The organism is Pseudomonas sp. R28(2017) (genome assembly GCF_002112505.1).
In the GTDB taxonomy this organism is placed as follows: Bacteria; Pseudomonadota; Gammaproteobacteria; order Pseudomonadales; family Pseudomonadaceae; genus Aquipseudomonas.
Map to the genome: position 1 here is coordinate 455702 of NZ_NEHW01000002.1, position 109887 is coordinate 565588.

Genomic DNA, 109887 nt, shown 5'->3' on the forward strand with positions numbered 1-109887 from the left:
GCCGCCTGCACGGCGTAGGGCTGGATCAGGCCGCTGGCGTCCGGCGCCAGACGGGTGACGGCCCAGCCCTGGCGCTCCAGTTCGTTGACCGAGTCGAGCACGGCCTTGTGCTCGAGCTGGCTGGTGATCAGGTGGCCCGGCTGGGCCATGCCCTGGGCGATGCCCTTCAGCGCGAGGTTGTTGGACTCGGTGGCGCCGGATGTCCAGACGATGTCGTCGGCTCGCGCGCCGACCCGCTCGGCCACTTGCCGGCGAGCCTGCTCGACCACTTCGCGTGCGGCCTGCCCATAAGCGTGTCCACTGGACGCGGGGTTGCCGAAGGTCACCTGGCGACCGAGGCAGGTGAGCATGGTTTCGATGACCCGGTCATCGACCGGAGTGGTTGCGGCGTAGTCGAAATAAAGCGGGGCGCTAGGCATGGTGCGGGTCCGTGCAATGTTGCCGTGGAGTCGGCAATCGTTGCATCAAGCGTACGCGCTGAAGTGGATATGAATTTGCTCTTTATGCTGCAAAGTGGCCGGAACGAGAGAATATTTTTCTCTAACGATAGGTCGTAGCGGAATAGATTTTTTACCCTGTGGGTTCACATCGAACCCACAGGGTTTCACGAGGGCTCAGGCAGGCTCCATCGCACGCTCTGCTTCAGCCACCACACGCTCGCACAATTCGATGATCTGCTCGCGCATCCAGCGGTTGGCCGGGTCCTGGTCGGTGCTTTCGTGCCAGTACAGGTGTGTTTCCAGCGGCGGCACCTCCACCGGCAGCGGCTGGAAACGCAGCTGGTGACGGCGGGCGAAGCGCTCGGGCACGGTCATGGCCATGTCGGTCTGCTGCAATACCTGTGAAGCCATCAGGTAATGCTGAGAGCGCAGTGCGACCTTGCGCTGCACGCCCATCTTGCCCAGTGCCAGGTCGACGTAACCCAGGCCGTTGCGGCGGCTGGAGATATGGATGTGGGTCATGCCCAGGTAGTTGTCGAGGGTCAGCTTGGCATCCGCCAGTGGGTGGCCCTGGCGCAGGGCGCAAACATAACGGTCCTGCATCAGTTTGACGTGACGCACCTGCGGGTCGGTGTTCAGCGGCGCGTCGACGGCGAAGTCCAGGCGCCCGGCGGCCAGTTCCTTGGTGGTTTCGCGGCGCTTGCACAGGAAGCTTTCGATCAGCACCGCCGGGGCCAGGCGCCGCAGGCGCTGGAACAGCGGCGGCAGGATCACCGCCTCGGTGAGGTCGGTCATGCTGATGCGGAAGGTCTTGTTGGCCTGCTGCGGGTTGAAGATGCGGCTTTCCTGCACCGAGGTGCGCAGCAGCGCCAGTGCGTTGCGCACCGGGCCGATGATGTTCTGGGCCATGGGCGTGGGCACCATGCCCTGGGCGGTACGTACAAACAGCGGGTCGTTGAAGGTTTCGCGCAGCCGTGACAGGGCATTGGACACCGCCGGCTGGGTGATACCGACGATCTGCCCGGCGCGAGTCAGGTTGGCTTCGGTGTAGATCGCGTCGAAGACGATGAACAGGTTGAGGTCGACCTTGCTGAGGTTCATGGCGCCGCTCTTTGTTGGAATTATCGGCCGATCATATATCGGTTATGAATGTTTATACACGCGGAAAATAGACTAGGTAGATCGAGGCCGGCTGCTCTAGGCTCTGCCCATGTACTTCGAACCGTGAAGGTAACCCCGATGGATTTCGCCTATTCGCCCAAGGTCCAGGCACTGCGTGAACGCGTCAGCGCGTTTATGGACGCCTACGTCTATCCCGCCGAACCGGTGTTCGAGCGCCAGGTTGCCGAGGGCGACCGCTGGCAGCCCACCGCGATCATGGAAGAGCTCAAGGCCAAGGCCCGCGCCGAAGGGTTGTGGAACCTGTTTCTGCCTGAGTCGGAGTATGGCGCCGGCCTGAGCAACCTTGAATACGCACCGCTGGCCGAGATCATGGGCCGTTCGCTGCTTGGCCCGGAGCCGTTCAACTGCTCGGCGCCGGACACCGGCAACATGGAAGTGCTGGTGCGCTATGGCAGCGAGGCACAAAAGCGCCAGTGGCTGGAACCACTGCTGCGCGGCGAGATCCGCTCGGCATTTGCCATGACCGAACCGGACGTGGCGTCCTCGGACGCAACCAACATGGCCGCCACCGCGGTACGTGATGGTGACGAGTGGGTGATCAATGGCCGCAAGTGGTGGACCTCCGGTGCCTGCGACCCGCGCTGCAAGGTGATGATCTTCATGGGCCTGTCCAACCCCGACGGGGCGCGCCATCAGCAGCACTCGATGGTGCTGGTGCCGACCGATGCCCCGGGGGTGAAGATCGTTCGCCCGTTGCCGGTGTTCGGCTATGACGACGCGCCCCATGGCCATGCCGAAGTGCTGTTCGAGAACGTGCGGGTGCCCTATGAAAACGTGGTCCTCGGGGAAGGGCGTGGTTTCGAGATTGCCCAGGGCCGCCTCGGCCCAGGCCGTATCCACCATTGCATGCGCTCGATCGGCATGGCCGAGCGCGCGCTGGAGCTGATGTGCAAGCGCTCGGTCGAGCGCACCGCCTTCGGTCGGCCATTGGCGCGCCTGGGTGGCAACGTCGACAAGATCGCCGACTCGCGCATGGAAATCGACATGGCGCGGCTGCTGACGCTGAAGGCGGCCTACATGATGGACACCGTCGGTAACAAGGTCGCGCGCAGCGAAATTGCGCAGATCAAGGTGGTGGCGCCTAATGTGGCGTTGAAGGTGATCGACCGGGCGATCCAGATGCACGGTGGGGCAGGGGTGAGTGGTGATTTCCCGTTGGCCTACATGTATGCCATGCAACGCACCCTGCGCCTGGCAGACGGGCCGGATGAGGTGCACCGGGCGGCGATCGGCAAGTACGAGATCGGCAAGTATGTGCCGGTGGAGATGTTGCGTAGCAGCCGGTGATGTAAACCTGTACCGGCCTCTTCGCGGCGGTTCGGCGCCCCGACTTGCCCGCGAAGAGGCCCGAACAGGCCAACCTCATACCTTCAACTGTGATTGCTTTTCCTTCTGGCCGCGCGTCTTGATCAACGAAACCACCACCCCACCCAGCAACAACCCGAACGTCACGCCCAACGACAGCAACGCCGGCACCTTGCCCACCATGCCGTGGTAGAAGATCTTGCAGCCGATGAAGATCAGCACCAGCGCCAGCGCGTACTTGAGGTAGACGAACCGGTGCATCAGTGCCGACAGGGCAAAATACAGCGAGCGCAAGCCGAGGATGGCGAAGATGTTCGAGGTGTAGACGATGAACGGGTCCTGGGTGATGGCGAAGATCGCCGGCACGCTGTCGACGGCGAACACCAGGTCGGCCAGCTCGATCAGCACCAGCGCCAGGAACAGCGGCGTGGCGTAACGCAGGGCCTTGCTGGCGCCAGGTGGCGTCAGGCGCACGAAGAAGTGCGAGCCGTGGATCTGGTCGGTCACGCGCATGTGCCGGCGGACGAATTTCAGTACCGGGTTGTTGGCCAGGTCGGGGTGGCTGTCTTCCTTCGACAGGGCCATCTTCACCCCGGTGAACAGCAGGAAGGCGCCGAACAGGTAGAGCACCCAGGCAAAGTTCTGCACCAGCGCCGCACCTACGCCGATCATGATCGCGCGCAGGAACACCACCCCGAGAATGCCCCAGAACAGCACGCGGTGCTGGTAGCGGCGGGGGATGGCGAAAAAGCCGAAGATCATCGCCATGACGAACACGTTGTCCATCGACAGCGACTGTTCCACCAGGAAACCGGTGTAGAACTCCAGTGCCGACTGCGCGCCCAGTTCATGCCAGACCCACAGGCCAAACAGCACGCCGACGCTGAAATAGCCCGAATACAGCAGCAGGCTCTCGCGCATTTCGATCTCGCGGTCCTGGCGGTGCAGCACGCCCAGGTCGAGCACCAGCAAACCGATGACGATGGCCATGAATACCAGCCACAACCAGGTGCTGGTGCCAAGAAACGGGGTGGTGAGGAATGTCTGCAGAGCTGCCATGAGCCCCTCCTTGATTGTCGACGTTGCCTTGTGAAGATCGCAACAGTGATCCGACATCACGGCTTGGCAGCCGTCAGAGGGGCCCGGTATCACATGAGCTTGAGCCTAGACCCGTTTGCCGGTGATGCCGAATGGTGAGCTGTTACATTTCTTTGCTTGTCAGTAGACCCAGACTTCCACTCGCCGGTTACGCAAGCGGCCCTGCTCCAGGTCATTGCCGGCGATGGGCAACTCATCGCCCATGCCGGTCACCTCCAGCACCTCGACGCCACCGCGTGCCAGTTCGCGGCGTACTGCCTGGGCGCGCAGGCGCGACAGCAGGGCTGCACGGCCCGGTGTTTCCTTGGGGTCGCCAAAACCCACCAGCACCGCTTTGCTTTGCAGCTTGCCGGCCTGGCGCAGGTAGTCGGTGACCCGCTGCACGTCGCGCAGGGCCTTGTTGTCGAGGCTGGCGCTGCCTTCCTGAAAGCGGAAGTTGACGCTCAAGCGTTGCGCCTGCTGGGCCAGGCTGCGGTAGCGCGGTGGCATGTCGGCCTGCGTCGGTACCGGTTGTGCGCTGACCTGCTGCGAGACGAAACCCTGCGCGGCGACGATGGCCTGGCCGGCCGGGCTCTGGGCGAAGTCCGCCAGCGCCCGGGCCTGCGGTTTGGCATTGGCCGGCAGATAGAAGTACAACCGCCGCGACAACGGGTAGTCTTCGCTGGCCACAAGCGGACGATCCGGCAGCATGGCTGGCGCATCGCCTTCGGCCACCGCCAGCACCTTCGCCCCATGCACGGCTGCCAGGCTGCTGAAGCCGATGGCCTGGCGGTCAGCGCCGACCCGCTCGGCCAGTGCTTCGCTGGACTCGAAACGCTGCGCCTGGCTCGCCAGCTCGCCATGCTGCGGCTCCAGCACCAGCGCCTTGAAGGTTTCATAGGTCCCGGAGCGATCATCCCGCGCATACAGGTGAATGGCGCCACCAGCCACGCCCAGTTGCTCCCAGCGTTGGATCTGCCCGGAGAAGATCTGCGCCAGCTGCTGGGTGGTCAGCTGTGGCAACGGGTTGTCGGGGTGGACGATGACGGCCACGCCATCCAGGCCGATGACCTGCTCGGCGCTGGCCGAGCGCAGGTCTCCCAGCGCCTTGAGCTGGCGCACCTCGGCGTCGCTGATGGGGCGCGAGGCCGCGGCCAGGTCGGCATTACCCTGGCCCAGCGCGGCAAAGCCGGTGCTGGAACCGTGCGCGGCGATGTCGATGCGCAGCGCCTGGCCGTAGGCATCGCGTGCGGTGATCACGGTCTCGTTCGGCACCGCCCCCGGTGACTGCCGGATGTCCGTCGCCTGTTGCGCCCACAGCTGGCCCTGCACCAGCGCAGGCAACAGCGCCGCGCCAATGGTATTGGAACCTTGCACACGCAGGTGGCCCGCTTCGGCCAGGGCCGTCAGCGGGAGCAGGGGAAGCAGCAGGAGCAGCAAGCGGCGCATGCCGGGCGACCTTGTGGCATAGAGTTGCCCGGCAGATTACGACGGTGGCGTGACCGAATTGTGACAGTCAGGCAGCGTTCAACGCGTCGACAATGGCCTGGCCGACCGCCTGGGTCGAGCGGCTGCCGCCCATGTCGGGTGTGGTCGCACCACTGGCGATGACGGCTTCGATGGCCTGCAGGATGTCATCGTGTGCAGCCTGATAATGGGCTTCGCCTGTTTCCTTGCCAAGGAACTCGAGCATCATCGCGCCCGACCAGATCATGCCGATCGGGTTGGCGATATGCTTGCCGAAGATGTCCGGTGCCGAGCCGTGCACCGGTTCGAACAACGACGGGAACTTGCGCTCGGGGTTGAGGTTGGCCGACGGCGCGATGCCAATGGTGCCGGTGCAGGCCGGCCCGAGGTCGGAGAGGATGTCGCCGAACAGGTTGGACGCCACCACCACGTCGAAGCGCTCCGGTTGCAGCACGAAGCGTGCGCAGAGGATGTCGATGTGCTGCTTGTCCCAGCTGATCTCTGGGTAGTGGGCGGCCACGGCGGCGGTGCGCTCGTCCCAGTAGGGCATGCTCACGGCCATGCCGTTGGACTTGGTGGCCGAGGTCACATGCCGGCGCGGGCGATTGTGGGCCAGCTCGAACGCATATTCGAGGATGCGGTCGACACCGCGGCGGGTGAACACCGATTCCTGCAGGACCAATTCGTTGGCGGTGCCTTCGAACATGCGCCCGCCCAGCGACGAGTACTCGCCTTCGGTGTTTTCCCGTACCACCACGAAGTCGATGTCGCCAGGCTGCTTGCCGGCCAGCGGGCAGGGCACACCGGGGAACAGGCGCACCGGGCGGATGTTCACGTACTGGTCGAAGTCGCGGCGGAACTTGAGCAGCGAGCCCCACAGGGAAACATGGTCAGGCACCTTGTCGGGCCAGCCGACGGCGCCGAAGTACAAGGCGTCGAAGCCCTTGAGCTGGTCGAACCAGTCGTCCGGCATCATCTTGCCGTGGGCCAGGTAGTAGTCGCAGCTGGCCCATTCGAAAAACTCGAACTGCAGGTTCAGGCCATGCTTGCGGGCGGCGGCTTCGAGCACGCGGATACCTTCCGGGAGCACCTCTTTGCCGATGCCGTCACCGGGGATGGCGGCGATCTTGAACGTCTTGGTCATGGCCACACCTTTGTGTCTGGGGATCTGATGTGGGCCATGCTATAAGGGTTCGCTTCATTGATAATCGGCCAGTTCATTCATTCTTGGTGCACGTATCGTGAATAATCTGCCAAGCCTCGACGACCTCGATATCTTCCTGCAGGTGGCCCGCCGTGCGAGCTTCGCGGCCGTGGCCGAAGCCCGTGGCATGTCGGCGGCGTTCGTCAGCAAGCGCATCCGCCAGCTTGAACAGGACCTGGGCGTGCGCCTGCTGCACCGCACCACCCGGCGGGTGACGGTGAGCGAGGAGGGCGAGCGGGTTTACCAATGGGCGCAGCAGATCTTCGAGGCCCTGCAGCGCATGGGCGATGACCTGGACGCCGGCCAGCGTGAGCCGGCCGGGCAGTTGCGCATCGCCAGCAGCCTGGGCCTGGGCCGGCGGATGGTGGCGCCGGCATTGTCGGAGCTGGCGGCGCGCTACCCACGGCTGGACATTCGCCTGGACGTGCATGACCGCCTGGTGGACCTGGTGGCCGAAGGCGTCGATCTGGATATCCGCGTGGGCGACCAGATTGCCCCGAACCTGATCGCCAAGCGCCTGGCGCGCAACTGGCGGGTGCTGTGCGCGGCCCCGGACTATCTAGCCCGGCGTGGCACGCCGAAGAGCCTGGCGGACCTGGCCAGCCACGACTGCCTGGTGATCAAGGAGCGCGACCATCCTTTCGGGCTCTGGCACCTCGAGGGGCCCGCTGGTGAGGAAAGCGTGCGAGTCACCGGCGCGCTGTCGAGCAACCACGGCGAAGTGGTGCACCAGTGGTGCCTGGACGGGCGCGGGATCGTGCTGCGCTCATGGTGGGATGTGCACGACAGCCTGGCCGATGGCCGGCTGGTGCAGGTGCTGGACGGGTATCGGCAGAGTGCCGATATCTGGGCGGTGTATACCGCGCCACTGGCCGGGTCGGCCAAGGTGCGGGTGGCGGTGGAGTTCTTCCGGGAATATTTTGCCGACAGGTTTCAGATCCCGGACTGACAGTGCCGGCCTCTTCGCGGGTAAACCCGCTCCCACAGCGATTGCACAAAGCTTGAATGCAGTGGAGTACCTGTGGGAGCGGGCTTGCCCGCGAAGAGGGCGGTACAGCCACTAACGCACTTGGATCAATGAGCCCCAGCCGACTTGCTCAGGTCGCTCTCGGCCCACTCAGTATAGATGCAGGCATCCGCCACCGCCCAGCGCACTTTCACCGAATCCCCCGGCTGCATCGGCATGCCGGCGGCCGACAGTGCCTTTACCGTCAACTCGGTACCGCCGGCCGTCACCACATGGCAAGTCTGGCTCTCGCCCAGGAACAGTACTTCCCCCACCTTCGCGCTGACTTCGTTCCAGCCCGCCGGCAATGGCTCGCGCGCGGCCTGTTCGGCCGTCAGGGCCAGTGCTTTCTCCGGCCGCACCATGATCAGTGCATCCTGTTGTGCAGCGAGACCTGGGGTCAGGCGGATCGCCACCGGCTGGCCTTCGAAACTGCCCGCACCATTGCTGTTGGCCTTGATCCGCAGGAAGTTCGAGTTGCCCAGGAACGATGCGACAAAGGCATTCGGCGGGTTCTGGTACAGGTCGTAACCGGTACCCAGGCCAACGATCTTGCCATGGCTGAAGATGGCGATGCGCTGGGACAGGCGCATGGCTTCTTCCTGGTCATGGGTCACGTAGACGATGGTGATGCCCAGCCGGCGGTGCAACTGGCGCAGTTCGTCCTGCAGGTCTTCACGCAGCTTCTTGTCCAGCGCACCGAGCGGTTCGTCCATCAGCAGGATGCGTGGTTCGTACACCAGCGCCCGGGCGATCGCCACGCGCTGCTGCTGGCCACCGGACATCTGCGATGGCTTGCGGTGGGCGAACTTCTCCAGCTGCACCAGCTTGAGCATGGCGTCGACGCGCTTGGTGGTTTCGGTCGCGCTGAGCTTGCGGATGGCCAGCGGGAAGCCGATGTTGTCACGCACGTTCAGGTGCGGGAACAGCGAGTAGCGCTGGAACACCATGCCGATGTCGCGCTTGTGCGGCGGCACGTTCACCAGCGACTGGCCTTCGACCAGGATCTCGCCGCTGCTCGGCGTCTCGAAGCCGGCCAGCATCGACAGTGTGGTGGACTTGCCCGAGCCGCTGGAGCCGAGGAAGGTCAGGAACTCGCCGTCCTGGATCTCCAGGTCGAGGTTGTCCACGGCGGTGAAGTCGCCGTAGTGCTTGTTCAGGCCACGCAGGCTGACCAGGGTCTTGCCGTGCGCGTTGTCTTTGATGACTGCACTCATTGTTGTTTTCTCCGCACGCTCAGGCGTTGACTTCGGTGCGCCGGCGCAAGGCGGCGGCAATGAACATGACAAGCAGCGACAGGCCGATCAGCAGGGTCGAGGCCACGGCGATCACCGGGCTCAGGTCCTGGCGCAAGGTGGTCCACATCTTCACCGGCAGGGTCTGCAGGTCGGGGCTGGCCATCATCACGCTCAGCACCACTTCATCCCACGACACCAGGAAGGCGAACAGGCCGCCGGCGATCATGCCTGGGCGAATGGCCGGGAAGGTCACCTTGAAGATCGCCTGCAGGCGCGAGGCGCCGCAGATCACCGCGGCATCCTCGATCGACTGGTCGAACAGCTTCAGCGAGTTGATGATCGAGATGATGGTGAAGGGCAGGGCGACGATCACATGGCTGACCACGAAGGCGAACAGCGTGCCGGTGTAGCCCAGCTTGAGGAACAGCGCGTACACCGCCACGGCGATGATTACCAGCGGCACGATCATCGGCATGGTGAACAGCCCGTAGAGCATTTCGCGGCCAGGGAAGCGGCCCCGCACCAGGGCGAAGGCAGTGGGCAGGCCGAGCAGCACGGCAGCGACGGTGGTCAGCACGGCGACCTTGAGGCTGGCCAGGGCGGCGTCCATCCACTCCGGGTTGGAGAAGAACTGGCCATACCACTTGAACGTCCAGCCCGGCGGCGGGAACACCAGCCATTGGGACGAACCGAACGACAGCAACACGATGAACACCACCGGCAGCAGCAGGAACGCCGCGATGACCCCGGTGGTCAGGTACAGGCCCGTACGCAGCGGGCGGCCCATGGCATTGGGAGACAGGAGCATGGCGGTTTACCTCGCGTTGCCAACCGGGGATTCCGGTTGCAGCTTCAGGTACAGGTAGAAGAGCACCAGGGTGATCACCACCAGCAGTGCGGCGGCGGCGCTGGCCAGGCCCCAGTTGAGGAACGACTGCACCTGCTGGATGATGAACTCAGGCAGCATCATGTTCTGCGCACCGCCCAGCAGGGCCGGGGTGACGTAGTAACCGAGCGACATCACGAACACCATCAGCGCCCCGGAGAACAGCCCCGAGCGGCACAGCGGCAGGAACACCTTCCAGAAGTTGGTCCAGGGGCTTGCGCCGCAGATCGAGCCGGCCTGCAGCACCATCGGGTCGATGGCGTGCATGGTCGCCTGCAGCGGCAGCACGATGAACGGGATCATGATGTAGCTCATGCCGATCACCACGCCGGTGAGGTTGTGCACCATTTCCAGCGGGGTATCGATGATACCCATGGCCATCAACGCCTTGTTGATCACCCCCGAGCTCTGCAGCAACACCAGCCACGAGTAGGTGCGCGCCAGCAGGCTGGTCCACATCGACAGCAGCACGATGTTCAGCAGCCAGCGGCCCCAGCCCTTGGGCACCAGGGTGATCGCCCAGGCCAGCGGGAAGCCCAGCAGCACGCTGATCAGGGTGACCACGCCGGCCACCGAGAAGGTGTTGAACAGCACCCGTGCATAGGCCGAGTTGGCGAACAGTTGCTCGTAGTTGCCCAGCCCTGGCGTTGGCTCCAGCACCCCGCGCAGCAACAGGCCGACCAGGGGGGCGAAGAAGAACAGGCCGAGAAACAGCAGGGCCGGCAGCAGGTTGCGGCTGCCTTTCCAGCGCTGGCTCAGGCTGATGCGGCGCGGGGCCGTTCCCGGGGCGCCGGTGCCCGTGGGGGCACCTTGCGCGTTATGCAGGGCGTTGATGGCGACTTTCATTTGACCAACCACTCATTCCAGCGGGCTGCGATGGCCTGGCCGTTTTTCGCCCAGTAGGCGAAGTCCAGGGTGACCTGGTCCTGGGCGTAGGCGGTCGGCAGGTTCGGGGCCAGGTCTTTGTCGAGCTTGGCGACGCTGTCGAGGTTCACCGGGGCGTAGGCGGTCTTGTTGGCGAAAGCGGCCTGGCCTTCGGCGCTGCTGGCGTTGGCCAGGAACTTCATGGCCGCGTCCTTGTTCTTCGCGCCTTTCGGGATGACCAGGAAGTCGGCCATGACCAGGTTCTGTTTCCAGCTCACGCCCACTGGCGCACCGTCTTGCTGCAGGGCGTAGACGCGGCCGTTCCAGAACTGGCCGAGCGATGCTTCACCGGAGGCCAGCAGCTGCTGCGACTGGGCGCCACCGCCCCACCAGACGATGTCTTTCTTGATGGTGTCGAGTTTCTTGAAGGCGCGGTCCAGGTCCAGCGGGTAGAGGTCCTTGGGCGCTACGCCGTCGGCCAGCAGGGCCAGTTCCAGCACGCCGGGGCTCGGCCATTTGTACAGGGCGCGTTTGCCCGGGTAGGTTTTGGTGTCGAACAGCGCGGTCCAGTCGGCGGGCTTGTTGGCACCGAGCTTGCCTTCGTTGTAGCCGAGCACGAAGGAGAAGAAGAACGAGCCGACGCCATGATCGGAAACGAAACGCGGGTCGATCTTGTCGCGCTTGATCTGGTTGAAGTCGAGGGGTTCGAGCAGGCCTTCGCTGGCGGCACGCAGGGCGAAGTCGGCTTCGACGTCGACCACGTCCCATTGCACGTTGCCGCTCTCGACCATGGCCTTGAGCTTGCCGTAGTCGGTCGGGCCGTCCTGGACGACTTTGATGTCGGTGCTTTTGGTGAAGGGTACGGCCCATGCTTCTTTCTGGGCGTCCTGGGTGGTACCGCCCCAGCTGACGAAATTGAGGCTGTCAGCGGCCTGGGCGGCCTGACATGCCAGGGTCAGCAGGCTGGCGGACAGCACTGCGGTTACACGTTTGCTCAACAGCATGGTTACGCCCTCGTTGCTTTTGTTATTCGAGGCGGGGCTTCTGATGCGCCCGCCAACAGTATTCGGGGAGCAGCTAAAACAAAGTGTCTTGTGGCCGTTTGTAATTGTAGGTGCCGGCCTGCAGATTCAAGGTCTACGGGATATCATATTATGGTATTCCAAACTTTTGGCAAGAGGTATGAGGCGACCGGCCATCACTCCGCGTCAGGTTTGGTCAGATTGTTTGTCCAGGATCAGAAAGCGTGCGCGGTCCCTGTGGGAGCGGGCTTGCCCGCGAACACGGGCGAAGCCCGTGCCATGCCCCGCGGTAGCTGCTTCGCGGGCAAGCCCGCTCCCACAGGGGGCCGTGTTTCAACCCAGCAGGCCAGGCTCGAACGGAATGCTTTGCACCACTTCCAGCTCATACCCAGCCAACCCGGCATACTTCAGCGGTGGGCCGAGGTGACGCAGCTTGCCGACGCCTAGGTCTTGCAGAATCTGCGCCCCGGTACCGACCTCCGAATACACTTTCGACTGCCCGCGCTGATAAGGCCGAACCGGTTGGGTCAGTTGCGGCACGCGCTCGAGCAACGCCTGGGAGGACTCGTGGTTGGCCAGGATCACCACCACCCCGCAACCTTCCTCTGCCACCTTCTGCAGTGCCGCCCACAACGTCCAGTTAGCGGGGCCTGCGTATTCGGCGCCGACCAGGTCGCGCAGCGGGTCGATCACGTGCACCCGCACCAGGGTCGGCTGTTCACGGCGGATATCGCCCATGACCATGGCCATGTGCACGCCGCCTTCGATGCGGTCCTCGTAGGTCACCAGGCGGAACGTGCCGTGCACGGTTGGCAGTTCGCGCTCGCCAATGCGCTTGATGGTCTGCTCGGTGCTCAGGCGGTAGTGGATCAGGTCGGCGATGGTGCCGATCTTGATGCCGTGCTGCGCGGCGAACACTTCCAGGTCGGGGCGCCGGGCCATGGTGCCGTCATCGTTGAGCACCTCGACGATCACCGAGGCCGGGGTGAAACCGGCCAGGCGGGCCAGGTCGCAACCGGCTTCGGTGTGCCCGGCGCGGGTCAGCACGCCGCCTTCGCGGGCGCGCAGGGGGAAGATGTGGCCCGGCTGCACCAGGTCTTCGGGGCGAGCATTGGGTGCCATGGCGGCGGCCACGGTGCGTGCCCGGTCAGCGGCGGAGATGCCGGTGGTAACGCCGCTGGCGGCTTCGATCGACACGGTGAAGGCCGTGCTGAACACGCTGCCGTTGGCCGGTACCATCTGCTCCAGGCCCAGGCGCTGGCAGTGTTCGTCGGTCAGGGTCAGGCAGATCAGGCCGCGCGCTTGGCGGGCCATGAAGTTGATGGCCTGGGCGTCACAGCGCTCGGCGGCGATCAGCAGGTCGCCTTCGTTTTCCCGGTCCTCGTCGTCCACCAGCAGGACCATCTTGCCTTGCCGGTAGTCCTCGAGGAGTTCCTCGATGGTGTTGAAAGCCATGTTGCACGCTCACTGTGGTGGGGTGATTTTTATGGTATACCATCATACACAAATACTGCTAAAACAGGAGAGCAGCGGATGAAGGCCTATTGGATCGCCCACGTCGACGTGACCGACCCCGAGCAATATCAGCAGTACACCCAGCGTGCTCCCGCTGCCTTCAAGGCATACGGCGGCCGCTTCCTGGCCCGCGGCGGGCGCAGCGAAGCGATGGAGGGGCGGCCCACTCCACAGCGTAGCGTGGTGATCGAGTTCGATTCGTATGAACAGGCGGTGGCGTGCTACCGGTCGGCGCTGTACCAGGAGGCGTGCAGCCATCGCCAGGGCGTGGCAAAGGCTGAGGTGATCATCGTTGAAGGGTTCGAGCCCTGAGTCTTTTCTGATGGCCCTTTCGCGGGCTTGCCCGCTCCCACAGTTACTGCACAGTCTTCAGCATCTGTGCGGTACCTGTGGGAGCGGGCAAGCCCGCGAAGAGGCCGATACTGCTTACGGCATGCCAGGTAGCTCATGGGGCCGCAGGTCGAACACCAGCACCTCGGCATCCACGCCATTACCCAGCTCCAGCAGCTGTTCCTGGCGTATCCGCACGCCGTCGCCTTCATTCAGCACCTGGCCATTGAGCTCGATGCTGCCGCGTGCCACATGCACATAGGCATGGCGGTTCTCCGGCAAGGTCAGCGTCGCGCGTTCCGCCCCATCGAACAGGCCTGCATACACCCGCGCGTTCTGCCGCACCTGCAATGACCCGTCGGCACCGTCTGGCGAGATGATCAGGCGCAACTTGCCGCGCTTGTCCTCGGCGCTGAAGTGTTGCTGCTGATAACGCGGCGTCGCCCCTTTCACATTGGGCACGATCCAGATCTGCAGGAAGTGCACCGGTTGCGCCTGGCTGTGGTTGAACTCGCTGTGCGCCACACCGTGCCCGGCGCTCATCAGCTGCACATCACCCGGGCGGATCACCGAGCCGGTGCCCAAGGTGTCCTTGTGCTCCAGTGCGCCTTCGAGCACGTAGGAGAAAATTTCCATGTCGCGGTGCGGGTGCTCGCCAAAGCCTTTGCCAGGGATCACACGGTCATCGTTGATCACCAACAGGTCGGAGAAACCCTGCTCGTCGGGGTTGCGGTAATGGCCGAACGAGAAGGTGTGGAAGGACTTCAGCCAGCCATGGTAGGCCAGGCCACGGTCTTGGGCGTTACGGACGCTGAGCATGACGGATCTCCAGTAAGGGCAGGGCACCTTGGGCCCTGCCATGTGGTTGGCTGGCGTTATTGCAGATGTACCTTCAGTTCGTTCGCGGCCTGGCGCATCGCCGCTTTCACAGCCGGCACCTGGCTCAGCGGGTTGAGCAGGCCATAGTCATGGATCATCCCGTTGTAGCGCACCGAGGTCACCGTCACGCCCGCCGCATTCAGCTTGCGTGCATACGCCTCACCCTCATCGCGCAGCACATCGAACTCGGCCGTCTGCACCAGTGCCGGCGGCAGGCCCTTGAGCTGCTCGCTGCTGGCGCGCAGCGGCGAGGCGTAGATCTCCGCCCGTGCCTTGGCATCAGTGGTGTAGTTGTCCCAGAACCACTTCATCATCCCGGTGGTGAGGAAGTGCCCTTCTGCAAACTGCTTGTACGACGCAGTCTCGAAGCTGGCATCGGTCACCGGCCACAGCAGCAGCTGGAAGCGCAGCGCCGGGGTGCCGGCCTCTTTGGCCTTGAGCGCGACCACCGCCGCCATGTTGCCGCCGACGCTGTTGCCGGCCACGGCCAGGCGCTTGCCGTCGACACCGATTTCCTTGCCGTGCGTGGCCACCCACTGGGTCGCGGCGTAGGCTTGGTTGATCGCCGTCGGGTAATGCGATTCTGGCGAAGGGGTGTAGTCCACATAGACCGCCACCGCGTTGGAGCCGACCACCAGGTCGCGGATCAGCCGCTGGTGGGTCGGGAAGTCGCCGAGCACCCAGCCGCCGCCGTGGAAGAACATGAACACAGGCAGCTCACCTTTGACATTGGCCGGGCGCACCACCTGCAGCTTGATCGACTGGCCGTTGGCCTGGATGGTGCGTTCCTTGACCTCGATACCGGACAGGTCGACCTTCACCGAAGCCTGGGCACCGGTCAGCACGGCGCGTGCGTCTTTCGGGCTGAGCTGCTCGAGCGGCTTGCCGCCCCCTTGCTCCAACGCTTCGAGGAAGGCCTGGGTGTGCTGTTCGACGCCTGGGCTGCCGGCAGCGAAAACGCTGGACACGGACAGGGCGAGGAGGGAAGCGGTGAGCGTCTTGTGGACAATGTTCATGAGCGAATCCTTTTCTGTTCAAGTGTTGGTAGTGGGCGTCTTGTCTGGCCTTCAGGGCCATCGCTGCGACCTGTGTGTAGATTAAGGAGATGCACTCACGGGAAAAAGCCGCTATAAAGCGTTTGACTGTCACCAAGATCGAGACAATGAACCCCTACGAAGACATGCGCATCTTTGCCCAGGTCATGGAAGCCGGCAGTTTCACCGCCGCCGCCGACCGCCTGGGCATGTCCAAGCAATCGGTCAGCCGCCGCCTGATGCAGCTCGAAGAGCGCCTCGGCGTGCGCCTGCTCAACCGTTCCACCCGGCGCCTGGACGCCACCCCGCTGGGCCAGCACTATTACCAGTCGGCGCTGCGCCTGCTGGGCGAGGTGCAACAGGTGGAGCACGACATCAGCGGCCAGACCCAAGCCCTGCGCGGTACCTTGCGCCTGAGTGCGCCGCTGTCGTTCGCCATGGCTCACCTGGGCTGCCTGCTGACCGAGTTTCTGCAACTGCATCCGCAGGTGGATGTGGAAGTGGACCTCAGTGATCGCCCGGTGGACCTGATTGGCGAGGGGTATGACCTGGCGCTGCGCATTGGCGCGCTGGAGGACTCCAGCTTGATCGCCCGGCGCATTGCCGATGTCGAGCGGGTGTATTGCGCGAGCCCGGCGTACCTCGAAGCACGGGGCGTACCTGCCAAGCCAGATGAACTGGCCGAGCATGATTGCCTGCCCTATGGGCACTCGCGGCAGGTGCAGTGGCAGTTCCGCCTGGGCGGCAAGGCGCAGACCATTCAGGTGACCGGGCGGATGCGGGCGAACAACGGCGAGTTGCTGCGGGATGCGGCGATTGCCGGGATGGGGGTGACCTATTTGCCGACCTTCATCGTCGGGCAGGCACTGGCGGACGGGCGGCTGGTGACGGTGCTGGATGAATGGGTGCCGCCGGCGTTGCAGTTGTCGGCGGTGTACCCGCAGCACCGGCAGGTGGCGCGGCCGGTGCAGGGGTTTGTCAGTTTCCTGCGCGAGCGGCTGACACAGCTCTGAAACCGCGTTGGCTTCTTCGCGGGCTTGTCCGCTCCCACAGGTACACCACAGTTCTCAAGCTCTGTGGTGTACCTGTGGGAGCGGACAAGCCCGCGAAGAGGCCGGTACAGGTCAAATCATCAGCTGATCCACCCCGACCCACCCGCCATCGAACTCATCCATGGCATCCAGCACCGCCTCCTGGAAATACGCCAGCGATGCACGGTCGAACAGCAATTGCAGTGCTGGCAGTTCATCGCTTCCGACATTCACCACGATCACATTGATCCGCGCCGCCGACGTCTGCGCCACGGCACCGACCGCAAAGGCCTGCAGACGCAAATCGACCCCGCACAACTTGGCCATCACCGCACTGCAATGCTCCCCCGACAGTTGCAACCAGGCATGGCTGTCCTGACGCGGCAACAGGTAGTTGCGCCGGGCATCCTGCACCCACGTCTCTTCTTCGGCGGCCACCCGTGCGCCTTGGTCGGCAAAGCTGCCCAGCAAAAGATACTCACTGGCCGACAGGCGCGCCACCCAGCCGCCATCGTCTTGACGCAAGGCCTGGTTGGGTAGCAAGGGCAACTGGTATCCGCGTGCTTCCAGATAGGCAGCGGCGTCCCCCCCACGAAACCCGACCCGCGCAAGTCCCGTCAGGTCGGTCAACGCACAGCTGTGCAGCAGCTCGGCCCGTGGGCTGCGTGGAATGAAGGCTTCAGCTTTCAGGCTGGTCATGGTTCAGAGCTCCTGGCGCAGGTTGTCGGGATCATGGAAGGGCAGTTGCACCACCTTGGCATTGACCATCACGCCGCCTTCCACGCGGATTGGGATATGCATGCCAGGTATCGCCTGATGGGCGCCGGCGTAGGCCAGGCCGATGATCTGCCCCAAGGTCTGCGAGTACTCGCAGGAGGTGACGTTGCCGCTGATGTCCGGGCCGTCCAGCACCAGGTGGCCTTCCAGCGGTTGCGGGCTGCCCTTGGGCAGGGTGAAACCGACCAGCTTGCGTTTGAGCGGCTGGGCTTCAAGGATCTCGATCGAGCGCTTGCCGACGAAGAACGGCTTCTTGCGGCCGATCGCCCATTGCATGTCGATCTCCGCCGGGTGGGTCATGCCGTCGGTGTCCTGGCTGATGATCACGTGGCCTTTTTCCAGGCGCAGCAGGCGCTGGGTCTCGACGCCGAACGGGCGGATGCCCAGCCCGGCACCGGCCTGCATCAGGGCGTCCCACAGGCGTTCGGCGTGGCGCGCCGGCACGTGCACCTCATACCCCAGCTCGCCGACGAAACCGACCCGCAGGATCCGCGCCGCAATGCCGGCCACCGTGCCCAGTCGCACACCCAGGTAAGGGAAGGCTGCGGCCGACAGGTCAAGGTCTTCACAGACCTTGGCCAGCACCTGGCGCGACAGCGGCCCGGCCAGGTTGACGGCGGCCAGGGCAGCGGTCACGTTGGTGATGTCCACGTCCAGGCGCCACTGCGCGTTCCACTTGAGCATCTGCTGGTAGATACGGTCCACGCCGCTGGTGGTGGCGGTGACGTAGAAGTGCTGCTCGGCCAGGCGCGCGCAGACGCCGTCGTCGATCACCACGCCGTGCTCGTTGGTCATCAACGCATAGCGGGTGCGGCCGATGGCCAGCTTGGCAAAACCGAAGGTGTACAGGCGCTCCAGCAGTTCGGCGGCGTCCGGGCCGCGCACGTCCAGCCCGCCCAGGGTGGAGACGTCGATCAGGCCGACCTTTTCGCGCACATGGCGGGCTTCCTCCTGCATGCAGCGCTCGCGTTCTTGCGCCTTGCCGTAATAGGCCGGGCGCTGCCAGATGCCGGCGGGCATCATTTTTGCGCCGGCTTGCAGGTGGCGGCGGTGCATCGGCGTCTGCCGGTACGGGTCGAACGCACGGCCAGCGACATGCGCCAGCTTCTCTGCCTGGAACGGCGGGCGGGCAGTGGTCACGCCGGTTTCGCTGATGCTGCGGCCGGTGGCCTGGGCCACCAGGCGCGCGGTGGGCAGCGCCGAGTGGCGGCCCTGGGACGGGCCCATGCCGACCGTGGAGAAGCGCTTGACCAACTGCACGTCGCGGTAGCCACTGCGGGTGGCATTGACGATATCGCGCACCTGCAGGTCCTCGTCGAAGTCGACGAAGTCCTTGCCCTTGGGGTGCGGGAAGATCGGCCAGGGGAAGTTGACCTTGGCCTCGGCAACGTAGGCCGATGGCGTTGCTGCTTGCAGGCCCAAGGCCGCGAGTGCAGCAGCGGCGCCGCGGCTGGCATCGGTGAGCACGTTGTCCAGATGGTGGCGGCCGTTGACTGAGCCTGCGATATCCAGCCCGTTCGGTAACTGGCTGATGGCGAACTCGTCGCGGTTGACGTCATAGGCCAGCTTGCCACCGGCCTGGCACAGCAGTTGGTACACCGGCATGTAGCCGGCCGACATGCACAGCAGGTCGCAAGCCACACGCAGGCCGTGGTCGCCAACGTTGCCCTGGCCAGTGATCGGGCGGATTTCCGCGCCCGTGACATGGCGCATGCCTGCCTCGTGCAGGGCCTCAAAGACGGTACTACCCAGGTGCAGGGGAATGTCGCGACGCTTGAGCTCGCTGGCCAGCGCGCCATCGGCTGGCGCGGCGCGCATGTCGACCAGGGCGGCGACGGCCACGCCTTGCTCCTGCAGGTCGAGCGCGGCCAGGTAGCCGTCATCGTGGCCGGTGAGGATCACTGCACGCTGCCCCGGCTTTACGGCGTAGAGCTTCATCAGTCGTTGCGCGGCACTGGTCAGCATCACCCCGGGCAGGTCGTTGTTGCGGAACACCACGGGCTGGTCGAACGAGCCGGCTGCCACCAGGCAACGCGTAGCGCGCACCTTGTACAGGCGCTTGTGCTGGATCACCGGCAGGTAGTTGTCGGTGAACCAGCCGTTGCAGGTGGCTTCGCACAGCACCTGGATGTTCGGGTGCCCCTCGACGGCGGCCAACAGTTCCTGGCGCAGGCTGGCGGCACGGGTGCCGGCGATGTCGAAGCGGGCGTAGGTCAGCGAGCCGCCGAGCACTGGCTGCTGCTCGATCAGCAGCACCTTGGCCCCGCCATTGGCCGCGTCCAGCGCGGCGCGCAGGCCGGCCGGGCCGGCACCGATGACCGCCACATCGACAAACAGATAGGCTTTGTCGTAGTACTGCGGCTTGAAGCCGAGGTCGAGCACGCCGAGGCCGGCCTTCTTGCGGATCAGCGGCTCCCAGACCTTCCACATGCCCTTGGGCTTGTAGAACGAGCGGTAGTAGAAGCCCACCGGCATGAAGCGCGAGAACTTGCCCAGATAAGCGTCGCGGTCGTGCTCCAGGCTGCCGTTGAAGTTCTGCCCGGTGACCACCTGGCCGTCACGGGCGGCCTCCATGTCGGCCAGCACGTTGGGCTCTTCGGGGAGCTGCACCAGGGTGTTGGCGTCTTGCCCGGCCATACTCAGCGGGCCGCGCGGGCGGTGGTACTTGAACGAGCGCGACAGCAGCCAGCGGCCGTTGCCGAGCAGGGCGCTGGCGAGGGTGTCACCGGCAAAGCCCGGGCAGGCCTGGCCGTCGAACTCGAAACACAGGGGCCGCTCGCGGTCGATCAGCAGGCCCATGGGCGCGGGGAGGCGAGTAAGGCTGTTCATCCGGCGATCTCCGGGGTGGCGGCGGGGGTGAAGTCGACGCGGCGGTCGAACAGTGCTTTGGGGTCGAAGGTGCGCAGCACCTGGTCGCTGACGGTGTGGCGCTCGGCCAGGAACCAATAGCTCGAGGCGTTGTGCAGCCACCACTCGATGACCACGCCGGCCAGGTTGTCGCTGTTGAACACGTAGTCGGCCCACTCGGCGTCACTGCAGCGGGCCGGGTCGGGCATGTGCTTGAACTCGCCACCGTAGGTGAACTCGCTGATGTTGCGCGGGCCGTTCAAGGGGCAGGTCAGGATCTTCATCGTCGTGTGCTCCTAGTGGCTGGCCGCGGTGGCGCCCATTTCGTTGACTTGCTGGAAGCGGCTGAAGCGCTCCAGGGCGAATGGCGCGATCATTTCCGGCACCTTGCCGCCGCTGGCGACCAGCTCGGCCATGGTCTTGCCGCAGATCGGCGTCGACTTGAAGCCCCAGGTCCCCCAGCCGGCATCCAGGTAATAGTTCTCGACCGGTGACAGGCCCATGATCGGGCTGTAGTCCGGGGTCATGTCGGTCATCCCGGCCCATTGGCGCATCAGCTTGGCGTTGGCCATGAACGGGAACATTTCGATGGCATGGGCCAGCAGGCTTTCCTTGAGGTCGAGGGTGGAGCGGGTGTTGTACAGCGGGTACGGGTCCGAGCCACCGCCGAAGACAATCTCGCCACGGCTGGTCTGCTGCACGTAGCAGTGCAGTGCCGAGGAGCTCACCAGCGGGTCGAGGAACGGCTTGAACGGCTGGGTGACCATGGCTTGCAGCGGGTAGGTGTGGATCGGCGCACGGATGCCGGCCTTGGCCATCAGCAGCGAACTGGCCCCGGCCACCGCCTGCACCACGCAACCGCACTGCACGGTGCCACGGTTGGTCTTGACCGCTTCGATGCGGCCATTGCGGATCAGCAGGTCCTGCACTTCGGTCAGCTGGTGGATCTGTACGCCGCGCTTGGCAGCCTGCTTGGCGTAGCCCCAGGCCACCGCGTCGTGGCGCGCGGTGGCGCCGTCGATGTGCCAGAGGCCGGCAAGCACCGGCAGGTGACCGGGGTCCAGGTTCAGGCTCGGCACCAGTTCGCGGATCTGCTGGCGGTCGATCATCTCGGTACGCCCGCCGAAGTGCTTGTTGACCTCGGCGCGCTGGCGGAAGGCGCGCACGGTGGCGTCGGTGTGCGCAAGCGTCAGCTGGCCACGCTCGGAATACATGATGTTGAAGTCGAACTCGTTGGACAGGTTCTGGAACATCCGCACCGATTCCGCATAGAAGCGCACGCCCTCGGACGTCAGGTAGTTGGAGCGGATCACCGCGGTGTTGCGCGCGGTGTTGCCGCCACCCAGGTAGGCCTTTTCCAGCACCGCAACGTTGGTCACGCCGTGGTATTTGGCCAGGTAATAGGCGATGGCCAGGCCGTGGCCGCCGCCGCCGATGATCACCACGTCATAGCGCGGCTTGAGTTCGCACGGTGGCGGCAGGTCGACCTCCACCGGGTAGTCGGCGCTCAGGCCGTATTTCAGCAGGGCGAAAGGCATGCGGTGCGCTCCTGGTGGGCGGCCTGTTGCTGCAGGTCGAGGGCGAGCAGGGTGTTTTTCATCAGGTAGGCGATGGTCATCGGGCCGACGCCGCCGGGCACCGGGGTGATGGCGGCGACCTGGGGCAGCGCGGCGGCGAAATCGACGTCACCGACCAGGCGGCTGTGGCCACCTTCGTCGATGCGGTTGATGCCGACGTCGATCACCACCGCGCCGGGCTTGAGCCAGTCGGGCCCGATCAAGCGTGGCTTGCCGACCGCCGCGATAACGATGTCGGCCTGGCGGCACAACGCCGGCAGGTCGCGGCTGCGCGAGTGCACCAGGGTCACCGTGCAGTCGGCCTGCAACAGCAGCGCGGCCATGGGTTTGCCGACGATGTTCGAGCGGCCGACCACCACCGCATGCTTGCCGCGCAGCTCGCCGTAGGCATCACGCAGCAAGCGCATGCAGCCACTGGGGGTGCAGGGCGTGAGCACGTCGCGGCCCTGGGCCAGGCCGCCGACGTTGGCGCTGTGGAAGCCGTCGACGTCCTTCAGCGGGTCGATGGCCTGGAGAATGCGGTGCTCGTCGATATGCCCGGGCAACGGCAGTTGCACAAGGATGCCGTTGACCTCGCTGTCACGGTTGAGCCGGTCGATCAGGGTCAGCAGATGCGCCTGGGTGGTGTCGGCGGGCAGGCGATGTTCCAGCGAACGGATGCCCACTTCCTCGGCCCGCAGCACCTTGTTGCGCACGTACACCTGGCTGGCCGCGTCGGCGCCGACCAATACCACCGCCAGGCCCGGCTGCACGCCGCCCTGGCGCAAGGTCTGCACCTGCTCGCGGACCTCGGCCAGCACCCGCGCCGCGGTGGCCTTGCCGTCGATCAGCTTGCTGCTGGGGATGGCGTTCATTTGAAGATCACCGTGCGGTCGTGGTTGAGGAACACCCGGTGCTCGAGGTGGTACTTGACCGCGCGGGACAGGGCGATGGTCTCGGTGTCGCGGCCGATCGCCACCAGGTCGTCGGGGGCATAGGCGTGGTCCACGCGCTGCACTTCCTGCTCGATGATCGGGCCTTCGTCGAGGTCGCTGGTGACGTAGTGGGCGGTGGCGCCGATCAGCTTGACCCCGCGCTGGTAGGCCTGGTGATACGGCTTGGCACCCTTGAAGCCGGGCAGGAACGAGTGGTGGATGTTGATCGCCCGGCCCGATAGCTGGCGGCACAGGTCGTCGGAGAGGATCTGCATGTAGCGCGCCAGCACCACCAGTTCGGTGCCGGTGTCTTCGACGATGCGCATCAGCGCGGCTTCCTGCTCGGCCTTGGTCTCCTTGGTCACCGGCAGGTAGACGAAGCGGATGCCCTGGCGCTCGGCCATCGGCCGCAGGTCGAGGTGGTTGGAGACCACGGCGGTGATCTGCATGTCCAGTTCGCCCTTGGCGTGGCGATAGAGCAGGTCGGCCAGGCAATGGTCGAACTTGCTGACCATCAGCAATACGCGCAGCGGCCGGGCGCTGCTGTGCAGGCTCCAGTCCATGTCGAAACGCTGGGCCACATCGGCGAAGCCCGCCTCCAGTTGCGGGGTGTCGCCGCTGACACCGGTGTTGTAGCGGAACACCGCGCGCATGAAGAAGCGGCCATTGTCCTCGTCGTCGAACTGCGCCATCTCGCTGATGTAGCAACCGTGCTCGGCCAGGTAGGTGGTCACCGCCGCGACGATGCCGGACACGGCCGGGCAGCTGACGCGCAGGATGAAGTGATCGGGAGCGGGGTGCATGTCGGATAGGCCTCGTGATGGAGTGGGGCAGGTCGGGCACAAGGGCAAAAGAGGCTTCGCGGTGGGCGAAGTAGTGTTTCTTGGTGGGAATATAAATTTCCCTTGGGCGATTTATAGGCGATGCAAGGGGCTGTGGTCCAGTGCTTTGTGAAATTTTTTATCCTGACAGGAAAGTTCTGCTCGGGCGTTCACGGTGAACGGGCCAGTGAGGCTATGCTTGCTCCATGAGCACCCCACCCCCTCTTCGCCAACCGTGCCCCCCTGGCGCCTGTGACTGCGGCCGCGAACACCTGGCCGAGCACCCGCCAGCGGCCCAACGCATCCTCCTGCTCACCCGCCAGGAAGAGAAGCGCCTGCTCGAACGCCTGGAACACCTCAAGGACCTGGAAGACCTGCAGCGCCTGCAGCTGCGGTTGTACGAGAACCTCGGCATCCGTCTGCACATCAGCCCAGGCTTCAACGAGGTGCGCACCATGCGCGGCATCGTCATCGAACTCGACGACCAGCCCGGCCTGTGCCGCAAGACCCGCCAGTCGATCCCGGCCGCGATCCGCCGTGGCCTGGAGCGCAACCCAGAGGTGGCGTTCCGCTTGCTGGATGCTCACGACCTGTTGCGTAACACCTGAGGGCAAGGCTGCTCCTATAGGGATTCTCGCCAGGGCCGCTAATTTTTCAGAAGTTTCCTACGTCTACCTGAGAACTTCCCTGCGCCAAGGGCGCAGCGGCATCCATCACTCAAGGAGACAGGCAATGACTTCCGTATTCGACCGCGACGATATCCAGTTCCAGGTAGTGGTCAACCACGAAGAGCAATACTCCATCTGGCCGGACTACAAGGCCATCCCCGAAGGCTGGCGCGCGGTGGGCAAGAGCGGCCTGAAGAAAGACTGCCTGGCCTACATCGACGAAGTCTGGACCGACATGCGCCCCTTGAGCCTGCGCCAGCAGATGGCCGCAGCTGCCGCCCAGTGACCACGCTGAACCTGCTGTGCCTGCCGTACTCCGGGGCCAGCGCCATGGTCTACAGCCGCTGGCGGCGCAAGCTGCCGGCCTGGCTGCAGGTGCGCCCGGTCGAACTGCCCGGGCGAGGTGCGCGCATGGGCGAGCCGCTGCAGACCGACATGCAGGCATTGGCCCGGCAACTGGCCAGCGAACAGCGGTCAGTTGCCCACAACACCCCGTATGCGCTGCTCGGCCACAGCCTGGGCGCACTGCTGGCCTTCGAGCTGGCCCATGAGCTACTGGCACTGGGGTGCCCGCCACCTGCAGCGTTGTTCGCTTGCGGCACTGCGGCGCCAACCCGGCGCGAGGACTACGACGGCAACAACTGGCGCGCCCCCAAGAATGATGATGAGCTCAAGCGTGAGTTGCGCGAGCTCAATGGTACTCCGCCAGAGGTGCTGGACAACGCCGAGCTGATGAGCCTGACCTTGCCGATCCTGCGCGCCGACTTCCTGCTCTGCGGCCGTTACCTCTACCGCCAGCGGCCGGCTCTGCACTGCCCGCTGCATGTGCTGGGGGGCGAGGATGACCGGGCCAGTGGAGAGCAACTGCAGGCCTGGCGCGAGGAAACTACGGGTGACTTCACACTTGATCTGTTCCCAGGCGCGCACTTTTTCATCCATGAACAAGAAGATCGGGTGCTGGGCCGGCTCGGCGAGTTATTGCACGCTGCCTGTGATCCTTGTCGGCAATCCTCTGCGGTGTGAGCAATCAAAGCCTGTGTGACTGTCGACGATGCTGCGCTCTACTGGAGCCTTGTTGATCATCGATAAGGCTCCACCATGCCATTGCACTTCAGCACACAGGTTTCAGGTCTGTTCAGCAAGGTAGAACAGGCCAGATTTTCACCTTCGGCCGGTTGCCACGCCGTAGGCCACAATCACAAGTTCTACTGCGTTTTTCGCCAAGAGGCAGCTGCCACTACGGCTGTGTATGCGCAGATGTCACTCCCAGGTGCCTGGAGTGTGGCTCGTTCCCTGTACCTGGAAAGTCCCTACGCCGACCCCACCCTTTTCACCTTCAAGGGTGAGCTCTATGCACTGGTCGCTGGCAACACGGAGCAGGCCCAGTCGGTGCCTGCGCGTCTGACGAACATCAATGTGAATACCCTCGTCACCACAAGCGAGGTATTCACTATCCAGTTTCAAGGCACCCCTGCACTGGTGGAACACCGACAGAAGCTTTACCTGTTCTACCGCCAGCCCGGCACGGGCGAGCTGCGCTGGAGCTGGACCAGCGACCTGGACACCTGGGCGGCGTCCGAGGCCGTGATGTCGGGGGGAGAGGTTCTGACACCGGTCGGCGACCCTGCCTGCTGCGTGTACCAAGGGGTTATTCACCTGTTTCACGGTACCACCTCTGACGTATCCCACATGCGCTTCGATGGCGACTCAGGCTGGAGCCGTTCGCAGACCTTCATAGCGCGCAAATTCGAGCATCCGCCAGTTGTGGTGGTCCATGACGGGCTGCTCAACCTGTTTTGCGTCAAGCCAGAAGGGCGCCCGGTAGATACGGCCATTTACCGCTACCGCTATGACGGAAATGCTGTCGGCCTGGTCGACCTGTGCGAGAACATGTTGGCAACCGACCTTCCCGGCGCAGCGGTTGTCGATGGTCACCTGATCCTTGCCTACCGCTCGATCTGAGCCTCTGTACAAAGGAGGGCCAGATGCCTGTAAGCCGTAGAATCCGCCTGGATGCGGATTATTTTCTTACCCAAAGCGCGAGCCGGACTGCCTTGTATTTCCACCTGAGTGCGTTCGTCGACGACATTTTCGACCTGCTGTCGACGGACCCGGTCACCGCAGAACATTCAGCGGCATTCTTGAGTTATCACCTTTCAACGACTTTCGTACACAGCGGTAATTTTGAGCGCCAGATGGCGTTGGCCGAAGACCTGACGACCCTGCTAGATGCCCACTACAACGATCCCGGAACGTTGGCCGCGCTTGCGGCTGCCCCGCGCCCCCAGGCATACGCGGTGCTATTGCGCTTCTACAACATCCATCATGCCTTGTTGAGCAATGGCTTGCGTGCCACCGAAGGCCCCTTGCGTCTGGATGCCTTCGATACCTTGCGCCGGCTGCGCAGTGCCGTGGGTGGAGCGTGGCGGCCATGGCAAGCGCTTGTGCGTCTTTCGGGTGCGATCAGCGACTATTATCACATTCGGGTGGCCAACCCGCCGGGTGGTTCGGTCATCGAAGTGGGCAGGCAGACGTATCAGGGGTTTGGGGTCGATATACGGGTGGCCTCTTTCAACCTGCAGGGTTTGAATGCGCAGGGTAACAACAAGTACCAGTCGCACATCCTGCCGATGCTGGCGCAACACCATATCGTGGCCGTGCAGGAAGCGGGCGATGCGCCACCCAGTTCCCAGCTTGTGGCACCGTTGACGGTAACCGACCAATTCGGCGCGCAGCATCTGGTCAATCAGTACATCTGGCAGGCCGGGACCCAGGCGCGGCCGTTGCGCTACCAACTCTATGTGCTCGATGTGCAGCGATTGAGGGTTCGACTGGCCATGGTTGTAACGGAACAAGTCCAGGTCGACGAGGTGGTGGTCATTGCCGATGGTGTGCCCAGGATGGCGGGCCTGCAGTCGGCCAGGCCAGTGCTGGGATTACGCGTTCGGCTTGGCGGCATGGCTGAGACCGTGGCGATACTGAACTTCCATGCCATTTCCAATGGTGGTGCGAACTGCTCGCGGGTGCTTCGTGAGGTGACTTGGCACGTCGGTGCGCGCTACGCACTGGTCGGCGATTTCAACCGTGACCCACGCCCGCCAAGCCAGGCCTTCCCTCGGCGTGGCAACTGGGTCAACCCACCCGGCATTGGCGAACTGGTCATGGCGCAAAGCCCAACGCACCCCAGCTATGGGCCCACCCAGATGCTCGATTACGCCGTCACCAATGGCACCCGTGAACCGAGCGGCCTGGGTAGGGTCGGCCCGGTGATGGATTCGGATCATCGCTCGGTGTCCTATACCTTCAGCTTTTCCGGATGAATTGACGGGGCACGGCGACTGGGACAGGCTATACGCGGCGCGGCACAGCCGTCGGGCCTTTTCCTTCTCGCTGGGCTAGGGAGCTGCAATGCTGATTGATCCTCACAAGGCCACCTTGCTGGTCGTCGATATCCAGGAAAAGCTTATCGGTGCCATGAGCGACCCCGAGGGTACCCGCGCCCGGGCGCGCTGGTTGCTGGCCGCCTGCAGCGAGCTGGAGCTGCCCGTGGTGATCTCCGAGCAATACCCCAAGGGCCTGGGCCATACCTTGGCGGAACTGATCGCGGTGGCTCCGGCCGCCGAGGTGGTGGAAAAGACCCATTTCTCCTGCGTGGCCGCCGAGTGCCTGCCCGCCAGCCTGATGGCCCGCGAGCAAGTGATCGTCTGCGGCATGGAAACCCACGTCTGCGTGTTGCAGACCGTGCTCGGCCTGCTGGGCCTGGGCAAGCAGGTGTTCGTGGTCGAGGATGCCTGCGACAGCCGCACCCCAGCCAACAAGGCTGCGGGCCTTGCGCGCATGCGCCAGACCGGCGCGCAGGTGGTGACCCGGGAAATGGTCCTGTTCGAGTTGATGGGCAGCGCCAGCCACCCGCAGTTTCGCCATATCAGCAAGGCCTACATGGTCGGTGAACAGCCCTGAACGGGCGGCTGCTGGCGGCAGGGCTGATGGCCCTGGCGCTGCTGCAGGGCTGCGCCGGGCGTCGCGAGGAAGAGCCCGAAGCCGACCCGGCCAAGGTGCGTGCCCAACTGCTGCGCCTGTTGCCGGCCCAGGCCAAGGACCGCGAAGGCTGGGCCAAGGATATCCAGGTGGCGTTCGAAGCCCAGCGCATCACGCCGAGCAAAAGCAACCTGTGCGCGGTGCTGGCGGTGACCGAGCAGGAATCGACCTTCAACGCCGACCCGCAGGTGCCGAATCTGGGGCGTATCGCCCGTGAGGAGATCGACCGCCGTGCGGCGCGCCTGCACATTCCCGGGCTGCTGGTCGACGGAGCACTGAAGACCCCGTCGGGCAACGGCCAGAGCTACCAGCAGCGCCTGCTGGCGGTGCGCAGCGAGAAGCAGCTGAGCGCGCTGTACGACGAATTCATCGCGCGCCTGCCGTTGGGCAAGACCTTGCTCGGTGGCTTGAACCCGGTGCACACCGGTGGGCCGATGCAGGTCAGCATCGACTTCGCGGAACAGCATGCCAAGGATTATCCCTACACCTACGACGGCACCATTCGCCAGGAAGTCTTCAGCCGCCGTGGGGGCATGTACTTCGGTATCGCCCACCTGCTCGGTTACCCCGTGCATTACGAGCGGCAGCTGTACCGCTTCGCCGATTTCAACGCGGGGTGGTACGCCAGCCGCAATGCCGCGTTCCAGGCCGCCTTGAGCAAGGTTACGGGAGCGGACCTGGCGCTGGACGGCGACTTGATCGCCCCTGGCGCGATCATGCCCGGCAGCACCGAGCTGGCGGCGCGCAAGCTGGGGGTGAAGCTGGGGCTGCGTAACCCACAGATCCGCAGCCAGCTGGAATTGGGTGACAGCCTGGCGTTCGAGGACAGCAAGCTCTACAGCGGCGTGTTTGCCCTGGCCGATGCGGCGGCGGGCAAGCCGGTTGCGCGGGCGGTGCTGCCGGGGATCGAGCTGAAGAGCCCGAAGATCACCCGCAAGCTGACCACCGCGTGGTTTGCCGGGCGGGTGGATGAGCGCTATGAGCGGTGCATGAACCGATAGACCGCACCGACCTCTTCGCGGGCAAGCCCGCTCCCACAGGGATCGCGCCAGATTCTGGAAAATGCGCAAGACAGTTGTTCCCACAAGGAAAACACTGTTCTCGTGGGCAGTGACTTCCCTGTGGGAGATCACCCAGCCCTTTGGGCTGCGCTGTCGCGCAGAGAACAAAGCCTCAGCAAGCGCCGCTTCACCCTGTGGGAGCGGGCGTGCCCGCGAAGCATGCGACGCGGTGCATGGCACCGGCTTCGCCGGTGTTCGCGGGCACGCCCGCTCCCACAAGATCTTCGCTAAATCAAAGAGTTATGTGTTGTTCTATGAGAGCGGGCTTGCCCCCGAAGAGGCCGACCAAGTCGAAATCACCCTTCGCTCAAGGCCCCGACCACCTGTTCGATACTGGCCTTGAGCCCTGCCACCGCATCCTCGGGGTCGCTCTCCACCACCAGCAACTTCGCCCCGGCCGCCTCGATCACCTTGGCCAGCGCCGGGTCCGGCTGCCGATGGTCCAGCACCAGTGCTACATCCTGCTCCTTGAGGTTCTCACCCAGCGCCTTCAACGCCGCCTCATCCCACTTGCCATCCGTCGGCAACGGCTGCTCCACCACATCCAGGTTCAACCCGCTGGCCAGGTACCCCAATCGCTCGGACAGGCTGACCACACTCAGGTTGTCGACCTTGGCCAACTGCGTCTGGCTGCTGGCCGTCAGCTCCAGCAGCTGGCGCTTGAGCCCCGCCAGGTTGCCCTGGATCTTTGCCTTGTCGGCGGGCGCCAGGCGCTCCAGGTCATTGGCCAGCACATCGGCCATGCGCCCGAGGTTGGTCGGGCTCAGCCAGGGGTAGGCGGCATGGGCGTCATCGCCGCTCACGGCGATGCCCGGCAGCGCGCCATCGACCGGTCGCGCGGCGTCGATCTCGACGATACGAATATTGCTGCGCCGCGCCATCGGGTACAGCGGGTCGTCACGCCAGATCGAGCGTACGCCGATCACCGCGTCGGCCTGTTGCGCGGCGTTGGCCAGGGCCGCGCCACCCCGGCTGCTGAAGTACGCCGGTTGGCGGCTGGCCGGCAGGTTGGCCGGCGCGGCGCGCTTGAGTTGTACCGCAGTGCCATCGAGCAGGGCGCTGGCCAGGCTGTGGGTCACAGGCAGGCTGGTCAGCACTTGGGTGGCCGAGGCGAGCGCGGGCAGGCCGGCGAGGGCGACGGCCAGGGTCAGGTGTTTCAGGTTCATGCCGGGTTTCCTTGCAGGCGTGGGACGAGGGCGCGGGCCAGCGCGGCGAGGGCAAAGCAGATGCCGGCGACCAGGATGATCGCCGCGCCAGAAGGCACGGGCAGGTCAAGCATGATGGGCAGGAGGATGCCGAGCAGCGTGCTCAGGGTGGCAATCAGCACCGAAACGAAGAAAAACCCCTTCAGCGACTGGCTGACCAGGCGCGCCGCCGCTGCCGGAATCACCAGCAGGGCACCGACCAGAATGGCCCCGATCACCTTTACCGAGGCCACCGTGACCAGGGTCACCAGCACCACGAACAGGTAGTCCAGGGTCTTCACCGCCACCCCGCGCACCGCCGCCAGCTGCGGGTTGAAGCTGGCCAGCATGATGCGGTTGTACAGCGGCAGGGCCAGTGCCAGCACCAGCACCGCGACGATGCCCAGCACGACCAGGTCCTGGGCGCTGACGGTCAGCACCGAGCCGAACAGCACGTTCTCGAGGATATGCACGTTGATCTTGCCGGCCAGCATCAGCAGCAGGCTGGCGCCGAGGGCCAGCGACACCGAAAGGAACACACCGATCAGGGTGTCCGGTGACAGCCCGGTGCGGTTGCGCAGGAAGTTGAGCAGGATGCCGAACAGCAGGCAGTAGCCGAACAGGCTGCCATAGGGGCCGGTGTACGGCTCGCCGAGCAGGATGCCGATGGCGACTCCGGTGAGTGCGGCATGGCCCACTGCTTCGGAGAAGAAGGCAAAGCGCTTGACCACCACCAGGGTGCCGAGGCCACCCAGTACCGGGCCGATCATCAAACCGGCCAGCAAGGCATTGATCACGAAGCCGTAGGCCAGCGCCTCCGGCAGGTACCCAGCACCGGCCCAGTCCTGGACCAGTTGGCGGAATGTGTCGAAGCTCATCAGGCAAGGCGCTCGCTGCGAGGGTGGACGGAGAACAGGCCGAGCAGGCGCTCCGGGGTCAGGGCCTGGGCGGGTGGGGCGTCGAACAGCACCTGGCGGCTCAGGCCGGTGACCCGGTCGGCCAGGCGCAGCACGGCTGCCAGGTCATGTTCGATCCACAGCACGGTGGTACCGGCCTGGCGCCAGCCTTGCAGCAGTTGCTCGAACACCTGGATGCCGGCTTCGTCGAGCGCCGACATCGGCTCGTCGAGCACCAGCAGTTGCGGTTCGGGAATCAGACCCTGGGCCAGCAGCACGCGCTGGCGTTCACCGCCGGACAACGCACCCATGCGCCGCTTGCGCTTGTCGAGCATGCCGACCCGTGCCAGCGCCGCATCGATCGCCGGCTGCACCCGGCGTGACAGGCCGAGGAACCCCGGGCGCCGCTGGCACATGGCGGCCATGAAGTCGTCCACGGTCATCGGCAGCCCACGGTCGAACTCCAGGGCCTGCGGCACATAGCCGATCACCTGCTGCGCGCCTGGCCAGTGCAGGGTCAGCCGGCCCTGGTGCGGCATCTGCCCCAGCAGGGTCTTGATCAGCGAGCTCTTGCCGCCGCCATTGGGGCCGACGATGGCATGCACGCTGCCTGCCGCAACGCCGAACTGCACCTGTTCGAGGATGCGCGTGCGGCCCAGGGTCAGGTCGATGCCGGCGAATTCGATGCGCGGCCCGCCGGGTGCCGTGAGCTGGGCAGCGGCGGTCATGCGCGGTTCTCCTGGATGGCGCGGACCACGGTGTCGAGGTTGCGCTTCATCTCCACTTCGTATTTGTCCTTGGTGTATTCGCCGTAGGAAATGTGCGTCAGCGGGTACAGGCGCACGCCGGATTCACGTTGGATGGTTTCGACATAGGCCGAGGGGAAGTCCATTTCCGAGAAGATCACTTTCACGTCCAGCGCCTTGAGCTGGTCGATGGTCTTCTTCAGCTGTGCCGGGCTCGGCTCGATGCCGTGGGCGGGCTCGACCACGGCGGTCACTTCCAGGCCGAAGTCGCGCACCAGGTAGTCGTAGGCGGCATGGATGGTGGCGACGCGCAAGGTGGCGCTGGGCGCTTCGCTGACTTTGGCCAGGGCCTCGGCACGCAGGGCGCGCAGGCGCTTGGCGTAGGCGCGGGCGTTCTGCGTGTAGAGTTTGGCGTTGTCCGGGTCGAGCTTGCCCAGCTCGCGGGCGATGTTGTTGACCTGGGCGATGGTGGTGCTGATCGACAGGAAGGTATGCGGGTTGACCACCTTGCCAGCGCCGCGCGCGGCGATGCCGGTGGCCGCCAGCAAAGGTACGTTCTGGTTGGCTTCGATGGTCTTGATGCCGGGCTTTTCGCTGGCGGCGATCATGCGGTCGGCAAAGTCGTCATGGCCGACGCCATTGAGCACCACCACGTCCAGCGTGCCGATGCGCTTGATGTCTTCGGCGCGGGGTTCGTAGGCATGCGGGTTGAAGCCTGCCGGAATCAGCGGCACCACTTCGGCCTTGTCGCCGACGATGTTGCTCACGTAACTGTAGTAGGGGTGCAGGGTGATGCCGATGCGCAGGGGCTTGCCGGTGTCGGCCAGGGCCAGCGCCGGCAGGGCGCAGGCCAGGAGCAGGGCGAGGGCTTTGCGGAACATGGGGAATCCTTGGGTTCAATGACGGTGTTCGCGGGTGACCCCGGCGTCGTAGTGGCTGACCACTTGCTGCCAGCCGGCGGCGATCAGTGCGGCCTGGCCCAGGTCGTCAGGGCGCAAGGCGGTGCTGTCGCGGCGCAGCCAGACGTCGACCTCGGCACTGCCCGCGTCGGGCAGGATCAGCAGGAAGCTGCCCGCCACGTGCGGCGCCTGGCTGCGGCCCAGGTAGGCGCCGCTCGGCAGCCATTGCCACTGGTGGTTGCCACGGCTCTGGCTGCCGGCATCGGCCACGAACGGCGGCAAGCCTTCCTCGGCCAGGGCTTCGACGCTGGGTGTGGCAGCGCTTTCTTCACGCAGCAGCTGGATCTCGTCGAACGCCACGCGCAGGTCGGTGTAGATGCCTTGTTCGGCAGCGGTGAGGTCGCGACGGGCGTCGATCTGGTGGGCGGCGATGGCCTGTTCGTCCTCGCGTTCGCCGCGCAGCAGCACCACGCTGGCGGCGAGGGCGACGATCATCAGGCTGACCAGCAGCACGTAGAGGGTTTCGTGCCCGGCGCCGGCCGGGCGCACCACCTGGGTGTGGCTCATGGCTGGGCTGCTCATGGTTGCGCGATGTCGGCGTGGTCGACTTCCACGACATGGCCAGGGCCTGCGTCGAACAGTACGTAGAACTCACCGTCGGGGCGCTTGAAGGTCAGGCTCGAGTCGTCACCGAGCTTGCCGCCGACCAACACCTGTTCGTCGTAGCCGATCACGTCGAGGGTCACCCCGGGCGCGCCGCTGCCATCGGAAAAACCGCCGGTGCATTTCACCTGACCGCCCGTGACCTCTTCACACTCGCACATCGGGTTGTGGGCCAGGGCCGGGCCTGCGGCCAGTACCAGCAAGGGCAGGGCGAGCTTGCGTATCAGCTGTTTCATGGTTTGCCTCCTTGTGTTTCGAGCCAGGCCACAGTGGCCGGCGAAGCCTTGGCCAAGGGCACGGATGCCTGGTGCAGGCTGCCGTCCCAGCCTTCGAGGGTGATCCAGATCTGCGCATCGGTGCGGGTGCGCGGTGGTATTGGCAGGTTGGTGACCATGCGGTACGGCGCGCCGAAGAAAATGCTGCCGGCGGCGCGCAGGCTGCGCGGCTTGCCGATGCGCAGGTAGACCGCCTTGACCTCGTTGACGCAGGCCTTGCACAGCGCCGCGTTGAACAGCTTGAAGTGGCCGGCGGGGCCATCGGCGCGCGGGGCTTCATTGCGCAGTTCGGCGAGGTCGAGGCTGTAGGGGCCGACCTGAATGCCGCTGATCGGATGCGCGCCGAGCCCGGCGTCACCACGGAACAGCCTGACGTCGGCGAAGTACTTGGGCATGAAGCCCAGGGGGATGAGGATCAGCAGGATGTTCAGGTGGAAGCGCCACTTCAGCCACCATTGCTTGAGTGGGCGGGCGGGCACGGCGTGGGCCTGGCTCATGGGCGGGCCTCCAGGGTGGTTTCACGGTTTGCGCTGCGGGGCGCGCGTTCGCTGCGCTTGAGCGCGGCGGCGGTGGCCTGGGCGGTGCGTTTGGTCCAGATCAGCAGGCCACTGAACACCATCAGGGTCAGGATCAGGCCGAAGAAGAACCACACCAGCTTGATCGGCAGGCCGCCGAAATCGCCGGTGTGCAGCGGGCGCATGGACTCGGTGACGAACTCCAGGGCCGAGCGGTCGCTGAGCAGGAACTGGCTGTCGACCTGGCGGGTATAGGGGTTGACCGAAGCGCTCTGGAACATCAGCGGGTACCAGCCACGCCCGCCCATCTCGATGTGGCTGTAGGCGGTGGCCGGCAACGAAATGGAGGTGATGTCCAGGTTCGGGATGGCCAGGCCGGCGATGCGCGCGGCCTCATCCAGGTCGATGCGTGGCACCGGGCTGCCATCGACCGACTGTGGCACCTGCTCACGGGCGATCACCGGCACGATCGGCTCGCTGGAAATGGTGATGTGGTTGTCGGCCAGGATCGCCCTGATCAGGAACCAGATGCTGGTGATGGAAATGACCGCGATGAACCAGATCGACCAGACCCCGGCCAGGCGGTGCAGGTCGCCCCAGAAAATGCGCGCGCCATGGCCGGTGCGTACCGGTTTGAAGAACCCTTTCCAGAACTTCTTGTACACCACCAGGCCGGTCACCAGCGACGCCAGCATCGGCAGCCCGAGCAGCGACACCATGTACCAGCCCCAGCTGAAACCATGGGTGAAAGGCACCAGCCACCAGCCATGCAGGGCCCGGGTGAAGGCTTCGAAGTTGAAGTCCGGCATCTTGCCCTGGATCGCCCCGGTGTACGGGTTCACGTACAGCATCGGGCTGGAGCCATCGGCGTAGGTGACCCGGGCGGTCAGGGCAAAGTGCGAACCATCCGGCTGGCTCAGCGAGTTCACTGCCATGTCCGGCTCGGCCTTGTTCAATGCATCGAGCACTTGCTGGAAGCTCAGGCGTTCGGCGTTGTCGTCGGGCTTGCTGGCACGCACGTCGGGGTTGGCCAGCCAGACGATCTCCTGGCTGACCACGGCCAGCATGCCGGTGAAGCAGACGATCAGCACGAAGAACCAGATCGGCAGGGCGAGCCAGCTGTGGACCAGGAACCACAGCTTGGACTTGGATTTTTTCGGTGATTTGGCCATCGGTCAGTCTTCTGAAAAAGGGGCGAGCACAGGCCCAACCAAAGAGGGCTGTTATTCAAAAGACGAATGAGAATGAAAATCCTGCCAGATTAAGTGCAAGCAAATGTTTCAGGGCGCAAATGACGACAGGGCGCCCATGGCGCCCTGTCGGTCGGGTTGCAGCATCAATCAGGCACTGGTCAGGGCCACGGGGGGTTGTGCCTTGCCCTGCTGGCGAGCCAGGTCGTGGTACAGCGCCTGGCCGATTTCTGCGGCACGGGAGGGCAGAACCGACAGCAAGGTGTCACTGAGGCCATGGCTGTTTTCACAGAAGCCTTGCAGGTACACCGACGCCTGCAGGTCCGCGCTGGCCAGGACCCGGTAGTTGCGGTCTACGCTGAAGTCTTCCACGTAGTTCGCCAGCGGTGCGAGCAGGTCGCGGTGCGAGCGGCGTTCGTAGCCGGTGGCGAGAATCACCGCGTCGTAGCGGTGAGTCTGCTGTTGGCCGGTGGCCAGGTCGCGCAGGGTCAGTTCGATGCCGTCGCGGGTGGCCACCACGGCTTCCACCTGCCGCCGGCACAGCACGTTGTGGCGGAACTGGTGGGCGACCTTCTGCCGGTAGAGGATGCCGTAGATGCGCTCGATCAGGTCGAGGTCGACCACCGAATAGTTGGTGTTGTGGTACTCGCCGAGCAACTTGGCACGTTGGTCGGCCGGCTCGTTGTAGACCAGGTCGGTGTAGTCCGGGGAGAAGATCTCGTTGACGAACGGGCTGTCATCGGCCGGTTTGAGGGCGGAGCCGCGCAGCACCATGTCGACCTTGACCGACGGGTAGCTGTCGTTGAGGTCGATGAATGCCTCGGCGGCGCTCTGGCCCGAGCCGATCACCGCGATACGCATCGGCTTGCCGGCCGTGCACGGCAGTTTGTTCAGGCTGCTCAGGTACTGGGAGTGGTGGAACACCCGTGGATCGTCCTTGAACGCGCCGAACTTTTCGGGAATCTTCGGGGTGCCGCCGCTGCCGACCACCACCGAGCGGGTGCGCCGGCTGAATTCCCGGCCCTGCGCATCGCGCGAGACCAGGCGCAGGTGCTCGACCCGCCCGGCCTTCACTTCAGGCTCGATGCGCAGCACTTCCTCGCCATACACGGCCTGGGTGGCGAAATGTTCGGCGGCCCAGCGCAGGTAGTCGTTGTACTCCAGGCGGCAGGGGTAGAACGTGCCAAGGTTGATGAAGTCGGCCAGGCGCTGCTTCTGGTGCAGGTAGTTGACGAAGCTGTACGGGCTGGTCGGGTTGCGCAGCGAGACCAGGTCCTTGAGGAACGAGATCTGCAGTTCGCTCTGGGTGGCCAGGGTTTCGCCGTGCCAGCGGTATTCCTTCTGCTTGTCGATGAACAGCGCATCGAGGGCGTGGCCCTGGCTTTGCGCGAGTTCTTCCAGGGCGATGGCCAGGGCCAGGTTGGACGGGCCGAAGCCCACGCCGATCAGGTCCTTGATAGTTTCCGGGTGTGCAGACTGGCTCATGGCTGCGATTCCATAATGGGTCGAATGTGGGCGCATGCCGGGGCTCCGGCGCCTGCGCTTGTACATTGGGTGGAACGAGCCAGTGGAAGGGGAATTTACTGCCTGGGAGCGTGCCTGCGGCCAACCGGGCCTAAAGGTCTGCACCGGTCGGCCGATACGCAGGTCAACTCAAGGACCCATTGCAACGCAGGGAGAACGAACATGGTAGGTATTGCAGCAGTCAGCATCAGCAACGCTTCGGCCCAGGCGGCCAGCGTTTCGCAGGCCAGCGACACTGAAAAGACTGAATCGGGCAGCGCGACGTTGCAGGTGGACACCTCGAAGCTGCGTGGCGACGGCCAGGCCAAAGGCGCCGAGGGGGCGCAAGGCAGCGGTGGAAGTGAGGAGCCGTCACACATCAAGCAATTGCGCGAGATGATCAAGAAACTTCAGAAACAGTTGGCCGACGAGCAGAAACAACTGGCCATCCTGATGGCGCAGAAAACCGACGAAACCACCAAGCTCGCAGCAGTTACCGCCAAGCAGGCAAGCATCGCTACCATCAGTGGCGAGATCATGACGGCTACTGCGCAATTGCTGGAAGCGCTGCAGAAGTCAGGTGGCAGCAGTGCTGGCGGGATGGTCGATACCCAGGCCTGAGGCCTGCCGCACGCGTCTGTGGGGGCGGGCAAGCCCGTCCCCGATAGTTTGAAGGCCTCAGGTTATTCCGAGGCCAGGCGCCCCTTGTTGTGTTTGTCCGACTTGTACTGCATGGCCACAGCCGGTGCCGGCTTGGCTGCGCCGGTCTCCAGCCACTGGCGCATGCGGGTGGCGTCGGCGAAGTGGGTGTACTTGCCAAAGGCGTCGAGGATCACCATGGCCACCGGGCGGTTGTCCATCTTGGTCAGCAGCACCAGGCAGTGGCCGGCCTCGTTGGTGAACCCCGTCTTGGTCAGGGTGATGTCCCAGTTGCTCTTGTTCACCAGGTGGTCGGTATTGCGGAAGCCCAGGGTGTAGTTGGGCTTGCGGAAGGCCACGGTCTTCTCACGGGTGGTCGACAGCTCGCTCAGCATCGGGTACTTGCGCGATGCCATCAGCAACTTGGCGAGGTCGTGGGCGGTGGAGACGTTCTGCGTCGACAGGCCGGTCGGCTCGACATAGCGGGTGTGCGCCATGCCCAGGCTGCGGGCCTTGGCGTTCATCGCCTTGATGAAGGCCGGGTAGCCGCCCGGGTAATGGTTGGCCAGGGTGGTGGCGGCGCGGTTTTCCGACGACATCAGGGTGATCAGCAGGGTTTCCCGGCGGTTCAGCTCGCTGCCCAGACGCACGCGCGAGTACACACCTTTCATGTCCGGGTTGTTGGCGATGGTCATGGTGAGCATCTCATCCATGGGCAGCTTGGCATCCAGCACCACCATCGCCGTCATCAGTTTGGTTACCGAGGCAATGGGCACCACGCGGTCGGCATGGCTCGAATACAGTTCTTGATTGGTGTTCAGGTCGATCAGCAGGGCGCTGCCAGACGCCAGGTGCAGCTTGGACGGGTCACGTTGGACCTGGGCCGGGGGTTGTGCAGCAGCGGTCGACGGAAGGGTCGCAGTACCTGTGAGCAACAGCAGCAGGCTGAGGATGGACAGGGATGTTTTCACGTTGAGGCTCACTAAAAGTTGGTATGTCGTTGGCTGTGCAAGGGTTTTCCCCCAAAAAACCGGTGCATTCTGGAGTATGGCTGAACGCCTGTCGATTGCTCGTTGAGTCGACTGACAGAAATGAAAAAAGCTTCATGCTGTATCGGTTTTCCTGCCTCCGTTCGTCGGTTCGTCCAGGCAAAAAAAGACCCGCCAGACGGCGGGTCAGAAGAGGCGTAGGGAGCAACGCACAACAAATTCGTTCAAGCGACCAGGCAATCGGCCTGAAGCTGTTCAGCCAGGGCCTGGGCCGAGGCACGGGTCGCCAGCGGGCCGCTGACGGCTTCGCCATTGCTGACCAGGTACCAGCAGGCCAGCAGGCCTTGCTCGCGCAGGGTGACGGGGACGGCAGTGCCGACGACGGACATGATCTGGATAGTGGCCATGGGGACCTCCTGTAAAACATGGCCCTACCTTACGCAGCAGCCAACAGGGTTTGAAATCAACTCGCTCAATAGTGCTCATCAGTTTTATCAACGGTCACCAGCGTGGCGGGCCGTAATACACCGGTGGCGGGCCATAGTAAGGGCGGTACGCTGGCGGCGGCGGTGCCGGCACATAGTACGGCTGGTAGTACACCGGCTGCGGCGGGGCCTGCACATACACGGGCGGTGGCCCATAGTAGGCAGGCTGGCGCTCCACGTAGACTGTGCGGTCGTGGCCGCCATACACCGTCGCCCCGACCACGGCCCCGACCACGGCGGCGCCGAGCAGTGGGCCTGGGCCATACCAGCCATGGCCGCCGCCACCGTGGGCAGAGACCTGCCCGCTGATGGCCAGGGCACCGACCAGCAGGGCGATTCCGGGGAGATGACGGTTCATGAGACTTCCTCGCAAGGTAACCCCGCGCTTGGGGCCTTATTACTATGACTCCGGTCTCTGTAAGCCGAGCACAGGGAAACGGTAAAGGTTGTGTAAGGGACGACCGGTGGTTGCCTCTGGTACGCTGCACAAACGATTCAGTTATGAAAAAGGAGCAGGTTATGGCGACAACTCCCAGCAGAGACACCGTGCTGTGCATTTCCCTGGCCGGGCGGCCTGGCACCTTCGGCGTGCGTTTTCATAATCACCTCTACCAGCAGCTCGGCCTGGACTACTACTACAAGGCCATGAGCACCGATGACCTGCCGGCAGCGGTCGCAGGCATCCGCGCACTGGGCATTCGTGGCTGTGGCGTGTCGATGCCGTACAAGGAGGCCTGCATGGCGCTGGTCGATGAAATCGACCCGTCGGCGGCGGCGATCGAGTCGGTCAATACCTTGGTCAACAACGCTGGCCACCTGAAGGCCTACAACACCGATTACCTGGCCGTGCGACAACTGCTCGAGGCGCACCAGGTCGACCCTGCCACCGCATTCGCCCTGCGCGGCAGTGGCGGCATGGCCAAGGCGGTAGCCAGTGCGTTGCGCGATGCAGGGTTCGGGGAAGGCATCATCGTTGCCCGCAACGAGCAGGCCGGGCGGCAGCTGGCGGATGTCTGCGGCTATCGCTGGGTGGCCGAGCTGGGTGACCTGTGCCCGCCGATGCTGGTGAACGTGACACCGATCGGCATGGCGGGTGGGCCGGATGCCGAGGAGCTGGCCTTCAGCGAAAACGCCATCGCGGCGGCCGAGCGGGTGTTCGACGTGGTGGCGATGCCGGCGCGCACGCCGTTGATCCAGCGGGCCGAGGCGCTGGGCAAGCCGGTGATTACCGGGCTGGAGGTGATTGCCCTGCAGGCGTTGGAGCAGTTCGTGCTGTACACCGGGGTACGGCCCAGCCGTGAACAGGTTGAAGCGGCGGTAGCCTTTGCACGCGATGTCTGACTAACGCCGATCGCCTGTAGGAGCGGCCCGGCAAGGCCGCTCCTACAAGCTCCCGCGCAGGTCTTCAGAAGGCTTTGTGCCCTTTGTCCAGTTGCTCATCCACCAATGCCCGGCCATGGGCCAGCGATACATGCTGGGCATTCTCAAGGTCCGAGAAGAACTTCATCGGCATGGACATCCGCTTGCTGGTGTGCCCCTGTGGATCGGTGATCAGGCAACCGGCGGCGTAGGGCAGGGGGGAGTCGGGGTGGGGCATCACGCTGGCGGTGATGGTGTGGTCGCGGTATTCACAGTGAAGAGATTGCATCGTCCTTTACCTCGCTGTGGCATGTGAAGCAGTTACCTTCATATACCACAGCAAGGGGCCAGGAGTTCCCGGCCCGACGAGCGCGAACGGGCGGCGGTCAGCCCTTCAGTTCGGTTGGCTGGATCACTTCGACCCAGTAACCGTCCGGGTCCTTGACGAAGGCCAGGTGATTCATGCGGCCGTCTTGCAGGCGCTTCTGGAACGGCACGTCGAGTGCCTCGAAACGGGCGCAGGCCTCGCGCACGTCCGGCACCGAAATGCAGATGTGGCCAAAGCCGCGTGGGTCGGTATTGCCGTTGTGGTAGGCGAAGTCGGCGTCGTTCTCGGTACCGTGGTTGTGGGTCAGTTCCAGCACGCCCGGGATCGACTTCATCCACTGGTGGCGCGCGGCGTCGTCGGCAGGGATCTGCGCCGGGTCGACCAAGGCCAGGAAGTACAGGCTGAAGGCCGCTTCAGGGAAGTCCCGCTTGTCGACCAGGCGGAAGCCCAGCACGCGGGTGTAGAAGTCCAGCGACTTCTCGATGTCCTTGACCCGCAGCATGGTGTGGTTGAAGACGAACTGGGCGGTGGCAGCGTCTGGCTGTGCGGTGACGCCAGGCAGGGTTTGCAGATCGTGCAGGCTCATGGGTACTCCAGAGACGGGGCCGGCAACCAGGTGCCGGCGAAACAGACAGGGGGCCATGATACGGCAGTGAAGCGTTTGCGCAAATGAAAGCGCCCTGCTCGGAGGAGCAGGGCGCCAGAATTAGAGGCCCGCATGTGCGGGCGCGTGATGGGGTCGCTAGTCCTTTAGCTGTCTCGATACTGCTGCAGCCGTTGTGAAAAAAGTGTGAACTGGGTGTTGACGTTTCATCAGCGAACCCAGCTTTCCACGGTCGCGGCCCCGTATTGCTCTTTCCACGCTTTCAGGCCGCGGTGGTTGCCGCCTTTGGTCTCGATCAACTCGCCGCTGTGCGGGTTTTCGTAGACTTTTACCACGCGCGGGCGGCGCTGCTGTTTCGGTGCACTGGCAGCGCCACGGGTAACCGCCTTCGGGTCGAGGATGGCGATGATATCGCGCAGACTTTTGTCATAGCTTTTCATCAGGCCGACTAGTTTCTGCTCGAATTCGATTTCGCGTTTGAGGCCGGCATCCTTTTTCAGCGCCTCCAGTTGCGCCATCTGTTCCTGGAGCGCTTTTTCGGCAGCACGAAACTCTGCAAGTCTGGACACTGTAATCACTCCTGTACGTCTTTGGTGGCAGGGCGTGACGAACATTGACAAGGACTAAACGCCAGCCACACGGGTGGGTAAAACTGTTCGCTGACATCGAGTGTAGACACTTGCAGGACTTCGGTAAACCGCAAACTTTTTATAAGTAAGGCGGGAACTTTCCTAGTTTTCCGAGCGGTAATTCAGGGGCTTTTTCGGGCCGTCTGTCCAACCCTCTAGACCATGGTCCAATGGCCCGCAACAGAGCGCTTGAGCGATCATTTCAGATGATGGTCGGCTGATATTCGGCCGCGACGCATTCGCGTGACGCCGGTGTGTCACGATTTGTTTTTTTCGCCTTTCTTGTGGATGTTCCCTCGCATGTTTTCCCCCCTTCCTCTCGCCCCCGGGCGCCGCGTTGCCGGCCTGTTCCTGTTGTGTGCTGGCGCGCATGCCCAGGCCGCCGGTTTTCTTGAAGATACTCGTGCCAAGGTTGAAGCACGCACGGTCTATTTCAACCGGGACTTTCGTGACGGCCACAGCAGTTCCAGCCAGGGCGCGTCAAAACGTGAAGAGTGGGCGCAAGGCTTCATTCTCAATGTGCAATCGGGTTATACCCAAGGCCCGGTCGGCGTGGGCGTGGATGCACTGGGCATGTTCGGTATCAAGCTCGATTCCAGCCCGGCCGACAGTAACAGTGGTTTGCTGCCTTCTTCCGGGCACGACCCACGGCATTCCGCCGACCAATACGCGAAGATGGGCCTGGCGGCCAAGGTGAAGGTTTCCAATACGGTGTTGAAGTACGGCTCGATGATGCCGGACGTACCGCTGTTGAAGTACAACGATGGCCGCCTGCTGCCGACTATGTTCCATGGCGCGATGCTGACTTCCGAAGAAGTGCGTGACCTGAAGTTCACCCTGGCCCGCCTGAACCAGTACACCGCACGTGATTCCACCGATCGCCAGGATATTCGCGTGCATTGCAAGAACAAGCGCTATGCCTGCGATATCGAAGCCGACCACTTCGACCTCGCGGGCCTGGACTACCGATTCAATGATGGGCTCAGTGCCCAGTATCAGGTCGCCAAACTGGAAAACATCTACCGCCAGCATTTCCTTGGCCTGGTCGCCAGCCAGCCACTTGCGGTCGGCAGCCTGTCGGCAGACCTGCGGCTGATCAAGAGCGATGACATCGGCAACGCCCGCGCCGGCGAGATCGACCACCGGGCCTTCAGCGGCATGCTCGGCTACAGCCTGGGCGGGCACAAGATCAGCGCCGGCTGGCAGCGCATGTACGGCGAAAGTGCCATGCCGTACCTCGATGGCAGCAACCCGTACCTGGTCAACTACGCCCAGGTCAACGATTTCGCCGCCGCCCAGGAGCGTTCCTGGCAGCTGCGTTACGATTACGACTTCAAAGCCCTCGGCGTGCCCGGCCTGAGCTTCTTCACCCGCTACATCAACGGTGACCACATCAGGGTCCCGGGCAGCAATGCCGAAGGCAAGGAATGGGAACGCGACACTGAGCTCAAGTACCAGGTGCAGAGCGGCACGTTCAGGGATGTCAGCGTGCGCCTGCGTAACTCCACCTACCGCAGCAATTACGAGAAGTGGGCGCGGGACATGGACGAGACCCGGGTCATCGTCAGCTATAACTTCTCTATTCTCTAGGTCACAAGCCGGGCGCTGCCATGAAAGACTTGCTGTTGATCGGCATCGGCCCGGGCGACCCGCGGCAGATTACTGTCGAGGCGGTCGAGGCACTGCGTCGCGCCAGCGTGTTCTTCGTGCCCGACAAAGGCGCCGGCAAGGATGAGCTGGTGCGCCTGCGCAAGGTGATCCTTGAGCGCTACCGGCCCGAGGGTGGCTACCGTCTGGTGCAGGTGGCGGACCCGCAGCGCGACACCGAGGCGGATGACTACACAGGCGCGGTGCACGACTGGCACCGCCGGCGTGCCGCGCTGTATGCCCGGTTGATCAGCGAAGACATGGGCGCCGAGGATATCGGCGCCTTTTTGCTATGGGGCGAGCCGGGCCTCTACGACAGCACCTTGCGCATTCTTGACCTGGTCCGCGAACGCGGTGTGGCGCTGCGCCTGCAGGTGATTCCCGGCATCAGCAGTGTGCAGGCCCTGGCGGCGCGGCATCAGATCCCCCTCAATCGCATTGGCGAGCCGCTGACCGTGCTGCCGGGGCGGCGCCTGGCCGAGCAAGGGCAGGTGGACAATGTGGTGGTGATGCTCGACGGGCACTGCGCGTTTGCCACGCTGGAGGATCCGGCCTTGGTGATCTACTGGGGCGCTTATCTGGGCACCGCGGATGAAGTGCTGATCGCCGGGCCGTTGCAGGCCGTGAAGGCACGGATTCTTGAGGTGCGCGAGCGGGAGCGGGTGCGCATGGGGTGGATCATGGATACCTACCTCCTGCGGCGGGAGCTGTAAGCTGGGTTGCTTTTTTCGGCCTCATCGCGGCTAAAGCCCCACAGGGATATCACTGTGGAAGCGGCTTTAGCCGCGAAGCAGGCGCCACCGATCTCACGGTGTACCCAGAATTTCCACTACCTTGTCGCGCAACTGGTCGATGCTGAACGGCTTGCCAATCAGGTGCATGCCTTCGGGCACATCGAAACTCTCGGCGTAGCCGCTGGCAAACAGCACCGGCAGCAACGGCCGTACTTCACGGGCCTTGGCCGCCAGCGCTTCACCGCGCATGTCCGGCAGGCCCACGTCGGTCATCAGCAGGGCCAGTTGCTGGCTGGCATCCTCGATCACTTTTAGCGCCGATGTGGCATTTTCCGCTTCAAGGGTGCTGTAGCCCAACTCGTCGAGCACTTCGACCATCAGCATACGTACGATGTCGTCGTCTTCGACTACCAGAAGGTGCATGGTGGGGTTCCTGTTGAAATAGGCATGTCTCTACTCTGTGCGCTAGGCAGGGCCAGAAGTTCCCGAGGATACCGGCTGTGGCACGTTGATGGAACGATTCTCACACACGGGCTTCAAATACTGGCTAAATGCCCCGCCGATGCCGCTCAAGCGCGTTAGACTCGCTTGTGAACCGGTGAGCGCAGCGGCACATGAGAACAGGCTTGAGCCGCCACACTTTTTCAATGGACTTTTTTCGCGCGGGCGTTTTCAGATGATTCAAGCAGCCTCGATGGACCAGCAGAGCTTCCGCAAACTGTTGAGTCGCAATATCGGTTTGCCCTTGGGGGTGGGCCTGCTCGGCGCCGTGGCCTTCGTCGCGGTGATCAACTACCTGCTTTCGGCCATGCAGTGGGTCGAGCACACCGACCGGGTGATCGGCAATGCCAATGAAACGGTCAAGCTGTCGATCGACATGGAAACCGGCATGCGCGGTTTTCTGATCACTGGTGACGAGCGCTTCCTCGACCCCTACGAGGTGGCCAAGCCGCGTATTTTCAGCAGCTTGAATGCCCTGCGGGCGATGGTCGAAGACAACCCGCAGCAAGTCGACCGCATTGATCGGCTGATTGCGCTGCAACAGGCCTGGAATGATTTTGGCAGCGAAATGATCGGCGAGCGCCGGAAGGGCACTGGCTATCAGGAGGCGATCGGCAATGGCCGTGGCAAGCGCATCACCGACGAGATCCGCAAGGAGTTCGATGGTCTGATCCAGACCGAGCAGCAGTTGCGCATGGCACGCAATGAAAAGGTCAGCAGCGTCACCCTCACTGCCATCACGGCGTTCGTATTGTTCATCGTCGGCCTCAGCGCGCTGCTGGCCTACCTGGGGCGTCGTGACTTGCTGGCGCTGTCGGCCAGCTACACCGACAACCTGCAGGCCCAGCAGCGCGCTGCCGAGCGCCTGGAGCACCAGGCCTGGCTGCGCAATGGCCAGACCCAGCTGGCCGAGCAGGTGCTGGGCCAGCTGACCTTGCCGATGCTCGGCGACAACATCCTGCGTTTCTTCGCCAGCTACCTGGGCAGCGTGGTCGGTGCGCTCTATGTGCGCGACGAACACGGGCGCCTGGTGCGGGTGGCCAGTTATGGCCTGAGCAGCGAACAACAGGGCCGCGAGCAGGTGCTGGGCGACCACGATGGCCTGTTGGCGCAAGCCGTGCGTGAAGGGCGCCTGTTGCGCCTGGACGACCTGCCGCAGGACTACTACCGGCTCAGCTCGGGCCTTGGCGACGGGCTGCCGCGTGGCGCCTTGCTGATGCCTGCGCGTAACGATGGGCAGATCAACGGCGTGCTCGAACTTGGTTTTCTGCGTCCGCTGCAGGAACGTGACGACGAGTTGATGGAACGGGTCGGTGAAAACCTCGGCATCTCCATCGAAAGCGCCCGCTACCGCCAACGCCTGCAGGAAGTGTTGGCCGAAACCCAGCAGCTCAACGAAGAGCTGCAGGTTCAGCAGGAGGAGCTCAAGACCGCCAACGAAGAGCTCGAAGAGCAATCGCGCGTGCTCAAGGAATCCCAGGCGCATCTGGAAACCCAGCAGGCGGAGCTTGAGCAGACCAACGAACAGCTGTCCGAACGCACCGACGCCCTGGACCGCAAGAACGACGAGCTCAGCCAGGCCCAGGAAGAGCTGCAGGCCCGCGCCGACGACCTGCAGCGCTCGAGCAAGTACAAGTCCGAATTCCTCGCCAACATGTCCCACGAGCTGCGCACGCCACTCAACAGCTCGCTGATCCTGGCCAAGCTGCTGGCCGAGAACGGCGAGGGCAACCTCAGCGCCGAGCAGGTCAAGTTCGCCGAGTCCATCTACTCCGCCGGCAACGACCTGCTGAACCTGATCAACGACATCCTCGACATCGCCAAGGTCGAAGCCGGCAAGCTCGAAGTGCGCCCCGAAAGCACGCAGCTCGAACGCCTGGTCGAAGGCCTGCGCGGCATGTTCCTGCCACTGGCCGAGCACAAGGGCCTGGGCTTCGAGGTCACGGTCGAAGCGCAGGTGCCGGCCACCCTGTTCACTGACCGCCAGCGCCTGGAGCAGATTCTCAAGAACCTGCTGTCCAACGCCATCAAGTTCACCGAGCGTGGCCAGGTCAGCCTGAACATCGGCTACCAGGCCGGCAATGGCATCATCTTCTCGGTGCGCGACAGCGGCATCGGCATCGCCGCCGACCAGCAACAGGCGATCTTCGGCGCTTTCCACCAGGTCGACGGCACCAGCAATCGCCGCTATGGCGGTACCGGACTTGGCCTGTCGATCTCGCGCGACCTGGCGCATTTGCTTGGAGGGCAGATCAGTGTCGACAGCAGCCCTGGGCAGGGCAGTGTGTTCAACCTGCTCATGCCCGAGCGCTACGAATCGCAGGATGAGGAGATCGAGGCACTGAGCCTGCGGCCGGCCGTCGATAGCTTGCCGCCGGCGCCGTCGATTGCCGCGCCAGCAGTGTCCAAGCGCCCGGCGCCGGCCTTCAGCGATGATCGCGAGCGGGCACCGTTTGGCAACCGCTGCATCCTGGTGGTCGAAGACGAGCCCAATTTCGCACGCATTCTCTTCGACCTGGCGCACGAACTGGGCTACAGCTGCCTGGTGGCGCAAAGCGCCGATGAGGGCTTCGAGCTGGCCGAGCAGTACATTCCCGACGCCATCCTGCTGGACATGCGCCTGCCCGACCATTCCGGGCTGACCGTGCTGCAGCGCCTGAAGGAGCAGGCCACCACCCGGCACATCCCGGTGCACATCATCTCGGTGGAAGACCGTGTCGAGGCGGCCATGCACATGGGCGCAGTGGGCTATGCGGTCAAGCCCACCAGCCGTGAGGAGCTCAAGGAAGTCTTCGCTCGCCTGGAAGCCAAGCTGACCCAGAAGCTCAAGCACATCCTGCTGGTGGAAGACGACGACCTGCAGCGCGAGAGCATCGCTCGCCTGATCGGTGACGACGATGTCGAAATCACCGCCGTGGCCATGGCCCAGGACGCCCTGGCGCTGCTGCGCGAGAATATCTACGACTGCATGATCATCGACCTCAAGCTGCCCGACATGCTCGGCAACGAGCTGCTCAAGCGCATGACCGCCGAGGATATCCGTTCCTTCCCGCCGGTGATCGTCTACACCGGGCGCAACCTCACCCGCGAAGAAGAGGCCGACCTGCTCAAGTATTCGCGCTCGATCATCATCAAGGGCGCGCGCTCGCCAGAGCGCCTGCTCGATGAAGTGACGCTGTTCCTGCACAAAGTCGAATCGCAGTTGTCCCATGAGCGCCAGCGCATGCTCAAGACCGCGCGCAGCCGCGACAAGGTCTTCGAGGGCCGCAAGGTGCTGCTGGTGGACGACGATGTGCGTAACATCTTCGCCCTGACCAGCGCCCTGGAGCACAAGGGCGCCATCGTCGAGATCGGCCGCAACGGGCGCGAAGCCATCGAGCGCCTGGAGCAGCACGATGACATCGACCTGGTGCTGATGGACGTGATGATGCCGGAGATGGACGGCTTCGAGGCCACCCGCCTGATCCGTCAGCAGCCGCGCTGGCGCAAGCTGCCGATCATCGCCGTCACCGCCAAGGCGATGAAGGACGACCAGCAGCGTTGCCTGCAGGCCGGCGCCAATGATTACCTGGCCAAACCGATCGACCTGGACCGCCTGTTCTCGTTGATCCGCGTGTGGCTACCGCAACTGGAGCGAATTTGACTAGCGAGCGCAACACCGACATCGAGATCCGGCTGCTGATCGAGGCGATCTACCTCAAGTACAGCTACGACTTTCGCAACTACTCCGGCGCCTCGATCAAGCGCCGGGTCTTGCATGCGCTGCGCCAGTTCGACTGCCTCACGGTGTCGGCGCTGCAGGAGCGGGTGCTGCACGACCCGGGCATGTTCATGCAGCTGCTGCAGTACCTGACGATCCCGGTCAGCGAGATGTTCCGCGACCCCGGCCACTTCCTCGCACTGCGCCAGGAAGTGGTACCGCTGCTGCGCACCTGGCCGTCGATCAAGGTGTGGATTGCCGGCTGCAGCACCGGTGAAGAGGTGTATTCGATGGCCATCCTGCTGCGCGAAGAGGGCCTGCTCGAACGCACCATCATCTACGCCACCGACATCAACCCGCATTCGCTGGACCGCGCCAAGCAGGGCATCTACTCGATGCAGAGCATGCGCGAATATGAAGAAAACTACCGCCTGGCCGGTGGCCGTCGCGACTTTGCCGAGTACTACACCGCGGCCTACGGCAACGCCATCATGGACAGCAGCCTGCGTGACAACGTGACCTTCGCCGACCACAGCCTGGCCACCGACAGTGTGTTTTCCGAGACCCAGCTGGTGTCCTGCCGCAACGTGCTGATCTACTTCAACAAGGAACTGCAGGACCGCGCCCTCGGCCTGTTTCACGAGTCCCTGTGCCACCGTGGTTTCCTGGTGCTGGGCAGCAAGGAGTCGGTGGACTTTTCGGCCTACAGCCAGCGCTTCGAGCCGCTGGTCAAGCCCGAACGGATCTACCGCAAATCATGAACGGCGTGGACGCGGTGGTCATCGGCGCCTCGGCGGGCGGCGTCACGGCACTGTTCACGGTGCTGGGGGCGCTGCCTGCCAGTTTTGCCATCCCGGTGCTGTGCGTGCTGCACCTGCCGGACGACCGCCACAGCCAGCTGGCCGAGGTGCTGCAACGGCGTTTGCAGCGGCCGGTGCACCAGGCCTGTGACAAGGCGGCCATTGCCCCGGGGCAGATCTACGTGGCCGGGCCGGGTTATCACCTGTCGGTGGAAGCCGACTTCAGCCTGTCGCTGAGCCAGGAAGAACCGGTGCATTTCTCGCGCCCGGCCATCGACTTTCTCTTCACCTCGGCAGCCGATGCCTATGGCCCCGGGCTGCTCGGCGTGCTGCTCACCGGGGCCAACGAAGATGGCGCCGCAGGGCTTGCCTACATCAAGAACAGCGGCGGCCGGACCGTGGTCCAGGACCCTCGCGACGCACAGGTGGCGCTGATGCCGGAGGCCGCCCTGGCCCTGCACACGCCCGACCTTATCCTTTCTCTGAGCGGTATCGGGCAGTTGCTCGCGACCCTGGAACCCAGCGCATGCTAAGCCACACCACTGCCAAACTGCTGATCGTCGACGACCTGCCGGAAAACCTGCTGGCCCTGGCCGCCCTGATCCAGGGCGACGACCGCGAGGTGCACCAGGCGCAGTCGGCGGAAGCGGCCTTGTCGTTGTTGCTTGAGCACGAGTTCGCCCTGGCCATTCTCGACGTGCAGATGCCGGGCATGAACGGCTTCGAGCTGGCCGAGCTGATGCGCGGCACGGAAAAGACCCGCAACATCCCGATCGTCTTCGTTACTGCTGCCGGGCGGGAAATGAACTACGCCTTCAAGGGCTACGAGAGCGGCGCCGTGGACTTCCTGCACAAGCCGCTCGATACCCTGGCGGTGAAGAGCAAGGTGTCGGTGTTCGTCGACCTGTACCGCCAGCGCAAGGTGCTCGACCGCCAGTTGCAGGCGCTCGAGCGCAGCCGCCAGGAGCAGGAACTGCTGCTGGCCCAGTTGCAGGTGGCGCGAGGCGAGCTGGAACATGCGGTACGCATGCGCGACGACTTCATGTCGATCGTGGCCCACGAGGTGCGCACGCCGCTCAACGGCCTGATCCTGGAAGCCCAGTTGCGCAAGATGCACCTGGCGCGCGGCAACCTCGATGCGTTCAGCGCCGACAAGCTGCAGGCCATGGTCGAGCGTGACGAGCGCCAGATCAACAGCCTGATCCGCCTGATCGAAGACATGCTCGACGTGTCGCGCATTCGCACCGGCAAGCTGTCGCTGCGGCCCAAGGTGTTCGACCTGAGCCAGCTGGTACGCGGCCTGGTGGAAAACTTTGCGGCCCAGGCCACGGCCTTGGACACGTACATCGAGCTGCAGCGCTGCGAGCCGTTGCAGGGCGAGTGGGACGAGTTTCGCATTGAGCAGGTGCTGGCCAATCTGTTGTCCAATGCCTTGCGCTATGGCGAACGCCAGCCGGTGCAGGTGCAGGTGTTCGAACAGGACGGCATGGCCTGGGTGCAGGTGCAGGACCATGGCATCGGCATCAGCACCGCCAACCAGCAACGGATCTTCCAGCAGTTCGAGCGCGTGGCCACCCAGCAGGCCAGCGCGGGGTTGGGGCTGGGGTTGTACATCTCCGAGCAGATCGTGCATGCCCATGGCGGGCGCATCCAGGTGCAAAGCGAGGAGGGCAAGGGTGCCACGTTCAGCCTGCTGTTGCCGCTGGCGGGCGCTACCGAACAAAACGACCAGCTGCGGGCAACCTCCGCGTAAGCCTGGGGTCAGATGGCCAACTGTATGAATTTCAAGGCGTTGTCATGAGTGAAGATGCACAAGATGTGGTGTTGGTGGTCGAGGATGAACCGGCGATCCGGATGATCCTGCGCGATTACCTGGCGGGTGAGGGCTACCACGTGCTGGTGGCCGAAGACGGTGAGCAGGCGTTCGCCATTCTGGCGAGCAAGCCGCACCTGGACCTGATGGTGACCGACTTCCGCTTGCCGGGTGGCATTTCCGGGGTGGAGATTGCCGAACCTGCGGTGAAGCTGCGGCCGGACCTGAAGGTGATCTTCATCAGCGGTTACCCGGCGGAGATCCTTGAGTCCGGCAGCCCGATCGCCCGCAAGGCGCCGATCCTGGCCAAGCCCTTCGACCTCGACACCCTGCACGAGCAGATCCAGGCCCTGCTGCGTTAGCCTGCACCGGCCTCTTCGCGGGCAAGCCCGCTCCCACAGGATCACCACAAGTCTGAGAAGTGTGGAGTACCTGTGGGAGCGGGCTTGCCCGCGAAGAGGCCGGTACAGGTTAGCGCAAGGTCCGCTCGATCCCACCAACCAGCAGGCTCTCCATCAACCCCAGCCCCTGTTCCTCCGGCAAGCCCTTGAGCATCCCCGGCAATTGGTTGAGCAAGGTCGCCATCACATGCGCCGTCGCCGCCAATGCTTCGCCCTGCAACGTCGCCCGTGGCGCAATCAGGCGCAACAATCCGGCTTCGTAGCGCTTGCGCAACACCCCCAGGCAGGCCTGCTGCTCCTCGCTCAGGCAGCACAGGTCCCGTTCGGCCAGGCGAAACTGCAGGGGCCGCTCGGCATGCAACTGCCAGTGCGCGGCAATCAGGCAGCCCATTGCCGAAGCCCCACGGGCCATGGCCCGGCGCCCTTGTTCCAGGGTCGCCTGCAGTTCCTCGTACAACTCTTCGATCAAGTCGAACAGCAGGTCCTGCTTGCTGGGGAAATGGTGATACAGCGAGCCCGCCGTCAGGCCCACATGCGCAGCCAGTTCGCGCATGCTGACCTGGCCAAAGCCCTTTTCGGCGAACAGTGCCATGGCCCGGTCGCGTCGCTCTTCGAAGTTGGCACAGCGCATGGCGGCATTCACCGGGGGCATGGCGTGCGCTCCTCAATAGGTGAAGAAGCCGCGGCCGCTCTTGCGGCCCAGCCATCCGGCCGCGACCATTTCCTTGAGCAGCGGGGCAGGGCGGTACTTGCTGTCGTTGAAGCCATCGTGGAAGGCTTCCATGATCGCCAGCAGGGTATCCAGGCCGATCAGGTCGGCCAGGGCCAGCGGGCCGATCGGCTGGTTGCAGCCCAGGCGCATGCCGGTGTCGATGTCCTCGGCACTGGCCAGGCCTTCCTGGCGCACGAAGATTGCTTCGTTGATCATCGGCACCAGGATGCGGTTGACCACGAAGCCCGGGCGGTTGCCGGCGGTGATCGGCGTCTTGCCCAGCTTCTCGGTGACCACCAACGCCTGGGCATAGGTGCTGTCGCTGGTCTGCAGGCCACGGATGATCTCGACCAGGGCCATCATCGGCACCGGGTTGAAGAAGTGCACGCCAATGAAGCGTTCAGGGTGCTCGATGCTGGCGGCCAGCTGGGTCACCGACAGCGACGAGGTGTTGGTGGCGATCAGGCAGTCGGCCGCTACGTTGGCCGCCACCTGCTGCAGGATGCGCTGCTTGAGCTGCAGGTTCTCGGTGGCCGCCTCGATCACCAGCTGCGCACTGCTCAGCTGGGCATAGTCGGTGCTGGTGCGGATGCGGGTCTTCGCCGCCTCGGCGCGCTCGGCGTCGAGTGTACCCTTGCTCACCTGGCGCTCGAGGTTCTTGCTCAAGGTGGCCACGCCACGCTCCAGCGCGGCGTCGGAGACGTCCACCAGCAGCACCTGGTAGCCGGCCACCGCGCACACCTGGGCGATACCGTTGCCCATGGTGCCGGCGCCGATCACGGCAATCTGTTCAATCGTCATGGTTCAGCCCCTCAGACGCGCTCGAAGACCACGGCGATGCCCTGGCCGCCGCCGATGCACATGGTGGCCAGCGCGTAGCGGCCCTGGATGCGTTGCAGCTCGTGGATGGCCTTGGTGGCGATGATCGCCCCGGTGGCACCGACCGGGTGGCCGAGGGAGATGCCCGAGCCGTTCGGGTTGACCTTTTCCGGGTCGAAGCCGAGTTCGCGGGCCACGGCGCAGGCCTGGGCGGCAAAGGCTTCGTTGGACTCGATCACATCCAGGTCGCTGACACTCAGGCCAGCCTTTTCCAGCACCTTGCGAGTGGCCGGGATCGGGCCCAGGCCCATCAGTTCCGGCTCGACGCCGGCGTGGGCATAGGCCACCAGGCGCGCCAGCGGCTTCAGGCCCAGGCGGCGCACGGCATCACCGGTGGCCAGTACCAGGCCGGCGGCGCCATCGTTGATGCCGCTGGCGTTGCCGGCGGTGACGGTGCCGTCCTTCTTGAACACGGTCTTCATGCCGGCCAGCTGCTCGGCCGTCACATCGGCGCGTACATGCTCGTCGACGGCGAACTGCACGGTGCCTTTACGGGTTTTCAGCTCCAGCGGCACGATCTGGCTGTCGAAGCGGCCTTCGGCCTGGGCGCGGGCGGCGCGGCGCTGGCTGGTCAGGGCCAGTTCGTCCTGCATTTCGCGGCTGATACCCTGCTGGGCGGCGACGTTTTCCGCGGTGATGCCCATGTGGAAGTGCTCGAACGGGTCGTGCAATACACCGACGGTGTAGTCGATGCCCTGCAGGTCCCCCATGCGTGCACCCCAGCGCGCCTGCGGCAGCAGGTACGGGCCGCGGCTCATGGACTCGGCACCGGCGGCCAGGGCCACTTCGGCGTCACCCAGCAGCAGGCACTGCGCGGCCGAGACGATGGCCTGCAGGCCCGAACCGCACAGGCGGTTGACGTTGAAGGCCGGGGTTTCCTTGGGGATGCCGGCGTTCATTGCCGCCACGCGCGACAGGTAGGCGTCGCGCGCTTCGGTAGGGATGACGTTGGCCATCACCACATGGCCGATCTGCTCGGCGGGCACGCCCGAGCGCTCGATGGCGGCGCGGGTCACGGCGGTGGCCAGGTCGGCCAGGGGCAGGTCCTTGAGGGCCCCACCGAAACCACCGATGGCGGTACGGACGGCACTGACGACGTAGATTTCTGCGCTGCTCATAGAGGCTCCGATTGCTTAGGCATGGCGGGAGCGGGCCAGGCTCTGCGAGAATGGCCGGCGATCCCGGATGGGGTCCGAGTCTAGGCAAAGGCTCTGTTGCAGCCTATGCCGGATCTGTTCAGTCAACCTGGCATTTTTTGCCACTCAGCATAGACAGTGAATTCCGCCATGCGCGATAGCGATTCGGTCGCGGTGTACTTTCTCAATGCCATGCTGCATGCCTTGCGCGAGCAGCCGGCAGTGCTCGAGGCACGGCTGCGTGGGGTGGGCATCGACCCGGCCGTGCTCGGCCAGCCCCAGGCCCGGGTGCCGGCCAAGGCCTTCGCCCGCTTGTGGCTGGAGCTGATCGAGCTGCTGGACGATGAATTCTTTCGCCTCGACAGCCACGGCATGCCGCTGGGCAGCTTTGCCCTGATCTGCCGTGGCTTGATTCAGGAACCGAACCTGGAAAAAGCCCTGCGCCAGTGCATGGGCAGTTTCGCCCTGTTCCTGCGCGACCTGCGCGGCAGCCTCACGCTGCGCGGCGGGCGTGCGGTGATCAGCGTGCAGTCGGCGATCGCCGACCCGTTGACCCGGGTGTATGCCGAGGAAACCTACCTGGTGCTGATGATCGGCCTGCTGTGCTGGCTGGCCGGGCGGCGCATCGCCATCGACCGCACGGAACTGGCGGTGGCGCGCCCGGCCCAGGATGACGACCCGCTGCTGTGGGGGCCGGACTTGCGCCTGGGCAGCGGGCGCACCGAAGTCGAGTTCGACAGCGCCTGGTTGCGCCTGCCGGTGGTGCAGGACCTGGCGGGCCTGAAGACCTTCTTGCGCAGTGCGCCGCAGGGCCTGGTGATCCGCTTTCGCAACCAGAATGGCCTGGTGGCCGAGGTCTATCGCCATTTGCGCGCCCGCCGCTATGGGCAGTGGCCGACCTTGGCGGCCATGGCCGAGCAGCAAGGCATCAGTGCCAGCACCTTCCGCCGCCAGCTGGAGCGCGAAGGGCGCTCTTACCAGCAGATCAAGGATGAAGTACGCCGGGCGATGGCCTTCGAGCGTTTGCGTGAAGGCGCGCTGAGCATCGCCGAGATTGCCGAACAGGCGGGCTTTCAGGAGCCCAGCGCGTTTCACCGGGCGTTCAAGAAATGGACCGGGCAGAGCCCGGGCAGCTATCGGGCGCGGCTTGCCGGGCGTTAGCCGTCAGCCGCTCAGTGAATGGCCACCGGGTTGATGTTGACCTGGGTCGAGCCCTTGTACAGCGGTTGCCCCAGCACGAACAGGAACTCGAACGCCTTGTCCTTGACCAGTGCGCGGGTGTCGATCAGTTCCAGGTTGTAGATGCCGCGCTTGGCCAGCATGAACTGGTTGACCGGGAACTCTTCACCGGTCGGGTTCGGGTACACCTCCGAAGCCCAGGTATCGCCGCCAAAGGCGACGATGCCCTGGTCCGCCAGCCATTCGGCGGCTGCCAGGTCGATGCCCGGTTCGGTGGCGAGGAACTGCGGGTTGTCCTTGCCGATCAGTTCGAGCCAGCCGGTGTTGAACAGCACCACATCGCCCTTGCGCAAGGTGATGCCTTCTTGCTTGAGCACCGCCTTGATGTCGTCGACGCTGAACGCGGTGCCGCCCGGAACGATGGCCTTGCCGTAGTGGGCGGTCATGTCCAGCACCACGCCGCGAGTGACCATCGGTGGCACCTTTTCCACGCCCAGCTTGGTCACACCTTCGACGGTGACGAAGTCGGCCGCCTTGTTGCCGTTGTAGTAGACGTTGTCGATGCCGATGTGGCCGATGCCGTTGAGCTGGGTGCCGACGCCGGTCCAGCCGTTGACCAGTTCGTCGTTGAAGGTGAATTTGTTGCGGCCCAGGGTCTGGCCGGCCTGTTCCCCGGGCTGGATGTTGTACAGGTGGAAGCTGCGATGGCGGAACGCCGGCAGGTCTTTGCTGACCGGCACGGCCAGCGGGTAGGTCTTGCCGGTCTTGACCAGGGCGGCCGCCTGTTTGACCACGTCCGGGGTGAGCAGGTTGGCGGCGCCGATTTCGTCGTGCTTGCCGTAAGGCGAGGTCTGCCAGTCGGCGGCCAGGGCGGTCTGGGCGATGCCCGCCAGGGTAACGGTGAGCAGCAGGGGCTTGAAGCGTTTCATTGCATTCTCCTGAAGGTGAAGCGTTGTCAGGAGCGAATTCTGGGCAGGGCCGCCATGATGAAAAAGCGGCCCGGGGGACAATGACTTTTGCCCGCCGGTCAATAACCGTCGTCGTTCAGAGCCAGGCTCTGGCGCAGTTGTTCGACCATCGACACGCGCAGCGTTTCTGGCGCCTTGACCCGGATCGAGCCGGCCTGGGACAGCAGCCAGCCCATTAGCGCTCGGCTGTCTTCGACCGTGGCTGCGAGCATTGCCCCGCCGTTATCGTGGGGGGCCAGGCGCATGTCCTCGGACAGCGGCTGGTGTTCCAGGCGGCGGGCGAGGCCATCGTCGACCCAGGCGTGCAGTTCGATCTGTTGCGAGGGGGTGAGTACGTCTGGCTGCAACTGCTGGGCTGTATCCAGGCTCAGGCCCGGCTGCCAATACCAGCCATAGGGCATGCCTTTGCTGTTGCAGTGCAGCGGGAACAGCGTTGCCAGCTCATTGAGGTCGCGCTCGACGGTACGCTTGCTGGTTTTGTGGCCGGCCTTGGCCAGTGCAGCCTGCAACTGTGTGGAGCTCATCCCGGGGTGTCGGTCAGGCAGCAGCTTCAGGAGCTGCCATTGTCGGGCGATGGTGTGGCGGGTCGGGTGGCTGGGCACGGGAGCTTCATCCTTGAAGGCAGGTACGGGGCGTACCGGAGTGATGGCATATAGCTATTGCGCTAGCATACTCCTTCGGGAGATGGGATCCAAGTTTGGCGGGATCGGCGGTTGCCGGGATGCTGAGGTCGTAGCAAGGCCACCAGGTGCCTGCAGTAACATTTTCAGCGCCTATGAGATCGAGCGCCGCCCGCGCGGCGCTCGATCTCATAGGCGCCAGAGAACTCCAGGCAGGCCCCAAAAAACTCAATCCAGGCGAGTAACCCATTTACCGCCGAGGCTGCCATCTTTCAACGCCCGCAAGGCCGCAGGCAGCGCTTCAAAAGCAAACTCGCGGCGCTGCGGTGCAACCAGGCGGCCATCGGCGACGGCTTGCAGCAGTTGTTCACCGGCCACGCGAAGGGCCTGGCGATCCTGCAGGCGGCCATGGGCATGAATGCTGTTGAGCGCCACTTCATGCAGCGAGATTGCCGTGCTGAAGGCGGCCAGTGGGGCTGCTTCCTGGCGGTCCTGGATGCACACCAGGTGGCCGTTGTAGCCGAGCAAGTGGGCCAGGCTGCCCGCGTGGGTGCCGCTGACCGTGTCGAACACGCAATGCAGTGGGCGCTCGCCGAGGGCTGCCTGCAACTGGGCCTGCCAGTCGCCGTCGTGGTAGTCGAACACGCCGGCCACACCGAGCGCCTTTAGCACCGCGTGGTGGCGTTGGCCTGCCGTGGCCCAGACGCGCAGGCCGCGCTGTGCGGCCAGCTGCGCCAGATAGAAGCCCACTGCGCCCCCCGCGCCAATCACCAGCACATCGCGGCTGGCGCCGTCGGGCACCTTGGCCAGCGCCTGCCAGGCGGTGAGGGCGGGGCAGGGCACGGCAGCGGCGGCGCTGTCGTCCAGCTGTGCAGGGATGTGCATGACCAGGCTGGCATCGAGCAGACAGTGTTCGGCGAAGCTGCCGTCACGGGCCAGGGACTGGTGATAGGCGACGCGGGTGCCCAGCGGCAGATCCACGCCAGCGCCGGCGGCGACAACCACACCGGCACCATCGACGCCGGGGACGGTGCCTTGCTGCCAGGCCGGGTGCCCCCATTCACAGATCTTCCAGTCCACCGGGTTCAGGGCGATGGCGCGGTTGGCGACCAGCACTTCGCCGGGGCCGGGTTGGGGCAGAGGCTTGTGGATGAGCTGCAGGCCGTCGAGGCCGGCGTTCGGGGTCCAGGCCCAGGCTTGATGATGGGTTGGCATGCTGCAGTCCTTTTGAGACGAGTGTGGGCGGGAGGCTAGCGGGTATCAGGCAGGGGAAACAGGTAGGCGAGGGACAAGGTGTTTTGATCGCGGGACAAAAAAGCGGGGCTGCAAAGCAGCCCCGATCACTCAGCCCAGGGTTTTGGCCAAGGCTTCCAGGCCACCTTCATAGATGCCTTTGAACAGCGCCTGCGCTTCGGCATCACTGACCCCGGCCGGGGTGAATTCACCGAACCATTCGATCAGGCTGCCCTGGCCATCGGCCTTGACCCGCAGGGTCGACAGGTAGCCGGTCACCGGGAACGGGCTGGTGAGAATCGCGTAGCTGTAGCTGCGTTCTTTTTCATCGAAGGCCATCAGGCGCTCGACGATGCTGTTGCCGTCCGGGTCTTTCAACGAGCGCACGCGGCCGCCTTCGCTGGACAGGCTTTCAGGGATGAACGGCAGCCAGTCGGGCAGGCTGTCGAAGCCGCCGATCAGGGCCCAGACGTGGTCAGGGCTGTGTTGGGTGTGCAGGGAAGCGTAGGCAGTTGCCATGGTGTAATTCTCCAATTGAATTCAGATAGCGAGGCTGTCGACCACACCGCCGTCGACCCGCAGGGCCGCGCCGGTGGTGGCGGAGGAATAAGGGGAGGCCAGGTACACCGCCAGGTGGGCGACCTCGTCGACCTCGGCGGCGCGCTGGATGATCGAGCTCGGCCGTGCGCTGCGCACGAAGTGGTCGGCTTCTTCACGGACGCTGCGCCCGGAGGCCTTGGCGGCGTCGGCCACCAGCGCGGCGACGCCATCGGTCAGGGTCGGGCCGGGCAGCACGGCATTGACCGTTACCCCGGTGCCGGCCAGGCGCTTGGCCAGGCCATGGGACACTGCCAGGTTGGCGGCTTTGGTGACGCCGTAGTTGATCATGTCGGCGGGGATGGCGATGCCCGATTCGGAGGAGATGAACAGGATCCGCCCCCAACCCTTGGCGACCATGCCCGGCGCATAGTGGCGGGCAAGGCGTACGCCGGACAGCACGTTGACGTCGTAGAAGCGCTCCCATTCGCTGTCGGGCACGGCAAAGAAGTCGACGTCGTCGTAGATGCCCAGGTTGTTGACCAGGATGTCGGCCTGCGGGTGGGCGGCGAACAGCGTTTCGGCACCTTCGGCAGTGCCCAGGTCGGCCACCACGCCGTGCACCTGGCCACGCCCGCCCTGGGCGCGCAGTTCAGCCAGGGCGGCGTCGAGCGACGTCTGGCTGCGGCCGGCAATGACCACGTCGGCATGGGCGCGGGCCAGGCCGCGGGCGATGGCCAGACCAATACCGCCGGTCGAGCCGCTGATGATGGCGGTGCGTCCGCCGAGGTCGATGTTCATGGAATGGCTCCTGTGGGTGAGTTGCATCGATAGGAGCCATCCTAGTGGTGCGTTATCAGACTGTAAAAGACGTAATTCGACTGAGTTCAGACCTCTGTCGACTTGTTAGCTTCTTTATCAGCAAGCGCCAGTACCCGCTCGCGGAAGATGCCCACGATCGGTCGCAGGTCCACCTGGTGCCAGGCCGCCCACAGCTGCACGCAAGGCTGGAACCAGTCCAGCTGGCGCAGTACCACGCTTGGTCCGACGCTGCCCGACAGGCTGCTCTGCACCATGGCCAGGCCCAGCCCGGCAGACACCAGGCCGAGTACGCTCAGCGGGTCGGTGGCCTCCAGCGACAGGCGCGGAGTGAAGCCGGCATCGCCGCAGCGGGCGATGAAATCGTCGCGCTTGTTGACCTGGTCGGGCTGGCCGCCGGTGATGATCCATTCCTGTTCATGCAGGTCGGCCGGCGTCAGTTCGGCCTTGCTGGCCAATGGATGCACAGCCGGGATGGCCAACAGCATCGGGTCGTCGAGCACAGGCTGGCTGCGCAAGTCGGGGTCGTGCTTCGGTGGCGGCTCGCAGACCAGGGCGATGTCCAGGCTGCGCTGGCGCAAACCTTCGAACTGCTCGCTCGGGGTCATGTTGTACAGGGCAATGTGAATGTTCGGGCGCTCGCCGCGAATCGCCCGCACCGCGCCGGGCAGCACGCCGGCATGGATGGCGTGGTTGACGTAGCCGATGCACAGGCCACCTTCTTCGCCACGGCCCAGGCGCTTGCCCAGCGACTCCAGGCGCTCGGCATGCTTGAGCAGGCCGCGCGCTTCCGCCAGGAAGGTGCGCCCGTCGTTGGTCAGGTACAGGCGCTGGTTGCGCCGTTCGAACAGCGCCAGGCCCAGGTTGTCCTCGAGCTGGGCGATCTGCCGGCTCAGGGGGGATTGAGAGATATGCAGCTGCTCGGCGGCCCTGCCGACGTTCTCGCATTCGGCGACGGCCACGAAGTAGCGCAACTGACGTAGATCCTGCATGAGACCTCCAGGGACTTAACTGTGTCGAATTATGACTTGGACGGTCTCGTCTTGGGAAGCCTAGGATGCGCTCACGTCGTCGGCTGACGACCTTTCACACCTCTACTGGAGAAGATTCCATGAACCTGAAAGACCTCATCGCCAACCCGCTGGGCTTCGGCACCGCGCCACTGGGCAACATGTTCCGCAACGTGCCGCAAGAGGAAGTACAAGCCTCGGTGGACGCTGCCTGGAACAATGGCGTGCGTTACTTCGACACCGCGCCGTTCTACGGTGCCGGCCTCTCGGAAATCCGCCTGGGCGCCGCCCTGGCCCAGCGCCCTCGCAACGAATACGTACTGAGCAGCAAGGTTGGCCGCGTCATCCTCGACGAGCTGGAAGACCCTGCTGCCCGTGAACTGGGCGAGAAGAGCGGCCTGTTCGAGCATGGCAACCGCAACCGCATCGTCAATGACTACAGTGCCGATGCCACGCTGCGCTCGATTGAAGACACGCTCAAGCGCATGGGCACCGATTACCTGGACATCGTCTGGATTCACGACATTGCCCAGGACTTCTATGGTGACGAGTGGCTGAGCCAGTTCGAAATCGCTCGCACCGGTGCCTTCCGCGCGCTGAGCCGCCTGCGTGAAGAGGGCGTGATCAAGGCCTGGGGCCTGGGCGTCAACCGTGTCGAGCCGATCGAGCTGACCCTGGACCTTGAACAAGCCCGCCCGGACGGCTTCCTGCTGGCCGGCCGCTACAGCCTGCTGGATCACGAACGTGCCTTGCAGCGGGTGATGCCGGGCGCGCTGGCCCAAGGCCTCGGTATTGTCGTCGGCGGCCCGTACAACTCGGGTGTGATTGCCGGTGGTGACCACTACGAGTACCAGAAGGCCAGCCCGCACATCCGTGCCCGTGTACAGCGCCTGAACGAAGTGGCGGCGCGCCATGGCGTGGATATCAAGGCCGCAGCGCTGCAGTTCTCGCTGGCGCATCCGGCGGTGGCGGCGGTGATTCCCGGTGCGACCCGGCCGCAGCATGCCGACCAGGACCTGGCGGCGTTCAAGGCGGTGATTCCGGCCGCGTTCTGGGCAGAGCTGCGTGAGCTGGGGTTGATTGCCCAGCATGCGCCAGTGCCCAAGGCCTGAGTCTGCAAGGGGAGGGCTTTGCCCTCCTCGCGCCGCGGTTTGTCGCTATGACCAGCCGCGGTGATGGGCGCTGAGCTGATGCGACTTGTTTGTGCTCTATATATGGACCAAAATATGGCCCTCTATTGAGGGTGTAAAACATGCAGAACATCTTTGCTGACGTGGCCGTAAGCGTGTCGGAGCTGAAAAAGAACCCATCGGCCGTGATGACCGGCGCTGCGGGCATGCCGGTCGCTGTGCTCAATCACAATCGAGTGATGGGTTACATGGTGCCGGCCGAGTTGTACGAAGCCATGATGGAGCGCCTCGAAGATCTTGAACTGAGCGAGCTGGCCAAGTCGAGGCTGGGTGAAAAGGGCGTACCGGTATCTCTGGATGACCTATGAACTCGAGTTCCTGCCGTCCGCGCTGAAAGAGTGGGGCAAGATCGGCCACACCGTGCGTGAGCAGATCAAGAAGAAACTTGGCGATCGCTTGCAGTCACCCAAGGTTCAAGCCGATGCGCTGCGCGACATGCCTAACCACTACAAGATCAAGCTCAAGTCTTCTGGGTATCGCCTGGTCTATCGAGTCGAGGAAGAGCGCGTCGTTGTAGTGGTTGTATCGGTGGGCAAGCGTGAGCGCGGTGAGGTCTATCGTGCGGCTCAAAGGCGTTAGACCAGGCTCTGCTGCAGCGCTTCGATAAACACCTCCTCAGCCCGGCTCAATCGCTGTTCCCTGTTCCACAACAGGTGAATATCCACATCGGCAATCCCTTCCTCAGGCGGCAACTTCCACAGCAGCCCCGCCGCCACGTCCGGTGCCACCACATGCTCGGGCAGGCAGCCGATGCCGAACCCGGCAATCACCAGCCGGCGCACCTCTTCAAGGCTTGGCGACGACGCCACGATCCGCCCGGAAAACCCCTGCTGGTCGCGGAAGATGGTCAGCGGCGACAACATGCCGCCAATCTGGTCGCTGGTGAAGCTGACGAAGTTCTCCCGCTGCAGATCGCCCTCGGCCTGGCCGAACAGGGCATGGTGCTTGCCGCAGAAAAACGCATAACGCTGGCGCAGGAACAGGCGCTGCTCCAGCCGTGGCTGCGGCCTGCGGTTGAGGCTCAGGCCTGCGGTGGCGGTCTTTTCCTGCAAGGCGGCGACGATGTCCGAGCTGCGCATCACGTCGATTTCCAGGTCCACCCGTGGGTGCTGACGATGGAAGTCCGCCAGCAGGTCATCGAACCGCTCGCTGACGATGCGGCTGATCATCAGCAGGCGCACCTTGCCCACCAGTTCGTCCGCCGGCTGCTCCAGCAGGCCGCCGATCTGTGACATCTGCCCATATACCTCACCGGCCAGCTGGAACAACTGCTCGCCCATGTCGGTGAGCACGAAACGCGGCCCGCGGCGGGCGATCAGCTGGCGGCCGAGCTGTTCCTCCAGGCGCTTGAGCGCCTGGCTCACGGCCGGCTGGGTCAGGTGCAGGCGCGCGGCGGCGCGGCTGATGGACAACTCCTGGCCGATCACCCGGAAGGTGCGCAGCAGGTTCCAGTCGAGGCGGTCGTTGAGCAGGCGGTCGGACATGGCAGGCTCGATGATAAGCAGGGCTAATAGTGCGAATAATAAATAGAAAATTGACTAATCATAGCCCCGGGACGATAAATCGCAGTTATCGAAGCCTGTGAAATCGGTGTTGGATGCTTCGCGGGCAAGCCCGCTCCCACAGAGACTTCACAAGGCCTGCATGCGGTGCAGTACCTGTGGGAGCGGGCTTGCCCGCGAAGCATCCAACACCGGCCACAAGGCCAGGCGCCGCCAGAGCGTCACTGTGATCCCGTCAACTCCTGCCAGAACAACAAGCAAAGGAGCCCCCCATGAAGCCCACCGCTTCGCCCCAGCCGCGCCGTGCCGCCGCCGCCGCGTTCATCGGCACCATGATCGAGTGGTACGACTTCTACATCTACGCCACCGCCGCCGCCCTGGTGTTCGGTGCCTTGTTCTTCCCCTCCGACGACAGCCTGTTCAGCACCATGGCTGCGTTCGGCACCTTCGCCGTGGGCTTCTTCGCCCGGCCACTGGGCGGCATCGTGTTCGGCCACGTGGGTGACCGTATCGGCCGCAAGAAGTCGCTGGTCATCACCCTGTTGATGATGGGTATCGTCACCGTGTGCATCGGTCTGTTGCCGACCTACGCGCAGATCGGCGCCGCCGCGCCGGTGCTGCTGATCATCCTGCGGGTGGTCCAGGGTATTGCCGTGGGTGGCGAGTGGGGCGGTGCCGTGCTCATGGCCGGTGAACATGCGCCCAAGGGCCGACGCAATTTCTTCGCCTCGTTCGCCCAGCTGGGCAGCCCGGCCGGCTTGATCCTGTCGCTGCTGGCCTTTGGTGCAGTGACCCGTCTGCCTGAAGAAGAATTGATGAGCTGGGGCTGGCGCGTGCCGTTCCTGGCCAGCGCGTTGTTGCTGCTGGTGGGCCTGGCGATTCGCCTGGGGGTCAACGAGTCGCCCGAGTTCATTGCCAGCCGTGAGCAGGCGGCCAGGGCCCAGCGCAAGGAACAGGCGCCGGTCCTGGAAGTGCTGCGCACCGCCTGGCGCCCGCTGCTGCTGTGCATCGGCGCCAACACCCTGGGCATTGCCGGGGTCTATTTCACCAACACCTTCATGATCAGCTACACCACCCAGCAACTGCACCTTGAGCGCTCGCTGATCCTCGAATGCCTATTCTTCGTGGCGGTCATCCAGTTCTGCGTGCAGCCGCTGGCCGCCTGGCTCTCTGAAAAACTTGGCGCCACCCGCTTCCTGGCCTTGGTCGCGTTGCTGGCGATGGCCTCGCCGTACCCGATGTTCGTGCTGGTCAGCTCCGGTGAAGGCCCGTTGATCGTGCTCGGCATCGCCCTGGCGGCGGCGTGCATGGCGTCGTTCTACGCGGTGATCGCGGGCTATGTCAGCGGCATGTTCGAAACCCGCGTGCGCTACACCGCGATTTCCCTGGCCTACCAGGTGTGCGGTGCCATCGCGGGCGGCCTGACCCCGCTGATCGGCACCTGGCTGGCCCACACCTTCACCGGCCAATGGTGGCCGATGGCGGTGTTCTACACCCTGATCGCCACCCTTTCGCTGGTCTGCGTGCTCGCCCTGGCGCGCCAGTACGCCCGTAGCCAGCGCCTGGAACTGGCCTGATCGATCCACCTGATTCTGGAGTACCCGCACATGTTGAAAAGCAATGGCGATCGCCTGTGGGCGAGCCTGATGGCCATGGCCGAAATCGGCGCCACCGCCCGTGGCGGCAGCTGCCGCCTGGCCCTGAGCGACGAGGACAAGGCGGGCCGCGAACTGTTCAGCCACTGGTGCCGCGAGGCCGGTTTGACGCTGAGCGTGGATGCCATCGGCAACCTGTTCGCCTGCCGCGCCGGCAGTGAGCCGGACGCCGCCCCGGTGATGATGGGCAGCCACCTCGACACCCAGCCCGAGGGCGGCCGTTTCGATGGTGTCTATGGCGTGCTGGCCGGGCTTGAGGTGGTGCGCCGCCTCAACGACCTGAACATCCAGACCCGCAAGCCGCTGGAAATCGCCGTGTGGACCAACGAGGAGGGCGCCCGTTTCACCCCGGCCATGTTCGGCTCGGCGGTGTTCACCGGCACCCTGGCACTGGACCAGGCGCTGGCCATCCGCGATGCCGATGGCATCAGCGTCGCCGACGAACTGCAGCGCACCGGCTATGCCGGCCAACGCCCGCTGGGCGGCCAGGTCGATGCCTACTTCGAGGCGCACATCGAGCAAGGCCCGATCCTCGAAGACAACGCCAAGGCCATCGGCGTGGTCAGCGGTGGCCAGGCCATCCGCTGGCTGGACGTGACCGTGGAAGGCATGGCGGCCCACGCCGGTACCACGCCGATGCCGCTGCGCAAGGACGCCCTGTACGGCGCCGCGCAGATGATTCAGGCGGTCGAGCACCTGGCGGCTGATTTTGCGCCAGAAGGCCTGACCACCGTGGGTGAACTGTCGATCGTCAAGTCCTCGCGCAACACCATCCCCGGTTCGCTGCGCTTCACCGTCGACCTGCGCCACCACCGCGACGCAGCCATCGAGGCCATGGAGCGCGACCTGACCCTGAAGTTGCAGGCCATCGCCAGCCAGCGCGGCCTGCAGGTGCGCATCGAGCGCCACTGGGTCAGCCCGGCCACGCCGTTCGATGCCGATTGCGTGGCCGCCGTGCAGCAGGCGGTGGACGGCCTTGGCTATGCCCAGCAGTCCATCGTCAGCGGCGCCGGCCACGACGCCATCCTGCTGGCCCGCTACTGCCCGACGGCGATGGTGTTCATCCCCTGCGTCGGCGGCCTGAGCCACAACGAAGCCGAAGACGTGTTGCCCGAGGACGCCCGCCAGGGCGTCGACGTACTGCTCAATGCCGTGCTGGCCCGCGCCGGCCAGGTCGAACAAGGAGAAGCCTGATGCGTTGCTACTTCCACCCTGAACAACTGCTGCACCATCCGCGCAGCTACTACTCGCGCGGCGCCATGCGCACCCCACAAGAAGTTCCCGAGCGTGCCCGGCACTTGCTGCAGGCCGCCAAGGACCTGGGCTTCGACATCCGCCAGCCCGACGATGCCGGCCTCGATCCGCTGAAGGCCGTGCACGGCAAGGCCTACCTGGCGTTCCTCGAAGAAGCCCATGCGCGCTGGAAGGAGGTGCCCGAGGACTGGGGCGACGAGGTCATGTCGAACATCTTCGTGCGCGAGCCCAACGCCCTGCGCGGCATCCTCGCCCAGGCTGCGCGCTACCTGGCTGACGGCAGCTGCCCGGTGGGTGAAAACACCTGGCGTTCGGCCTACTGGTCGGCGCAGAGCGCCGTGGCCGCGGCCAAGGCCATTCTCGATGGCGAGCCGGCGGCCTATGCGCTGTGCCGGCCACCGGGGCACCATGCGCGCTTCGATGCGGCGGGTGGGTTCTGCTACATCAACAATGCGGCCGTGGCGGCCCAGGCTTTGCGCAGCCGTTACAGCCGCGTGGCGATACTCGATACCGACATGCACCATGGGCAGGGGATCCAGGAGATCTTCTACGAACGCAACGATGTGCTGTACGTGTCGACCCATGGTGACCCGACCAACTTCTATCCGGGTGTGGCCGGATTCGAGGACGAGCGCGGCAGTGGCTTGGGGGAAGGGTACAACCTGAACCTGCCGATGGCGCACGGCGCCAGCGAGGCGGATTTCATGGGGCAGCTGGAGATCGCGCTGGATGCGGTGAAGGACTTTGGCGCCGAGGTGCTGGTGTTGTCGCTCGGGTTCGATATCTACGAGCTGGACCCGCAGAGCAAGGTGGCGGTGACGACTGAAGGTTTTGCCGAGTTAGGCGAGCGGATTCGGGCGTTGCGCTTGCCTTGCCTGATTGTGCAAGAGGGGGGGTATCACCTGGAGAGCCTGGAGGCGAATGCGCAAGCTTTCTTTGCTGACAAGGTGGACTGGCAATAGGTGCAGGGTGCCGGCAGCAGTGGTGCTACTGCAGGCCTCTTTGCGGGTGAAACCGCTCCCGCAGTTACGCCATCGTTTTCCGATGGTTGTTTACCATTGAAGTGGTTGCGACAGGCGAGGCGACATTGTGTTAGCCCAGGATTGATACAAGGGGCAACTGATATTTTTGTCAGTTGCCCGGCTTCCGAGAGCATGTGAGTCTGATGTTGCAGTACAGGGAATTCACTGATCTTTAGGAGATTGATCATGGGAAGTGTAAAAGTCGCCAACACTAATTTGCTCGACCTGTCGGCTTTGCTGGATTATATGGAGGTGGACTCGAATCTGGATGGCAAAGTTACCTACAGTGAGGTTTCCACGTATTTCAAAGGGCAGCTCGATCGCCTGATAATTGAACGCGATTACCTCGATGAGCAGCACAGGCAGTTAGAGGGTAAGCTCAAGCGAGTTGCCCAGAAGTTCACGTATCTGCAGAAAAAATTCTCGGCGTTTAATGATACCAATCGTGATGGCTATGTTTCGTTCGATGAGTTCAAGGCCGCACTGGCGAAAATCCCTGTTGTAGTAGAGTTGGAGTAAAGGCTGTTAGGCGAGGTTCACCGCGTGCCTGTGAGATCGAGCGCCGCGCGGGCGGCGCTCGATCTCACAGGCGCCGAAAATGCCACGGCGAACACCCTCGCCGCGCCACGGTCCCTAAATCCCACCCCGCCGCACATGCTTCACCAACACCTTCTCCAACAACTCCCACATCGCCGGGTCCGTACTGAACGCCACATTGAACCGCATCCACCCGGTAGCCTTGGCATCGACCATGAACAACTGCCCAGGCCCGAGCATGATGCCTTTCTCCAGCGCATCATCCAGCAACGCCGCGCTGTCCGGAATCGCTGGGTGGCGGGTCCAGATATACATCCCTTCATCCGACTCGATGAACAGTTCAAAGCCCAATCGATGCAGATGCCGGCCAACTTCCTGATGCGCCTCGGCCAGACGCTGGCGCAGGCGTTTGAGGTGCTTGCGCCAGCGCCCGTCGATGATCGCGGCATACACCACCCGCTCCATCACCTGCGAGGTGGTCAGCCCCGAGCGCATCTTTAGGTGCAGCAGCTTCTGCGACAGCTCCGGGTTGGCCAGCAGGTAGCCGACCCGCACGTTGGGCGAGATGCTCTTCGAGTAGCTGCCCACGTACACCACCTGCTGCAGGTGGTCGAGGCTGGCCAGGCACGGTTGCGGCTCGGCGACCATGTCGGCATACAGGTTGTTTTCCACCAGGCGGAAGCCGTGCTGGCTGGCCAGCTGCAGCAAGCGGTGCAGCTGCGGCAGCGGGGTGCGTGAGCAGGTCGGGCTGTGCAGGTGCGGCTGGGTGAAGAACGCGGTAGGGCGGTGATGCGCCAGCAGCTGCTCAAGGTGATTGAGGTCGTAACCGTTCGGCGTGCGTGGCACGCCGATCAACGTCGCGCCTTGGGTGCGCAGGATACTCATCAGGTTGGGGTAGCCGGGGTCGTCCACCAGCACCACGTCACCGGGGCGCACCAGGGTACGCACGGCCAGGTCCAGCGCCTGGCTGGCACCGTGGGTCAGCATCAGCTGCGCCGGGTTGCAGACGATCGACAGCTCCTGCTGCAGGTTCTGCGCGGTCAGCGCACGCAGCTCCGGCAGGCCCATCGGGTCGCCGTAGCCAGACAGTTCCAGCGGGCTGCCGGCCACCTGGCGCAGGCCGCGACGCAGGCCTTCTTCGTACATCCAGTCGTTGGGCAACCAGCCGCAGCCTGGCTTGAACGGCAGCTGGCGGATTTCGAAGATCTGTTGCAGGTACCACTCGGAATTGAACGTCGGGCGGCCAGTCTCGGCCTCGCTGTTCTGGCATTCCAGCAACTCGTTCGCCGCACGATTGACGAAGAACCCCGCATTGCCCTTGCTCACCAGCAAGCCCTGGGCGACCAGGCGGTCGTACGCCTCGACCACGGTGAAGGTGCTCACCGAATAGGTCGCGGCGAAGGCGCGAATCGACGGCACCTTGGCGCCGGGCTTGAGGGTCTGGTTGTCGATCAGCTCGCGCAGGCCGTCGATGATCTGGTTGACCAACGGCGTGGAGGAGTCTGGATGTAATTCGAACATTCGGGGCCTTCAAGGGTGCGGAACACCAGGCGCCGGCGGGGTGTATTGCATCGGCGGCCTGTACAGTGCAGTGCGAGATTCATGCCACTGTGCATGGCTCTCTACGTCGGACATTTTTACATTAGGTGTCAGATATCGCCACATAAAGCATGTTCAGTTCGTCTCAGGTGCCAACCCTGGGGCGCGTCAGCAGGCCGCCACGGAAGGCCTGCGTGTGTTTGCGCACACCATCCTGCCCGCATTAGCACTGATGTACAGGTGAAACCGAGAGCCATCGGGGTTTCACAGTTTTCCTTGGATAAAAAGAAGCACGGGGTACACAACTGATGGACGCAACATCCACAACCACCACCGCGAAAAGCGGGCACGAGAGCAAGCTCAGTGCCTCGCTCAAGTCGCGCCACCTGACGATGATGTCGATCGCCGGGGTTATCGGCGGCGCCTTGTTCGTCGGTTCCGGCAGCGTCATCCACAGCGCAGGCCCGGCCGCAGTACTGGCCTACCTGGCCGGCGGCATCCTGGTGGTCCTGATCATGCGCATGCTCGGTGAAATGGCGACGTCCTCGCCCGACACCGGCTCGTTCTCCACCTACGCCGACCGCGCGATCGGCCGCTGGGCCGGTTTCACCATCGGCTGGCTGTACTGGTGGTACTGGGTCATCCTGATGGCCTGGGAAGCCTATGTGGCGGGCAAGATCCTGCATGGCTTCTTCCCCGACGTGAGCGTCAACGTGTTCGTGCTGGCCACGACCCTGCTGCTGATCACCGTCAACTTCTTCAACGTCAAGCACTACGGCGAGTTCGAATTCTGGTTCGCGCTGATCAAGGTGGTGGCGATCGTCTGCTTCCTGGTGGTGTGCACCGCCGCGGTGATGAACATCTGGCAGTTCGGTGAAGTGCGTGGCATGACCCACCTGACCGCCGAAGGCTTCATGCCCAACGGCATTACCACGGTGATCGGGGCGTTGCTCGGGGTGATGTTCGCCTTCCTCGGCGCCGAAATCGTCACCATCGCCGCTTCTGAAGCCAAGGACCCGGCCACCCAGATCGTCAAGGCCACCAACTCGGTGGTATGGCGTGTGTGCCTGTTCTACGTCGGCTCGATCTTCCTGATCGTCTGCCTGGTACCGTGGAACGACCCGCAACTGGGCGTTTCCGGCTATGGCGCCTACCGCCGTACCCTGGAGCTGCTGGGCGTGCCGCACGCCGAGCTGCTGATGAACTTCGTGGTGCTGACCTCGGTGAGCAGCTGCCTGATCTCGGGCCACTACACCGCATCGCGCATGCTGTTCTCCCTGGCCCAGCGTGGCGACGCGCCGTCGTTCTTCAAGATCACCCGCGCCGGCACCGGTGTACCGGTGTACGCGATCATCGGCTCCTGCGCCGTGGCCGTGGTCTGCGCGCTGATCAACTTCAGCGAGACCCTGCGCCCGAAAGACGTGCTGGAAACCCTGATGAACACCACCGGCATGATCGCCCTGCTGGTGTACCTGGTGATCGCCTTCTCGCAGCTGCGCATGCGCCGCAAGCTGATCGCCGACGGCAAGGAAGTGCGCCTGCAGATGTGGCTGTTCCCGTGGCTGACCTACCTGGTGATCGGCTTCATCATCGCCGCGCTGGTGACCATGGCTTTCATGCCTGACTACCAGATCCTGGTGATCTCCACCGGCATCGCCGCGGCCGTCGTGGTGGCCATGGGTGTGGTGCACCAGATCCGCTCGGGCAAGCAGCAGCACTAAGCGTCACTTGCTGTTGGAAACGGCCGGCTCCCTTGGGGACCCGGCCGTTTCGCGTTTCTGGGCCTGGTGTTTTTCCGCGGGCATGTGAAAACGCTGGTTCATCCAGGGGGAACCGAGCAGGGCGGCTGCGGCGATCAGTGCCAGGATGGCCAGGGCCAGGGACAGTTTCATGGGCATGCGCATAAAAGGGATGACTTCAAGCATAGGTGGACAGTTCAGGCGCATGTGCGCCGTTACATGGCTTATGCTCACAGCATCGCCCGTCAAAAGGAGCCGCCCATGGCCTGGTCCGCCACCCAGTATTCCCTGTTCGAAGACGAACGCACCCGCGCCGTGCGCGACCTGCTGGCCGCCGTACCACCGCGGCCGGTGCGCCATGCCACCGACCTTGGCTGTGGCCCCGGCAACTCGACCGAAGTGCTGTTGCAGCGCTGTCCGGATGCCCAGGTGACGGCGCTGGACAGCGACAAGGACATGATTGACAAGGCCCGCGAACGCAAGCGCCTGCACATTCCGCGGGTGCGCTGCGAGATTGCCGATATCAGTGCCTGGACCGCTCCCGAGCCGCAGGACCTGATCCTGGCCAATGCCTCGCTGCAATGGGTGCCCGACCACGGTTCGCTGTACCCGCACCTGGTGCGCCAGCTGAGCGAGGGTGGCAGCCTGGCCGTGCAGACCCCGGACAACCTCGACGAGCCCGCGCACCGCCAGCTTCGCGAGATCGCCGGCCGTGGCCCCTGGGCCGGCAAGTTCGCCGATTTCAGTCTGCCACCGCGGCATAACGCGGCGTTCTACTACGACTTGCTTAGCCCGCTGTGTACGCGGGTGGATGTGTGGCGCACCACCTATCACCACCCGCTTGCTGGCGGCGCCGAGGCGGTGGTGGAGTGGTTCAAGGGGTCAGCCCTGCGGCCGTACCTGGCGAAGCTGGATGAAGAGGAGCAGGCGAGCTTCCTGCAGATGTACCTGCAGGCCATGCAGCATGACTACCCGGCTGCCACCGATGGCAAGGTGCTGCTGCCGTTCCCGCGGCTGTTCGTCGTCGCCACCCGTTAAGGCCGCCGCCAGCGCCGGATCACGTAGCCGTAGATGGCCAGGTTGAGCAGCAGCACGACGCCGCCCAGCAGCAGCTGGATCTGCGGCGTCAGGCCGGCGGGGTAGATCAGCGGCCAGAGGTAATGCTCGACGAAGCCACCATGGTACCCCGCATCACCGGCCGCCAGGCGCATGCGGTTTTCCCAGTCGGTGAGCGGGCATTCCAGGTGCAGGCCTTCCACCGCCAGGCCCCAGCCCAGGGCGGGGAGATGCAGGAGCAGGGCGGGACGCCACCTGAGCACCAGCAGGCCGCCGAACAGGACCAGCAGGATGAAGGCCAGGTGCAGCAGGACCAGGGCGTCGGCGGATATTCGGTAGAACATGGTGGATGGGGCTGCAATTGAGGTATTCCCAGCATAGCCGGGTCGCCTGTACCGGCCTCTTCGCGGGCACGCCCGCTCCCACAGGATCACCACAGATTCGAAGATTGTGGTGATCCTGTGGGAGCGGGCGTGCCCGCGAAGAGGCCGGTAAGGTCCTACAACGCTTCCTGAACCATCTGCAGGAAGGTCGCCACCACCCGCCGCGAACGCTGCTCGCTCAGGCACACCAGGGTCTCGGTCAGGTGCCGCTGGCAGTCGACGATGGGCAACGCACACACCCGCGCATCCGCGCCAAATTCGGCCGCCGACACCACCCCCACGCCAATCCCCACCACCACGGCCTCGCGCGCTGCCTCGCGCCCCTCCACCTGAATCGCCGGGCGAATCCGCAAGCCTGCGCGCTGCATCTCCTCCTCCAGCGTCTGCCGCGTCACCGACCCCGGCTCGCGCAGTACCAGCGGGGTGTCGTCCAGGTCCGCCAGTTGGATCGAACCACGGCTGGCCCACGGGTGGTTGTGCGAGACGAACGCCACCATCGGGTCACGGCGCAACGGCACGCAAAACAGCCGCTCGTCATCGACATCGCGCCCGAGCAACGCCAGGTCGGCCTGGTAGCTGAACAGCCGGGAAAGCGACTCGTCGGTATTGCCGGTCTCGATCTTGACCTGAATGCCCGGGTAGCGCTGGCAGAAGCGCGCGATCTGCGGCAGCACGTGCACGGGCGCATCCACCGCCAGCACCAGGCTGCCGGTGTGCAGGGCACGGGAATCCTGCAGCAGGTCATGGGCTTCGGCTTCGCAGGCGAACAGGCGCTGGCTGATGCCCAGCAGGCGCTCGCCCAGGTCGGTCAGCTGCACCGAGCGCTTGTTGCGGTGAAACAGCAACACGCCGAAGCGTTCTTCGAGCTTGCGCACCTGGTCGGACACCGCCGGCTGGGTCAGAAACAGTTTTTCTGCCGCGCGGGTGAAGCTGCCGTGCACGGCCACTGCGTGGAACGCCTTGAGTTGAGCGTGGGATACCGACATGCCGACTCCAGTAACAAGCTGAGCTTATGTGTGAAATACGATAAATCGATTTTCTTTATCAGTCAGCAACTGTTTCCATACGTTTCAACCCGAGGCCGTCGCCACAAGCAGCGGCCGGGCCATGGCCCGCACACCGTGCCATCTGACCAGATGACGAGCCTTCGTCATGCAGTGCGCAACACAACAACAAGACAGGCGTTTTTTAACAATCTGCCGGCACACTTGAGCAAGAGGTCAGAGTCAATGAATCAATCACTAGCCGCGTTGAAACGCTGGCGCATCCAGATTTTCGCGATCACCTGGCTGGCCTACGCCGCCTTCTACTTCACCCGCAAAGCCTTCTCGGTGGCCAAGCTCGGCATCGGTGAAGACCCGACGTTCATGCTCGACAAGGCCGCCATGGCCAACCTCGACGCCATCTACCTGGCCGCCTACGCCGTGGGCCAGTTCACCTGGGGCATGCTCGCCGACCGTTTCGGCCCGCGGGTGGTGGTGTTGGGCGGCTTGCTGATTTCGGCGGTGGCCGCAGTGGTGATGGGCAGTTACGCGACCTTCCCGATCTTCGCTACCTGCATGCTGATCCAGGGCCTGGCGCAATCCACCGGCTGGGCCGGGCTGTGCAAGAACATCGGCAGCTTCTTCCCGGCTTCACAGCGCGGTCGGGTGCTGGGGCTGTGGAGTTCGTGCTATGCCTTCGGTGGCCTGGTCGCGTCGCCGTTCGCCGGCTGGTGGGCCTACACCCTGGTCGGCACCTGGCATGCGGCATTCTTCTCCAGTGCCGCAGTGGTGGCCGGCGTGGCCGTGCTGTTCTTCTTCCTGCAGCGCAACAAGCCCGAAGACGTCGGCCTGGCAGCGGTCGAGCCCGAGCCGCAGAGCATGGCCCCGGCCGGCAACCTGTGCAGCGTTTGGGCGCCGCTGCGCGAGATCCTGCGCAACCGCACGGTGCTGACCCTGGGCCTGGCCTACTTCCTGTTGAAACCGGCGCGTTACGCGATCCTGCTGTGGGGCCCGGTGATTGTCTTCGAGCAGATGCCTTCGGTCGGCAAGGTCGGCGCGGCGATCATCCCCACCGCCTTCGAACTGGCCGGGCTGCTCGGCCCGATCATCATCGGCCTGGCTTCGGACAAGCTGTTCGGCGCCCGGCGCATGCCGGCCTGCGTGATCAGCCTGGTGCTGCTGACAGTGACCCTGGCAGCCTTCATGGCGGCCATGCACAGTGGCAGCATCGTGATGGTGGTGGCCTTGCTGTTCGTCATGGGCCTGACCCTGTACGGGCCGGACTCGATGATCAGCGGCGCGGCGGCCATCGACTTCGGCACGGCCAAGGCCGGCGCCACGGCGGCGGGCTTTGTCAACGGCTGCGGCTCGGTGGGCGCGGTGCTCGGCGGCTTGCTGCCGGGCTACTTCGACAGCGTCACGGTGTTCATCGTGTTTGCCGGTTGCGCGCTGTTCTCGGCCCTGGTGCTGCTGCCGCACTGGAACAGCCGCCCGGCCGGCACGCCCGAGGCCAACGACGTGGCCCCGAACACCAGCATGGCGATCAAGCCACTGCGTACCTGAAGGAAAGCGGGCAAGGTCGACAAGGCGTGAGATTACTTGTCGATCCACCGTCCGAGGGCGTATAAACTGCACCCACTTTTGGCCGGTCGCTTCCTGAACCGGCCGCTGAAACAAAGAGAGTCGACATGGGCGCACAGTGGAAAGCCAAACATAGAGAAACAGCTGCCAATGCCAAGGGCAAGATCATGGGCAAGCTGGCCAAGGAAATCCAGATCGCTGCCAAATCCGGCGCCGACCCGGACATGAACCCGCGCCTGCGCCTGGCCATCGTCCAGGCCAAGAAAGCGTCGATGACCCGTGAAACCCTGGAGCGTGCGATCAAGAAAGGCGCTGGTCTGGACGGCGAAGCCGTGCAGTACCATGCCGTCAGCTATGAAGGCTTCGCCCCGCACCAGGTGCCTCTGATCGTCGAGTGCCTGACCGACAACGTCAACCGCACCGTGGCACAGATCCGCGTGCTGTTCCGCAAGGGCCAGCTGGGCGCCAGCGGCTCGGTGACCTGGGACTTCAACCACGTCGGCCTGATCGAAGCCACCCCGGAAGGCGATGCCGACCCGGAAATGGCCGCCATCGAAGCCGGTGCCCAGGACTTCGAGGAAGGTGAAGAAGAAGGTTCGACCCTGTTCATCACCGACACCACCGACCTGGATGCCGTGCAGAAGGCGCTGCCGGAGCATGGCTTCACCGTGACTTCGGCGAAGATCGGCTATACCCCGAAGAACCCGGTGAGCGCGGCCAGCCTCAGTGCTGAAGCGCTGGCCGAGGTTGAAGCGTTTCTCGAAGCGATCGACGAGAACGATGACGTGCAGAACGTCTACGTTGGCCTGACTGCCTGACCGTCGGGGCCGCTTTGCGGCCATTCGCGGGCAAGCCCGCTCCCACAGGGACAACACAAGCCATGGCATTGTGAAGTACCTGTGGGAGCAACTGAGCAACTGTCTTGCTCAATTTCTAGAATCTGGCGCGATCCCTGTGGGAGCGGGCTTGCCCGCGAATGGGCCGGTGATTTTCATCGAGGGAAGCCTGCATGAACCCGACTTTCGCCTCCCTCAGCCTCGCCCACCTGCGCACCCTCGACTGCCTCCTGCAGCTCAAGAACCTCAGCCATGCCGCCGACCGCCTGGGCGTCAGCCAATCGGCCCTGAGCCGTCAGCTGGCCCACCTGCGCGAAGCCTTCGACGACTCATTGCTGGTACGCCAAGGCCGCGGCTATGTACTCAGCGAACACGCCGAGTCCCTGGTCGAACCCCTGCGCCAGGTGCTCGAAGAGCTCCAGGCCCTGCGCCAACCTGCCACCTTCGACCCGGCCCGCTGCGAGCGGCGCTTCTGCCTGGCCGCCTCCGACTACGTGGCCGAGCACATGCTGCCGCTGCTGGTGGCCGCGCTGGAGCAGGAGGCCCCGGGCGTGTCCATCGATTACCGCACCTGGCAGGCCGGGCAGTATGCCTTGCTGGCCAGCGGCGAGATCGACCTGGCCACCACCCTGTTCGACGAGTCGCCGCCCAACCTGCATGGCCGGCTGCTCGGCGAAGACCGCGCGGTGTGCCTGATGCGCCGCGATCACCCGCTGACCGCCCTGGCGGTGCTGGGGCAGGACGATTACCTGGCCTGCAAGCATGTGCGTATTTCCGGGGGTGGCGACAAGGACAGCTTCATCGACCGCCACCTGCGTGCCCAGGGGTTGCAGCGGCGCATCAGCCTGGAGGTGCCGTTCTTCTCGGCCACCGTCCAGGTGATCGGCAACAGCCAGGCGCTGGCCACCGTGCCCGAGCACATCGCCCGGCAACTGTGCCGCCTGCATGGCCTGGCGTGGCGGCCGTTGGGGTTTGTCGAGCACACCCAGCGCTACTGGGTGGTGTGGCATCAGCGCTTGCAGGCCTCGGCCGAGCACCGCTGGTTGCGTAACCGGGTGTTCGAGCTGTGGCGGCAGTCGCAGTTCGGCGTACAGGGCGGGGTTGCGGGTTTGCCATAGCAGGTATGCGCGAAGCGGGGTTATTCGCCTGGGCGTGGGCGCCTAGACTGGGGTAGAAGATAACCCACAGGAGCGCGCGCGTGACCCCAGAACAATTCCGCCAGTACGGCCACCAGCTGATCGACCTGATCGCCGACTACCGCCAAACCGTCGGCGAGCGCCCGGTCATGGCCCAGGTCGAGCCCGGCTACCTCAAGGCCCAGCTGCCACAAGGCGCGCCGCAGCAGGGCGAGCCGTTCGACGCCATCCTCGACGATGTCAATCAATTGGTCATGCCTGGCCTGTCGCACTGGCAGCACCCGGACTTCTATGGCTACTTCCCGTCCAACGGCACCCTGTCGTCGGTGCTCGGCGACTTCCTCAGCACCGGCCTCGGCGTGCTGGGCCTGTCGTGGCAATCCAGCCCGGCGCTGAGCGAGCTGGAAGAAACCACCCTCGACTGGCTGCGCCAGTTGCTTGGCCTGTCGGCCCAGTGGAGCGGGGTTATCCAGGACACCGCATCCACCAGCACCCTGGTGGCGCTGATCAGCGCCCGTGAGCGTGCCACCGACTATGCGCTGGTGCGCGGCGGCCTGCAGGCCGAGGCCAAGCCGCTGATCGTCTATGTCAGCGCCCATGCCCACAGCTCGGTGGACAAGGCCGCGCTGCTGGCCGGCTTCGGTCGCGCCAACATCCGCCTGATCGCCACCGACGAACAATTCGCCATGCGCCCGGAGGCACTGCGGGCTGCCATCGAGCAGGACCTGGCCGCCGGCAACCAGCCCTGTGCCGTGGTTGCCACCACGGGCACCACGACCACCACCGCCCTCGACCCGCTGCGCCCGATCGGCGAAATCGCCCAGGCCAACGGGTTGTGGCTGCATGTCGACTCGGCCATGGCCGGCTCGGCGATGATCCTGCCGGAGTGCCGCTGGATGTGGGAGGGCATCGAGCTGGCCGACTCCGTGGTGGTCAACGCGCACAAGTGGCTGGGCGTGGCGTTCGATTGCTCGATCTATTACGTGCGTGATCCGCAGCACCTGATCCGGGTGATGAGCACCAACCCGAGCTACCTGCAGTCGGCGGTCGATGGGGAGGTGAAGAACCTGCGCGATTGGGGTATTCCGCTGGGCCGCCGGTTCCGTGCGTTGAAACTGTGGTTCATGTTGCGCAGCGAAGGCGTGGAGGCGTTGCAGCAGCGCCTGCGGCGGGACCTGGAGAACGCGCGCTGGCTGGCGGAGCAGGTGAATGCAGTTGCAGAATGGGAAGTGCTGGCGCCGGTGCAACTGCAGACTTTGTGCATTCGCCATCGGCCGGCCGGGCTGGAGGGGGAGGCGCTGGATGCGCATACCAAGGCGTGGGCTGAGCGGCTGAATGCCTCCGGGGTGGCGTATGTGACGCCAGCGACGCTGGAAGGTCGGTGGATGGTGCGGGTTTCGGTGGGGGCCTTGCCGACCGAGCGGGAGCATGTGGAGAAACTTTGGCTGAACCTGCAAGAAGTGGTTAAAGGCTGATATCGCTGGGGCTGCCTTGCAGCCCATTCGCGGGCAAGCCCGCTCCCACAGGCCACCACAAAGCCAAGGCTTGTGATATCCCTGTGGGAGCGGGCTTGCCCGCGAATGGGCCGCAAAGCGGCCCCTTGCAATTTATCAGTGGCTCACTGCCTGAAAGCTGCCTTTACGGCTGGCCTCGAAGGCATCCTTGTCCATCGGCTTGGCATCCGGGTTACCCAGGTCTTCCATCGCCATGCGGTGGGTCTCCGGCGCAATGTAGGCCGCCAGTGCACACACGCAGGTGATGAAGAACGCCAGGCCACCGATCACCAGCGGAATGTTGTCCGAACCCGGTGGCGCCACCAGGGCGAACAGTGCTGGCAGCATGGCCGTCAGCATGGTGCCGATGTTCTGCGCGATGGCCATGGCCGAGACGCGGTAGCGGGTGTGGAACAGCTCCGGGTAGAAGCTTGGGAACACCGCGTTGTAGCCCTGGTAGACCATGCCCCACATCACGATCGAGGCCGCAAAGGCCAGCGGCACGTTCTGGATGCTGATGGCATACAGGTAGACGAAGGCCAGCAGGCCCGAACCCAGGCAGCCGGCGATCATGGTCGGGCGGCGGCCGATCTTGTCGGACAGGTTGCCCACGAACGGGATCACCAGCACCGCGACGATGTTGCCCACCACCGGGATCCACAGGTACACGCTCTTGTCGAAGCCGATGCCGTAGGCCGGCTGCACCGCATAGGCGGCGCCGAAGATGGTGGCGACCACCGGGATCACGTTCATCAGGGCCATGAACATCACCAGCACCATGTGCTTCCAGCTGTGGCGGAAGGCTTCGCTGATCGGCGACTTGGCCACCTTGTCCTGTTTCTCTTCCTTCACGAACGCCGGAGTTTCGTGCACTTCCTTGCGGATGATGAAGCCGGCAATCAGCACGAAGGCGCTCATCAGGAACGGAATGCGCCAGCCCCAGTCGTTGAAGGCTTCGCTGGGCATGAAGTAGGCCAGTGGCAGGAACACCGCCGCCGCCAGTACCTGGCCGGCCTGCACGCCCTGCAAGGTGAAGCTGGCGTAATACCCTCGCCGGCCGAACGGGGCGTGTTCCATGATCATCGAGCTGGCACCGGAAATTTCACCGGCCACGGCAAAGCCTTGGACCAGGCGCAGCAGCACCAGCAAGGCCGGGGCCAGCAGGCCGATGTCGTGGTAGGTCGGCAGCAGGCCGACAGCCATGGTCGACAGGCCCATCAGGAACATGCACAGCAACAGCACGTTCTTGCGCCCGCGGGTGTCGCCCCAGTGGCCGAGCACGAAGGCCCCGACCGGGCGCGCCAGGTAGCCCACACCGTAGGTGGCCAGCGAGGCGATGATGGCCATTTTCGGGTCGGTGTTGGGGAAGAAGATCTGCGGGAAGATCAGCGCCGCAGCCTGGGCATAGATGAAGAAATCGTAGTATTCGAGTGCCGAGCCAATCCATCCGCTGGCGGTCGCTTTCTTGGCTTGAGAGCTTGAGTGAGCCATCGTTGTCTCCGTTGTTCTTGTAGGTCGCCGCACGGCTGGCGTCGCCCAGGGGCGGCCAGAGGGAGGTGCGATCGCTTGTCGGGAGTAGGGCGGTTATAGCGCTGACGATCGCAGGCGGTGTCTGCAAAGGGAGGACGAACGAGCAGGTGCGGATCGCAAGGCGATGGAGGTGTGCATAGGTCGGTACCCGGTTTATTGAACTTATTATGTTGTGACGTTGGGCTTGTCTGCGCAGGTTGTGCCGAACGACCGTCAGGGCAGAAGAGGGCGGCCGGTGTGCCTGCGTCTGGGTTCATGTTTGCCTAGGGTTGGCGGTGAATCAATTCGCCAAAATCGGTTTTGTGCGGTAATCGAACGCAAAACTAACCATTCCGTACAAACAGATTGCCGGGCCGACTTTACCTGCGAATAATCAACAGTGCCAAGAACCCCACGAGGTTTTGGCCCGTCGTCCGTCCAATAACAAGGAACTCCCCCATGCAGCGTTCGATAGCCACCGTGTCCTTGAGCGGCACCCTGCCGGAAAAGCTCGAAGCCATCGCCGCCGCCGGTTTCGACGGCGTCGAGATCTTCGAGAACGACCTGTTGTACTACGCCGGCAGCCCGCGTGAAGTCCGGCAGATGTGCGCCGACCTCGGCATTGCCATCACCCTGTTCCAGCCGTTCCGTGATTTTGAAGGCTGCCGCCGCGACCGCCTGCAGAAGAACCTCGACCGCGCCGAGCGCAAGTTCGACCTGATGCAAGAGCTGGGCACCGACCTGGTGCTGGTATGCAGCAACGTCCAGGCCGACGCCCTGGGTGATGAACAAATCCTGGTGGACGACCTGCGCCTGCTCGCTGAGCACGCCGGCAAACGTGGGCTGCGCATCGGCTACGAAGCCCTGGCCTGGGGCCGCCACGTCAATACCTACCAGCAGGTGTGGAACCTGGTGCGCCAGGCCGACCACCCGGCGCTGGGGGTGATCCTCGACAGTTTCCACACCCTGTCGCTCAAGGGTGACCCGGCAGCGATCCGCGACATCCCCGGCGACAAGATCTTCTTCGTGCAGATGGCCGACGCGCCGATCCTCAACATGGACGTGCTGGAGTGGAGCCGCCACTTCCGCAACTTCCCGGGGCAGGGCGAAATGGACCTGGCCGGTTTCCTTGCGCCGATCCTCGCCACTGGCTACCGCGGCCCGCTGTCGCTGGAAATCTTCAACGATGGCTTCCGCGCCGCGCCGCCTCGGCAGAACGCCGCCGACGGCCTGCGCTCGTTGCTGTACCTCGAAGAGCAGACCCGCCTGCGCCTGGAGCAGGAAGGCACCGCCATCGAACCGGGCGTGTTGTTCACCCCACCGGCCGCCAGTGCCTATGACGGCGTGGAGTTCCTCGAATTTGCCGTCGACGAAGCGGTCGGCGCGCGCCTGGGCGGCTGGCTCAAGCGCCTGGGCTTTGCCGAAGCCGGCAAGCACCGCAGCAAGGACGTGCGCCTGCTGCGCCAGAACGACATCAACATCGTGCTCAATGCCGAGCCATACTCCTTCGGCCACAACTTCTTCGAGGCCCACGGCCCGTCGCTGTGCGCCACCGCCCTGCGGGTGAAGGACGAGCACGCCGCGCTGCAGCGCGCCACCGACTTCCGTGGCCAGCCATTCCGTGGCCTGGTCGGCCCCAACGAATGCGAAGTGCCGGCCGTGCGTGCGCCGGACGGCAGCCTGATCTACCTGGTGGAGCAGGGCAAGGAAGGGCCGTCGCTGTACGACACCGACTTCCGCCTGGACCCGGCCGCCGATGCCAGCGGGGGGTTGCAGCGCATCGACCACATGGCCCTGGCGCTGCCGGCCGAGTCGCTGGACAGCTGGGTGCTGTTCTACAAGAGCCTGTTCGACTTTGCTGCCGACGACGAAGTGGTGCTGCCCGACCCGTACGGCCTGGTCAAGAGCCGCGCCTTGCGCAGCCAGTGCGGCAGCCTGCGTCTGCCGCTGAACATCTCGGAAAACCGCAACACCGCCATCGCCCATGCGCTGTCCAGCTATCGCGGTTCGGGTGTGCACCATATCGCCTTCGATTGCGCGGACATCTTCGCCGAAGTTGCCCGGGCCAAGGAATCGGGTGTGCCGCTGCTGGAAATCCCGCTGAACTACTACGACGACCTCGCGGCGCGCTTCGATTTCAACGACGAGTTCCTCAGCGAGCTGGCGTACTACAACGTGCTGTACGACCGCGATGCCCAGGGCGGCGAGCTGTTCCACGTGTACACCGAACCGTTCGAGGAGCGCTTCTTCTTCGAGATCATCCAGCGCAAGGGCGGCTATGCCGGGTACGGCGCGGCGAACGTGGCGGTACGCCTGGCAGCGATGGCCAAGCGGCGTAGCGGGGCGGCGCGCAAACCGGTGTTGTGATCATCGGTTGAGAGCTTGCCTGATCCCCATCCTGTGGGAGCGGGCTTGCCCGCGAAGAAGGCGACTCGGTGCATGGCACCGGCTTCGCCGGTGTTCGCGGGCAAGCCCGCTCCCACAGGGACAGTGCGGGCTTCAGAAATAACCTCAAAAAGCTATACAAAATACTATTCTTGTATAGAAATCCCGCCGGTGCACCGCCCGTGGTACTCAAACCTTCGGCCATCAGCGCACTCACCCTGGTCACTCTGATGATCCTGAGCCAGCCCGGATCCGCTGACTGGCAGTCCTCCCTGCCCAGCGCACAACTCTCGGGCAGCGGCGATTTCACCTGGTTCGGCCTGCGTCTGTACACCGCCCGCCTGTGGCGCGCCGGTGCTGCCTGGAGCTGGAGCGAGCCGTTTGCCCTCGAACTGACCTACCACCGGGCGCTTTCCCGGAACACCTTGGTGAAGGCCAGCATCGAAGAAATGCAACGGCTGGCGAAGCCGCCATTGGCCAGCGATACCGTCGAGCGATGGTCGGCCACCTTGTCTGAAGCCTTCGTGGATGTGCGCCCCGGCATGCGCATCAGCGGTTTGTACCTGCCCGGCCACGGTTGCCGCTTCTATGTCGATGGAAAGCTCCGCATGGAAGTGACCGAACCGGCCTTGGCTCGTGCGTTCTTTGCCATCTGGCTCGACCCCCGGTCCCGCGATGCGCAGTTGCGCGATCGTCTGTTGGGGGTTGCCGCAAACGACTGAGGAGGCTGCAGCACGTACAAGGCATTGCTGATGATCGCCTGCCTGCTACTGGGCAGTTGCAAGGTCGGTGTCGAACACTATGCCCAGGAGCAGCCGCGCCTGGACCTGGTGGCGTTCTTCTCGCGGCCGGTGCAGGCCTGGGGCCTGTTCCAGAAGCCCTCGGGCGAAGTGGTCAAGCGCTTCAAGGTACGCATCGACAGCCGCCGTGAAGGCGAGCGGCTGATCCTCGACGAGCACTTCCTGTACAGCGACGGCACGCGTCAGCAGCGCACCTGGACGCTGACCCCCGACGGCCCGAACCGCTGGCGCGGCACGGCCGGTGATGTGGTTGGCGAGGCCACCGGCGTGGTGGCGGGCAATGCGCTGCAATGGCGCTATAAGCTGGACCTGCCGGTCGATGGCCGGCACTGGACCATGGACATGGACGACTGGATGTACCTGATGGACGAGGACACGCTGATCAACCGCACCCGCATGAGCAAGCTGGGCATCGAGGTCGGGCAGATCAGCCTGTTCTTCCGCCGAGCGCCGTCTGGCACACCGTGAGCCTGCAAAAGCCCATGAGCCCGAGCCGCCACACGGTGGTGCTCGGGCTCATGGGTGCAGCCTTACGGTGCCTGACGGCCTGGCAATCAGCGCCGCAACAGGCGACTGACAACCAGCGCGAGGCCTGCTGCCACCGCCAGCGCCGTCAGTGGCTTCTCCCTTACAAATGTGGAAACGTTATCCAGGGCATCACCATAGCTTTTAGTGAGCTGGCCCGATGCCTGGCGCGCATCCCCTTCGGCTTCCAGGGCCGGATCTTCCAGCCACTTGCCGGCTGCGCTCTGCGCCTTGCCGGCGACCTTCTCTGCAACACCTTCGATCTGTTCGCGTTTCATGATTGATCAAACCTTCCTGTGAATGGCATTGGGCATCTCGCACAGGGTTAGGGGGCAGCGATTGTCGCTTAGTTCCAATGGCGCAACATTGAGGTTGGCGTTAACGCCCCGATGGGGCGCAAAACCTGGTCATCTATGCTTAGGTGGCATTTCTGTTCAGTGGACGTGAGCCATCCGCAGCGAGAGGGCAATCATGAGCAAGGTATTCGTCAACATCGGCCTGAGCCTTGACGGCTACATGGCCCCGGAAGGCATGGACATCGCGCACTGGGACAGCCCTGAATACAAGCAGTGGGGCGGCAGGTGGGGCGAGCTGATGAGCTGGATCCTCAAGCAACAGTACTTTCGCGAGAATCTCATGTTCGCCTCGGGCGGCGAAACGGGCCCGGTCAACGACATGCTGCGCCAAACCCTGGAGCGTACCGGCGCCGCCATCATGGGCAAGCGCATGTTCGAGCAGGGCGAGCGTAGCTGGCCGGAAAAAGCACCCTTCCACTGCCCGGTGTACGTGCTCACCCACGAAAAGCGCGAACCGTGGGTGCGCCCAGGCGGCACTACATTCCATTTCTGCAACGAAGGCGCCGTACAAGCCCTGGAGAAGGCCAGGGCGGTTGCGGGCGGTCGGGACATTCGCATTTCGGGTGGCGCGGACGTGATACAGCAATACTTGTACATGGATGTCATCGACGAATTGGAAATTGCCCTGGCCCCGGTACTCTTCGGCAGTGGCAGACGCCTGTTCGAGAACCTGCATGACCCCGTGGCGAAGTTTCGGATCGACAAGGTGTTGCATACCCCAGACGCCACCCACCTGCGCTACGTGCGAGCCTTCGACCAACAGCCCGCTTCCCTGCACCCCGCCACTCACGGATAATCCCTACCCAATTCCAATAATCACCCCGTGAGCCCCCATGACCGACCCCGTAGCCCCCCTCAGCCCGCCTGAACCCTCGGCTACGCGCCAACCGCGCAAGAACAACCCCGAGAAAACCCGCGAGGACATCCTCCAGGCGGCCATCAACGAGTTCGTCCAGCAGGGCCTGGCCGGCGCGCGCGTGGACGCCATCGCCGAGCGCACGGCCACCTCCAAGCGCATGATCTACTACTACTTCGGCAGCAAGGAGCAGCTGTACGTCGAGTGCCTGGTCAAACTCTACGGTGACATCCGCAAGACCGAGCAGAGCCTGGACCTGGAGAAGCTGCCGGCCGAACAGGCGATCCGCCGGCTGGCCGAGTTCACCTTCGACCACCACGACCGCAACGTCGATTTCGTGCGCATGGTCTGCACCGAGAACATCCACTACGGCGAATACGTCAAGAAGTCCCCGGCCATCCGCGAGATGAGCAGCCTGGTGCTGCAGGCATTGGGCAGCACCCTGGAGCGTGGCGTGCAAGAGGGCGTGTTCCGCCCAGGCATCGAGGTCATCGACCTGCACATGCTGATGAGCTCGTTCTGCTTCTACCGGGTGTCCAACCGCCACACGTTCGGCGACATCTTCCAGATCGACCTGGGCGACGAGCAGGTCAAGCAGCGCCACCGGCAGATGATCTGCGACGCGGTGCTCAGCTACATCCGCGCCTGAGCCCGCTTACTCGCCCAGCCGTTGCTCGCGTGACGGCGGGTAGCCGAAGTAGGCGGCGTAGCACTTGCTGAAGTGCGACACCGAGACGAAGCCGCAGGCCACGGCCACCTCCATCACCGACAGGTCGGAGTACTGCAGCAGCCGGCGGCTCTTGGTGATGCGCAGCTCCATGTAGTAACGCCGCGGCGAGGTGCCGAGCTGGGCCTGGAACAGGCGGTCGATCTGCCGGCGCGAGCGGCCGCTGTAGGCGGCCAGCTGGTCGAGGCTGAGGGTTTCTTCGAGGTTGTTTTCCATCAGCTCGACGATGGTGCGCAGGTGCAGGCTCATGGACTTTTTCGCCCCGGGGCCGACCTGGCGGTAGCGGGCGCCGGAGAACGACAGGATTTCCTCCACCCCTTCGGCCAGGCCGTCGCCGTACAGCCGGCGCACCAGGCCGAGCATCAGCTCCATGGCGCCGTTGGGGCTGGCGGCGCTGAGGCGGTCGCGGTCGAGGGTGAAGCTGGCCGGGGTGATGCGGGTTTGCGGGCTGCGCTCGGACAGGCTGGCGCGCTGTTCGGGGTGGATGCTGCAACCATAGTCATTGAGCACGCCGGCACGGCCAAGGAACCAGGCGCCGTTCCACAGCCCGCCCAGGGCCATGCCGTGGGCGGCGCAGTCGTCCAGCAGGCGGTCGAGCTCAGGGTATTTCAGCGGCGTTCGCAGGCCGCCGCAGACGATCAGCAGGTCGAGTTCCTTGAGCTCGTTGGCGGACAGCTCACTGGCGACCAGTTCCAGGCCCAGGTCGCTCAGCACCCGGTCGCCCTTGAGTGACAGCGGGGTGAAGAGGAAGCTGTCGGCGCGCAGCAGGTTGGCGGTGACCAGCACGTCCATGGCCACGGTGAAGCTGGCCATCGAAAAGTGCTCGAGCAGGATGAAGTCGACGCGGTAGGGGGCCTCAGGGCTACCGGCGCTGGCCTTGAGCCGCAGCATGTTGCTGGTGCTGGTCTTCTTGCTGAACTGACGTGGGGTGGGCACTCTGGACTCCGCTTCCTGGCTGGCCACGCAGAGTGTGGCGGGAGCGTGCCGGAAAGACAATCGCCGGTGGGCCTGTGTCGTATTGCAGGTCGTGTGGAGGCAAGTGGGCTATGCTGGCGCCTCTGTTCTGGAGAGCCTCGATGAGATACGCCCTTGCATTACTGTTCGGTTTGCTGCCATTGCTGGCCAATGCCCTGGAGACCGGCGAGCGGTTGCTGTCGCGCAGAGAACTGAGTTCGCAAGCGGTCCGCATACCCTGTGGGAGCGGCTTTAGCCGCGAAGAATCCAACGCGGTGCATGGCACCGGCTGCGCCGGTGTTCGCGGCTAAAGCCGCTCCCACAGTGTCCCTGCTAATTCAATGAGTCATGTGTTGTTCTATGAGCGCGGGTTCACCCGCGAAGAGGCCTGTGCGGTCAGACAAATTTTCGCCGACTGCACGCCGCTGGTCCGGCTTCAGCACGCGGCGTCCGGGAAGCCGCCGCGCAGGTTCTGCCGCAGCCAGGCAATGAACCACAACGCGTCTTCGCCGGGCGCGGGTGTCGGGCTCAGCACCTGGTAGCTTTCCAGCGGCACCCCTTGTGCCACGCAGCGCACCAGGCTGCCTTCGGCCAGCTCTTCCGACACCAGCACTTCGGTGGCCAAGGCAATGCCGTGCCCCGCCTTGGCCAGGTTGAGCACGATGTCGTTGCTGACATGGGAGGTGTCGGCCTTGACGCATTGGCGCACGCCCTGGGCGGCGAACCAGCTGCTCCACCAGCCACCGCTGTCGACATGGATCAGCTTGCACCCCGGCAGGTCCGCCACCGCCAGCGTCAAGGGGAGCGTCGCCCTGAACGCGGGTGAACAGACGGCAAACACTTCAGGGCGAATCAGCACTTCATGTACACCCGACAACTCCCCCGGCAAGCCATAGGCGATGGCCAGGTCCGCCTGGCGGGCATCGACGCTGGTGAAGGTGGCGTTGGGTTCGATGGCGATCTTCAGCTCCGGGCGCAAGGCTTTCAGCGTCTCGATGCGCGGCGTCAGCCAGCGTGAGGCAAAGGCCGGCACGCACAGGATCCGCAGCCAGCGCTCGGGTGCCCGACGGCTGACCACCTGCCCGGCATGGGCCAGCATCTTCAAGGCTTCAGAGGCGCTCTGGTAGTAATAGGCACCCTCCTGGGTCAGGCTCACGCCCCGAGGTGAACGGTCGAGCAGGCGTACGCCCAGCCAGTCTTCGAGAATCTTCACATGCCGGCCGATGGCAGGCTGGGTCACGTGCAAGGCCTGGGCGGCGGCGACGTAGCTGCCCAGGCGAGCGGCGGCCTCGAAGGCGCGTACGGCGTTCAAGGGGGGGAGCCGGTCGGGGGTCATGGGCAACCTGGAATCTGTTAGTTTTTTTAATAGTGGCTGCAAATTTATTGTGCTTTTCCGGTTCTGGCAACTTGTCCAGACTCGCTTGGGCGTACTTCCCTACCTTGCGAGGAGCGGCCCATGCCGGCATTACCCACAATAAGAACATCCCTGACCGCCTTGGCCATCGTGGCCACCCTGAGCGGCGTGGTTCACGCCGAAGACGGCAAAGGGCCGTGCGGCGTGCCGGGGCTCAAAACCTGCCCGCAGCCCTTTGACAAGGCGCTGCCTGCGGCCAAGGACATGCTCAGCTGGGACCAGGCCACCCGGGTGATCGGTTTCCGCAATACCTACCGCCTGTATGGCGGTGATGTGTTCAGCACGCGGGGCGCCAAGCCACTCCCGCTGCCCGCAGCCACCCACCCGCTGGCCGAGGTGCGCTACACCCTGGACGGCAAGCCACAAGGCATCGCCGACTATGAGCGCAACCAGAGCGTCACTGGCCTGCTGATCCTCAAGGACGGCAAGATCGCCTACGAGCACTATGCCCAGGGCAACACACCGCAGACCCTGTGGACTTCCCGCTCGGTGGCCAAGTCGGTGGTCAGCGTGTTGGTCGGGGTCGCGATCAAGCAGGGCAAGATCCATTCGGTGGACGACAAGATCACCCGCTACATCCCCGAGCTCGAAGGCACCGCCTGGCAGGACGTGACCCTGCATCAGTTGCTGCAGCACACCTCGGGCGTGGTCTGGGACGAGAACTACGCCTCGAAGGATTCCGACTTCTCCCACATGACGCAATGCGAAGCGACGCCGGACCCGTACACCTGCGTGTTCAACCTGGTGAAGTCGGTGCAGCGCAAGCCTGGCGTGAAGCCCGGCGAAGTGTGGTCGTACAACACCGGCGGTGCCTGGCTGGTCGGCCGTGTACTGGAAAATGCCACCGGCCTGACCCTGGCCAAGAACCTCGAAGCGCAGGTCTGGAGCCGCTACGGCATGCAGCAGGACGGCGTCTGGCATGCACTGGTGCCGGGCAAGGTCGACATGGGCGGGCATGGTTTCAACGCCACGCTGCGGGACTGGGGCCGCTTCGGCCAGTTCGTGATGAGTGGCGGGCAGTTGCCGGGAGGCGAAAAGCTGCTGCCGGATGACTGGATCGCCCGCTCAACCCACTGGACCCAGGCCAAGGGCTCGGTGACGGCGGCGGCACCGAACGGGCAGTACGGCTACCAGTGGTGGTACAACGCACCGGCTGCGGATGCCAACCTTGAGCCGAAGAAAACGGCGACCAGCGACCAGACGTTCTGGGCACTGGGTATCTACGGCCAGACCATCGCGATCAACCCGGCCGAGAAGCTGGTGATGGTGCAGTGGTCGACCTGGAAAAACGCCGAAACACCGAGTTCCCTCTATGACGAGCAGGCGGTATTCGTGAACGCGGTATCCCAGGCCCTGCACCGATAGCAAATCGGACTGAACCCTCACGGCTGGCAGCAACCCAACCCAGTACATGCCAACGGGAGAGTGCTCATGGAAATCGGAACGATCTGGATCATTGTCGCGGCCTTGGTCATCCTGCTGGAGATCTTCGCCATCTGGCACATCATCGGCAGCGAACGGCGCGCAGAGCGCAAGATGCTGTGGATCGTGTTCGTGGTCTATGCACCGTTCCCGGGGCTGCTGTTCTGGGCCTGGCGGGGGCCGCGGGCGGTGAAGGGCAGGGCGGTGCTGCAGGAAAAATGACGGCGGCGGTATCAGGCGCATGGCGCCTGATACCGGTGGCTTCAGTCGGGTGTGATGCCGATCTTGACGGCCGGGTCGAGGCCGCTGACCATCAGGCTGCCGGCAAAGCTGACCGTCTTCTCCACCTCCAGTGCCTTGAACTCGGCACGGATGAGGGTACGCATCGACTTGCCGGCTTCTCGGCGTTTTTCATCAGCCGTACCTGGGGACAGGACCAGCTCACCGTGTAGCGTGGTTTCGACTTTGCCGACGGTCTTCCAGCCCATCTTTTCACGCAGGTGGGCACGCGCGACTGCGGCGTCACCTTCGTGTTCATTGTTCACAGGGCTGATGGTGTAGGCGAGTTGAAACGCGTAGGGCTTGCTCATGGCTTTTCCTTTTTCTGAAGCGGCGCTGCGCCGCGGCTCTGGCCTCCGTGCCGGGAGCTGCAATCTAGCGAACTGCGCAGCGGAATCCTACATACGCGGTGTTGAACTTCTTTTCAGCAATAAAGAAATTTCCTACAGCAGCTTGACCTCTACCTAACTCGAGCCAACAGGCTGGGACGCTCATTCATACGAAGGAGCGGGTTACCCGCGAATAGGCCGTCACAGGTAAAACAAAAGCCTTAGAATGGCCTTTCCCCGAGCCCTCCGCGCCATGTCGCCCATCGAACTGCTGCCCACCACCCCCGACCAGGCCGAACTGATCCGCAACCTCTATCAGTTCTACGCCTATGAGTCCTCCGACTGGGAGCAGGAGGATGTCGAGGTGAACGGCCGTTTCTACATCCACGAAGAGCACCTGCAGCGCTATTGGCAGTCCCCAGGCTGGAGCGCCAGCCTGGTGCTGGTGGACGGTTTCATCGCCGGCTTCGTGCTGGTCGAGCGCAGCGAGCTTCCCGGCATCGATGCGCTGGAACTGGCCGACCTGTTCATCCTCAAGCGCTACCGGCGCCAGGGTATCGGTCGCGCCGTGGCCAACCAGTTCCTCACAAGCCCCGATGACTGGCTGCTGCGTTGCTACGCCCTGGACCCGATCGCAGTGGCCTTCTGCACGGCGGTGGTGGGCGACCTGCAACGGCCCGCGCAACAGATCTTCCCCGACGACGAGCCGGACCTGCTCACCTATCAGGTGACCTCGGTACTCCATTGACCGCAGGTTGATGCAGCAAAATTATGTGACCTACTTCACAAAACTCACTCGCAAGGCATAATGCCAGCACTGCTTTACAAGACCCGGGCGCGCTGGCCCGGGGTTCCTTTCGTGCGCGTCGCAGGTTCAGGTAAATTTCATGTCGCTAGTCGCAAGCCCCGACATCATGTACCGGCTGTTGATCCAGAGCGTGGTGGACTACGCCATCTACCTGCTCACCCCCGACGGTATTGTCGCCAACTGGAACCCCGGGGCCCAGCGGGCCAAAGGCTATCGCGCCGAGGAAATCGTCGGCCAGCATTACTCGCTGTTCTACAGCGAAACCGAGCGTGCCGCCGGCTTGCCCGAGCAGAACCTGGAGCAGGCCCGCAGCACCGGCCGATTCGAAGAGGTCGGTGCGCGCCTGCGCAAGGACGGCACGGCCTTTCACGCCCATGTGGTAATCGAGGCGGTGCGTGACGACCACGGCCAGCTGGTCGGCTTCGCCAAGGTCACCCGCGACATTTCCGAACGCCGCCAGCAGGAACTTCAGCTGCTGCAGGCCAAGGAGCTGGCCGAGCAGTACAGCCAGGAAATGGCCAACCTGTCGCAGTTCCTCGACTCGGTGATCGCCAACATCCCCGCCAGCGTCATCGTCCAGGACCTGGAAAGCCAACGCATCCTGCTCGCCAACCAGCAGGCCGAGCGTTTGTTCGGTGGGCGTGGCAAACCGATGATTGGCCACACCCCCGGTGAGTGCCTGGCACCGGCTGCGGCGGATTACCTGGAAAACCAGCTCAGCCGGGGCGCACGCAGCAGCAAAGGTTTTGCCGCCGAAACCCGGGTCGATACCGCCTGTGGCCCACGCACCCTGCGCAGCCGCGCATTGCTCAGCCAGCAATGCGAGGGCCAGGCGGATTACGTGCTGTTCGTGGCCGAAGACGCCACCGAAGAACTGGCCGCCCACGCGCAGATCCACCACATGGCCCACCACGACGCGCTCACCGGGCTGCCCAACCGCACCTTGTTCCACGAACGCCTCAAGCAGGCCCTTGTGCGCGGGCACGAAAGCGAAAAGCTCACCGCCGCGCTGTGCCTGGACCTGGACAACTTCAAGAACATCAACGACTCCCTCGGCCATGCCTTCGGTGACAAGCTGCTGCGCGCGCTCGGCAAGCGCTTGCGCCGCGAGCTGCGCGAGCACGACACCCTGGCCCGGCTGGGCGGTGACGAATTCGCCGTGGTGCTGACCCACCTGGACAGCCGCGAAGCCGCCTGCAACACCGCCAGGCGCCTGATCGAGGCGATCTGCCCGCCGTTCCAGATCGAGGGCCACCAGTTCTCGGTGGGCGTCAGCATCGGTATCGCCATCGCCCCCGAAGACAACGACCAGGCCGAACAATTGCTCGGTTATGCCGACATGGCCTTGTACGAGGCCAAGCGCAACGGCCGTAACCGTTACGAGTGCTTCCACCTCGAACTGGACGTCGCCGCCCGCCAGCGCCGCCTGGTGGAAACCGACCTGCGCACCGCCCTGCACCTGGGGCAGCTGCACCTGCACTACCAGCCGGTGGTGGATCAGCAGACCAGCAGCGTGACCGGCTACGAAGCGCTTCTGCGCTGGGAGCACCCGACCCGGGGCATGGTCATGCCCATGGACTTCATCCCCATCGCCGAGGAAACCGGGCTGATCCACGAACTCGGCACCCGGGCGCTGAACCTGGCCTGCCAGGAGGCGGCCAGCTGGGGCACCGAGCAGACCGTGTCGGTGAACCTGTCGCCGGTGCAGTTCAAGAACGCCAACCTGGTGCACACGGTGACCCTGGCCCTGGCCGACTCGGGGCTGGCGCCGCAGCGCCTGGAGCTGGAGATCACCGAATCGGTACTGTTGGGCAACAGCGAGGAGAACGTGCGCACCTTGCGCGCGCTGAAGGACCTGGGCGTGTCGATTTCGCTGGATGACTTCGGCACGGGTTATTCGTCGCTGGGGTATCTGCGCTCGTTCCCGTTCGACCGGATCAAGATCGACAAGTCGTTCGTGCACGACATGTGCGACAGCCGCGAGGCGATGTCGATCATCCGCGCGATTACCGAGTTGTCCAACAGCCTGATGATCAAGACCACGGCCGAAGGGGTGGAGTCGGAGGAGCAGATGCAGCGGCTGCGGGCGGAAGGGTGTTCGCACTTCCAGGGCTACCTGTATGGGCGGCCGGCGCCGGCCAGCGAGCGGTTGAAGCAGGTTTGTGTGTAGTCGTTCGAGGGCCTTGGGGGCTGCTTTGCAGCCCTTCGCGGGCGCGCCCGCTCCTACAAGGGAACGCGAACCTCTGTGGGAGCGGGCGTGCCCGCGAAGGGGCCGCAACAGGCCTCAGCTATTCCAGTCGGGGGCAAAGTCCGGGCTGACCACCCGCTGATCCTTCGGCAACCCGGCAATCAGCGCCCGGTCGGCATCATCCAGCCGCACCTCCAGCGCCGCCAGGTTGGCCAGCTGGTTCTCCCGGCTGCTGGCCTTGGGAATCACCGCCACGCCATCCTGGTCCAGCAACCACTTCAACGCCACCTGGCTCGGCAGCACACCATGCTTGCGTGCGATCTCGCGGATCACCGCCTGCTCCGCCGCACGGCCACGGGCCAGCGGGGTATAGGCGGTCAGCAGCAGGTCATGTTGGCGGGCGTAGTCGAGCAGCGGTTGCTGGCTGAGCAACACGTGGTATTCGACCTGGATCGCCGACAGCGGCGCCCCCAGCTCCTCGACCACCCGGCGCAGCAGGCCGAGCGGGAAGTTGGCCACGCCGATGCTGCGCGCCTTGCCTTCATCGCGCAGGGCCACCAGAGTTTCGATGCTGCGGGCCAGGTCCCAGTCCTTGCCGGGCCAGTGAATGTGGAACAGGTCGACCTGCTCGGTGCCCAGCGCGCGCAGGCTGTCTTCCAGCGACTGGCGCATGGCGTTTGGCGCCAGGCGGTCCCACCAGACCTTGGTGGTCAGGTGGATCTGCTCGCGGGGCACGTTGCTGTCGCGCAGGGCCTGGCCGACGGCAGCCTCGTTGTCGTAGGCGGTGGCCGTGTCGATGTGCCGGTAACCCAGCTCCAGCGCCTGGTGCACGGCACGGGTGCATTCGTCGCCGGTCATCGGCCAGGTGCCCAGGCCGATGCAGGGCAGGTCGAGGCCGTTGCGGGTGGTGAGCCGTTGCATGAAAACTCCTTGTTCGAGATCGTGGGTCCATCATTGATGGTGCGCGCTTTGCGGGGCACGAACCATGCAGCCGGGGCGGAAAGTGGTCGATCAGCGAACGGAATGGCAAAGGTCCCCTGCAAAGCGTGGAAATGAACTTCCTCAAGTCGTCGTATCTCTTCTAGAATCCGTGCAGTCGCACCTTCCCTGGCGCAGCATGCAGCCGCGCCGCCGTCGAGAACGCCATGAGTTCCAGCACACCGCTGTCCGGAGTCAACCAACCCCTGCGCGGCATCGCCCTGGTGGTGGTGGCGACGTTCCTGTTCGCCAGCCACGATGCCTTGTCCAAGTTCCTCGGTGGGCTGTACCCGATCGTCATGGTGGTGTGGGCCCGTTATGTGGTGCACACGCTGCTGATGGCCGGGATCTTCCTGCCCAAGTCGGGCCTCAATGTGCTGCGCACCCGGCGCCCGGTGCTGCAGACCCTGCGCGCGCTGAGCCTGCTGAGCACCAGCCTGCTGTTCACCACCGGCCTGCAGTACCTGCCGCTGGCCGAGGCGACCTCGGTCAACTTCCTTGCGCCGGTGCTGGTCACTGCGCTGTCGGCGCCCTTGCTCAAGGAGCGGGTGACAACCGGGCAGTGGGTGGCGGTGGTCCTGGGTTTCATTGGCGTGCTGGTGGTGGTGCACCCCGGTGGCGCGATGTTCACCCCGGCCATCCTGTACCCGTTCGGTTCGGCGCTGGGCTTCTGCTTCTACCAGTTGCTCACGCGCATCCTGGCGGCTTACGACAGCCCGACCACCAGCAATTTCTACGCCGGGCTGTGCAATACCCTGGTGATGAGTGCGCTGGTGCCGTTTTTCTGGGAGGTGCCGCGCTGGGACCACGCGCTGCTGATGCTGGCCCTGGGCGGTTTCGGCATGAGCGCGCACCTGCTGCTGACTCAGGCCTTCCGCCACGCGGCGCCCGCGCTGCTGGCCCCGTTCAGCTACTGCCAGATCGTGTTCGCCGGGTTGCTGGGGCTGCTGATCTACCGCCAGGTGCCAGACAGCGCGAGCTTGCTGGGCATTGCCATCATCTGCCTGAGTGGCCTCGGGGCCGCTTGGATGCAGCGCAAGAAGTGATAGCTAACATTGTTGGGGCCGCACAGCGGCCCCATGGCCCTGTCAGGCCAGTTGATAGGTAGTCTTCACCCGGGTAAAGAACTGTCGCGCGTGGGTCCCTTGCTCCCGCGACCCCAGGCTCGAAGCGCCATTGCCGCCAAACGGCACGTGATAATCCACCCCCGCCGTCGGCAGGTTGACCATCACCATGCCGGCCGAGCTGTTGCGCTTGAAGTGTTCGGCATGGCGCAGCGAGGTGGTGACGATCCCTGCCGACAAGCCGAACGCCGTGTCCTCGGCAGCGGCAAAGGCTTCGTCGTAGTCACGCACCTTGAATACGCTCAGCACCGGCCCGAAGATTTCCTCGCGGTAGATACGCATGTCCGCGGTCACCTCGGTGAACAGCGCCGGGGTGAACAGATACGCCCCTGCGGCGTTCTCCACCACCTCGCCCCCACACACCAGCTTCGCCCCTTGTTCACGGCCACTGGCCACGTACGCCAGGTTCTGTTCCAGCTGGCGGCCATCGACCACCGGGCCGATGTCGGTACCGGCCTGCAACGCATCGCCCACCTTCAGCGCGCGGGTGCGTTCGGCCAGGCGTGCGACGAAGGCATCGTGGATGCCCTCGGTAACGATCACCCGCGAACTCGCCGTGCAACGTTGCCCGGTGCTGAAGAACGAACCGTTCAACGCCACCTCCACCGCCTGTTCAAGGTCGGCGTCGTCGAGCACGATCAACGGGTTCTTGCCGCCCATTTCCAGCTGCACTTTCTTCATGCCTTCTGCTGCCAGGCGGGCAATCTGCCGGCCGGTCTGTTCCGAGCCGGTGAAGCTGATGCCATCGATCAGCGGCGAGCGGATGATCGTGTCGCCGACGCTGCGCCCAGGCCCGATCAACAGGTTGAACACGCCCGCCGGCAGCCCGGCCCGGGAGATGATCTCGGCCAGCGCCCAGGCCGAGGAGGGCACCAGCTCGGCGGGCTTGAACACCACGCAGTTGCCGAAGCACAGCGCCGGGGCGATCTTCCAGGCCGGGATGGCGATCGGGAAGTTCCACGGTGCAATGATGCCAATCACGCCCAGCGGCTGGGTGAACACATCGATGCCCACGTCCTGGCGCACCGACTGGTATTTCTCGCCCTCGGCGCGCAGCGCCTCCTGGGCGTAGAACTTGAACGAACGCCCGGCGCGGTCCACTTCACCGAGGGCCTCGCGGACGATCTTGCCTTCCTCGCGGGCCAGCAGGGTGGCCAGTTCCTGGCGGCGGGCAAGGATCTCGCTGCCGATGAAGTCCAGTGCATCGGCGCGTTGCTGCGGGTTGCTGCGCGCCCAGCCGGGTGCGGCGCGGCGGGCGGCGGCCAGGGCCTGTTCGGTCAGCGCCTGGTCGGCGCGCACGAAGCGCTCGATCACGTCGCCGGGGTTGGACGGGTTACGGTTTTCCAGCACGTCGCTGCCGCTGTCCAGCGCAACGAAGGCGCCGTCGACGTAACTGCTCTTGGTCACAGGGGTCATGCGCTACGGATCCTTTTGCTGGCGTTTTGGCGGGCGACGAAGTCGCTGATGTTGTCCACGGCGCTGTCCATCAGCTGCTGCATGGCGTCTTCGCTGCTCCAGGCGATGTGCGGGTTGAGCAGGAAGTCGTCGCGGTCGATCAGCTGGAACAGCGGGTTGCTCGGGTGCAGTGGTTCGACTTCCACCACATCCAGGGCCACGCCGCCCAAGCGCCCGTGTTGCAGGGCATCGATCAATGCCGCTTCATTGACCACACCGCCACGGCCGGTGTTGACCACGATGGCATCCGGCTTCATCAGGGCCAGCCGGCCAGCGTCGATCAGGTTGTAGGTTTCGGGGGTCAGCGGGCAGTTGATCGACAGCACGTCGCAGCTGCGCAGCAGCTCGGCCAACGGCCGGCAGTCGGCACCACGGCGCTTGCCGCCACGGTCCTCGAACAGCACCTGCATGCCCAATGCCCGCGCCAGCTCGGCCAGGCGCACGGCAATCGGGCCGCTGCCGATGATCGCCAGCTGCTTGCCACGCACATCGCGGATGCGGTGGTCGAAGTAGATGTTCTTGTATTCGGCCTCGCCGGCATGCACCTGGCGCATCAACCGGGTAAACGCGGCCGGGCGGCGGAACAGCTCGAGGATCATCGCCAGGCTGTGTTCGGCCACGGTGTTGGCGGCGTAGCCCGGTACGCTGGCCACTTCGATGCCATGGGCATCGCAGTAGTCGACATCGACGATGTCGCGGCCGGTCAGGGCCAGCGAAATCATCTTCAGCTTCGGCAGCTGGCGCAGGTGCTCTTCACGCAGCGGCACGCTGCAGGTGAAGGCGATGGTGGCATCCTTCAGGTGCTCGAGCATCTGCTCCGGGTGGGTGTAGGCAAACTGCTGCCAGGTGTGTTCGCAGTCCGGGCGCTTGAGCCGGGTGGAGGGCGCCAGGCCCTCGTCGTCGAGCAGGACGATATGTTCGCGCATGCGGTGTTCCTTATTTTTTCTGCGCCGGCACATAGCCGGCCGGGGCCATGCTGACCAGTTGGCGGGTGACGAAACCGGCGTCCTGGTCGTGGTCTTCCAGCGACTCCTTGCGCACCAGGGCATCACGCACCATGTGTGCGCCGAAGAAACGGAAAGGCTCTGGCGGCAGCAGCTTCATCTTCTGGTTGACCAGGCCGCAGTTGGCCCACTCGTCGTTGGCATGGTTGGCCAGCGACTTGATGATGCGGCTGGCGAACACGGTGGTGGCCACGCCGTTGCCCGAGAAGCCGATGCCGTAGCTCACCGTCTGGTGGTGGTCGAGGTAGCCGAAGTTGGGCAGGCCCTTCATGGCCCGGTCGATCGGGCCGGTCCAGCTGCTGACCACCGGCACGTCTTCGAGCTGCGGGTACAGGCGGCGCAGTTCGGCGGCAACCTTGTCGGCGGCCGGCGAGGGCTTTTCATAGAGGTTGCCGATGCGCCCGGCATAGGCGAACTGGCCCAGCGGCTTGCCGAACACCACGCGGCCGTCCGGGGTGTTGCGCCAGTAGTTGAGCACGGTGCGCGAGTCGGTCATGCACTCGCCACGGCTGAAGCCGATGGCGTCGAGCTTGGCCTTGACCGGGGCGGTGGCCACCATGTCGCTGGACATGATCGCGATCATCCGGCGCAGCTCGGGGAATTGCGCGCCCCAGGCGTTGAGCGCCAGCACCACATGGTTGGCCTTCACATGGCCCTTGGCGGTGTGCACCACCGGCTGCTTGCCGCGGACCAGGTGGGTGAACGGCGATTTCTCGAAGATCTTCACCCCCAGCTTCAGCGCCACCCGGCGCAGGCCACGGGCGAGCATGGCCGGCTGCACGGTGGCGGCGTTGGGGTCGAAGATGCCACCCAGCACCAGCGGCGAGCCGACGCGGCTGCGGATGGCTTCGCGGTCCATCTCCTGGAACGGGTTGACGTCGAGTTTCTGCAGGCCGTCAGTGAGCACCCGCCAGGAGTTCATCTGCCGCTGGTTGGTCGCGGTCCACAGCCAGCCGTCCTTGCGGTACTGGGCATCGATGCCGTGCTCCTGGCAGAAGCTGCCGATCTCGTCGATCGCCGATTCTGCCGCCTCGCAGATGCGCCGCGCCTCGACGTCGCCGCAGATGGTGCGCACCGACAGGTACTTGCCCCACCAGTTGGTGGCGATGCCGCCGTTGCGCCCGCTGGCGCCGGAGCCGCAGCGGTCGCGTTCGACGATGACGATGGTCTTTTCGGGATGTGCCTGCTTCAGGCGGATGGCCGACCACAGGCCAAGGAAGCCACCGCCGACGATACACACGTCGGCTTGAATCGAGTCCTGCAGGGCAGGGGCCAGGTCACTGTCCAGGTCCAGCGCCTGGGCATACCAGAATCCACGGTACATGAGGGGTGCCTCTGAGCATGTTGTTGTGACGACATGATGCTCAGCGCGACCAGTGGCCCGATATTACAGTCATGACAATTGATAGAACGCCGGCGCGTTTTGTCATGGACTTACTATTTGTCGTGCGGCATATGATATGCCGGACGCCAGGTGCGCCCTACAATGGCGCTAATCAGCAGGTCATGAGGCCGATGTCCATGGTTGCCCAAGAACAAGTACAAACCCCGCAGATGACGGACCCGGCCACGCAGATCAAGCCTGAACTGCGTGTCGGTTTCGTGCTGCTCAACCAGTTCACCCTGGTACCCGTCGCCGGCCTGGTGGATTCGCTGCGCTTTGCCGCCGACAAGTCGTTCCGCAGCCAGCAGGTCTACTGCCAGTGGGACTGGATGACCCTCGACGACCAGCCGATCGCCGCCAGCTGTGGCATGCCGATTTCGCCGACCAAAGCGCTCAACCTGTTCGCCCAGTACGACTACATCGTGCTGGCCGGCGGCCTGCTCGGCGAAACCCGCAACCCGCCGGCCTGGCTGCTGGATGCGCTGCGTGACGTGCATGCGGCGAACATCCCGATCATCGCCCTGTGCTCGGCGTCGTTCGTGCTGGGCAAGGCCGGCCTGCTCGACGGCCGCCGTTGCGCGGTGCATTTCACCCTGCGCGACGAGTTCCGCGAGCGTTTTCCGCTATCGACCATGGTCATCGACAAGAGCTACGTCGATGACCGCGGCATCATCACCTGCCCGGGCGGCACCGCCATCGACCTGGCGGCCAACCTGATCCGCCGCCACTGCGGTGCGGTGCGGGCGCAGAAGGGCCTGGAATACCTGCTGGTGGATGAGCGGGCCGAAGCAGAAAGCGACAAGGCTGCCAGCGACAGCGTGTACCAGAACGACCGGGTGCAGCGGGCGATCGCCTTCATGCGCGCCAACCTGGATGCGTCGATGACGCTCAAGGCAGTGGCCGAGGCGGTGGGTACCCACCCACGGCAGTTGCACCGCGAGTTCGTCGCCAACACCCAGGAGCCACCGGCCAACTACTGGCGCAAGCTGCGCCTGGATCACGCGCGGCGCCTGCTGGTGAACACCAGCCAGAACATCACCACCATCGCCTTGGCGTGCGGGTTTTCCGATGCATCGCACTTCATCCTGTGGTTCCGCAAGCAGTATGGCGAGACGCCCTACAGCTTCCGCAAGCGCCGTCACGAAGTGGAGCGCTTCGACTGGCATGGTGACAAAGTAGGCTTGGACCCTGATTTGTAACTACGTTCAAGGGCCTATTCGCGGGCAAGCCCGCTCCCACAGGGATACGCGATCCCCTGTGGGAGCGGGCTTGCCCGCGAATGGGCCGCAAAGCGGCCCCGACAATCTCAAAGCTGCCCAAAGGCCTGAATCTCGATCCTGTACTCAGGCGCCGCCAACGCAGCTCCCACGCAAGCCCGCACCGGTGGCTGCTTGCCGACCCAGGCGTCATACACCTCGTTCATCGCCGCAAACTCGCCCATGTCGGCCAGCCAGATCTGCATGCGTGTAAGGTGCTGCTTGCCAGCCCCGACCTGCGCCAGCCACTGCTCCAGCTGCGCCAGCACGCAACGCGTCTGCGCAGCGATATCGCCTGCTTCCCGCGCAACGATCCCCGAGGTTTCGATGCGCCCGTCCACCAGCACCATCTGGCTGGCCCGTGGGCCCGGGTTGATCCGTTCGATCATCTGCCGGCTCCTCAGAACAGCACGTAGGTCTTGCGCAGGGTTTCGTGGATGTGCCACACGCCTTCGCAGTTTTCCGGGAACAGTACGGCATCGCCGGCACGCAGCTCGACCGGCTCGCCGCCGTCGGGGGTGAAGGTGCAGCTGCCGCTGATGATATGGCTGAACTCGCGGTTCTTGAGGAAGCGGCGGAACACGCCCGGGCTGCTTTCCCACACGCCGATGCTGGCGCCGACCGCTTCATCGGTCTGGTCCTGGGCGGAGGCGGCATGGGCGATCGGTTCGCCGATCGGCAGGCGGGCAGGGGCCGGTTCGCCCAGCAACGAGGCAGGGGCATTGCGGACTACGGTAAGGACTTGGCTCATGACGGGTTCCTTCAGGCTTTACGAGCGACGGTTTTGTAAGTTGGCGAAGCAGCTGCGGCTTGCCCACCCAAGGCGGCGGCCTGCTGCAGGTCGAGCTTGCTGGTTTCGGGGGCCAGCCACCAGGAGATCAGCGCGCCGAACAGCGAGATCAGGGCGGCGGCGAACATGGTGTTGGCCACGCCGTAACTGGCCAGGGAGATCGGTACCAGGTAGGTGCCCACGGCGGCGCCGATGCGCGACAGCGACGTGGCCAGGCCCACGGCAGAGGCGCGGATCTCGGTAGGGAACAGTTCGTTGGGGTACACGTATTCCAGCACCTGGGCACCGCCGATCAGCACCGCGTAGGCGCCGAACAGCACCAGCACGGTGGTTGGCGAAGCGTCCGGGAACACGCCCAGCAGCACCAGCGACATACCCGACCAGAGGAAGCTGTGGATCAGCATCTTGCGCCGGCCCAGGCGGTTGATCAGCAAGGTCGCCAGCAGGCAGCCGAGGGTGAACAGGAAGGTGATGGCGATCGAGCCATAGGCGGCCCAGTCGCCGGTCAGCTTCAGCGCCTGCAGCACCTTCGGGGCGAAGGCATAGATGGCGAACAGCGGCACGATGGCGCAGGTCCAGAACAGCGTGACGAAGGCCATGCGCTTGCCGTAGCCGGAGTGGAACAGCGACCACAGCGATACCGGTTTGCCGCTGCTCTGCTCGGGCAGGTCGGCAATCGAGTAGCTGGGGCCGTAGACCTTCTTGATCACTGCATCGGCCTCGGCAGTACGGCCCTTGCTCAGCAACCAGCGCGGCGATTCCGGCGTGCCGCTGCGGGCGATCAGGAACAATGCACCCGGCACCAGGGCGCTGGCCAATACCCAGCGCCAGCCGTCGTCACCGCCCACGCGCAGCAGCAACTCGCCCACCACGTAGGCCACGGCGGCGCCGGCGAACCACATCAGCACCATGGCGGCGAGCAATGGCCCGCGCTGTTTGCGTGGCAGGAACTCGGCCAGCAGCGAGGTGGCGATCGGGTAGTCGGCACCGACCGCAATCCCGATCAGCAAGCGCCAGGCGAACAGCGCCCACGCCGACTCGACCCAGAACTGTGCCACCGAGAAACCGACGATGGCGATCAGGTCCACCAGGTACAGCACCTTGCGCCCGTACTTGTCGGTGAACCAGCCGCCGAGAAAGCCGCCAAGGAACACGCCGATCAGCGCCGAAGCGGCAATCAGGCCTTCCCAGAAGGCCGACAGCTGCAACGCGTTGGTGATCTGCAGCATGGCCACGCCGATGATGCTCAGCACATAGCCATCGAGGAACGGGCCGCCTGCGGAATAGACGGTCAGCTTGCGGTGGAAGGCGTTAAGCGGGGCATCTTCGACAGAGCGTTTGGATGTGGTCATTCAACTTACCTCTTGTTGTTATTCACGCGTCAGCGTCGCGGCACTATGGCACCGGCTTTGCGGGGCTCCATATAACGGCTGGGACGAGTCATGGGATGCGCTGGCACGCCCAGCCCAGGGCTTATGCAAGTTGTCCTGGATGTTCTAGAGGGGAGGGTGCGGGCTTTTCTATGGTGGGCTGGCAGGCAAGGCTTGTTGTTGCCTTGCAGGCCTCTTCGCGGGCTTGCCCGCTCCCACAGGATTGCCGCAGCCCAGAAGCCGGTGCAGTACCTGTGGGAGCGGGCAAGCCCGCGAACAAGGCAACGAAGATCTCCCAGAACAAGCACAAGAATCCGGAAACTGACTCATGACCCGTCCCCCCTTGGAATCCCTCGACGGCGACCACTACGACGTGGTGGTCATCGGCGCCGGTGCGGTCGGCTGCGCCGCCGCCCGGCAACTGGCCGCGCGCAACTTCCGCACCCTGCTGGTCGACCGTGGCGACATCGGTGCCGGCACTTCGTCGCGCTCCAGCCGCATGCTCTACTCGGGCCTGGGCTACCTGGCCGCGCGCTACCCGCTGTGGCAGATCCCGTTCCGCCCGTTCGACATGTGGCAACGCCTGCGCTATACCCGCGAGGTGATGCGCTGCCGCGCCGAGTTGGTCAAGGACATGCCCGGGCACCTGACCAAGCACCGTTTCCACTACCCTTTCCGCAAGGGCGACCGCTACCCGCCGTGGCTGGTGGACATGGGCTTTCGCCTGGTCGAGGCGCTCGGTGGCTGGAAGGTACCGCTGGCCTACCGTCGCCAGTCGGCGCAGCAGGCGGCCGGCGACAGTGCCATGGCCGCCGGCCTGGGTGGGGCGCTGCGTGGTGTGGGGGTGTTCGAGGAATACATGTACGCCTGGCCCGAGCGCATCTGCGTCGATACCGCGCTGGATGCGCAATGGCGAGGGGCGGCGGTGCGCACCTATACCCGCGTCAGCCAGTTGCAGCGCGGCGAAGGCCAGTGGCGCTTGACCCTGGACGAGCAGGCCCCCGAAGCCCTCGGCCAGGCGCAGGTGACTGCCAAGGTGGTGATCAACGCCGCCGGGCCCTGGGTCGACCGTGTGGCAGGCGCTGCCGATCGTGGCCCCAGGGTGCTCGGCATCAAGGGCGTCAACGTCATGGTGCGGCTGCCCGAGGCCTATCGCGGCCAGGGCCTGGAGGCGTTCTCCAGCAAGGGCGAGCCGTACTACGTGTTCCCCTGGCGTGAGTTCCACTTCATCGGCCCGACCGAGTCGCACTTCACCGACGACCCGGACACCGTGCGCGTCGAGGACGGCGAAATCGACTACATCCTCGCCGAGGCCAATCACCTGTTTCCCGACCTGCAGCTGAGCCGCGCCGACGTGCAGCACTGTTGGTGCGGGGTGCGCCCGACTTCAACCCTGGATGGCCGCAGCACCTACCTGCCGGTGCGTCTGAGCGAGGCGGCCGGCAAGCCCGACCTGCTGACCCTGACCGGCTCGACCATCATGCTCCACCGCCATGCCGCGCGGGTGATCGCCCGTGGCGTCGAGGCGCGGCTGGGCAAGCGGGGCAAGGCGCCCAAGGGCATGATCGAGCGCGAGCGCATCGATGGCGAGGACATCGCCCGCATCATCGGTCGCGAGCATGTGGTGCGGTTGGTGGACCTGGTGCGCCGGCGTTTGCCGTGGGGGCTCGACCCGGACCTGGGGCGTGAGCGGGTGGAGCAGTTGTCACACCGTGCGGCAGCGGCGATGGGCTGGTCTGAGGCCCGGCGCCAAGAAGAGCTAAAGCACTTTGAAGAGGACACGGCGCGGGTGTATCGGCAGCTCTAGATATGCATGAAGGCTGCTGGCCTCTTCGCGGGCAAGCCCGCTCCCACAGGGCATGTGCGCCCCCTGTGGCAGCGGGCTTGCCCGCGAAGAGGCCGGAGCAGGAAACGCCTATCGCCCAGCCAACCCCGAGCGGGTCAGCAAGGCATCCAGCACCACCTCGCAAGCCGCCCCCCAGTTGGCACTCACCGGTTGATGCATCAACACCGCCAGACCATCGGCAGTAAAAGTCCCGGGCGTGGCAATCGCCTGCCCCAGGGCCTTCAAGGTGTACTCCGGCTGGTGCTGCGCACTGGTCACGCAATCTTGCAGGTTGCCCAGCACCAATGCCCGCGCCTCAGCCGCCGGCAGGCCCTTGTCGATCAGCCACTGCTGCAGGTCATGCAACAGGAAGTAGAACCAGCCATTCATGCACGCCGCCACCGTGGCCAGCTCGAATGCCGGTTCATCCTGCACCACCACCAGGTTGCCCAAGGGCCCCAGGTGCTGTTCGGTCAGCGCATCGGCCGGGCACACCACCACGGTGGACTGGTTGTACTGCGCCGCATACGACAACATCACCCGCACGCAATGGGCGCCGGGGAAGGCCGTGGCCAGCAGCGCCAGGCTGACCCCGGCGGCCAGCGATACCAGGCGCTGGCCGGGGCGCAGGCGCACCTCGCCCGCCAGTTGCGCCAGCGACTCCGGGCGCACGCCGAGGATCACCAGGTCAGCCTGGTCGACCACGGCCTGGTTGCTCGGCAACACCTTGCAACCGTACTCGGCCGCCAGCGCTTCGGCGCGCCGAGCGTTGCGCGGCGACAAGTACAGCGTGCCCTTGAACCCACTGCGGCGCAGGCCGACCACGACTTTTTCGGTCAGCTCGCCGACCCCGAGAATACCCAGGCTATGCATGTTGCCTCCTTATCAGCTTTCCATGCCTGCGCGGCGCTGGCCCCAGTGCAGGTTCAGGTTGACCCCCACGCTCAGCAGCGGTTCCGGCGGGTTGCGGTTGGGCCCGTCGGAGCCGAGCAGGAAGTCGATCAGCTCGTCGCGCTCGCCGCTCAGCCAGTCGGCCAGCAGGGTGCCGGTGGCGGTGCCACGGGTGATGCCCAGGCCGTTGCAGCACAGCGCCGCGTGCACGTTCGGCGCCAGGGTGCCGAAGTGCGACAGGTGGTTGCGCGACAGGCACATGGAGCCGCCCCAGGTGAATTCGAACGGCAGGCCCGAGAGCATCGGGAAGCGCCGCTCGAACGACGCGCGGTGCTGGCGCCCGGCACGGTCCAGGTAGCGCTGCTGGGCACGGCCGTTGGCGTTGAAGCTGAAGCTGTTGCGCACCAGCAGGCGCTGGTCCGGGGTGCGCCGCAGGGTGCTGCCGAACGGGTCGGCGGGGATGATGCCCCAGGTGGCCTTGCCGCCCAGGCGCGCCTGCTCGTCTTCGGTCAGTGCGCGGGTCATGCTGGCATAGGTGAAGATCGGCAGCAGCCGGCCCGGCAGGAAACCGAAGTACGAGGCGAAGGCATTGTTGGTCAGCAGCAGCTGGTCGGCGACGATCTCGCCGTGGGCATGCTTGAGGGTGATGCGCCGGCCCTGTTCCAGGCGGGTGATGGTGGTGCCTTCGTACAGCGTGACATTGCCCGGCAGGCTTTCGGCCAGGCCCTTGGCCAGCGCGGCCGGCTGCAGCAGCTGGGTGCCGGGGGTGTACAGCGCCTTGCGGTAGAAGGCGGTGCCGAAGTGCTCGGGCAGGTCGCGGGTGTCGATCATTTCATAGGGCTGGCCGAGCTTGTCGAGGCCGCTGCGGTAGGCCTCGAGCACCGCCAGGCCCTTGTCTTCGACCGCGGCCTGGTACTTGCCGTCCGGGCGGATCTGGCAGTCGATGCCGTGCTGGTTGATCAGCCCGCGCAGGATCGATTGGGCGCGCAGGTTGAGCTTGAGGTTCATCCGCGCCGTGGCCAGGTCGCCGATGTAGTCGGGGGCGCCGATGTCGTGGGGCAGGTCGATGGCAAAGCCGGAGTTGCGCCCTGATGCGCCAAAGCCGACCTCCTGGGCCTCGACCAGGATGATCTCGTCGTCAGGGTGGTGAAGCGCCAGTTGTCGCGCAGCCGCAAGGCCGGTGAAGCCCGCGCCGAGCACCACCCAGCGCGCCTCGCTCCGCCCCCGGTGCGCGGCGCGTGGCTGGCGCTCGGGGCTGAGGTGGAACCAGCCGCAACCGTTGTCGTCCGCGGGGGTAGAGGTGTTTCTGTACATGGGATTTTATCCGTGTTGTTTTCTCCACTATCGCATCGGGGTTTACGGCGGGCATATAACGGGAGGGACGGGTGGTGGGATGTTCGGGCTCAGCTGCTTCCAGGGGGGCGGCGGCGGTACAGCGGCCGTGGGGTACTTGGGTCGATTTCGGTCAGCAGGCTGCCAGTCGCCACGAACCCGGCACGTTCGGCCAGGCGCTGGCTGGCGTGGTTGTCGATGTCGGTGGTCAGCCACACCGGGGCATCCACGGCATCCAGCAGGCAGGTCAGCGCCTCGCGCATCAGGCCCTGGCCACTGCTTGCACGGTTGACCCAATAGCCCACTTCGTACTCGTCATTGCGGGGGCGCAGGCCGATGCAGCCGATCACCTCGCCGCTGCCTGGGGCCAGCACGAAATAGCGCTTTTCCTTGGCCGGGTCGAGGAACTCCTCGGCGCTCAGCTGCAGGCTGTCGCGCACTTCATTCAAGGTCCAGTCAGGCTTGGCCCAGGCCAGAAAGGGTTGGTGCAGGGGGTAGCTGTCGATCAGGGCCTGTTGCAGCTGCTGGGCAAAAGCCGGGGCAGGGCGGACCAACATCGTGCGCGGCGTGGACAGGGTACGGGGCAGCGTGGGGTAGGGCATTACGGGCCTTCCTGGCAGGTTGATCGGCGCATCTAAGCATACTTTTGTGTAGTCTGTGTTAGCCCCGCGTGGGCCTGCCGATCATTCAAAGGAAACTGAAGGTCACCTCATGTCCGAATACACGCTGCATTGCTTTGCTGAATCCGGTAACGCCTACAAGGTTGCGCTGATGCTCGAACTCACCGGCCAGAACTGGCAACCGGTGTTCGTCGATTTCTTCAACGGCCAGACCCGCGACCCGCAATGGCGCGACGAGGTCAACGAGCAGGGCGAGGTGCCCGTGCTGGAGCATGCCGGGCAGCGGCTCACCCAGTCGGCTCTGATTCTCGAGTACCTGGCCGAGCGCACCCGCCAGTTCGGCCCGCGCGACGACCACGAGAAGCGCGAGATCTGGCGCTGGATGCTGTTCGACAACCACAAGTTCACCAGCTACTACGCGGCGCTGCGGTTCCTGCTGTGCCTTAAGAAGACCGGCGAGACAGAAGTGACCGGCTTCCTGCGCGAGCGCGCCACGGCGGCGTACCGGATAGTCGATGCGCACCTGGCGAAAACGCCGTACATGGTGGGCGAGCGGCTGACCATCGCCGACCTGTCGCTGGCGGGGTATGTGTTCATGCCGGAGGACACCGGGATCGTGCTGGCTCAGTTCAGTCATATCGAAGCTTGGAAGCAACGGATCCAGGCAGTGCCGGGATGGAAGCATCCCTATGACCTGATGCCGCGAGCGTAAGCCTGTACCGGCCTCTTCGCGGGCAAGCCCGCTCCCACAGGATCACCACAGCCTTGAATACTGTGGTAATTCTGTGGGAGCGGGCTTGCCCGCGAAGAGGCCGGCCCTGCAAAAGGCGCTATCAGTACCTCACTTCGACCCCCACATAAGCCCCGATCCCATCCCCCGGCCAGAACGATGCGGTATCGAGCCCGCGCGCGTTGTACACCGGCGTCACCGCCGTCACGTATGCCTTGTTCGCCAGGTTCTTGAGGTCCAGCGAGACCTTCCAGTTGCCCTTCGGCGCTTCATACCCAAGGTTCGCCCCCCAGATCGTGTACGACGGCGCATACAAGCTGTTGGCGTAGTCAACCGCCGTGCGCGACGCCGATTGCACATTCACCCCGGTGTACCAGCCGCTGTGGTCCTGGTACTGCAGTTCGCCCTGGTAGATGTGCTTGGGCACGCCCGGCAGCTGGTTGTCGCCGAAGGTGTCGTCATGCCGGTAGTAGAAATCGTTGTAGGTGTACGACTGGCGCCAGCGCACCAGGTCGCCCTGGGGGTTGTCCCACAGGCGCGTGTTGAGCCCAGCCTCGACGCCCTGATGAATGGTCGGCGAAGCGTTGAACGCGCCGGTCACCGCCGCTGCGGTAGAGGTGGCAGGGATGATCTGCACGTTCAGCAGTTCGTCGTGAATCCATGAGCGGTACAGCGCCAGGCTGCCGTCGAAGATGCCGTGCGAACCCTTGATGCCGACCTCGAAAGTGTTGGCCTTCTGTTCCACCAGCGGTCGGATGTACGGCAGGGTCGGGCCGGAACCTGAGTATTCCCATGAGGCGGGCGGGTCGATGCTGCGGCTGAAGTTGGTGAACACCTGCAGTTCGGGGCTGAACTCGTAACGCAGGCCGATACGCGGGGCGACGCTCCAGTTGTCGTAGTCGACATGCTGCGGGAAGGTGGTGGTGTTGGGGTTCACCGCGTAATCGATGTTGACCTTGCGCCGCACGTTGATGAACGACACACCACTGGTGAGCCACAGGTTGTCGACCAGGTTGATGTCGTTGCCCAGGGCGATCACCCGGTCGAACGAATCCTTGTAGTTGACCTGCTTGAGCGACACCTTGTTGCCGTTGGCCGAGTCCACCCCACCGCGCAGGTGCTGGGTCGAGGTGAAGGCGATATTGCTGCGGCTCTCGTGGCCGAACAGGTAGTCGACGCGGTCATAGCCCAGCAGCAGGCCGAGGTCATGCCAGTCCCAGTAGCTGGGGTTGCTCGGGCTGCGCGGGCTGTTGGTGTGGCGGTAGTCGTGGTACGACAGGCCGAAGGTCAGCCGCGCATCGTCGTCGAAAGTGTAGGTGGTCTTGCTGCCGACCCAGATGCTGCCCGGGCGGCGCGCACCGGCGCCGCTGCTTTCGGCGGTGGCGCTGGCCCGGCGCGGGTGGTGCAGGGCATTGTCCAGGGTGGTGGCGCTGGGGTCGTTGTGGGTTTCGTCGCGGTAGCGCAGCAGCAGGCGGGTTTCCAGCTTCGGGTTGAAGCGGTAGCCGGCGTTGGCGACGATGCCGGAGCTCTTCGACAGGCTGTAGTCGCGATAACCGTCGTTGCGGTAGTTGTCGGCCTGCAGGTAGTAGTCCAGGTCGCCTTCGACACCGCCGTAGCTGATGCTCTGCTTCTGGTAATGGTAGCTGCCGGCCTCGGCGCGCACGCGCAGGCCGGGGGCGCTGTAACCGCTGTGGTTGACGAAGTTGACCGCGCCACCGAGGGTCAGCGCGCCGTACTGGAAGGCGTTGGCACCGCGCAGGATCTCGGTGTAGTTGACGCCGCTGGCGTTGAGGAATTCATACGGGGTGCCGCCGGGGCCAGTCAGCGGCAGGCCGTCGAACAGGAACTTGATGCCTTCGCGGAAGTAGCCAGGCGAGGTGTTGGCGCCAGAGCC

112 protein-coding genes (2 of these 112 only partly in view) are annotated in these 109887 nt (G+C 64.6%); 48 read left to right on the forward strand and 64 right to left on the reverse strand.

Going from position 1 to position 109887, the window contains the following annotated elements; genetic code table 11:
- Both CAF78_RS04845 and CAF78_RS04850 read right to left on the reverse strand, forming a co-directional pair.
- A protein-coding gene (locus tag CAF78_RS04845) for a cysteine desulfurase family protein (RefSeq protein WP_085674186.1) crosses the window boundary here: on the reverse strand, positions 1 to 419 show its beginning. It extends 736 nt beyond the left edge of the window; the window shows 419 of its 1155 coding nt (coding positions 1–419); it begins with the start codon at positions 417 to 419; the stop codon falls past the left edge of the window.
- A gap of 195 nt (positions 420 to 614) precedes the next feature.
- A complete protein-coding gene (locus CAF78_RS04850) occupies positions 615 to 1541 on the reverse strand; it encodes a LysR family transcriptional regulator (RefSeq protein ID WP_085674184.1) in 927 nt (308 codons plus the stop codon).
- A gap of 138 nt (positions 1542 to 1679) precedes the next feature.
- Between CAF78_RS04850 and CAF78_RS04855 the strand changes: the two genes are divergently transcribed.
- Complete coding sequence (locus tag CAF78_RS04855; protein ID WP_085674182.1) at positions 1680 to 2909, forward strand: acyl-CoA dehydrogenase; 1230 nt, start codon at positions 1680 to 1682, stop codon at positions 2907 to 2909.
- 75 nt (positions 2910 to 2984) lie between these two features.
- Here the strand turns inward: CAF78_RS04855 and CAF78_RS04860 are convergent, their stop codons facing one another.
- From CAF78_RS04860 to CAF78_RS04870, 3 genes are all read right to left on the reverse strand, one after another.
- Positions 2985 to 3986, reverse strand: a complete 1002-nt coding sequence (locus CAF78_RS04860) for a TerC family protein (RefSeq protein ID WP_085674180.1) — start codon at positions 3984 to 3986, stop codon at positions 2985 to 2987.
- 159 nt (positions 3987 to 4145) lie between these two features.
- Positions 4146 to 5453: a substrate-binding domain-containing protein gene (locus CAF78_RS04865; RefSeq protein ID WP_085674178.1), complete on the reverse strand. Its 1308-nt coding sequence runs from the start codon at positions 5451 to 5453 to the stop codon at positions 4146 to 4148.
- Between the two features lie 67 nt (positions 5454 to 5520).
- Positions 5521 to 6615, reverse strand: coding sequence for a tartrate dehydrogenase (locus tag CAF78_RS04870; RefSeq protein WP_085674176.1), 1095 nt, complete (start codon positions 6613 to 6615; stop codon positions 5521 to 5523).
- A 97-nt stretch (positions 6616 to 6712) separates the two neighbouring features.
- Here CAF78_RS04870 and CAF78_RS04875 point away from each other — a divergent pair, with 97 nt between their 5' ends.
- The gene (locus CAF78_RS04875; protein ID WP_085674174.1) at positions 6713 to 7624 is read left to right on the forward strand and encodes a LysR substrate-binding domain-containing protein; all 912 of its coding nucleotides are present in this window, start codon (positions 6713 to 6715) and stop codon (positions 7622 to 7624) included.
- 125 nt (positions 7625 to 7749) lie between these two features.
- Here CAF78_RS04875 and CAF78_RS04880 read toward each other — a convergent pair whose 3' ends face one another.
- The 5 genes from CAF78_RS04880 to ribBA all read right to left on the reverse strand — a co-directional run bounded on the left by CAF78_RS04880 (position 7750) and on the right by ribBA (position 13146).
- Positions 7750 to 8898 (reverse strand): ABC transporter ATP-binding protein, encoded by a 1149-nt coding sequence (locus CAF78_RS04880; protein ID WP_085674172.1) that lies wholly within the window; start codon positions 8896 to 8898, stop codon positions 7750 to 7752.
- A 19-nt stretch (positions 8899 to 8917) separates the two neighbouring features.
- Complete coding sequence (locus CAF78_RS04885; RefSeq protein ID WP_085674170.1) at positions 8918 to 9727, reverse strand: ABC transporter permease; 810 nt, start codon at positions 9725 to 9727, stop codon at positions 8918 to 8920.
- 6 nt (positions 9728 to 9733) lie between these two features.
- The gene (locus CAF78_RS04890) at positions 9734 to 10651 is read right to left on the reverse strand and encodes an ABC transporter permease (protein WP_085674167.1); all 918 of its coding nucleotides are present in this window, start codon (positions 10649 to 10651) and stop codon (positions 9734 to 9736) included.
- The gene (locus tag CAF78_RS04895) at positions 10648 to 11673 is read right to left on the reverse strand and encodes an ABC transporter substrate-binding protein (RefSeq protein ID WP_085674165.1); all 1026 of its coding nucleotides are present in this window, start codon (positions 11671 to 11673) and stop codon (positions 10648 to 10650) included. Before CAF78_RS04895 ends, CAF78_RS04890 begins: the two co-directional genes overlap by 4 nt.
- Positions 11674 to 12024: 351 nt before the next feature.
- On the reverse strand, positions 12025 to 13146 hold the full coding sequence (gene ribBA / locus CAF78_RS04900; protein WP_085674163.1) for a bifunctional 3,4-dihydroxy-2-butanone-4-phosphate synthase/GTP cyclohydrolase II: 1122 nt from the start codon (positions 13144 to 13146) through the stop codon (positions 12025 to 12027).
- Positions 13147 to 13224: 78 nt separating this feature from the next.
- Here ribBA and CAF78_RS04905 point away from each other — a divergent pair, with 78 nt between their 5' ends.
- Complete coding sequence (locus CAF78_RS04905; RefSeq protein ID WP_060479148.1) at positions 13225 to 13518, forward strand: DUF1330 domain-containing protein; 294 nt, start codon at positions 13225 to 13227, stop codon at positions 13516 to 13518.
- A 114-nt stretch (positions 13519 to 13632) separates the two neighbouring features.
- Here CAF78_RS04905 and CAF78_RS04915 read toward each other — a convergent pair whose 3' ends face one another.
- Positions 13633 to 14355 carry a pirin family protein gene (locus tag CAF78_RS04915; protein WP_085674161.1) on the reverse strand — a complete coding sequence of 241 codons (723 nt, stop codon included), beginning with the start codon at positions 14353 to 14355 and terminating at the stop codon, positions 13633 to 13635.
- A 56-nt stretch (positions 14356 to 14411) separates the two neighbouring features.
- On the reverse strand, positions 14412 to 15431 hold the full coding sequence (locus tag CAF78_RS04920) for an alpha/beta hydrolase (RefSeq protein ID WP_085674159.1): 1020 nt from the start codon (positions 15429 to 15431) through the stop codon (positions 14412 to 14414).
- A 146-nt stretch (positions 15432 to 15577) separates the two neighbouring features.
- Between CAF78_RS04920 and CAF78_RS04925 the strand changes: the two genes are divergently transcribed.
- A complete protein-coding gene (locus CAF78_RS04925) occupies positions 15578 to 16462 on the forward strand; it encodes a LysR family transcriptional regulator (protein WP_085674157.1) in 885 nt (294 codons plus the stop codon).
- Positions 16463 to 16573: 111 nt separating this feature from the next.
- Here the strand turns inward: CAF78_RS04925 and CAF78_RS04930 are convergent, their stop codons facing one another.
- Genes CAF78_RS04930 through purU form a run of 6 tightly spaced genes read right to left on the reverse strand, consistent with a single transcriptional unit; the run spans position 16574 to position 23398 of the window.
- Positions 16574 to 17179: a sarcosine oxidase gene (locus CAF78_RS04930; RefSeq protein ID WP_085674155.1), complete on the reverse strand. Its 606-nt coding sequence runs from the start codon at positions 17177 to 17179 to the stop codon at positions 16574 to 16576.
- A gap of 3 nt (positions 17180 to 17182) precedes the next feature.
- Complete coding sequence (locus tag CAF78_RS04935) at positions 17183 to 20086, reverse strand: 2Fe-2S iron-sulfur cluster-binding protein (RefSeq protein WP_085674153.1); 2904 nt, start codon at positions 20084 to 20086, stop codon at positions 17183 to 17185.
- Positions 20083 to 20388: a sarcosine oxidase subunit delta gene (locus CAF78_RS04940; protein WP_085674151.1), complete on the reverse strand. Its 306-nt coding sequence runs from the start codon at positions 20386 to 20388 to the stop codon at positions 20083 to 20085. The genes CAF78_RS04935 and CAF78_RS04940 overlap by 4 nt, the downstream gene beginning before the upstream one ends.
- Before the next feature lie 12 nt (positions 20389 to 20400).
- A complete protein-coding gene (locus CAF78_RS04945) occupies positions 20401 to 21642 on the reverse strand; it encodes an FAD-dependent oxidoreductase (RefSeq protein ID WP_085674149.1) in 1242 nt (413 codons plus the stop codon).
- Complete coding sequence (gene folD, locus CAF78_RS04950) at positions 21624 to 22535, reverse strand: bifunctional methylenetetrahydrofolate dehydrogenase/methenyltetrahydrofolate cyclohydrolase FolD (RefSeq protein WP_085674147.1); 912 nt, start codon at positions 22533 to 22535, stop codon at positions 21624 to 21626. The genes CAF78_RS04945 and folD overlap by 19 nt, the downstream gene beginning before the upstream one ends.
- Positions 22532 to 23398 carry a formyltetrahydrofolate deformylase gene (gene purU, locus CAF78_RS04955; RefSeq protein ID WP_085674145.1) on the reverse strand — a complete coding sequence of 289 codons (867 nt, stop codon included), beginning with the start codon at positions 23396 to 23398 and terminating at the stop codon, positions 22532 to 22534. The genes folD and purU overlap by 4 nt, the downstream gene beginning before the upstream one ends.
- A gap of 224 nt (positions 23399 to 23622) precedes the next feature.
- Here purU and CAF78_RS04960 point away from each other — a divergent pair, with 224 nt between their 5' ends.
- The 7 genes from CAF78_RS04960 to CAF78_RS04995 all read left to right on the forward strand — a co-directional run bounded on the left by CAF78_RS04960 (position 23623) and on the right by CAF78_RS04995 (position 29123).
- Positions 23623 to 24024, forward strand: coding sequence for a hypothetical protein (locus tag CAF78_RS04960; RefSeq protein ID WP_085674143.1), 402 nt, complete (start codon positions 23623 to 23625; stop codon positions 24022 to 24024).
- Positions 24025 to 24148: 124 nt separating this feature from the next.
- Complete coding sequence (locus CAF78_RS04965) at positions 24149 to 24370, forward strand: MbtH family protein (protein WP_054887100.1); 222 nt, start codon at positions 24149 to 24151, stop codon at positions 24368 to 24370.
- Positions 24367 to 25107 carry a thioesterase II family protein gene (locus CAF78_RS04970; protein WP_085674141.1) on the forward strand — a complete coding sequence of 247 codons (741 nt, stop codon included), beginning with the start codon at positions 24367 to 24369 and terminating at the stop codon, positions 25105 to 25107. Before CAF78_RS04965 ends, CAF78_RS04970 begins: the two co-directional genes overlap by 4 nt.
- 258 nt (positions 25108 to 25365) lie before the next feature.
- The gene (locus CAF78_RS04975) at positions 25366 to 26046 is read left to right on the forward strand and encodes a hypothetical protein (RefSeq protein WP_085674139.1); all 681 of its coding nucleotides are present in this window, start codon (positions 25366 to 25368) and stop codon (positions 26044 to 26046) included.
- 23 nt (positions 26047 to 26069) lie between these two features.
- Positions 26070 to 27404, forward strand: a complete 1335-nt coding sequence (locus tag CAF78_RS04985) for an endonuclease/exonuclease/phosphatase family protein (RefSeq protein WP_143515017.1) — start codon at positions 26070 to 26072, stop codon at positions 27402 to 27404.
- An 88-nt stretch (positions 27405 to 27492) separates the two neighbouring features.
- On the forward strand, positions 27493 to 28044 hold the full coding sequence (locus tag CAF78_RS04990) for a hydrolase (protein WP_085674133.1): 552 nt from the start codon (positions 27493 to 27495) through the stop codon (positions 28042 to 28044).
- A 26-nt stretch (positions 28045 to 28070) separates the two neighbouring features.
- On the forward strand, positions 28071 to 29123 hold the full coding sequence (locus CAF78_RS04995; RefSeq protein WP_085674131.1) for a DUF1615 domain-containing protein: 1053 nt from the start codon (positions 28071 to 28073) through the stop codon (positions 29121 to 29123).
- Between the two features lie 356 nt (positions 29124 to 29479).
- On the opposite strand, the gene CAF78_RS05005 is transcribed toward CAF78_RS04995, so the two are convergent.
- From CAF78_RS05005 to CAF78_RS05045, 9 genes are all read right to left on the reverse strand, one after another.
- The gene (locus CAF78_RS05005) at positions 29480 to 30349 is read right to left on the reverse strand and encodes a metal ABC transporter solute-binding protein, Zn/Mn family (RefSeq protein ID WP_085679254.1); all 870 of its coding nucleotides are present in this window, start codon (positions 30347 to 30349) and stop codon (positions 29480 to 29482) included.
- Entirely contained in the window at positions 30346 to 31245 is a 900-nt protein-coding gene (locus tag CAF78_RS05010; RefSeq protein ID WP_085679251.1) for a metal ABC transporter permease, read from the reverse strand. Before CAF78_RS05010 ends, CAF78_RS05005 begins: the two co-directional genes overlap by 4 nt.
- Positions 31245 to 31991, reverse strand: coding sequence for a metal ABC transporter ATP-binding protein (locus CAF78_RS05015; RefSeq protein ID WP_085679248.1), 747 nt, complete (start codon positions 31989 to 31991; stop codon positions 31245 to 31247). The genes CAF78_RS05010 and CAF78_RS05015 overlap by 1 nt, the downstream gene beginning before the upstream one ends.
- Positions 31988 to 32890 (reverse strand): metal ABC transporter substrate-binding protein, encoded by a 903-nt coding sequence (locus CAF78_RS05020; RefSeq protein WP_085679245.1) that lies wholly within the window; start codon positions 32888 to 32890, stop codon positions 31988 to 31990. The genes CAF78_RS05015 and CAF78_RS05020 overlap by 4 nt, the downstream gene beginning before the upstream one ends.
- Positions 32891 to 32905: 15 nt before the next feature.
- Complete coding sequence (locus tag CAF78_RS05025) at positions 32906 to 33475, reverse strand: DUF6162 family protein (protein ID WP_085679242.1); 570 nt, start codon at positions 33473 to 33475, stop codon at positions 32906 to 32908.
- A gap of 11 nt (positions 33476 to 33486) precedes the next feature.
- A complete protein-coding gene (locus CAF78_RS05030; protein ID WP_085679239.1) occupies positions 33487 to 33807 on the reverse strand; it encodes a hypothetical protein in 321 nt (106 codons plus the stop codon).
- Positions 33804 to 34343: a thiamine pyrophosphate-binding protein gene (locus tag CAF78_RS05035; protein ID WP_085679236.1), complete on the reverse strand. Its 540-nt coding sequence runs from the start codon at positions 34341 to 34343 to the stop codon at positions 33804 to 33806. The genes CAF78_RS05030 and CAF78_RS05035 overlap by 4 nt, the downstream gene beginning before the upstream one ends.
- A complete protein-coding gene (locus tag CAF78_RS05040) occupies positions 34340 to 35533 on the reverse strand; it encodes a PepSY domain-containing protein (protein WP_085679233.1) in 1194 nt (397 codons plus the stop codon). The genes CAF78_RS05035 and CAF78_RS05040 overlap by 4 nt, the downstream gene beginning before the upstream one ends.
- Positions 35534 to 35701: 168 nt before the next feature.
- Positions 35702 to 37036, reverse strand: a complete 1335-nt coding sequence (locus tag CAF78_RS05045; protein WP_085679230.1) for a lysine N(6)-hydroxylase/L-ornithine N(5)-oxygenase family protein — start codon at positions 37034 to 37036, stop codon at positions 35702 to 35704.
- A gap of 201 nt (positions 37037 to 37237) precedes the next feature.
- On the opposite strand from CAF78_RS05045, the gene CAF78_RS05050 reads away from it, so the two are divergent.
- The gene (locus CAF78_RS05050; RefSeq protein WP_085679227.1) at positions 37238 to 37675 is read left to right on the forward strand and encodes a hypothetical protein; all 438 of its coding nucleotides are present in this window, start codon (positions 37238 to 37240) and stop codon (positions 37673 to 37675) included.
- A gap of 62 nt (positions 37676 to 37737) precedes the next feature.
- Here the strand turns inward: CAF78_RS05050 and pbpG are convergent, their stop codons facing one another.
- From pbpG to CAF78_RS05065, 3 genes are all read right to left on the reverse strand, one after another.
- On the reverse strand, positions 37738 to 38664 hold the full coding sequence (pbpG, locus tag CAF78_RS05055) for a D-alanyl-D-alanine endopeptidase (RefSeq protein WP_085679224.1): 927 nt from the start codon (positions 38662 to 38664) through the stop codon (positions 37738 to 37740).
- Positions 38665 to 38906: 242 nt separating this feature from the next.
- Complete coding sequence (locus CAF78_RS05060; RefSeq protein ID WP_085679222.1) at positions 38907 to 39089, reverse strand: hypothetical protein; 183 nt, start codon at positions 39087 to 39089, stop codon at positions 38907 to 38909.
- Positions 39090 to 39183: 94 nt separating this feature from the next.
- Positions 39184 to 39525 (reverse strand): hypothetical protein, encoded by a 342-nt coding sequence (locus CAF78_RS05065; RefSeq protein ID WP_085679219.1) that lies wholly within the window; start codon positions 39523 to 39525, stop codon positions 39184 to 39186.
- A gap of 161 nt (positions 39526 to 39686) precedes the next feature.
- On the opposite strand from CAF78_RS05065, the gene CAF78_RS05070 reads away from it, so the two are divergent.
- The gene (locus CAF78_RS05070; RefSeq protein WP_085679216.1) at positions 39687 to 40508 is read left to right on the forward strand and encodes a shikimate 5-dehydrogenase; all 822 of its coding nucleotides are present in this window, start codon (positions 39687 to 39689) and stop codon (positions 40506 to 40508) included.
- Between the two features lie 64 nt (positions 40509 to 40572).
- Here the strand turns inward: CAF78_RS05070 and CAF78_RS05075 are convergent, their stop codons facing one another.
- The 3 genes from CAF78_RS05075 to CAF78_RS05085 all read right to left on the reverse strand — a co-directional run bounded on the left by CAF78_RS05075 (position 40573) and on the right by CAF78_RS05085 (position 42027).
- Entirely contained in the window at positions 40573 to 40815 is a 243-nt protein-coding gene (locus tag CAF78_RS05075; protein WP_054883229.1) for a hypothetical protein, read from the reverse strand.
- Positions 40816 to 40912: 97 nt separating this feature from the next.
- Positions 40913 to 41440, reverse strand: a complete 528-nt coding sequence (gene gloA / locus CAF78_RS05080) for a lactoylglutathione lyase (protein WP_085679213.1) — start codon at positions 41438 to 41440, stop codon at positions 40913 to 40915.
- Between the two features lie 227 nt (positions 41441 to 41667).
- Positions 41668 to 42027 carry a histone-like nucleoid-structuring protein, MvaT/MvaU family gene (locus CAF78_RS05085; protein ID WP_085679209.1) on the reverse strand — a complete coding sequence of 120 codons (360 nt, stop codon included), beginning with the start codon at positions 42025 to 42027 and terminating at the stop codon, positions 41668 to 41670.
- A gap of 360 nt (positions 42028 to 42387) precedes the next feature.
- On the opposite strand from CAF78_RS05085, the gene CAF78_RS05090 reads away from it, so the two are divergent.
- Together CAF78_RS05090 and cobF are read left to right on the forward strand one after the other, a co-directional pair.
- Positions 42388 to 43677 (forward strand): OprD family porin, encoded by a 1290-nt coding sequence (locus CAF78_RS05090; protein WP_085679205.1) that lies wholly within the window; start codon positions 42388 to 42390, stop codon positions 43675 to 43677.
- Positions 43678 to 43697: 20 nt separating this feature from the next.
- On the forward strand, positions 43698 to 44447 hold the full coding sequence (gene cobF, locus CAF78_RS05095) for a precorrin-6A synthase (deacetylating) (protein ID WP_085679202.1): 750 nt from the start codon (positions 43698 to 43700) through the stop codon (positions 44445 to 44447).
- A gap of 93 nt (positions 44448 to 44540) precedes the next feature.
- Here cobF and CAF78_RS05100 read toward each other — a convergent pair whose 3' ends face one another.
- Positions 44541 to 44891, reverse strand: coding sequence for a response regulator (locus tag CAF78_RS05100; protein WP_085679200.1), 351 nt, complete (start codon positions 44889 to 44891; stop codon positions 44541 to 44543).
- Positions 44892 to 45144: 253 nt separating this feature from the next.
- On the opposite strand from CAF78_RS05100, the gene CAF78_RS05105 reads away from it, so the two are divergent.
- Genes CAF78_RS05105 through CAF78_RS05125 form a run of 5 tightly spaced genes read left to right on the forward strand, consistent with a single transcriptional unit; the run spans position 45145 to position 51644 of the window.
- Positions 45145 to 48612 (forward strand): response regulator, encoded by a 3468-nt coding sequence (locus CAF78_RS05105; protein ID WP_085679197.1) that lies wholly within the window; start codon positions 45145 to 45147, stop codon positions 48610 to 48612.
- Positions 48609 to 49430, forward strand: a complete 822-nt coding sequence (locus tag CAF78_RS05110) for a protein-glutamate O-methyltransferase CheR (RefSeq protein WP_085679194.1) — start codon at positions 48609 to 48611, stop codon at positions 49428 to 49430. Before CAF78_RS05105 ends, CAF78_RS05110 begins: the two co-directional genes overlap by 4 nt.
- Entirely contained in the window at positions 49427 to 50002 is a 576-nt protein-coding gene (locus CAF78_RS05115) for a chemotaxis protein CheB (RefSeq protein WP_085679191.1), read from the forward strand. Before CAF78_RS05110 ends, CAF78_RS05115 begins: the two co-directional genes overlap by 4 nt.
- Positions 49996 to 51222 (forward strand): hybrid sensor histidine kinase/response regulator, encoded by a 1227-nt coding sequence (locus CAF78_RS05120; protein WP_085679188.1) that lies wholly within the window; start codon positions 49996 to 49998, stop codon positions 51220 to 51222. Before CAF78_RS05115 ends, CAF78_RS05120 begins: the two co-directional genes overlap by 7 nt.
- Before the next feature lie 44 nt (positions 51223 to 51266).
- The gene (locus CAF78_RS05125; RefSeq protein WP_023629509.1) at positions 51267 to 51644 is read left to right on the forward strand and encodes a response regulator; all 378 of its coding nucleotides are present in this window, start codon (positions 51267 to 51269) and stop codon (positions 51642 to 51644) included.
- Positions 51645 to 51753: 109 nt separating this feature from the next.
- Here CAF78_RS05125 and CAF78_RS05130 read toward each other — a convergent pair whose 3' ends face one another.
- The 3 genes from CAF78_RS05130 to CAF78_RS05140 are packed head-to-tail and all read right to left on the reverse strand — an operon-like array spanning position 51754 to position 54392.
- Positions 51754 to 52335 (reverse strand): TetR/AcrR family transcriptional regulator, encoded by a 582-nt coding sequence (locus CAF78_RS05130; RefSeq protein ID WP_085679184.1) that lies wholly within the window; start codon positions 52333 to 52335, stop codon positions 51754 to 51756.
- 12 nt (positions 52336 to 52347) lie between these two features.
- Positions 52348 to 53196, reverse strand: coding sequence for a 3-hydroxybutyryl-CoA dehydrogenase (locus tag CAF78_RS05135; protein WP_085679181.1), 849 nt, complete (start codon positions 53194 to 53196; stop codon positions 52348 to 52350).
- 11 nt (positions 53197 to 53207) lie between these two features.
- A complete protein-coding gene (locus CAF78_RS05140; RefSeq protein WP_085679178.1) occupies positions 53208 to 54392 on the reverse strand; it encodes an acetyl-CoA C-acyltransferase family protein in 1185 nt (394 codons plus the stop codon).
- A gap of 168 nt (positions 54393 to 54560) precedes the next feature.
- On the opposite strand from CAF78_RS05140, the gene CAF78_RS05145 reads away from it, so the two are divergent.
- A complete protein-coding gene (locus CAF78_RS05145) occupies positions 54561 to 55571 on the forward strand; it encodes an AraC family transcriptional regulator (RefSeq protein WP_085679175.1) in 1011 nt (336 codons plus the stop codon).
- An 11-nt stretch (positions 55572 to 55582) separates the two neighbouring features.
- Here CAF78_RS05145 and CAF78_RS05150 read toward each other — a convergent pair whose 3' ends face one another.
- The 6 genes from CAF78_RS05150 to CAF78_RS05175 all read right to left on the reverse strand — a co-directional run bounded on the left by CAF78_RS05150 (position 55583) and on the right by CAF78_RS05175 (position 60758).
- Positions 55583 to 56518, reverse strand: a complete 936-nt coding sequence (locus tag CAF78_RS05150) for a cyclase family protein (protein ID WP_085679172.1) — start codon at positions 56516 to 56518, stop codon at positions 55583 to 55585.
- Positions 56519 to 56616: 98 nt separating this feature from the next.
- Positions 56617 to 57159, reverse strand: coding sequence for a WYL domain-containing protein (locus tag CAF78_RS05155; RefSeq protein WP_085679169.1), 543 nt, complete (start codon positions 57157 to 57159; stop codon positions 56617 to 56619).
- 246 nt (positions 57160 to 57405) lie between these two features.
- Positions 57406 to 58392, reverse strand: coding sequence for a zinc-binding dehydrogenase (locus tag CAF78_RS05160; protein ID WP_085679166.1), 987 nt, complete (start codon positions 58390 to 58392; stop codon positions 57406 to 57408).
- Between the two features lie 129 nt (positions 58393 to 58521).
- Positions 58522 to 58929 (reverse strand): SRPBCC family protein, encoded by a 408-nt coding sequence (locus tag CAF78_RS05165; RefSeq protein ID WP_085679163.1) that lies wholly within the window; start codon positions 58927 to 58929, stop codon positions 58522 to 58524.
- 21 nt (positions 58930 to 58950) lie between these two features.
- The gene (locus CAF78_RS05170) at positions 58951 to 59748 is read right to left on the reverse strand and encodes an SDR family NAD(P)-dependent oxidoreductase (protein ID WP_085679160.1); all 798 of its coding nucleotides are present in this window, start codon (positions 59746 to 59748) and stop codon (positions 58951 to 58953) included.
- An 86-nt stretch (positions 59749 to 59834) separates the two neighbouring features.
- Positions 59835 to 60758 (reverse strand): LysR substrate-binding domain-containing protein, encoded by a 924-nt coding sequence (locus CAF78_RS05175; protein WP_085679157.1) that lies wholly within the window; start codon positions 60756 to 60758, stop codon positions 59835 to 59837.
- A 119-nt stretch (positions 60759 to 60877) separates the two neighbouring features.
- Here CAF78_RS05175 and CAF78_RS05180 point away from each other — a divergent pair, with 119 nt between their 5' ends.
- From CAF78_RS05180 to CAF78_RS05190, 3 genes are all read left to right on the forward strand, one after another.
- The gene (locus CAF78_RS05180; protein ID WP_085679154.1) at positions 60878 to 61888 is read left to right on the forward strand and encodes an aldo/keto reductase; all 1011 of its coding nucleotides are present in this window, start codon (positions 60878 to 60880) and stop codon (positions 61886 to 61888) included.
- A 140-nt stretch (positions 61889 to 62028) separates the two neighbouring features.
- Positions 62029 to 62274, forward strand: a complete 246-nt coding sequence (locus CAF78_RS05185; protein WP_013972043.1) for a type II toxin-antitoxin system Phd/YefM family antitoxin — start codon at positions 62029 to 62031, stop codon at positions 62272 to 62274.
- On the forward strand, positions 62264 to 62545 hold the full coding sequence (locus CAF78_RS05190; protein WP_085679151.1) for a type II toxin-antitoxin system RelE/ParE family toxin: 282 nt from the start codon (positions 62264 to 62266) through the stop codon (positions 62543 to 62545). The genes CAF78_RS05185 and CAF78_RS05190 overlap by 11 nt, the downstream gene beginning before the upstream one ends.
- Here the strand turns inward: CAF78_RS05190 and CAF78_RS05195 are convergent.
- On the reverse strand, positions 62542 to 63450 hold the full coding sequence (locus CAF78_RS05195) for a LysR family transcriptional regulator (protein WP_085679148.1): 909 nt from the start codon (positions 63448 to 63450) through the stop codon (positions 62542 to 62544). The genes CAF78_RS05190 and CAF78_RS05195 overlap by 4 nt on opposite strands.
- A gap of 290 nt (positions 63451 to 63740) precedes the next feature.
- On the opposite strand from CAF78_RS05195, the gene CAF78_RS05200 reads away from it, so the two are divergent.
- The 4 genes from CAF78_RS05200 to CAF78_RS05215 all read left to right on the forward strand — a co-directional run bounded on the left by CAF78_RS05200 (position 63741) and on the right by CAF78_RS05215 (position 67918).
- A complete protein-coding gene (locus CAF78_RS05200; protein WP_085679145.1) occupies positions 63741 to 65045 on the forward strand; it encodes an MFS transporter in 1305 nt (434 codons plus the stop codon).
- 30 nt (positions 65046 to 65075) lie between these two features.
- A complete protein-coding gene (locus CAF78_RS05205; protein ID WP_085679142.1) occupies positions 65076 to 66317 on the forward strand; it encodes a Zn-dependent hydrolase in 1242 nt (413 codons plus the stop codon).
- Entirely contained in the window at positions 66317 to 67339 is a 1023-nt protein-coding gene (locus tag CAF78_RS05210; protein WP_085679139.1) for a histone deacetylase family protein, read from the forward strand. The genes CAF78_RS05205 and CAF78_RS05210 overlap by 1 nt, the downstream gene beginning before the upstream one ends.
- 246 nt (positions 67340 to 67585) lie before the next feature.
- Entirely contained in the window at positions 67586 to 67918 is a 333-nt protein-coding gene (locus CAF78_RS05215) for an EF-hand domain-containing protein (RefSeq protein WP_085679133.1), read from the forward strand.
- 114 nt (positions 67919 to 68032) lie between these two features.
- On the opposite strand, the gene CAF78_RS05220 is transcribed toward CAF78_RS05215, so the two are convergent.
- Positions 68033 to 69457, reverse strand: coding sequence for a PLP-dependent aminotransferase family protein (locus CAF78_RS05220; RefSeq protein WP_085679130.1), 1425 nt, complete (start codon positions 69455 to 69457; stop codon positions 68033 to 68035).
- Between the two features lie 326 nt (positions 69458 to 69783).
- On the opposite strand from CAF78_RS05220, the gene CAF78_RS05225 reads away from it, so the two are divergent.
- The gene (locus CAF78_RS05225) at positions 69784 to 71196 is read left to right on the forward strand and encodes an amino acid permease (RefSeq protein WP_085679128.1); all 1413 of its coding nucleotides are present in this window, start codon (positions 69784 to 69786) and stop codon (positions 71194 to 71196) included.
- A 3-nt stretch (positions 71197 to 71199) separates the two neighbouring features.
- Here CAF78_RS05225 and CAF78_RS05230 read toward each other — a convergent pair whose 3' ends face one another.
- Positions 71200 to 71379: a hypothetical protein gene (locus CAF78_RS05230; RefSeq protein ID WP_085679126.1), complete on the reverse strand. Its 180-nt coding sequence runs from the start codon at positions 71377 to 71379 to the stop codon at positions 71200 to 71202.
- Between the two features lie 96 nt (positions 71380 to 71475).
- On the opposite strand from CAF78_RS05230, the gene tam reads away from it, so the two are divergent.
- Entirely contained in the window at positions 71476 to 72252 is a 777-nt protein-coding gene (gene tam, locus CAF78_RS05235; protein WP_085679122.1) for a trans-aconitate 2-methyltransferase, read from the forward strand.
- Here tam and CAF78_RS05240 read toward each other — a convergent pair.
- Both CAF78_RS05240 and CAF78_RS05245 read right to left on the reverse strand, forming a co-directional pair.
- Positions 72249 to 72614: a DUF2784 domain-containing protein gene (locus tag CAF78_RS05240; protein ID WP_085679119.1), complete on the reverse strand. Its 366-nt coding sequence runs from the start codon at positions 72612 to 72614 to the stop codon at positions 72249 to 72251. The two genes, tam and CAF78_RS05240, sit on opposite strands and share 4 nt — an antisense overlap.
- 155 nt (positions 72615 to 72769) lie before the next feature.
- Positions 72770 to 73639 carry a LysR family transcriptional regulator gene (locus tag CAF78_RS05245; protein WP_085679116.1) on the reverse strand — a complete coding sequence of 290 codons (870 nt, stop codon included), beginning with the start codon at positions 73637 to 73639 and terminating at the stop codon, positions 72770 to 72772.
- 243 nt (positions 73640 to 73882) lie between these two features.
- On the opposite strand from CAF78_RS05245, the gene CAF78_RS05250 reads away from it, so the two are divergent.
- From CAF78_RS05250 to CAF78_RS05265, 4 genes are all read left to right on the forward strand, one after another.
- Positions 73883 to 75199, forward strand: a complete 1317-nt coding sequence (locus tag CAF78_RS05250; RefSeq protein ID WP_085679113.1) for an MFS transporter — start codon at positions 73883 to 73885, stop codon at positions 75197 to 75199.
- 125 nt (positions 75200 to 75324) lie between these two features.
- A complete protein-coding gene (locus tag CAF78_RS05255; protein WP_051097568.1) occupies positions 75325 to 76035 on the forward strand; it encodes a YebC/PmpR family DNA-binding transcriptional regulator in 711 nt (236 codons plus the stop codon).
- 191 nt (positions 76036 to 76226) lie between these two features.
- Entirely contained in the window at positions 76227 to 77171 is a 945-nt protein-coding gene (locus tag CAF78_RS05260) for a LysR family transcriptional regulator (protein ID WP_085679110.1), read from the forward strand.
- An 80-nt stretch (positions 77172 to 77251) separates the two neighbouring features.
- Positions 77252 to 78664 (forward strand): DOPA decarboxylase, encoded by a 1413-nt coding sequence (locus tag CAF78_RS05265; RefSeq protein ID WP_085679107.1) that lies wholly within the window; start codon positions 77252 to 77254, stop codon positions 78662 to 78664.
- Positions 78665 to 78799: 135 nt separating this feature from the next.
- Here CAF78_RS05265 and CAF78_RS05270 read toward each other — a convergent pair whose 3' ends face one another.
- Complete coding sequence (locus CAF78_RS05270; protein WP_085679104.1) at positions 78800 to 80173, reverse strand: MFS transporter; 1374 nt, start codon at positions 80171 to 80173, stop codon at positions 78800 to 78802.
- 477 nt (positions 80174 to 80650) lie between these two features.
- On the opposite strand from CAF78_RS05270, the gene quiC reads away from it, so the two are divergent.
- The 3 genes from quiC (at position 80651) to CAF78_RS05290 (ending at position 83844) form a co-directional block, all read left to right on the forward strand.
- Complete coding sequence (gene quiC, locus CAF78_RS05275) at positions 80651 to 82558, forward strand: 3-dehydroshikimate dehydratase QuiC (protein ID WP_085679101.1); 1908 nt, start codon at positions 80651 to 80653, stop codon at positions 82556 to 82558.
- 248 nt (positions 82559 to 82806) lie between these two features.
- A complete protein-coding gene (locus CAF78_RS05285; RefSeq protein ID WP_085679257.1) occupies positions 82807 to 83298 on the forward strand; it encodes a chalcone isomerase family protein in 492 nt (163 codons plus the stop codon).
- Positions 83299 to 83328: 30 nt separating this feature from the next.
- Entirely contained in the window at positions 83329 to 83844 is a 516-nt protein-coding gene (locus CAF78_RS05290; RefSeq protein ID WP_085679098.1) for a DUF3833 domain-containing protein, read from the forward strand.
- A gap of 86 nt (positions 83845 to 83930) precedes the next feature.
- Here CAF78_RS05290 and CAF78_RS05295 read toward each other — a convergent pair whose 3' ends face one another.
- The gene (locus CAF78_RS05295) at positions 83931 to 84179 is read right to left on the reverse strand and encodes a CsbD family protein (RefSeq protein WP_085679095.1); all 249 of its coding nucleotides are present in this window, start codon (positions 84177 to 84179) and stop codon (positions 83931 to 83933) included.
- 193 nt (positions 84180 to 84372) lie between these two features.
- Between CAF78_RS05295 and CAF78_RS05300 the strand changes: the two genes are divergently transcribed.
- Complete coding sequence (locus CAF78_RS05300; protein ID WP_085679092.1) at positions 84373 to 85053, forward strand: dihydrofolate reductase family protein; 681 nt, start codon at positions 84373 to 84375, stop codon at positions 85051 to 85053.
- Positions 85054 to 85090: 37 nt separating this feature from the next.
- Positions 85091 to 85762 (forward strand): TetR/AcrR family transcriptional regulator, encoded by a 672-nt coding sequence (locus CAF78_RS05305; protein WP_085679089.1) that lies wholly within the window; start codon positions 85091 to 85093, stop codon positions 85760 to 85762.
- Positions 85763 to 85768: 6 nt separating this feature from the next.
- Here the strand turns inward: CAF78_RS05305 and CAF78_RS05310 are convergent, their stop codons facing one another.
- Positions 85769 to 86776 carry a GlxA family transcriptional regulator gene (locus tag CAF78_RS05310; RefSeq protein ID WP_085679086.1) on the reverse strand — a complete coding sequence of 336 codons (1008 nt, stop codon included), beginning with the start codon at positions 86774 to 86776 and terminating at the stop codon, positions 85769 to 85771.
- Positions 86777 to 86916: 140 nt separating this feature from the next.
- On the opposite strand from CAF78_RS05310, the gene CAF78_RS28715 reads away from it, so the two are divergent.
- Entirely contained in the window at positions 86917 to 87105 is a 189-nt protein-coding gene (locus tag CAF78_RS28715; RefSeq protein ID WP_085679083.1) for a hypothetical protein, read from the forward strand.
- 125 nt (positions 87106 to 87230) lie between these two features.
- Here the strand turns inward: CAF78_RS28715 and CAF78_RS05320 are convergent, their stop codons facing one another.
- Entirely contained in the window at positions 87231 to 88130 is a 900-nt protein-coding gene (locus CAF78_RS05320; protein WP_085679080.1) for a LysR substrate-binding domain-containing protein, read from the reverse strand.
- A gap of 120 nt (positions 88131 to 88250) precedes the next feature.
- On the opposite strand from CAF78_RS05320, the gene CAF78_RS05325 reads away from it, so the two are divergent.
- Both CAF78_RS05325 and CAF78_RS05330 read left to right on the forward strand, forming a co-directional pair.
- Positions 88251 to 89573: a serine hydrolase gene (locus CAF78_RS05325; protein WP_085679077.1), complete on the forward strand. Its 1323-nt coding sequence runs from the start codon at positions 88251 to 88253 to the stop codon at positions 89571 to 89573.
- Between the two features lie 66 nt (positions 89574 to 89639).
- The gene (locus CAF78_RS05330; RefSeq protein ID WP_012314118.1) at positions 89640 to 89852 is read left to right on the forward strand and encodes a PLDc N-terminal domain-containing protein; all 213 of its coding nucleotides are present in this window, start codon (positions 89640 to 89642) and stop codon (positions 89850 to 89852) included.
- Positions 89853 to 89893: 41 nt separating this feature from the next.
- On the opposite strand, the gene CAF78_RS05335 is transcribed toward CAF78_RS05330, so the two are convergent.
- Complete coding sequence (locus tag CAF78_RS05335; RefSeq protein WP_085679074.1) at positions 89894 to 90220, reverse strand: hypothetical protein; 327 nt, start codon at positions 90218 to 90220, stop codon at positions 89894 to 89896.
- A 271-nt stretch (positions 90221 to 90491) separates the two neighbouring features.
- Between CAF78_RS05335 and CAF78_RS05340 the strand changes: the two genes are divergently transcribed.
- Both CAF78_RS05340 and CAF78_RS05345 read left to right on the forward strand, forming a co-directional pair.
- A complete protein-coding gene (locus CAF78_RS05340) occupies positions 90492 to 90986 on the forward strand; it encodes a GNAT family N-acetyltransferase (protein WP_085679070.1) in 495 nt (164 codons plus the stop codon).
- Positions 90987 to 91125: 139 nt separating this feature from the next.
- Positions 91126 to 93216 carry an EAL domain-containing protein gene (locus CAF78_RS05345; protein ID WP_085679067.1) on the forward strand — a complete coding sequence of 697 codons (2091 nt, stop codon included), beginning with the start codon at positions 91126 to 91128 and terminating at the stop codon, positions 93214 to 93216.
- Between the two features lie 114 nt (positions 93217 to 93330).
- On the opposite strand, the gene CAF78_RS05350 is transcribed toward CAF78_RS05345, so the two are convergent.
- Positions 93331 to 94155, reverse strand: coding sequence for an aldo/keto reductase (locus CAF78_RS05350; RefSeq protein ID WP_085679064.1), 825 nt, complete (start codon positions 94153 to 94155; stop codon positions 93331 to 93333).
- Between the two features lie 224 nt (positions 94156 to 94379).
- On the opposite strand from CAF78_RS05350, the gene CAF78_RS05355 reads away from it, so the two are divergent.
- Positions 94380 to 95258, forward strand: a complete 879-nt coding sequence (locus CAF78_RS05355) for a DMT family transporter (protein WP_085679062.1) — start codon at positions 94380 to 94382, stop codon at positions 95256 to 95258.
- A gap of 42 nt (positions 95259 to 95300) precedes the next feature.
- Here CAF78_RS05355 and CAF78_RS05360 read toward each other — a convergent pair whose 3' ends face one another.
- The 3 genes from CAF78_RS05360 to CAF78_RS05370 are packed head-to-tail and all read right to left on the reverse strand — an operon-like array spanning position 95301 to position 99119.
- Positions 95301 to 96752: an aldehyde dehydrogenase family protein gene (locus CAF78_RS05360; RefSeq protein ID WP_085679060.1), complete on the reverse strand. Its 1452-nt coding sequence runs from the start codon at positions 96750 to 96752 to the stop codon at positions 95301 to 95303.
- Positions 96749 to 97717 carry an NAD(P)-dependent oxidoreductase gene (locus CAF78_RS05365; RefSeq protein WP_085679057.1) on the reverse strand — a complete coding sequence of 323 codons (969 nt, stop codon included), beginning with the start codon at positions 97715 to 97717 and terminating at the stop codon, positions 96749 to 96751. Before CAF78_RS05365 ends, CAF78_RS05360 begins: the two co-directional genes overlap by 4 nt.
- A gap of 10 nt (positions 97718 to 97727) precedes the next feature.
- Positions 97728 to 99119 carry an FAD-binding oxidoreductase gene (locus tag CAF78_RS05370; protein WP_085679054.1) on the reverse strand — a complete coding sequence of 464 codons (1392 nt, stop codon included), beginning with the start codon at positions 99117 to 99119 and terminating at the stop codon, positions 97728 to 97730.
- 197 nt (positions 99120 to 99316) lie between these two features.
- Between CAF78_RS05370 and CAF78_RS05375 the strand changes: the two genes are divergently transcribed.
- On the forward strand, positions 99317 to 100378 hold the full coding sequence (locus CAF78_RS05375; RefSeq protein WP_085679051.1) for a GlxA family transcriptional regulator: 1062 nt from the start codon (positions 99317 to 99319) through the stop codon (positions 100376 to 100378).
- Between the two features lie 107 nt (positions 100379 to 100485).
- Here CAF78_RS05375 and CAF78_RS05380 read toward each other — a convergent pair whose 3' ends face one another.
- The 3 genes from CAF78_RS05380 to CAF78_RS05390 are packed head-to-tail and all read right to left on the reverse strand — an operon-like array spanning position 100486 to position 102577.
- On the reverse strand, positions 100486 to 100824 hold the full coding sequence (locus CAF78_RS05380) for a RidA family protein (RefSeq protein WP_085679048.1): 339 nt from the start codon (positions 100822 to 100824) through the stop codon (positions 100486 to 100488).
- Positions 100825 to 100835: 11 nt separating this feature from the next.
- A complete protein-coding gene (locus tag CAF78_RS05385; RefSeq protein WP_085679045.1) occupies positions 100836 to 101186 on the reverse strand; it encodes a cupin domain-containing protein in 351 nt (116 codons plus the stop codon).
- An 11-nt stretch (positions 101187 to 101197) separates the two neighbouring features.
- Positions 101198 to 102577, reverse strand: a complete 1380-nt coding sequence (locus CAF78_RS05390; RefSeq protein WP_085679042.1) for an MFS transporter — start codon at positions 102575 to 102577, stop codon at positions 101198 to 101200.
- Between the two features lie 346 nt (positions 102578 to 102923).
- Between CAF78_RS05390 and CAF78_RS05395 the strand changes: the two genes are divergently transcribed.
- Complete coding sequence (locus tag CAF78_RS05395; RefSeq protein ID WP_085679039.1) at positions 102924 to 104402, forward strand: FAD-dependent oxidoreductase; 1479 nt, start codon at positions 102924 to 102926, stop codon at positions 104400 to 104402.
- A 108-nt stretch (positions 104403 to 104510) separates the two neighbouring features.
- Here CAF78_RS05395 and CAF78_RS05400 read toward each other — a convergent pair whose 3' ends face one another.
- The 3 genes from CAF78_RS05400 to CAF78_RS05410 form a co-directional block, all read right to left on the reverse strand.
- Positions 104511 to 105293, reverse strand: coding sequence for an NAD(P)-binding domain-containing protein (locus CAF78_RS05400; protein WP_085679036.1), 783 nt, complete (start codon positions 105291 to 105293; stop codon positions 104511 to 104513).
- A gap of 12 nt (positions 105294 to 105305) precedes the next feature.
- Complete coding sequence (locus CAF78_RS05405) at positions 105306 to 106625, reverse strand: FAD-binding oxidoreductase (protein ID WP_085679033.1); 1320 nt, start codon at positions 106623 to 106625, stop codon at positions 105306 to 105308.
- Between the two features lie 89 nt (positions 106626 to 106714).
- On the reverse strand, positions 106715 to 107245 hold the full coding sequence (locus tag CAF78_RS05410; protein WP_085679031.1) for a GNAT family N-acetyltransferase: 531 nt from the start codon (positions 107243 to 107245) through the stop codon (positions 106715 to 106717).
- A gap of 109 nt (positions 107246 to 107354) precedes the next feature.
- On the opposite strand from CAF78_RS05410, the gene CAF78_RS05415 reads away from it, so the two are divergent.
- The gene (locus CAF78_RS05415) at positions 107355 to 107975 is read left to right on the forward strand and encodes a glutathione S-transferase family protein (RefSeq protein WP_085679028.1); all 621 of its coding nucleotides are present in this window, start codon (positions 107355 to 107357) and stop codon (positions 107973 to 107975) included.
- Between the two features lie 121 nt (positions 107976 to 108096).
- Here the strand turns inward: CAF78_RS05415 and CAF78_RS05420 are convergent, their stop codons facing one another.
- Positions 108097 to 109887, reverse strand: the 3' portion of a protein-coding gene (locus CAF78_RS05420; RefSeq protein WP_085679026.1) for a TonB-dependent receptor domain-containing protein. The gene runs 297 nt beyond the window's last position; the window shows 1791 of its 2088 coding nt (coding positions 298–2088); the start codon falls outside the window, past its right edge — the gene reads right to left on this strand; its stop codon occupies positions 108097 to 108099.

Excerpts from the sequence above, each read along its gene's own strand:
- CAF78_RS04850 (WP_085674184.1), bottom strand. The coding sequence starts at position 1,541 with ATGAACCTCAGCAAGGTCGACCTCAACCTGTTCATCGTCTTCGACGCG.
- CAF78_RS04855 (WP_085674182.1), top strand. The coding sequence starts at position 1,680 with ATGGATTTCGCCTATTCGCCCAAGGTCCAGGCACTGCGTGAACGCGTC.
- CAF78_RS04860 (WP_085674180.1), bottom strand. The coding sequence starts at position 3,986 with ATGGCAGCTCTGCAGACATTCCTCACCACCCCGTTTCTTGGCACCAGC.
- CAF78_RS04865 (WP_085674178.1), bottom strand. The coding sequence starts at position 5,453 with ATGCGCCGCTTGCTGCTCCTGCTGCTTCCCCTGCTCCCGCTGACGGCC.
- CAF78_RS04870 (WP_085674176.1), bottom strand. The coding sequence starts at position 6,615 with ATGACCAAGACGTTCAAGATCGCCGCCATCCCCGGTGACGGCATCGGC.
- CAF78_RS04880 (WP_085674172.1), bottom strand. The coding sequence starts at position 8,898 with ATGAGTGCAGTCATCAAAGACAACGCGCACGGCAAGACCCTGGTCAGC.
- CAF78_RS04885 (WP_085674170.1), bottom strand. The coding sequence starts at position 9,727 with ATGCTCCTGTCTCCCAATGCCATGGGCCGCCCGCTGCGTACGGGCCTG.
- CAF78_RS04890 (WP_085674167.1), bottom strand. The coding sequence starts at position 10,651 with ATGAAAGTCGCCATCAACGCCCTGCATAACGCGCAAGGTGCCCCCACG.
- CAF78_RS04895 (WP_085674165.1), bottom strand. The coding sequence starts at position 11,673 with ATGCTGTTGAGCAAACGTGTAACCGCAGTGCTGTCCGCCAGCCTGCTG.
- ribBA (WP_085674163.1), bottom strand. The coding sequence starts at position 13,146 with ATGGCTTTCAACACCATCGAGGAACTCCTCGAGGACTACCGGCAAGGC.
- CAF78_RS04905 (WP_060479148.1), top strand. The coding sequence starts at position 13,225 with ATGAAGGCCTATTGGATCGCCCACGTCGACGTGACCGACCCCGAGCAA.
- CAF78_RS04915 (WP_085674161.1), bottom strand. The coding sequence starts at position 14,355 with ATGCTCAGCGTCCGTAACGCCCAAGACCGTGGCCTGGCCTACCATGGC.
- CAF78_RS04920 (WP_085674159.1), bottom strand. The coding sequence starts at position 15,431 with ATGAACATTGTCCACAAGACGCTCACCGCTTCCCTCCTCGCCCTGTCC.
- CAF78_RS04925 (WP_085674157.1), top strand. The coding sequence starts at position 15,578 with ATGAACCCCTACGAAGACATGCGCATCTTTGCCCAGGTCATGGAAGCC.
- CAF78_RS04930 (WP_085674155.1), bottom strand. The coding sequence starts at position 17,179 with ATGACCAGCCTGAAAGCTGAAGCCTTCATTCCACGCAGCCCACGGGCC.
- CAF78_RS04935 (WP_085674153.1), bottom strand. The coding sequence starts at position 20,086 with ATGAACAGCCTTACTCGCCTCCCCGCGCCCATGGGCCTGCTGATCGAC.
- CAF78_RS04940 (WP_085674151.1), bottom strand. The coding sequence starts at position 20,388 with ATGAAGATCCTGACCTGCCCCTTGAACGGCCCGCGCAACATCAGCGAG.
- CAF78_RS04945 (WP_085674149.1), bottom strand. The coding sequence starts at position 21,642 with ATGCCTTTCGCCCTGCTGAAATACGGCCTGAGCGCCGACTACCCGGTG.
- folD (WP_085674147.1), bottom strand. The coding sequence starts at position 22,535 with ATGAACGCCATCCCCAGCAGCAAGCTGATCGACGGCAAGGCCACCGCG.
- purU (WP_085674145.1), bottom strand. The coding sequence starts at position 23,398 with ATGCACCCCGCTCCCGATCACTTCATCCTGCGCGTCAGCTGCCCGGCC.
- CAF78_RS04960 (WP_085674143.1), top strand. The coding sequence starts at position 23,623 with ATGAGCACCCCACCCCCTCTTCGCCAACCGTGCCCCCCTGGCGCCTGT.
- CAF78_RS04965 (WP_054887100.1), top strand. The coding sequence starts at position 24,149 with ATGACTTCCGTATTCGACCGCGACGATATCCAGTTCCAGGTAGTGGTC.
- CAF78_RS04985 (WP_143515017.1), top strand. The coding sequence starts at position 26,070 with ATGCCTGTAAGCCGTAGAATCCGCCTGGATGCGGATTATTTTCTTACC.
- CAF78_RS04990 (WP_085674133.1), top strand. The coding sequence starts at position 27,493 with ATGCTGATTGATCCTCACAAGGCCACCTTGCTGGTCGTCGATATCCAG.
- CAF78_RS04995 (WP_085674131.1), top strand. The coding sequence starts at position 28,071 with ATGGCCCTGGCGCTGCTGCAGGGCTGCGCCGGGCGTCGCGAGGAAGAG.
- CAF78_RS05005 (WP_085679254.1), bottom strand. The coding sequence starts at position 30,349 with ATGAACCTGAAACACCTGACCCTGGCCGTCGCCCTCGCCGGCCTGCCC.
- CAF78_RS05010 (WP_085679251.1), bottom strand. The coding sequence starts at position 31,245 with ATGAGCTTCGACACATTCCGCCAACTGGTCCAGGACTGGGCCGGTGCT.
- CAF78_RS05015 (WP_085679248.1), bottom strand. The coding sequence starts at position 31,991 with ATGACCGCCGCTGCCCAGCTCACGGCACCCGGCGGGCCGCGCATCGAA.
- CAF78_RS05020 (WP_085679245.1), bottom strand. The coding sequence starts at position 32,890 with ATGTTCCGCAAAGCCCTCGCCCTGCTCCTGGCCTGCGCCCTGCCGGCG.
- CAF78_RS05025 (WP_085679242.1), bottom strand. The coding sequence starts at position 33,475 with ATGAGCCACACCCAGGTGGTGCGCCCGGCCGGCGCCGGGCACGAAACC.
- CAF78_RS05030 (WP_085679239.1), bottom strand. The coding sequence starts at position 33,807 with ATGAAACAGCTGATACGCAAGCTCGCCCTGCCCTTGCTGGTACTGGCC.
- CAF78_RS05035 (WP_085679236.1), bottom strand. The coding sequence starts at position 34,343 with ATGAGCCAGGCCCACGCCGTGCCCGCCCGCCCACTCAAGCAATGGTGG.
- CAF78_RS05040 (WP_085679233.1), bottom strand. The coding sequence starts at position 35,533 with ATGGCCAAATCACCGAAAAAATCCAAGTCCAAGCTGTGGTTCCTGGTC.
- CAF78_RS05045 (WP_085679230.1), bottom strand. The coding sequence starts at position 37,036 with ATGAGCCAGTCTGCACACCCGGAAACTATCAAGGACCTGATCGGCGTG.
- CAF78_RS05050 (WP_085679227.1), top strand. The coding sequence starts at position 37,238 with ATGGTAGGTATTGCAGCAGTCAGCATCAGCAACGCTTCGGCCCAGGCG.
- CAF78_RS05060 (WP_085679222.1), bottom strand. The coding sequence starts at position 39,089 with ATGGCCACTATCCAGATCATGTCCGTCGTCGGCACTGCCGTCCCCGTC.
- CAF78_RS05065 (WP_085679219.1), bottom strand. The coding sequence starts at position 39,525 with ATGAACCGTCATCTCCCCGGAATCGCCCTGCTGGTCGGTGCCCTGGCC.
- CAF78_RS05070 (WP_085679216.1), top strand. The coding sequence starts at position 39,687 with ATGGCGACAACTCCCAGCAGAGACACCGTGCTGTGCATTTCCCTGGCC.
- CAF78_RS05075 (WP_054883229.1), bottom strand. The coding sequence starts at position 40,815 with ATGCAATCTCTTCACTGTGAATACCGCGACCACACCATCACCGCCAGC.
- gloA (WP_085679213.1), bottom strand. The coding sequence starts at position 41,440 with ATGAGCCTGCACGATCTGCAAACCCTGCCTGGCGTCACCGCACAGCCA.
- CAF78_RS05090 (WP_085679205.1), top strand. The coding sequence starts at position 42,388 with ATGTTTTCCCCCCTTCCTCTCGCCCCCGGGCGCCGCGTTGCCGGCCTG.
- cobF (WP_085679202.1), top strand. The coding sequence starts at position 43,698 with ATGAAAGACTTGCTGTTGATCGGCATCGGCCCGGGCGACCCGCGGCAG.
- CAF78_RS05100 (WP_085679200.1), bottom strand. The coding sequence starts at position 44,891 with ATGCACCTTCTGGTAGTCGAAGACGACGACATCGTACGTATGCTGATG.
- CAF78_RS05105 (WP_085679197.1), top strand. The coding sequence starts at position 45,145 with ATGATTCAAGCAGCCTCGATGGACCAGCAGAGCTTCCGCAAACTGTTG.
- CAF78_RS05115 (WP_085679191.1), top strand. The coding sequence starts at position 49,427 with ATGAACGGCGTGGACGCGGTGGTCATCGGCGCCTCGGCGGGCGGCGTC.
- CAF78_RS05120 (WP_085679188.1), top strand. The coding sequence starts at position 49,996 with ATGCTAAGCCACACCACTGCCAAACTGCTGATCGTCGACGACCTGCCG.
- CAF78_RS05125 (WP_023629509.1), top strand. The coding sequence starts at position 51,267 with ATGAGTGAAGATGCACAAGATGTGGTGTTGGTGGTCGAGGATGAACCG.
- CAF78_RS05130 (WP_085679184.1), bottom strand. The coding sequence starts at position 52,335 with ATGCCCCCGGTGAATGCCGCCATGCGCTGTGCCAACTTCGAAGAGCGA.
- CAF78_RS05135 (WP_085679181.1), bottom strand. The coding sequence starts at position 53,196 with ATGACGATTGAACAGATTGCCGTGATCGGCGCCGGCACCATGGGCAAC.
- CAF78_RS05140 (WP_085679178.1), bottom strand. The coding sequence starts at position 54,392 with ATGAGCAGCGCAGAAATCTACGTCGTCAGTGCCGTCCGTACCGCCATC.
- CAF78_RS05145 (WP_085679175.1), top strand. The coding sequence starts at position 54,561 with ATGCGCGATAGCGATTCGGTCGCGGTGTACTTTCTCAATGCCATGCTG.
- CAF78_RS05150 (WP_085679172.1), bottom strand. The coding sequence starts at position 56,518 with ATGAAACGCTTCAAGCCCCTGCTGCTCACCGTTACCCTGGCGGGCATC.
- CAF78_RS05160 (WP_085679166.1), bottom strand. The coding sequence starts at position 58,392 with ATGCCAACCCATCATCAAGCCTGGGCCTGGACCCCGAACGCCGGCCTC.
- CAF78_RS05165 (WP_085679163.1), bottom strand. The coding sequence starts at position 58,929 with ATGGCAACTGCCTACGCTTCCCTGCACACCCAACACAGCCCTGACCAC.
- CAF78_RS05170 (WP_085679160.1), bottom strand. The coding sequence starts at position 59,748 with ATGAACATCGACCTCGGCGGACGCACCGCCATCATCAGCGGCTCGACC.
- CAF78_RS05175 (WP_085679157.1), bottom strand. The coding sequence starts at position 60,758 with ATGCAGGATCTACGTCAGTTGCGCTACTTCGTGGCCGTCGCCGAATGC.
- CAF78_RS05180 (WP_085679154.1), top strand. The coding sequence starts at position 60,878 with ATGAACCTGAAAGACCTCATCGCCAACCCGCTGGGCTTCGGCACCGCG.
- CAF78_RS05185 (WP_013972043.1), top strand. The coding sequence starts at position 62,029 with ATGCAGAACATCTTTGCTGACGTGGCCGTAAGCGTGTCGGAGCTGAAA.
- CAF78_RS05190 (WP_085679151.1), top strand. The coding sequence starts at position 62,264 with ATGACCTATGAACTCGAGTTCCTGCCGTCCGCGCTGAAAGAGTGGGGC.
- CAF78_RS05195 (WP_085679148.1), bottom strand. The coding sequence starts at position 63,450 with ATGTCCGACCGCCTGCTCAACGACCGCCTCGACTGGAACCTGCTGCGC.
- CAF78_RS05200 (WP_085679145.1), top strand. The coding sequence starts at position 63,741 with ATGAAGCCCACCGCTTCGCCCCAGCCGCGCCGTGCCGCCGCCGCCGCG.
- CAF78_RS05205 (WP_085679142.1), top strand. The coding sequence starts at position 65,076 with ATGTTGAAAAGCAATGGCGATCGCCTGTGGGCGAGCCTGATGGCCATG.
- CAF78_RS05210 (WP_085679139.1), top strand. The coding sequence starts at position 66,317 with ATGCGTTGCTACTTCCACCCTGAACAACTGCTGCACCATCCGCGCAGC.
- CAF78_RS05215 (WP_085679133.1), top strand. The coding sequence starts at position 67,586 with ATGGGAAGTGTAAAAGTCGCCAACACTAATTTGCTCGACCTGTCGGCT.
- CAF78_RS05220 (WP_085679130.1), bottom strand. The coding sequence starts at position 69,457 with ATGTTCGAATTACATCCAGACTCCTCCACGCCGTTGGTCAACCAGATC.
- CAF78_RS05225 (WP_085679128.1), top strand. The coding sequence starts at position 69,784 with ATGGACGCAACATCCACAACCACCACCGCGAAAAGCGGGCACGAGAGC.
- CAF78_RS05230 (WP_085679126.1), bottom strand. The coding sequence starts at position 71,379 with ATGCGCATGCCCATGAAACTGTCCCTGGCCCTGGCCATCCTGGCACTG.
- tam (WP_085679122.1), top strand. The coding sequence starts at position 71,476 with ATGGCCTGGTCCGCCACCCAGTATTCCCTGTTCGAAGACGAACGCACC.
- CAF78_RS05240 (WP_085679119.1), bottom strand. The coding sequence starts at position 72,614 with ATGTTCTACCGAATATCCGCCGACGCCCTGGTCCTGCTGCACCTGGCC.
- CAF78_RS05245 (WP_085679116.1), bottom strand. The coding sequence starts at position 73,639 with ATGTCGGTATCCCACGCTCAACTCAAGGCGTTCCACGCAGTGGCCGTG.
- CAF78_RS05250 (WP_085679113.1), top strand. The coding sequence starts at position 73,883 with ATGAATCAATCACTAGCCGCGTTGAAACGCTGGCGCATCCAGATTTTC.
- CAF78_RS05255 (WP_051097568.1), top strand. The coding sequence starts at position 75,325 with ATGGGCGCACAGTGGAAAGCCAAACATAGAGAAACAGCTGCCAATGCC.
- CAF78_RS05260 (WP_085679110.1), top strand. The coding sequence starts at position 76,227 with ATGAACCCGACTTTCGCCTCCCTCAGCCTCGCCCACCTGCGCACCCTC.
- CAF78_RS05270 (WP_085679104.1), bottom strand. The coding sequence starts at position 80,173 with ATGGCTCACTCAAGCTCTCAAGCCAAGAAAGCGACCGCCAGCGGATGG.
- quiC (WP_085679101.1), top strand. The coding sequence starts at position 80,651 with ATGCAGCGTTCGATAGCCACCGTGTCCTTGAGCGGCACCCTGCCGGAA.
- CAF78_RS05285 (WP_085679257.1), top strand. The coding sequence starts at position 82,807 with ATGATCCTGAGCCAGCCCGGATCCGCTGACTGGCAGTCCTCCCTGCCC.
- CAF78_RS05290 (WP_085679098.1), top strand. The coding sequence starts at position 83,329 with ATGATCGCCTGCCTGCTACTGGGCAGTTGCAAGGTCGGTGTCGAACAC.
- CAF78_RS05295 (WP_085679095.1), bottom strand. The coding sequence starts at position 84,179 with ATGAAACGCGAACAGATCGAAGGTGTTGCAGAGAAGGTCGCCGGCAAG.
- CAF78_RS05300 (WP_085679092.1), top strand. The coding sequence starts at position 84,373 with ATGAGCAAGGTATTCGTCAACATCGGCCTGAGCCTTGACGGCTACATG.
- CAF78_RS05305 (WP_085679089.1), top strand. The coding sequence starts at position 85,091 with ATGACCGACCCCGTAGCCCCCCTCAGCCCGCCTGAACCCTCGGCTACG.
- CAF78_RS28715 (WP_085679083.1), top strand. The coding sequence starts at position 86,917 with ATGAGATACGCCCTTGCATTACTGTTCGGTTTGCTGCCATTGCTGGCC.
- CAF78_RS05320 (WP_085679080.1), bottom strand. The coding sequence starts at position 88,130 with ATGACCCCCGACCGGCTCCCCCCCTTGAACGCCGTACGCGCCTTCGAG.
- CAF78_RS05325 (WP_085679077.1), top strand. The coding sequence starts at position 88,251 with ATGCCGGCATTACCCACAATAAGAACATCCCTGACCGCCTTGGCCATC.
- CAF78_RS05330 (WP_012314118.1), top strand. The coding sequence starts at position 89,640 with ATGGAAATCGGAACGATCTGGATCATTGTCGCGGCCTTGGTCATCCTG.
- CAF78_RS05335 (WP_085679074.1), bottom strand. The coding sequence starts at position 90,220 with ATGAGCAAGCCCTACGCGTTTCAACTCGCCTACACCATCAGCCCTGTG.
- CAF78_RS05340 (WP_085679070.1), top strand. The coding sequence starts at position 90,492 with ATGTCGCCCATCGAACTGCTGCCCACCACCCCCGACCAGGCCGAACTG.
- CAF78_RS05345 (WP_085679067.1), top strand. The coding sequence starts at position 91,126 with ATGTCGCTAGTCGCAAGCCCCGACATCATGTACCGGCTGTTGATCCAG.
- CAF78_RS05350 (WP_085679064.1), bottom strand. The coding sequence starts at position 94,155 with ATGCAACGGCTCACCACCCGCAACGGCCTCGACCTGCCCTGCATCGGC.
- CAF78_RS05355 (WP_085679062.1), top strand. The coding sequence starts at position 94,380 with ATGAGTTCCAGCACACCGCTGTCCGGAGTCAACCAACCCCTGCGCGGC.
- CAF78_RS05360 (WP_085679060.1), bottom strand. The coding sequence starts at position 96,752 with ATGACCCCTGTGACCAAGAGCAGTTACGTCGACGGCGCCTTCGTTGCG.
- CAF78_RS05365 (WP_085679057.1), bottom strand. The coding sequence starts at position 97,717 with ATGCGCGAACATATCGTCCTGCTCGACGACGAGGGCCTGGCGCCCTCC.
- CAF78_RS05370 (WP_085679054.1), bottom strand. The coding sequence starts at position 99,119 with ATGTACCGTGGATTCTGGTATGCCCAGGCGCTGGACCTGGACAGTGAC.
- CAF78_RS05375 (WP_085679051.1), top strand. The coding sequence starts at position 99,317 with ATGGTTGCCCAAGAACAAGTACAAACCCCGCAGATGACGGACCCGGCC.
- CAF78_RS05380 (WP_085679048.1), bottom strand. The coding sequence starts at position 100,824 with ATGATCGAACGGATCAACCCGGGCCCACGGGCCAGCCAGATGGTGCTG.
- CAF78_RS05385 (WP_085679045.1), bottom strand. The coding sequence starts at position 101,186 with ATGAGCCAAGTCCTTACCGTAGTCCGCAATGCCCCTGCCTCGTTGCTG.
- CAF78_RS05390 (WP_085679042.1), bottom strand. The coding sequence starts at position 102,577 with ATGACCACATCCAAACGCTCTGTCGAAGATGCCCCGCTTAACGCCTTC.
- CAF78_RS05395 (WP_085679039.1), top strand. The coding sequence starts at position 102,924 with ATGACCCGTCCCCCCTTGGAATCCCTCGACGGCGACCACTACGACGTG.
- CAF78_RS05400 (WP_085679036.1), bottom strand. The coding sequence starts at position 105,293 with ATGCATAGCCTGGGTATTCTCGGGGTCGGCGAGCTGACCGAAAAAGTC.
- CAF78_RS05405 (WP_085679033.1), bottom strand. The coding sequence starts at position 106,625 with ATGTACAGAAACACCTCTACCCCCGCGGACGACAACGGTTGCGGCTGG.
- CAF78_RS05410 (WP_085679031.1), bottom strand. The coding sequence starts at position 107,245 with ATGCCCTACCCCACGCTGCCCCGTACCCTGTCCACGCCGCGCACGATG.
- CAF78_RS05415 (WP_085679028.1), top strand. The coding sequence starts at position 107,355 with ATGTCCGAATACACGCTGCATTGCTTTGCTGAATCCGGTAACGCCTAC.